Annotated in this window: 52 protein-coding genes; 28 read left to right on the forward strand and 24 right to left on the reverse strand. The window is 51.6% G+C overall.

Features of this window, described 5'->3' with window-relative positions; all coding sequences use genetic code 11:
- From P8N76_24490 to P8N76_24505, 4 genes are all read right to left on the reverse strand, one after another.
- The coding region (locus P8N76_24490) for a leucine-rich repeat domain-containing protein (GenBank protein ID MDG2384851.1) at positions 1-409 on the reverse strand (409 nt) is incomplete at its 3' end.
- A gap of 455 nt (positions 410-864) precedes the next feature.
- Positions 865-1,932 carry an alpha/beta hydrolase-fold protein gene (locus P8N76_24495; protein MDG2384852.1) on the reverse strand — a complete coding sequence of 356 codons (1,068 nt, stop codon included), beginning with the start codon at positions 1,930-1,932 and terminating at the stop codon, positions 865-867.
- Between the two features lie 106 nt (positions 1,933-2,038).
- The gene (locus tag P8N76_24500) at positions 2,039-3,571 is read right to left on the reverse strand and encodes a hypothetical protein (GenBank protein ID MDG2384853.1); all 1,533 of its coding nucleotides are present in this window, start codon (positions 3,569-3,571) and stop codon (positions 2,039-2,041) included.
- Entirely contained in the window at positions 3,561-6,314 is a 2,754-nt protein-coding gene (locus P8N76_24505; protein MDG2384854.1) for a c-type cytochrome, read from the reverse strand. The genes P8N76_24500 and P8N76_24505 overlap by 11 nt, the downstream gene beginning before the upstream one ends.
- 854 nt (positions 6,315-7,168) lie before the next feature.
- Between P8N76_24505 and P8N76_24510 the strand changes: the two genes are divergently transcribed.
- The 3 genes from P8N76_24510 (at position 7,169) to P8N76_24520 (ending at position 12,749) form a co-directional block, all read left to right on the forward strand.
- Entirely contained in the window at positions 7,169-8,551 is a 1,383-nt protein-coding gene (locus P8N76_24510) for a hypothetical protein (GenBank protein ID MDG2384855.1), read from the forward strand.
- A gap of 25 nt (positions 8,552-8,576) precedes the next feature.
- A complete protein-coding gene (locus tag P8N76_24515) occupies positions 8,577-10,406 on the forward strand; it encodes a hypothetical protein (GenBank protein MDG2384856.1) in 1,830 nt (609 codons plus the stop codon).
- A 63-nt stretch (positions 10,407-10,469) separates the two neighbouring features.
- Positions 10,470-12,749: an MMPL family transporter gene (locus P8N76_24520; protein ID MDG2384857.1), complete on the forward strand. Its 2,280-nt coding sequence runs from the start codon at positions 10,470-10,472 to the stop codon at positions 12,747-12,749.
- A 51-nt stretch (positions 12,750-12,800) separates the two neighbouring features.
- Here the strand turns inward: P8N76_24520 and P8N76_24525 are convergent, their stop codons facing one another.
- Positions 12,801-14,384, reverse strand: a complete 1,584-nt coding sequence (locus tag P8N76_24525) for a M81 family metallopeptidase (protein MDG2384858.1) — start codon at positions 14,382-14,384, stop codon at positions 12,801-12,803.
- Positions 14,385-14,436: 52 nt separating this feature from the next.
- Here P8N76_24525 and P8N76_24530 point away from each other — a divergent pair, with 52 nt between their 5' ends.
- The gene (locus P8N76_24530) at positions 14,437-15,090 is read left to right on the forward strand and encodes an RraA family protein (GenBank protein ID MDG2384859.1); all 654 of its coding nucleotides are present in this window, start codon (positions 14,437-14,439) and stop codon (positions 15,088-15,090) included.
- Between the two features lie 199 nt (positions 15,091-15,289).
- On the opposite strand, the gene P8N76_24535 is transcribed toward P8N76_24530, so the two are convergent.
- Complete coding sequence (locus P8N76_24535) at positions 15,290-16,423, reverse strand: serine protease (GenBank protein ID MDG2384860.1); 1,134 nt, start codon at positions 16,421-16,423, stop codon at positions 15,290-15,292.
- Positions 16,424-16,860: 437 nt separating this feature from the next.
- Between P8N76_24535 and P8N76_24540 the strand changes: the two genes are divergently transcribed.
- Positions 16,861-17,262 carry a DUF2809 domain-containing protein gene (locus tag P8N76_24540; protein ID MDG2384861.1) on the forward strand — a complete coding sequence of 134 codons (402 nt, stop codon included), beginning with the start codon at positions 16,861-16,863 and terminating at the stop codon, positions 17,260-17,262.
- 55 nt (positions 17,263-17,317) lie between these two features.
- Here P8N76_24540 and P8N76_24545 read toward each other — a convergent pair whose 3' ends face one another.
- Positions 17,318-18,346, reverse strand: coding sequence for a cobalamin-independent methionine synthase II family protein (locus P8N76_24545; protein ID MDG2384862.1), 1,029 nt, complete (start codon positions 18,344-18,346; stop codon positions 17,318-17,320).
- 183 nt (positions 18,347-18,529) lie between these two features.
- Between P8N76_24545 and P8N76_24550 the strand changes: the two genes are divergently transcribed.
- From P8N76_24550 to P8N76_24560, 3 genes are all read left to right on the forward strand, one after another.
- A complete protein-coding gene (locus tag P8N76_24550; protein MDG2384863.1) occupies positions 18,530-19,309 on the forward strand; it encodes an AraC family transcriptional regulator in 780 nt (259 codons plus the stop codon).
- Between the two features lie 206 nt (positions 19,310-19,515).
- Positions 19,516-20,412 (forward strand): hypothetical protein, encoded by an 897-nt coding sequence (locus P8N76_24555; GenBank protein MDG2384864.1) that lies wholly within the window; start codon positions 19,516-19,518, stop codon positions 20,410-20,412.
- A gap of 213 nt (positions 20,413-20,625) precedes the next feature.
- Positions 20,626-21,759 (forward strand): aminotransferase class V-fold PLP-dependent enzyme, encoded by a 1,134-nt coding sequence (locus P8N76_24560; GenBank protein MDG2384865.1) that lies wholly within the window; start codon positions 20,626-20,628, stop codon positions 21,757-21,759.
- A gap of 54 nt (positions 21,760-21,813) precedes the next feature.
- Here P8N76_24560 and P8N76_24565 read toward each other — a convergent pair whose 3' ends face one another.
- Positions 21,814-22,236 (reverse strand): PGPGW domain-containing protein, encoded by a 423-nt coding sequence (locus P8N76_24565; GenBank protein ID MDG2384866.1) that lies wholly within the window; start codon positions 22,234-22,236, stop codon positions 21,814-21,816.
- 557 nt (positions 22,237-22,793) lie between these two features.
- Between P8N76_24565 and P8N76_24570 the strand changes: the two genes are divergently transcribed.
- From P8N76_24570 to P8N76_24585, 4 genes are all read left to right on the forward strand, one after another.
- Complete coding sequence (locus P8N76_24570; protein MDG2384867.1) at positions 22,794-26,090, forward strand: CotH kinase family protein; 3,297 nt, start codon at positions 22,794-22,796, stop codon at positions 26,088-26,090.
- A 75-nt stretch (positions 26,091-26,165) separates the two neighbouring features.
- Entirely contained in the window at positions 26,166-27,305 is a 1,140-nt protein-coding gene (locus P8N76_24575; protein ID MDG2384868.1) for a sialate O-acetylesterase, read from the forward strand.
- Positions 27,306-27,598: 293 nt separating this feature from the next.
- Positions 27,599-28,036 (forward strand): EamA family transporter, encoded by a 438-nt coding sequence (locus P8N76_24580; protein MDG2384869.1) that lies wholly within the window; start codon positions 27,599-27,601, stop codon positions 28,034-28,036.
- Between the two features lie 621 nt (positions 28,037-28,657).
- A complete protein-coding gene (locus P8N76_24585) occupies positions 28,658-30,403 on the forward strand; it encodes a dockerin type I repeat-containing protein (GenBank protein ID MDG2384870.1) in 1,746 nt (581 codons plus the stop codon).
- 117 nt (positions 30,404-30,520) lie between these two features.
- Here the strand turns inward: P8N76_24585 and P8N76_24590 are convergent, their stop codons facing one another.
- Entirely contained in the window at positions 30,521-31,879 is a 1,359-nt protein-coding gene (locus tag P8N76_24590; GenBank protein MDG2384871.1) for a sialidase family protein, read from the reverse strand.
- A gap of 546 nt (positions 31,880-32,425) precedes the next feature.
- Here P8N76_24590 and P8N76_24595 point away from each other — a divergent pair.
- The 3 genes from P8N76_24595 to P8N76_24605 all read left to right on the forward strand — a co-directional run bounded on the left by P8N76_24595 (position 32,426) and on the right by P8N76_24605 (position 38,790).
- Positions 32,426-33,721 (forward strand): APC family permease, encoded by a 1,296-nt coding sequence (locus P8N76_24595; GenBank protein ID MDG2384872.1) that lies wholly within the window; start codon positions 32,426-32,428, stop codon positions 33,719-33,721.
- 315 nt (positions 33,722-34,036) lie between these two features.
- Positions 34,037-37,597, forward strand: a complete 3,561-nt coding sequence (locus tag P8N76_24600; GenBank protein ID MDG2384873.1) for a PQQ-binding-like beta-propeller repeat protein — start codon at positions 34,037-34,039, stop codon at positions 37,595-37,597.
- 47 nt (positions 37,598-37,644) lie between these two features.
- Positions 37,645-38,790 (forward strand): phosphatidylinositol-specific phospholipase C1-like protein, encoded by a 1,146-nt coding sequence (locus tag P8N76_24605; protein ID MDG2384874.1) that lies wholly within the window; start codon positions 37,645-37,647, stop codon positions 38,788-38,790.
- A gap of 42 nt (positions 38,791-38,832) precedes the next feature.
- Here the strand turns inward: P8N76_24605 and P8N76_24610 are convergent, their stop codons facing one another.
- Positions 38,833-39,858: a DUF1080 domain-containing protein gene (locus tag P8N76_24610; GenBank protein MDG2384875.1), complete on the reverse strand. Its 1,026-nt coding sequence runs from the start codon at positions 39,856-39,858 to the stop codon at positions 38,833-38,835.
- A 658-nt stretch (positions 39,859-40,516) separates the two neighbouring features.
- Here P8N76_24610 and P8N76_24615 point away from each other — a divergent pair.
- From P8N76_24615 to P8N76_24635, 5 genes are all read left to right on the forward strand, one after another.
- Positions 40,517-41,380 (forward strand): hypothetical protein, encoded by an 864-nt coding sequence (locus tag P8N76_24615; protein ID MDG2384876.1) that lies wholly within the window; start codon positions 40,517-40,519, stop codon positions 41,378-41,380.
- Positions 41,381-41,620: 240 nt separating this feature from the next.
- Positions 41,621-43,573 (forward strand): VCBS repeat-containing protein, encoded by a 1,953-nt coding sequence (locus P8N76_24620; protein ID MDG2384877.1) that lies wholly within the window; start codon positions 41,621-41,623, stop codon positions 43,571-43,573.
- A gap of 90 nt (positions 43,574-43,663) precedes the next feature.
- Entirely contained in the window at positions 43,664-45,646 is a 1,983-nt protein-coding gene (locus P8N76_24625; protein ID MDG2384878.1) for a tetratricopeptide repeat protein, read from the forward strand.
- Positions 45,647-45,862: 216 nt separating this feature from the next.
- Positions 45,863-46,837 (forward strand): phosphotransferase, encoded by a 975-nt coding sequence (locus tag P8N76_24630; GenBank protein MDG2384879.1) that lies wholly within the window; start codon positions 45,863-45,865, stop codon positions 46,835-46,837.
- Positions 46,838-47,090: 253 nt separating this feature from the next.
- Positions 47,091-47,909 (forward strand): hypothetical protein, encoded by an 819-nt coding sequence (locus P8N76_24635; protein ID MDG2384880.1) that lies wholly within the window; start codon positions 47,091-47,093, stop codon positions 47,907-47,909.
- Positions 47,910-47,939: 30 nt separating this feature from the next.
- Here P8N76_24635 and P8N76_24640 read toward each other — a convergent pair whose 3' ends face one another.
- Entirely contained in the window at positions 47,940-51,716 is a 3,777-nt protein-coding gene (locus P8N76_24640; protein ID MDG2384881.1) for an FG-GAP-like repeat-containing protein, read from the reverse strand.
- A 288-nt stretch (positions 51,717-52,004) separates the two neighbouring features.
- Positions 52,005-53,564: a PEP-CTERM sorting domain-containing protein gene (locus tag P8N76_24645; protein ID MDG2384882.1), complete on the reverse strand. Its 1,560-nt coding sequence runs from the start codon at positions 53,562-53,564 to the stop codon at positions 52,005-52,007.
- Positions 53,565-54,679: 1,115 nt separating this feature from the next.
- On the opposite strand from P8N76_24645, the gene P8N76_24650 reads away from it, so the two are divergent.
- A complete protein-coding gene (locus P8N76_24650) occupies positions 54,680-55,636 on the forward strand; it encodes an acetyltransferase (protein MDG2384883.1) in 957 nt (318 codons plus the stop codon).
- Between the two features lie 239 nt (positions 55,637-55,875).
- Here the strand turns inward: P8N76_24650 and P8N76_24655 are convergent, their stop codons facing one another.
- The 4 genes from P8N76_24655 to P8N76_24670 form a co-directional block, all read right to left on the reverse strand.
- Positions 55,876-61,029, reverse strand: coding sequence for an Ig-like domain-containing protein (locus P8N76_24655; protein ID MDG2384884.1), 5,154 nt, complete (start codon positions 61,027-61,029; stop codon positions 55,876-55,878).
- 236 nt (positions 61,030-61,265) lie between these two features.
- Positions 61,266-61,898 carry a PEP-CTERM sorting domain-containing protein gene (locus tag P8N76_24660; protein MDG2384885.1) on the reverse strand — a complete coding sequence of 211 codons (633 nt, stop codon included), beginning with the start codon at positions 61,896-61,898 and terminating at the stop codon, positions 61,266-61,268.
- A gap of 370 nt (positions 61,899-62,268) precedes the next feature.
- Positions 62,269-63,612, reverse strand: coding sequence for an ASPIC/UnbV domain-containing protein (locus tag P8N76_24665; protein ID MDG2384886.1), 1,344 nt, complete (start codon positions 63,610-63,612; stop codon positions 62,269-62,271).
- A gap of 42 nt (positions 63,613-63,654) precedes the next feature.
- Positions 63,655-65,499 carry a VCBS repeat-containing protein gene (locus P8N76_24670; GenBank protein ID MDG2384887.1) on the reverse strand — a complete coding sequence of 615 codons (1,845 nt, stop codon included), beginning with the start codon at positions 65,497-65,499 and terminating at the stop codon, positions 63,655-63,657.
- 216 nt (positions 65,500-65,715) lie between these two features.
- Here P8N76_24670 and P8N76_24675 point away from each other — a divergent pair, with 216 nt between their 5' ends.
- Positions 65,716-67,593, forward strand: a complete 1,878-nt coding sequence (locus P8N76_24675) for a VCBS repeat-containing protein (GenBank protein ID MDG2384888.1) — start codon at positions 65,716-65,718, stop codon at positions 67,591-67,593.
- Between the two features lie 21 nt (positions 67,594-67,614).
- Complete coding sequence (locus tag P8N76_24680) at positions 67,615-69,231, forward strand: ASPIC/UnbV domain-containing protein (protein ID MDG2384889.1); 1,617 nt, start codon at positions 67,615-67,617, stop codon at positions 69,229-69,231.
- Between the two features lie 15 nt (positions 69,232-69,246).
- Here P8N76_24680 and P8N76_24685 read toward each other — a convergent pair whose 3' ends face one another.
- Positions 69,247-71,052, reverse strand: coding sequence for an ASPIC/UnbV domain-containing protein (locus P8N76_24685; GenBank protein MDG2384890.1), 1,806 nt, complete (start codon positions 71,050-71,052; stop codon positions 69,247-69,249).
- Between the two features lie 48 nt (positions 71,053-71,100).
- A complete protein-coding gene (locus P8N76_24690) occupies positions 71,101-73,122 on the reverse strand; it encodes a VCBS repeat-containing protein (GenBank protein MDG2384891.1) in 2,022 nt (673 codons plus the stop codon).
- Positions 73,123-73,943: 821 nt separating this feature from the next.
- Here P8N76_24690 and P8N76_24695 point away from each other — a divergent pair.
- The 4 genes from P8N76_24695 to P8N76_24710 all read left to right on the forward strand — a co-directional run bounded on the left by P8N76_24695 (position 73,944) and on the right by P8N76_24710 (position 81,385).
- Entirely contained in the window at positions 73,944-75,128 is a 1,185-nt protein-coding gene (locus tag P8N76_24695; GenBank protein ID MDG2384892.1) for a PEP-CTERM sorting domain-containing protein, read from the forward strand.
- 358 nt (positions 75,129-75,486) lie between these two features.
- The gene (locus P8N76_24700) at positions 75,487-76,419 is read left to right on the forward strand and encodes a sialate O-acetylesterase (protein MDG2384893.1); all 933 of its coding nucleotides are present in this window, start codon (positions 75,487-75,489) and stop codon (positions 76,417-76,419) included.
- 250 nt (positions 76,420-76,669) lie between these two features.
- Entirely contained in the window at positions 76,670-79,933 is a 3,264-nt protein-coding gene (locus tag P8N76_24705) for a DUF1553 domain-containing protein (protein ID MDG2384894.1), read from the forward strand.
- A 6-nt stretch (positions 79,934-79,939) separates the two neighbouring features.
- Positions 79,940-81,385, forward strand: coding sequence for a DUF1501 domain-containing protein (locus P8N76_24710; protein ID MDG2384895.1), 1,446 nt, complete (start codon positions 79,940-79,942; stop codon positions 81,383-81,385).
- A 106-nt stretch (positions 81,386-81,491) separates the two neighbouring features.
- On the opposite strand, the gene P8N76_24715 is transcribed toward P8N76_24710, so the two are convergent.
- Both P8N76_24715 and P8N76_24720 read right to left on the reverse strand, forming a co-directional pair.
- Positions 81,492-81,767 (reverse strand): hypothetical protein, encoded by a 276-nt coding sequence (locus P8N76_24715; GenBank protein ID MDG2384896.1) that lies wholly within the window; start codon positions 81,765-81,767, stop codon positions 81,492-81,494.
- 303 nt (positions 81,768-82,070) lie between these two features.
- Positions 82,071-83,108 carry a hypothetical protein gene (locus P8N76_24720; GenBank protein MDG2384897.1) on the reverse strand — a complete coding sequence of 346 codons (1,038 nt, stop codon included), beginning with the start codon at positions 83,106-83,108 and terminating at the stop codon, positions 82,071-82,073.
- A gap of 303 nt (positions 83,109-83,411) precedes the next feature.
- On the opposite strand from P8N76_24720, the gene P8N76_24725 reads away from it, so the two are divergent.
- Positions 83,412-86,669, forward strand: a complete 3,258-nt coding sequence (locus tag P8N76_24725) for a hypothetical protein (protein ID MDG2384898.1) — start codon at positions 83,412-83,414, stop codon at positions 86,667-86,669.
- 708 nt (positions 86,670-87,377) lie between these two features.
- Here the strand turns inward: P8N76_24725 and P8N76_24730 are convergent.
- The 4 genes from P8N76_24730 to P8N76_24745 all read right to left on the reverse strand — a co-directional run.
- A complete protein-coding gene (locus P8N76_24730; GenBank protein ID MDG2384899.1) occupies positions 87,378-88,676 on the reverse strand; it encodes a pilus assembly protein TadG-related protein in 1,299 nt (432 codons plus the stop codon).
- A gap of 3 nt (positions 88,677-88,679) precedes the next feature.
- Positions 88,680-89,129 carry a TadE/TadG family type IV pilus assembly protein gene (locus tag P8N76_24735; GenBank protein MDG2384900.1) on the reverse strand — a complete coding sequence of 150 codons (450 nt, stop codon included), beginning with the start codon at positions 89,127-89,129 and terminating at the stop codon, positions 88,680-88,682.
- On the reverse strand, positions 89,122-89,583 hold the full coding sequence (locus tag P8N76_24740; protein MDG2384901.1) for a hypothetical protein: 462 nt from the start codon (positions 89,581-89,583) through the stop codon (positions 89,122-89,124). Before P8N76_24740 ends, P8N76_24735 begins: the two co-directional genes overlap by 8 nt.
- Before the next feature lie 431 nt (positions 89,584-90,014).
- On the reverse strand, positions 90,015-92,924 hold a 2,910-nt coding region (locus P8N76_24745), incomplete at its 5' end, for a hypothetical protein (protein ID MDG2384902.1).

Genomic DNA, 92,924 nt, shown 5'->3' on the forward strand with positions numbered 1-92,924 from the left:
AGCCAATTGAACGGCGGGTTCCCGAGAGAACGACGCTGAAGGAATTATCGCTCAGCAGAGCGTCGTCAAGCCACAGGCTGGTCACGAGATTACTCGAGTAAAAATCTGCCAGACTTTGCAAACTGGCTTGAGATAAATTCAATTCGGTGATTGGGTTCTCGGTAAGCCTGAGCGACGTCAAGCTGCTCAGCCCCTCGAAGTCACCGGCCTCGATGCTCGTGATTTGGTTGTCGTCAAGGCAAAGCTCCGTCAAGCTGCTCAGCTGATTCGCACCATCGAGATCCTTCACTCCAAGACTCTCATAGCTCGATCCCCTCTCGGGAAACCCCGGAACATCCATCAAGTCCAACAAACCATCGCCATCGGTGTCGGCTGCCTTTGCGACAGGAGCAACGAATAACAAAATCATGAAGCAAGCCAAGAGGTGGAGTCGGTGCAATTGATCAATCCGAAAGTTGGTAGTGACCCTCTGAACGATTATCGTGAGAGCCATCAAGCATTGCAATCCGGTGGCACCATGCCACTTTGACCAGCAGTCGTGCCATGGGTTCAATTCCTCCTAGGAACACGAAAGACAAACTGACGCCCGCAGAACGACGGGCATTTGACCTTGGATCTGAGGTAGCGTTCCAATTGTTGGTTGGGCCGTTACTGGATGATCTTGCCGAGCAGCGGGCTGAGCTGCTCGAAAGGTTGACGACAAAGGAGAAGCACTCTTGAGGTGTTGACCGATTCAATCAGGTGCACTCCAGGTACAGCACCTCTTAAAGTGCTGTATCTGCAGTGTTTCTGGTGCGTCAGATGATTATGTTGCCAAATCATGCAAGAAGGCAGGACACGTCAAGTGAGTCGAACTTGATGTGGCTAGTCTTCTTGCGGGTAGCCTTGCCACATCCAAACGAGCGTGTCTGCGAGTGTCTGTTCGAAAACCTTGCGGTCGCAGTGGCCTGTGTCTTGGCTATAGACGTAGCGATAGTCATAGCCCTTCTCCGCAAGAGCATTCGCCGTACGCTTGTTGGCCATCACCCAATTGCGGTGGGTTGTTTCGGGATCTGTCGCGCGATTGTCTCGTTCTGAAACGTGAGTGAAAATCCTTAGGGGTTTGCGTTCGCTTTTTTGGATGAGTTGCATGCCAGAGTGGTATTCCCACGCGCCAAATGGATACTGTTTTTCTTCGGGTGCGTCGTCATCCTGTTGATCGACGAAAGTACCCGAATAGGTGATCAAGCGTCGGAATAAATCAGGGCGAAACCAGCCCATGGTCAGTGCGGCTGCACCGCCAGAGCTGCAGCCCATCGTTGCTTTGCCCCAAGGATCGTCGGTGAATGCAATGTTTGGGTAAGCAGCTTTGATTTTCGGATCGTTTAAAACCGCCGGCAAGACCTCATCGTTGATGAAACGTGCGAAGCGATCGGACATCGTGTCGTATTCGAGACCTCGTTGGCTTCCTTTACTGTCGTCGCCGCCATTTTGTACCGCAATCGCGATAAAGGCTGGAAGTTTTCGATCAGGATTCGGTGAGATGGTGAGGTTGTCTAACGCATTACGCACCAAGCCAAGGCGACTTGGCCCATCGTGAGTGACCAAGATTGGAGCCTCGGTCCCATCCTGGTAGGCGGCAGGAATGTAGACATAGATCTTGCGGGCCTTGCGGACTGATTTCTTCGGATCAAGGGTGGGATCGTCACCACGGAAGATGCGACTCTTGGCAAGCGGCATTGAAAACTCAAAATATTTGCCCTTGGGGTTTCCACGGTCGGTTAGATCAGGATCGATTTTATAATCGGGTCCAACAACATGGTTGCCATTGCCTTCTGGTTTAGGATTTTCTGCACGCCCTTCGTTGGCGAGTGCTGCCTGTAACACGAGTAAGCCGAAGCTGACCAAGAGTTGATTTCGGATCGAACCTAACGAAAAGAAATATTTCAGCATGATTTGACGTCCTCGTAATTCGATTCGGTAGTGGGCTGAGATAACGCGGTAGAGTTTTTCTGCTCTTTCATGTTGTTGAGTTCAGGGACGGCGGTTGTTGGGGGCATCAATGCTTCGGCAAACGGTTCAATGTGTAATAAGCAACATCGTGTAAAAGTGATTCGTCTGCGGCTGATCTTATCCCCGACAATTTGAGCTCATGAATATGTCCGATTTGCAATTTGGAAACTTTCAATCGGACCGTATTTTCTTTTACTTCGATGAGTTCAATCTTCGGGGAGGTGTGGTCGACTTCGGGACTACCATAGCCTGGTTGATAAATGTGTGTATAGGTTTGCAAAGCAAAAGCTTCGTTGACGATTGTCTTCGGATTTAGTTTCTTAGTGAACACCAGTTTAAATCCATCGGGTTGGATTTTCATCTGTTGAACTTCAAAAGGTGTTTTTCCCGTCCACTCGAGTCGTTGGAGCGAATAAGGCGCCGTGCCGCGTGTCGGCCAGCCAACGCGGCTGCTGCCACCCACGTAATAGTGACCTTCTTTTGTGAATGTTGCCCCGACGAGTCCCGTAGCAAACCCTTCTCGAAACGGAAAGCAAGCACCTTGGTAGACTCCGTCCACTTGTTCCAGATCGACTCGCATCAGCAGGCTAAGTGTGTAGTCTGCGACAAAGATTTGGTCGTGAAATGGGCCGAATTTGCCTTGAGTATCGTCGAGGCTAATGGCTGATGCAGACTGTCCCATTTTTCTGTAGGGAAAAACAACCGCTGGCGGTACGAGTTTGGGAATGCGTTTTGCTTCGAGATGTTGTCTCCGTGTGTTTCCACCCCTGGGCTTTTTGGGAGTCGATCCCATCTGAGGCGCATCGGGGTACCAACGGTGACTGATTGGATGCCCCATGAAATGGCCCGGTTTCAGATGCTTTAACGAGCAGGCACCGTTCCAGGGACCCTGACTTTCAGTGTAAAACATGTCGCCGAAACGATTCATGCCGATTCCACCCGGGCTACGAATTCCACTGCAGGTCGGGGTGGATTCTCCATCCATTCCAACGCGTAGGCACCAGCCACGAAATTTGTGTTTGGATGTATAGGAATGCGTCAGGCCATGCACTGTCCAGATCTGTCCGTTTCGATCGAATCGGGATCCGAATGTGAATTCGTGCTCCGCACCAAACCCCCAATTGTCGGTCAGCGTGATAAACTCGTCAGCACGAAAATCGCCACCTGTATTCTTGATGCGGGTTACCTCTCCTTGTTGGGTGACATAGATGGCTCCGTCACGGTAGTCCATGCCGAGGATTTCATGGAGGCCGCTGGCGAAAAGTTGATAGGTCGGATCCAGTGCTTCAGATCGTACTCCAGAGACGAAATAGATTTCTCCTCGTCGAGTCGCGATGGCGATTCGTCCGTCTGGTAATGGCACCATCGATGATGCCTCGAGGTTAATCGTTTCTGGGATGGGGATGTCGACCAGTTTGTAGTATTCATTCTCTCGTTCAGAAGAGTTGCTACTGGCTGGTAACGACTCGGTTGGCCAGACCATATTTTCTGTCGGGTCACTTTTCGAGCAACCGAAGATTATGATTGCAAGAATAAGCGGCGTTCGCGTCGGATTCAGCAACGTTCGGTTACCAGTCATAATGCAAATCCAAGGAAGAAATATCTGTCGTCGGCAGGATGCGAACAATCAGTTCACGTTGGCCCGTTGATGATTCTCGAATGTACTGATCTTTTCGATCGAGAGGTGTGGCGATCTGGATCCGGAGTCGGCCGTCGACGACATAGCCATGCTTGCCTCGATCAATTTGTTGACCTATCGCAAGGCGAACCCAAATTGCTGGATTCGAAAACGGTGCGAAGTTGATGTTCCGGATAAGGGTGGATTCGGAGGGCGTGCTGTTGGATCTTGTGGCTCGAAATGATTCTGAAATGCGAATGGATTCAAAGTCGTAATGGAACGTCGGTAAGCGTGTGAATGGATCCACTGAGTAGCCGCGGAATTGAAACCCTGCCGCTTTGCCCGTTACCGAGGGCCACGGTGTATTGTCGGTTTTGAGTCGGGCAATTGTCGAGCCTTGGGGAAGGGTGATCACATCGGTACCAAGTGGCCCGATCTGGCCCATGCCCTGAATCGTCCAATGCGGTGCGACGTTTAAGAATCGTCCTTTCCAGATTTGTGCCAGACGATGCTGTTCCGCGTCAAAAGAAAAATTGCGTCGTTCGGGAAGTCCGATTGCTATCCCTCGATATCCGGCTTCGCGCAGCTTGCCACGATAGATGACCGGTTCACCTCCCACGATCAGTTCCAGCGATTGGCGATTAAGGCCTTCCGGATGTTTGGCCTGTTCGCCGTCGGATAGGTAACGCCAGATCGCGTCGATTTGACGAAATGCACTGCCATCCAAATCGGTGAAGAAACTGTTGCCTCCAGGCCAAGATTGTGGCATGCGTGTCTCGGGGCGATACTTGCCGGGATCCAGCATGTAACGATGGTACCAATCACGATTCAAACGTTTTGGCATGATGGTGAGATCAATGGCTTGCATGCCAATTGATTTGTGTCGATTGAAGGTGTGGCACGCGATGCACTGAAATCGACGTTTGTCCACCAATGTACGCCCCGTTGATTTGGCGTTCTCATCGGTATCAGTCTGCGGCGGAAGGGGGGACGGATTTCGATCCTGCTGAACCAACCAATTCGACAGTCCTTGCATGTTGGATCGGCCAAAATGTGGCATTCGCGTATCCATGTAAGGTCGGGCCACGGCCCGATTCACGAGAACTTCCTGTAACCAGCTTTCTTTTAGTTTGTCTCCCACACCGGTCAGTGAGGGTGGCAATCTCCCTTCATCTCCCATGTCTTTCACGTTCGATGTGAAAAATGCTTTGTGATTGTCGGTGGGGCCGCCTGTTTTTTCCCGTTGGTGGCAGGCGTAGCAGTCAAACTGACGAAACGTTAAGTCGATTTGTTCCGCAAGATTTGGCTGGGCACGATCGGGGGGTTGCAGCGAAATAATTGCGTGTTGCAACGCCTCTCGTTGCTCCGACGACAGATCATAATAAGGATATTCTCCACCGCGGGAGGAGGGCTTCGAGAGACAGCCGGTTGTTGACTCTGGCAATAGTTCATTCAAGGGAATGGCAGCGTTGCGTTTCGCCTGCGGTTGTAACCTGTGACATTCGTTGCAGCCGATCGAAAGGAACGCCTGTTTGCCCGCGATCGCTTCCGCTTGGTCAAGTTTCCAGGCATTCAGCGGCTCGACAGCTGGCTGCGCATTCTGCATTAGATGTTTCGGAATCCGTGATCGTTTGAGACCGGGAACCTGCCACTCGAGTTTCAATTCCGAGGCCTCGGCTCGTTGGAAATAACTCAAGGAAATCTCATGAAGCCCCTTGGATAATTTCATCTTTGCGGATCTTTGAATCGCCTGGTTACGGTTCGTTCTCGAGTTGCCATCGACAAGTAGGTTTCCGTCGATGAAAAGTTGAGCTCCGTCATCAGCTTTTAGGTGAAAGGTGAAAGTTCCGGCTTTTTCGATTCGAAGAAAACCATCGAATTGGATCGTGTAATTTGATGCTTGATGTGGCAAGTCAAGTGTGAAGTTGTCACACGTTCCGCTCCGAACCAACTCCAATGGTTTTTCGTCGTTGAGACTTTCACGGCGACCGTGAAAGACTGAATAGTTCAGTGGAGCTGGCAATCGTTTGGTACGGAGCAAATAATGCGCGATGTCGGATGCTTCGCGATCAGAAAGATTCATCTGTGGCATGCGGCCGCTGGCTCGAACTGCTAACGGGTTGGATAAAAAACCTTGCAGGCCGGAATGGGAATATTTTGAATCTAGTTTTGGGAAGGCTCGTGAGTGTTTCGGTGGTGCTTCCGTTTTGCGTAACGGCGCGTGGCAAGCAACGCAGCCGACCTGATGGTACAACTTTTCGCCGCGACTCACTGCGGCCAAGTCGGGAGTTGTTTCATGATAGGGATCGTTCACTAGAGATACCAAATAGTGAGTCAATTGTTTTGCTGTCTTAGCCCGCTTGTCAGCATTGAGATGTTTCAGCATGGCGGGCATGGTCGATCCCGGATGAAATGTTTCTGGATCGCTTACGAATTTCTCAATGAAAAACGGATTCGCTCGCTCTGCTAATTGCTTGAGATCGGGTGCGGTTTTTCCTTCAATCGACGAGTCCGCATCGGCAACGTGGCAACTGATACAGTTCAGCTCTTGGAGCAATAATAAGCCGTCGATTGACTGTGTGCTTTTATCAACTGAGTATCGGTCGAAAGCCGCAACGTACGGTGGACTTGCTGTCGAGGGTGCCACAAACAGGAGGCACAGAGATGTCGCGAGCGTCAGAGTAACAGGGTGACTGGCCTTCAAAATTTCATCTTTCGTTGCTGCGTTTTTGGGCGGTTGCCTGGAGGAAAGTTAAAGAAGCTTCGTCATCGTATTTTAGTCGCATATTGCAGAGCTCGGGAGATCATAATTGAGGCGGCCTGCCGAGAGCGAAGGGCTTTTCTTTTCCTTGGATTTGTGGCACCGCGGTCTTGCCGAAACAGCGATTGTTGTGGAAAAGCGGTTTGTTTTCTCGGCTGGCCTAGAAAATAAGTCAGTCGGCCCTTCGTGCGAGCCGATTGGATAATTGCCCATTCCGTTAGGATCAATGGTGATCGTGACGATGTTGAGATAGTGATACACAACCGAGCGTCAAAAGGACGGCTGAATTTGCCTTGCCGCTTTACCGAGATGAAATCTAATTGAGGTTTTGGTTTAATGAGAATAAGGTGGCAACGAAGCTGAATCTTCTCACGTCGGTGCATCCGCTCATTCGCACGGACTTCGTCGGCTGATTTCCCATCGTTGCTTCTTAGCTCCTGCGGTGCGTTTCGCTGACATGAGGAGAAGCGATTGGGATATTTCCTGTTTCGACGGTTTGGGAGCTGCAGATGACCGACGATCAGGCCGGTGAGACTCTTTTTCCTATTCGGAATAACACTGTTTTTGTTGCTAAACCGTAAAACTGAAACGATCGAAGATATTGAATTCGCCGATTTTGACTTGCTGTCCTGCCTTCGTGTGATTGTTCTGGCTGGTCACAGATAAAAAGACAACCGAGAGACACGTTTGATGGTCGATTTTGTTGGGGATGAGATTGCCATCTGGATTTTTTTGCCGGCTTGTCCAACGTCACGTGCTCAAGCAACGCGGTTTCCGTTGACAAGCGTTTTTACGCCATGAGATTCGTCAATACAATGATGATCGATTTGTCTAAGCATGTTTGCTGCGCCATTGGGTTCCTGGGGTTGCTGATCCCGTCGGCGCATGGACAGGGGATTCGCGAGTCTCATCCGAATCTGCTTGTCACTGTGTCTTCGAGGTTTGTTGAGGCAGGACTGACTCGCTCGCTTGATTATCAGCAGCAAGTGCGAGAATGCATTCTCGGCGCCCGTGTGACGGGGGAAGGGAAAACAACCGTTCAAATGAAGGCTGAGTTGGTCGCTGATCCACGGCGAGCGGCTATTCAGTTCAACGTATTGGGACGTACTGATTTGGAGACGATAGGGCGGCAGAAGCAAGTCACCGTTTGGGGAAAAGGTGTTACGAGATTCAATGCGACCAAGCCCGTCGTCTTTGACAAGTCTGGATTTGATGCGGGGATTTCTACGAGTCGAGCCCAATCCAACAATTGGCCGTGTCGGATTTCAGCCCCCCCGTTGCTCAAAAACTTTGCCTGGAATCGGATCGAACGTCAGCGTTCTGAGGCGAATTGTATTGTAGCTCGTCGCGCCGAACCAATGATCAATCAGCGAATTGATCAAGAAGTCGAATCGATCATTCAGTCGGCGAATGACGTTTACCAGCGTGAATTCCGTGATCCACTCACGCAAGTCGGTGCATTTCCTCGCCAATTGGCGATCAGTACTTCTGCAGACGATTTGAAAATTGTGATTTTGCAGGCCGCCGATGCCCAAACGGGAGCCCCGTCGCCCGCACCGCAGCCCGAAGTCAGCCAAGACATTGGGATCAGGTGTCATGAGACAGCATTTAATAACATGGCCGAATCACTCCTTGCGGGGAAGACGCTTACCGACGACCAATTTCGCACACAGGTTGGAAAGTACTTGACGATGGCTTCGTTACAGGCCTTCACGCCGAATACTTCGGAGAAACCTTGGGCGATTACCTTCTCCAAGAAGAAGCCGGTGCGGGTGGATTTTCAGGATGGAGGCTACAAACTTGTTATCGCTGGTGAACGTTGGAAATCGGGGCGACGCAGCTATCGAGCGAAAATGAATGTTTCTGTGATTTACCAGATCGATTTATCAAACGATCAGGTTCGATTGGTACGTAGTAAAGATCTTTTGATTGCCCCGCCCGGATTTGTCTCGGGGAAAAATCGTCTCACTCCAACGGCACTCAGTTTGCGTCGAGTGTTGCAGCGGAAGTTTGAGCAACTATTTCCTCCCGTCATTTATCCGGACAAACTTGTCGTACCCGGACCATGGAAGCAAGCGGGGCCCTTGCGGGTAACTCGCATTTCAGCGGTCGCTGGCTGGTTGCAGATGAGTTGGGCGATACGATCTTTGTTGTCGGACGGATTAGCGGATGGGAACTGAGCATGTTTACAGTAGAGAGGACTCCATGACGAATCGTCTGCCTTTTATCGCTTTGTTGGTTGTGAGTGGGGGAATGCTTACCTTGCCGTCTGCTGATGCGGCTCCGTTGTCTCAGCAGATTTTGCCGGCCGCAACGGATTTCAGTTTATCGATTACCAATGGGGAAAAATTCAACGAGCTTTTTGCGAGTACGGGTTTGGGCAGGTTGCTTTCAGATCCTGTAATGAAGCCTTTTCTCGATGATCTTCCACGACAACTCCGACAAGAAGCGACAGGGCATCCGCTGGCCGTTCTATGGATCGATTTGGGACTCAAAGCGGACGATCTTCGAGGCGTGTCGAATGCAGAAGCGTGTTGGGCTCTCGTCCAAAGTCAGGCGGGTCGGCCCTGTCGAGTCTTCATTGCGGATGTTACCGGTCGTCAGCAGGAGGTGAATCGATTGAAGCCGAAGATCGTGGCGGCCATGCGGCAACAGAACGCCCGAGAAAAGAAATTGACCGTAGCTGGTACGACACTGACCGTATATGAAATTCCAAGCGACGCGGATTCCGATACACGGAAACTAGTGTGGTTTCAACAAGACGATCGACTCGTGCTCGCGGACGATCTGTCGGTTGCCAAGACCGTCTTCAAGAATCTGACCGAACCCTCAAAAAAAGTTTTGGCCAATCAAAGCGGTTACCAGGCGGTGATCAAACAGTGTGAGGATCGGGCGAATGGGAGAATGCCGGATGCCGTGCTGTTTTTTAAGCCCGTCGATTTGGGTGAATCATTACGAGATCTTTCACCTGTCCAGGATGATCGAGCTGACGATGGATTTGCGATCGTTCGTAAACATAAATTTGATGCGATTTCAGCAGTTGGCTGTTTTCTTGTTGTGGGGGATGACGCATTTGATTTTCAGGCCCAAATCGCCATCCACGCGCCGCAACCTTGGTCAAAGGCAATGCGAATGGCCCGTTTTCCTAATGAGCAAATCAAGCTGCCTGAATTGGTGCGTGCGGATGTAGGGGGCGTGGTGATATTCAATGTCGACTTCTTGAATTTGGCGAAATACCTTGGTCCTCTGTTTGATGATGTTTATGGGGAGGGCGAAGAAGGGCTTTATGAGGATTTGAAAAATACCTTGTTGGAAGATCCAGACGGGCCACAAATTGATATTGATCGGGAAATCTTCGGACGTCTTTCGCCTCAAACAATTTTGCTTGCCCGTGACGAGCTACCTGTAACGCCGGATTCGGGCCAGCGATTGATTGCGTTTTCAACGCCCGATGAAGCTGCTTTGCAGGCGGTTGTTGAGAAAGTGTTTGAAGCGGATCCGAATTCTGAGGCAAAAAAGGTTGCTGGTGTTGATGCGTTTTTCTCCTATTTGGAAGACGATTCAGAGGAATTCGGCGAGGTTTCAGAGGTTGCTGGAGAGGATCGAATCTTGAGCTTCATTACCTGTGTTGCGAATGGCCAATTGATGTTTGCGACGGATACGAAGATACTCGAAGATGCGTTGAAACCAGGCAAGCCAATGGCGGACAACGCTGAATACAAAGCCCTTGATTCGCACCTCGATCGACTAGGCGATCAAAGATGCGTCGAGTACTTCGGGAAACTCCAGGAGTTGCTGGAAGTCAATTACGAATTGTCGAGGCAGGGGAAGAAGCCCAGCAGTGCAAAGTCGTTTAAAGGCTTGTTGAATAACATTGCCGCCGGCGAACCCCCCGAACTTGAGGAGCTTACATTCGATGGATCGAAATTGCCAGATTTTGCATTGATACGGAAGTACTTGGGGATTGCTGAGCTGGTCGGCATCACAACCGATGGTGGTTGGTATCTAGAAGGTGTTGTTGAAAAGCAGCCGTGACGCCCGCTGGGAAGACTGGCGAGATGTCGATTATTCAGGTGAGTTTGGAAGCCGCCGTTGACGATGAAAAAATCAATTACACAGCAGATCATCGATGCCTATGGACGGGTATTTGCCCCCTGCCGATCGCTGGTGCTTGCGCTGGTTTTGTTGCTGACGGTCGTCTCATGCTATGGCCTAACGCAACTTAAATTCGACGACGATGTGATCAAGCTATTTGTTGGGAGGGAGTCGAACGACCTAGGGATCGCGACTCGTACCGATCAAGCTGTTCTAGTGATGCTGGAGGCCGACGAACTCTTCACGCCCCAATCGCTCAAGATTCTCTGGGAGACTAGCGAAGAATTGAAGCAAGTAGAGGGAGTTGTCGGCGTTGTATCGCTATATGATCTCCGGACACCGAAAAAGATCGGACGTCGCAGAACGTTTTCACGCGTTATTCCACCGCCCGATGCTGAGCTTGATCGGATCAGTCGGGCAAAGCAAGAAGCAATAAAACATCCGATGGCTAGGGAGCAATTAATCTCCGCTGACGGAAATGAGACGTTGATCGTTTTGGAAGTGGATTCCGAGTTGACGACCAGTCGGCAATTGAAGGCGCTCCTGAATCGCATTGATGAAGTACTGGTGTCGAACACTCGCGACTCATCTGTCACCACCACATTGACTGGTGTTCCCGCCATACGAGTTGAACTTGCAGAGTCAACGGTACGCGACGAACTGGTGTTCAATGTTGCTGGTCCATTGGTTGCGATAGCGATTGCCTTCGTGATTTTTCGTCGTAAAGCTTCGGTTGTCATTGTTGTGCTCGGCGCTGTCACTGGAGTCGTCTGGACGATTGGAGTCATGGGGTTGATTGGTGAGGCGATCAATCCGATCAACGCGGTGGTGGCACCCTTGGCACTTACAATTGGACTGACGGATTCGGTTCACATGTTGATGCACATGCGCGAAGATCGGCTGAATGGAAAAAGCCGTCTTGATGCGGCGACGCACTCTATCTCGACGGTTGGTTTTCCAAGTGCGATGACCTCGATTACGTCGGCAGTTGGTTTTGTCTCTTTGGGGATTGCGGAACTTGACGTATTGGCGAAGTTCGGACTTTCTTCCGCACTGGCGGTAGTCTTGGCATTTATATCCGTGATGACGGTGGTTCCCCTGCTCGGTAGCAGTTTCTTGGGCGATCACATTCAGCTCCGTAAGAAAACGGTCAATCAGGACGCCGTCGTCCATGACCCGTGGCATATTCGAATCGTGGCGTTGGCTGTCGAACATCGCCGCGTTGTGTTATTCATGAGTGTTATCGTCACGGCGACTGCATTGTATATCGGGATTGGCGTTCGGACTGATCCTCGCGTTGTCAACGGACTACCGACGTCGGGATCTGTACGGAGTGCGTTTCAAGAGGTTGAGCAGAAATTTGGTGGGAGTTTGCCTCTCGTTGTAACGGTGAGTTGGGGCGAAGATACCGAACCCAGTGCGGCGGAGGTCTATGCCGCGATCTCTGACGTTCATCAGTTGGTAGAAGGGTACGCAATTACAGGACCACCGCTTTCTCTGGTGAATCTTTATCAATCGATGTCACAGAAGGATCGGAAGCCCAAGTCTCTCTTTCAGCAGCTTGCAAAAGTACCCGCAGAGCAGAGGAAGATCTTCTTTGACCGCGATGCGAGAGAAGCTTTGGTCGTGGCTCGTGCTCAAGATGCAGGTGGTCGCGCCATTAATGCGATGATTACCGAATTAGAAGATCAATTTGTCCTATTGGGATCAGAACATCCGGGCTTCCAATTCAAGATGGGTGATACGGTGCTTGAAGGGATTCGTGCCACCACTTTCATCGTGCAGGACCTGGGCAAAAGCCTCCTGTTGGCCGTTCCGCTGACACTGGTCGTCATTGTTATCGCGCTGCGGTCATTCCGGTCGGGGGTCGTTGCTCTATTGCCAAATATATTTCCGATGGCCGCCTTGGCCGCGACGATGGTGATTTTAGGACAAAGCATTACCTTGACGGGGGCCGCCGTCTTCGTGATGTGTTTTGGAATTGCTGTCGATGATACGATCCACGCCATCACCGCTTTTGACCGCAGGCGAGCGGCAGGAGAGTCCATTCCTCATGCGATTGTGAACGCTTATCGCGATCTGGGTGACGCCGTCTTGTCGACCACCGCAATTCTGATTGGCGGTTTGGGGGTTGTCATGCTTGGACAGTCTCACTTCACTCGCATGTTCGGCGCGATGTTCTGCATTGGCCTGGTCTGGGCCGTCATCGGTGATCTGTTTATCTTGCCCGCTGTACTCGCGTGTGTGAGTAAACGGGACGCAAAATTGACCGACGCTGATTAGGCGAATCTGAGTCCACGTTGATAGTCGATAGGGTTGTGACGGACTTGATTGTCACTGCCAGGTAGTTTGCGGCTCAAATGGGTACATCGGCCGCCGGCGTTGATGCAGCTTCTGTTGTGAAAGGTCCGCGCTGGTGCAACCTCGTGTATTGACGCGGATAAATGAGTCGCAGACTTCCTGGTAGGCGGCAATCGGTGCGTTGACGCCTTTCGCGACCAAGACCTGAAAAACGCGAGGGTCGATCTGAAAGCTGGTCAATTGTTCTAGGCTAAATGGGACCATTCGCTTTGACGTAAGCATGATTGTTGCTTGGGGTGCGTTGCACCTGACGATAGCCGTTGCACCTTGATCAAACTGTACGATACCTCCGTGCCGCGGACGACTTTCACGGAAGCGACCATCGTGCAGCGAGACGATGTCCACAAGCAGCTCAATCGGTGCGCCGTGGAACTCATCGCTTTTTCCACCAATCATCATTCTCGTACTGCCGCCCACGCCTGTTGCGTTACCGATGCTTACTGCCTCAGGGTCATAGATGCAGCAGAAAAATGGTTCAATTTGCTGCCGCAGCAACTCGGCAAGCAAATCAGTCCCATCTGCGGCAGAGCCCGCGCCCACATTGTCTCCCATGTCTAAGAGACAGGTTCGTTGTGTCGTTTGCGTTTTGCATTGTCCGACTGCTTCAGCAACACTCAACAGTTTGCCACGCATTTGATCGCGTCTTGTCCAAATTTCATCCGCTAAGTCGTCCGCTAACTGTGCTGCTAATTCGTGGTCATTATCCGTGATTACGATCGTCGCAGTTCCCATTTCAGCGACGTCCGCGTAAGGGAAGCCTAGCAGAACGCTGTTTGATAAGACTTTGTTTCGCGTCAGTTGCTGATCGGCATATTGATAGATTGGTGTGAGATGTGGATCTGATGTGCATTGCCGATCAATGTTGATGATTAGAGGCGGAAAGGAAGCAGCCATGGTGGGGGAAACTTCCCCTCGCACGGTTGCTGACATTAGATTTGCTGCTTCTCTGCCGCGGGCTTGCTGATCGAGATGAGGGTTGGTGCGGTAGCCGATTAAGGCGGTGCAATTGCTCACCATTTGCATTGAAAGGTTCGCGTGAGCATCGATTGTGCCGATGATCGGGATTTGGGGTCCAAGTTGCTTTCGTAAGTCACAGAGCAGATAACCGTCTACGTCGGGAACGGTTTGGCTGACGGCGGCGCCGTGGCAAGCGACGAGTAACCCAGCCAGGGGACCAGCTGCAGATAGACTTCCCCTCACCTCGTTGATGAGCGACGCCCAGGTGTCCCCCGTGATCGTTCCGGAGGGAGTGGCGCGGAAGGCCACGATTGGCACGGCTTCTAAAAAATGGTCCGCCGCAATTCCCTGCAAGAAGCCACCCACTTCGTGGTGACTCTTGATAAACTGTTCCAGGATTGACTCGCCATGCAAGAACAGGTCGTCCTGGAAGTCGGTCAGAGAAGTTGACTTTGGTGCGAATGTGTTTGACTCATGAAGAAGAGAGAGGATACCGATTCGCATGGCATTGCTTGTGTTGAAGGGGGCGGATGCAATAAAACAACTATCGTAACGCATTCTGAGCGATGTGTTCTGGAGATGAAAGTAATCTCCACCCATTTTGCCCTCCATGAACGCTATTCATTAACCTTGATAGAGAAAGTGGAACACGATGGCCGCTTCCTTCCAAAGGATGAGAGATTGGTTATACGCAGCAGTTGTCTGTGACGCATTAGATTCGATAGGTTTGCGGCATCAATCGCCGCGCGTACCCATGCCGCCGCAAACCTGTGGACAGCAGGTGCTCGTGGGACGCTGTAAAACGACCCTCTGGGAAGATCTTCAGGCGGAAGACCCTTCCCCTTACGAACTTGAACTCCGCGCGGTTGACGAGTGTCAGCCGGATGATGTCTTTATCGCAGCGACAAACCAATCGTCTTCCTCTGGCATCTGGGGTGAGTTGCTTACAACTGCCGCGATCAACGGAGGATGTGTTGGCGCCGTGACTGACGGCGCCGTGAGGGATGTCACAAAGATCGAAGAGATGAATTTTCCTGTGTTTGCGACGACGACGTGTGTTTATGACAGTTTGCACCGGCAGCGTGTGGTGGATCTGAATTTACCCGTGGACATTGGTGGAGTCATATTTTCGCCGGGTGATTTGCTGATTGCTGATCGAGATGGCATGGTGGTGGTACCTCAAGCTGTCGAAGATGAAGTGATTCAACGAGCGTTCGAAAAAGTTGAAGGTGAAAACGCCACTCGTATCGCAATTAAGAAAGGGATGAAGGCCACCGAGGCCTATCAGGCTTTTGGTGTTTTGTAACGATGCTAAATTGGAACGTTGATTTTTGATCAAGACGCCCGGTAAGCAAAGTTTTCTCGCAAGGAATGAACCGAAGTTTGGGGCGGGTCAGAAATGGTTCGTCTCAAATCGGTCTCGTAAGTCGTCTCTGATCGACGAATGCTGCAACACTTTGCTCAGAGTTCGCGACTTAATTCGCTCGTATCGCGAAAGCTAACCGTTAATGGGTTTCGTCCGATTTCCCGCCGGATAATCTGGCGAACTGAAACGCCACGGTGAGCAACCCAATGACGGCAAGTAGAGTCTTCGTTTGTTCGAACGGTGTCCGCCCCCACAAGTTTTGCCAATCGATTCGCATGTTGTCAGCAGAGGAAGGACCGTTCGATGCTCCGTTCGATGCTATTGGGTTGACAGTTGGCTGACTGTTTTGAGTCGGCGTTTGATTTGATCGACTGAAAGGAGTTTTCCGAGTGAAAGTTGGTTGAGTGATTTGGCCAATGTCTTGCCGCGGAGCAGGATTGCCGATCACCTTGTCTGGAGAAGGAAGACGGCGGGTGTCAGAATGAAACGTCGTAACCTCCTTCGACGCTGGTTCCCAAGCTTGTCTCCCTGATTCTAGCGATTGATTGAGGGCTGGCGCCGTCGCGACTTGGGCTTGCTCCTGCTGCGTCGCTGGCGGCGGCCAAATGTCGATCAGAAAGGATCTCACTCGCGTGCTTTGGCTACCCGAGGTTGTACCGTCTCCCGCGCCGAACAACACCCCGGCTAACTCTTGACGATCGTTTAGAATCGGCCCGCCTGAATCTCCCTCGCGCGCCTGCGCCGCTACTTCGACCATTTCGTAGGGAAAGTTGGGGCCGGGAGCAACGTACTGCGTACACCTGGCCCTGACCGATCGGTAGGCTCCCCCGCCATAGCCGGCAATCGTTAACGCATCGCCCGGTTGAGGGGGCATCGATGCAATTCGGATCGGTGTCGCGTAGGGGCGCCAAATCAGTAACGCGGCCAAGTCCCAATCTTTATCGGTCTTGAGAACCGTGGCTGCAGAGCGAAAACCGTCGGGAAACACCACCTCAATTTCGCCCGTTGCATCTCGTACAACGTGCCAGTTTGTCACAACCAATCCATGATTTGGATCAGTCGCAACCAGCGTGCCAGAACCCGCTGAGGTGGCACCGGCCTCAGCGGCAAAAATCCGCACAACCGCCGGGTGGGGGCTGCTGTGACGAGTCGATTGTTGAGCAGATGGCGGCCAGGAGGGATAGGGGCCCGTCGCGTGGGCGACAAGCACGCAGCCACCGAGGTGAAGTAGGCTGACGAAAAAGGCACCAATGATTGAGAGTCGACGATTCACGGTTGATGGGTCTCGCGATTCCATCTTGATCACTGGAGATAGGAAAGGGTTGTTTCGGTCGTTTTGCACTGCCCCGTCATCAACGATCGGTTGTCAAATGGTCCTATCTCCAATTGAGTTACCTGCGGCCGACTCATCGGATTATCAGAAACCACCCCTACCGTCGGATTAGTTTTCCGAGGTTTTCTTCGATGTGTTAATTCAGCTGCGTGGATCGGCCAGTTCAGAGTCGAAAGAGTTTCAAAGCAATCTAATCTGAACTTTTTCGAATCAATCTGTGCGGGTCGTTACTGCGAACGGTTGCGGAATTCAGCAACGGAAAACCGATCCGTAAATGACGAATGTTCCAGAGCTGATCGGGTCTTGGCTCTGCACTTCGAGAATGCTTTATTCCGACGTCGAAGGGGCTGGTGCTTGTGGGGATTTGGACGAGACGCTTGATCTACCTTGCAGTCGCGTTGTCCGTAGTAGCGCTGGGGCTGAGTCTCCGTCGCTATAACGAAATCCTACCTGATTTATTCGGCTTGTACGTTGGCGACGCGCTGTGGGCGCTGATGGTGTTTCTGGGGATAGGTGTTTTTATTCCAAATCGTTCAACGTTCCAGCGTGGTTTGATCGCGATCACTTTTGCCTATGCGATTGAGTTGAGTCAGTTTTACCATGCGCCGTGGATCGATTCATTGCGTCGCACGACCCTTGGCGGGCTCGTGCTTGGTTTTGGTGTTCTCTGGACTGACTTTGTCTGCTACGCAGCAGGCGTTATTGTCGGAATGCTTGCCGATCGATGGGCGTGGTCCAAAGCGATCGGATCTCCGCCCCTGGATCGCTCAAGTCGTTGATCGAACGAATTGATTGGAAGTGGAAGATTGGGTTCGAGACAACGATCCGAACTCATCATAGGCCAAGATATCTGTTGCGGCCTGCTGTAAGCGCAGCAAGTTTGCGATCGGCCACGGAACGTTTCAGCATCCAGAATCCGCAATCGGGGTGAATCCATCTCACCCTGTTTTCGCCGAGCACTTTTTCTGCATCCTCAATGCGGCGGCAGATTTCATCGGCCGTCTCAATCTGATTGATTTTGATATCGACCACTCCCAACCCAATTGCGATTCGCTTATCGATCTGTGCGAGCGCTTCGAGATCATTGTCGGGGCGATGGGCTAACTCGAGTACCAAATGGTCGCATCGCAAGTTGTTGAGGAAATCCAGCAGTTGTTGCCAGCTGCCCGATTGAATCGTTTGTCCACCGTAGTTGCCAAAACAAAAGTGAACAGCTGTTTCCACATGCTCATCAACAGCATCAAGAATTGTATTGATAGCGGCAGAAGCAAGTGGCCCATCGTTGGGATTGCCCGGGATATTCGCTTCGTCCACTTGGAGACACGCGCACGGTAGTTGAGATACCTGCACCGCAAGGATCTCGGCGATGGCCATCGTCAGTTGCTCGAAATCGTGGTAATGATTGTCGAGCAGCGTGCGGGATAGCATATAGGGACTAGTGACGGTGAACTTAAAGGGGCCTCCAGCCACCTCTGCTGCGCGAGAACAGTCGTCGTGAAGATTCAGTGAACCCTCGTCGAGAGCACCACTGACTACAGCGGCGGGTTTGGCTCGAAATGCCATTTCCTGCTTTTGTTGAAACTTCAACGTGTCCGATCTCCCCACGGCTGTGCTCGTTCCACCTAACTTGCCTGTGAAGTAATCGATCATGCCGTTGGTGTCAGGATGATTGTGATCGAAACGGTACAATTCACCGTCCGTTGGCAGGTCGATGCCAAGCTGCCGCTGGGTGTCAAAGATCACTCGGGTGGCGTCTATCACCGCTTGCTGACTCGGTGCCAGTAGGAGCCAATCGGGGATTGGGTACGAACCTACTGTTGTGGTGAGAATTCGGGGAGAATTCGGTATGGACTGAGTCATCATAATGCTGTTTTCACTCTTGGTAACTTTTGCTGTTGGAAAGCGACTTGCATCCGGCTGCCGCATTGGAAGCAGGTTGCTGTTTTTTAAAATGGCAACGTCTCATCCCGAAATGACTCAATTAGGCTACTGAAGTGCCGCGTGATCGTCTTGGACAGAGAGCCGCATGGGTGGTACATTTTGACCATGCTCAAAGCTACGTATGAAAAAATACAGCATGATTTCTTCCGGCAGCAACCGTTAGCTGAATCGTTGATACGACTCTTCGATGCTCTTCCACAGACCTATTTTTTCCTCAAGGATCAAGACAGTCGCTACATCAAAGTGAATCGACTGTTTCTGGAAAACCATGGTCTTAGTCATGAATCTGAGGCAATTGGCAAATCCGATTATGATTTGCACCCTCCGCTACTTGCCAAAGCCTATGTGGCTGAGGACGATCGCGTCATGTCGAGTCGACAGCCATTGGTCGGACAGATCTGGTTGGTCCTTCATCGTCGTCGAACGCCACGCTGGTATGTATCGAATAAGACTCCACTGTTTAATGGAGGGCAACGGGTTAATGGAGGGCAACGGGTTGTCGGTTTGATCGGTGCCATGTACCGAATTGAACAACAGGACGAATTAGAGCAGTATCTGTGTGAAATTTTACCTGCGGCAAGGTTTATCGAAAGGAATTATGAGAGTTCTGTCTCCATGTCGGAAATGGCAGCATTGACGGGCCTTTCATCGACGCACTTCAACCGGCGCTTTCGCAAACTGCTTCGAATGACGCCGATGCAATATCTGCGTAGTATTCGCGTTCAAGCAGCACAGAAGCTGCTCACCACGACTTCGCGTTCGCTTGCCCAGATTGCTGCCAACGTGGGATATGTCGACCAAAGCCATTTGACGAAGCGATTTCGCGAGGTCACGGGTATCACACCGGCCGCCTATCGGCGGCAATTTGTTCGAGCCAAGGACTGATATTTTTCGTCGATCGAGATCTTTGGGTTGTTAAGCTAGTTGTGATCGAAGTAGTACGCTTTTGCTTTTGTTATGATTCGTGACAGGGCGAATCGATGAGGCTGGCGGAAGCCCTGGCCGTGGAGGAGATAGTGACGGATACTGGAAGAACAGATGTCGGCGGCCACCGAATGAATTGGGTGGAAAGTGGGATTAGAAAAGGCAAAATGATCGGTTTTAAATCTGGGTTTTTCATCTTGCTCCTGCTTGGTAGCACAGTCTCGGCCGCGACTCCCCCCATTACCGCCTTGGTCTTCAGCCCCAACGGTGAGTCGGTCGTGGCGGCGAGTCAATCGGGGTTGCAAATCCTCGATTGGCCCAGCTTGCGCCGGGAAAAGACGATCAACACTTCCTTAGCAAATCTGCATCGCCTTTGTTTTTCACCCGATGGGAATCGATTGCCTGTCGGCGGGGGACAACCGGCAGAGAGTGGCAATGTCGAAATTCTTGCTTGGCCCTCGGGCGAACTGGAAACAAGCTTTGACCCTCAATCAGATTCGGTTACGTCCGTTGTTTGGAAAGACAACTCGCGTCTGCTGGCCGCAAGTCTTGATCGTGATATTCTCATGCTGAATACCCAGAATGTAGATTTCCAACGACGTTACTCGGGGCACTCCCAAGGTGTGTCAGCCTTGTGTCTCTTGAAGGATGGAAAGACACTTTTGAGTGCCGGCACCGATCAATCGGTGCGCGTCTGGGATTGTTCGACGGCTGCATTGGTTTGTAGCCTGAACCAACATTTGGCCGCCGCGGACCGCACGATTCGCTTTTGGCAACCCACGATCGGTCGTATGATGCGCTCCATTCGATTGACTGCCGAGCGACTTGATATTGTTTGGTTCAAGGATGGTTCTCGGATTGTGGCTGCTTGCGTGGACGGACGCATTCGCGTGATTCATCCAGAAAACGTGATGGTGACAGGTGGTCTTGCCGCCATCGACGGTTGGGCATGTGCGGTTGCCATTCACCCAACGGACCCAAGTCTGATGGTTGGTGGAACCGACGGAGCGATGCGCTGCATTCAACTCAGCACAGCGAAAAAAAATGTTTCGGAGCGTCGTTGATTTGAGTTTTCGGTGCGGAACCTTTTCCCTATTTCGGTGTAATGTCCACTCGCACCGCTGCTTTGGGAAATTAATGGAGTTCTTCAGAATGTCAGCGGCCTAGGGTCAAACCATGGGTGAATGATTCTTTTACCAAACGAATCCTCCAGTTTTAAATCATTCCCGATTGATCTCTTCATTGAAGCATGGCGAAATAGGATAGACGAGAATACGATGGAATTCCTGCTCGAGTCAGACTTTGTGTTTCTTAACCACGGATCGTTCGGCGCTTGTCCTCAAAAAGTGCATCAAGAATACCAGCGTATTCAGCTTCAACTCGAATCTCAGCCTGTTCGATTCATGCAGCAGGAATTGCAGCCGCTTTTAACAGCGGCTCGCGGGGCATTAGCTGATTTTGTGGGTGCTGACCACGATGAACTTGTGTTTGTTTCTAATCCCACTTACGCAGTCAACGAAATCGCCCGTTCGCTGCAGCTTGATCCGGGTGACGAAGTGTTGGTTTCTGATCAGGAATACGGAGCCTGTCATAACGCGTGGCGATTCATGTCGCAGAAGCGGGGTTTTTCGATTGTCGAGCAGTCGATCGTGTTGCCTGTCGCATCAAATGAAGAAATCGTTGACCAATTTTGGGAGGGGATCACTGATCAGACGAGAGTTGTTTTTCTGAGTCACATCACGTCGCCTACGGCGCTAACGATTCCCGTTGCTGAGATTTGTCGACGAGCTCGCGAACGACGGATCATAACCGTGATCGACGGCGCGCACGCTCCTGGTCAAATCGATATCGATCTTAAAGAAGTCGGTGCCGATTTTTATACGGGCACGTGTCATAAGTGGTTGTCCGCTCCCAAAGGAGCTGCATTTCTGTATGCTCGTCGAGAAATACAGCCGCAAATCGAACCGTTGATTGTCGGATGGGGCTGGGGGACGGAACAACGAACGGTCAACAGCGGAAACGATTTCGCTGACTACCACGAGTGGTTGGGTACAAACGACCCATCCGCTTATTTGACCGTGCCAAAAGCGATTGAGTTTCAACGGCAAAACTCATGGAACTCAGTTCGGCAGCGTTGTCATCAACTGGCAATTCAGGCGGTCGACATTGCGAGTCAGACCCCTGGGCTTGCCAGAGTGCATTCCAACGAATTTTTTCAACAAATGGCATTGATCGAGGTGACTCAGAAACTGGATGACCCTGACCGACTCAAACGCCAGTTGTTTGAGATGAAAATCGAGGTGCCGATCATTCGATGGAAGGATCGAGTGTTTGTGCGGGTTTCGATCGCAGCCTATAACACGCTTGCTGATGTGCAGCAATTGCTCAAGGCTTTAGAGAAGCTGATTTAGTGGCGGGAAGTTGCTGCGGACCGAGCAATCGTCCGTAATCAGTCGGGGCAAGGTTCACTCTTCGAGGGTCAGCTCCGCGCGGTGGCTGCGCCGACGTAGCCAATTGATGGAACGCAAGATTGGTCGCCGACTGACGAGCCAACGCTCCAGTCGGAATTTCCCGGGAAAATCCATGAGCATGATTCCGAGGAAAATGGATAGGAGTCCTTGGCCCGGCAGGATGAGCATCGCAATGCCCATCCCGAGGAGTATCAATCCGACCATGTTTTTGGCGACGATTAGCAGGGCGCGCATTGGAAACGGTTGATTCGACCCCACGGAATTAGGGCGTCGTGATTGGGCGAAGTAGTCGTTCGGAATCCGAGCCACGATGATCGGGATCAACACCAGGCTTGCGACGAACATCAGCACGGAAACGGTCGCTAATGCTCCGAGTTCGGTTTGATGAGATTGTATCCACTGAATCCAGTCATTCATGTGTGCTTACCGTCAATTCAAATTCCGCCGACCAAACTTGAAGTTGTTGCCTACAAGAGTATCCGTTAAGTTCGCTAACGCCAACCGCTCGGGCCGGGATTCAGTCCGGCGATGACAACCGATTTGCTTCGGTTGATTCCATCTGTTTTGTTTGGGTAATGCAATTGCAGGGAGTAAGGAAATGAAACGTCACCCTTTGCTACACAAAGAAATGCAACGGATTGTGTTGCGGCGAGAACAAGCCTGTACTCCAGCAAGGAGGTGCACTGTTTGTTGGTTTGAACTCTTGGATTCGAAGGTGAATGTGTTCTGCTGGCTTCGCCCCGATTAGTCTTTTTGAGAAATCACGGTGATTAGCGTCCTTGTAACGACTACGGAACGCAACAATGTGACTTCCTTGCATGGGCAGCGCCCGCGGCCAGTGATTTCGATGTCTGTCCAGGATAAGTGACCGCAGCCTGTTGGTTAATGCTATGATGTCAGGCTCGTTTGCGACGCTTGTTGATTCGCGTTGAGCGTCGTTGTGAGGATCGACGGAAGTAATCGCTGAGGCTGACATGTTTTGGAATTTGTTCACGGAAGTTTCTCGGAAACGTCACCGACGGCGCTATGGTTTTCAGTGTTTGGAAACTCGCTCATTGTTGGTAGCAGATCCGATGATTACGGAATGGATGGCAAGCAATCGACAATCTTTAGACGACGGTAATGGTCGCTCTTCGGATTGGATCGAAATCTTCAATGCAGGTAATGAAGCGGCCGACCTGTCGGGCTGGTTCTTGACCGATGACTTGGAAGTGTTGGACCGTTGGCGTTTCCCTTCCGTTCGGATTGAACCGAAGGAATACTTGATTCTGTTTGCTTCGGCGGATGACGTAATTGATCAGGCTGGCTCCATTCATACAAACTTCAAGCTGGCATCCAAGGGTGAGTCTTTGGCGTTTATTCGTCCGGATGGGACCATTGTTCAGCAGTTTGAGTTTGCCCAACAGTCTGCTGACATTTCCTCTGGTTTGGCGATGCCCGGTTTTGATGGAGTTGGTTTCTTTTCACCGCCGACGCCAGGTGCGGCAAACGGGCTTGGATACGCGGGTGTCACGGAAAGCCGCGTTGTGGCCTCGGCGGAAAGCGGAGTTTTTGCAGAATCAATCCGCGTTGAATTGTCATCGTCCAGCGAAACGGGAACGATTCGATACACGCTTGATGGTTCCCTTCCGAATGCTGCGTCTGCGAAATACAGTGGACCGATTGAGATCCGTCAATCGCTTCAAATCCGCGCTCGTGTGCTGGAAGTGGGACGCATTCTGGGGCCAACGACAACGAAAAGCTTTGTCAAAATGGATGCCGAAGTCGCTGCCTATTCGTCGGAATTGCCCGTCATGGTAATTGATAACTTTGGAGCGGGTGACCTACCGAACACGGGTTGGAATCAAACGAATACCGGTATCCGACAATTGCCTCGTCAAGCCGCAAATTTGATGCTATTCGAAACGGAGAACGCCAATGTGAGGTTGGAAACCAACGCCGACCTCTCTTCTCGGATTGGAATTCGGGTGCGAGGCGCGTTCTCATCGTCATTTGCAGAGCCTGGCTTGTCCTTGGAAGCCTGGAGCGACGGTGCGGACGTGGATGTCGACATCTCACCGCTGGGAATCGCGGCTGACTCTGATTGGGTGTTGTACGCGCCCAATCCTCAGTATGACGAAACCTTGATTGATAATTCCTTCTTGTTCGAAATCAGCAATCAGATGGGACAGTGGGCCCCCGACGTTCGGTACGTGGAGACCTTCGTGAATACGAACGGTGGGGAACTCACGATGGATGATCATGTTGGGTTATACGTGATTACTGAAAAAGTAAAACGCACAAAAGATCGGATCGACTTCAATGAGTTTGCCAGCGACGCTTCGAGTGGCGGTTGGATATTAGACATCAATCGTCTTGATCCGATTGCTTTGGATGGAACGCGACCCAGGAATTTTCATACGTCAGGACCGGATGGTACGTTGCAAACGCGACGGGATTTGTCCAGCGGTTCCAGTCGCGGAGATGATATCCCTCGGCAGCAAAACGCTTACATCAACTACGATGATCCCAGTGGACTAACAATCAATCCTGGTCAGAGGGATGCGATTGCCGCTTGGTTCGATGAGATGGAGGCCGTGTTATTTGGTCGAGCGGATGGTGTGACATGGAATGACCCAGTGCACGGGTATCCCAAATACATCGACGTTGATAATTTTATTGACTACTTTATTCTCAACGATATCTCGCACAACGGTGACGGTTTATTGATCTCCATGTGGGTCTACAATCCCGATCCGAGTGGCGGTGGGAAACTTAGGTTTGGACCGATTTGGGATGCGGATCTCGGTAGCTATACGGGTACGCCGTCGGCTGAATTGATGCGGCGAACCGACCGACTTTGGTATGGGCGTATGTTTGAGGATCCAAATTTTGTCATGCGATACACCGAACGCTGGCAGGATCTACGACGCACTGTGCTCAGTGATGCGAACATGGCAACTGTAATCGACCAATTTCACGTCAAAATTGGTGACCAAGCTGCTGTAAGGGATGGTGTCAGAAATTGGTCCGTTCGATTGAGTCGCATGCGGAAATGGCTTGGGGAACGCGCGGCGGCAATTGATCAGTTATTCGTGCCCGCACCGATCTTGAATCAGCAGGGGGGGCAGGTTCCCGCTGGATTTGAGCTGAAGATGCGTTCGGAACAAGGAACCGTTTACTATACTTTCGACGGTACCGATCCACGTACCGAAAATGGGGATGTTGCGGCAAATGCTCGTGCGATTGGAACCGAGTTAGTATCGCTGTTGCCCGCCTCTGCAATGGCCCATTCTTTGGTGCCTGATGTGGCAATTGATGAATTGATTGGTGCTAATTGGATTGCATCGGATTTCGTTGAAGGTGCCGCGGGCGAAACATGGATTGCAGGTCCCACAGGAATCGGTTTTGATGACCGTGGTACCTATGATGAAATGATTGGGACCGACCTGGGGGTTTTCAAGACTCCCTCTGTCTACGTGCGAATACCGTTCGAAGTGAGTGCCGATCAGCTTGCCCGTGTCGAAGGTCTGATGTTGCAGATGCAGTATGACGATGGTTTCGTTGCCTACTTGAACGGTATCGAAGTCGCGCGGAGCAATGTTCCGGGCGTTGTTGGTCAGCCGGTACCCATTGACGTACGGGCAGATCGTTCGCATCGTGCACGTAGTAATCAATTCGAATCCTTTGCGATTGATAATACGGCACTTAAGTTGGGGACCAATTATTTAGTGCTTCAGGGTTTGAATCGATCAAGGACGGGCGGGGATTTATTGATACGTCCTGTCGTGGACGGCGTCGCGGTGATTTCGCCGCCCATTGTCATTGATGCGCCAACGACCGTGATTGCTCGGACAAGACATGAGGGTGAGTGGAGTGGTCGTGTGGTTGCTGAGTTCGAAGTGCCGCCGACTATTTCTGATGATCTGAATGGAGATGGGCAAATTACCGCCGCCGATATTGATCTGTTTTGTGCTGCAATTCACGACGGAGACCAGCGATTCGATTTTACCGATGACGGGGAGTTGGAATTCTACGACTTGGAATTCTACGTGCGGCAACGTCTAGGGACTAACTTTGGTGATGCCAACTTGGACGGGCTATTCGATTCCAGTGATCTGGTCGCTGTGTTTCAAGCAGGGCTTTATGAGGATGATTTGCCGGGCAATGCAGGTTGGGCGACGGGTGATTGGAACTGCGATGGTGAATTTGATAGCTCGGACTTGGTTGTCGCATTCTTGCAAGCCGGATTCGTAGCGCCGAACGGCGTCCCGGTAGAATTCACCCGATAACAGTCTCTCCTGGTGTCATTTATTTCATGGATTCGTCGACTCCGCAATCAGGGATTCGAAGGAAGAGGATTATAGATGGCGTACTTCGGAAGCGTGATCTTTTTGTTAAGCCTGACACTGGCCTTGGTAAACCCCGTATCGACTCACGCGAGTGATGATCCTATCAAGGTCTTCATTCTTGCTGGGCAGTCCAACATGGAAGGCTATGGGATGCTTCCTAGCCTTGAATATTTGGGGCGGGATCAGACCTTTGGCCACCTGCTGAAGGAACTGAAACGCAAAGACGGCACATGGGCCGTCCGCGATGATGTGACGGTGTGCTGGAAAAAAAATGCGAATCAACGTTTTCATGGCCCGTTGAGTGTTGAATGGGGTGCGTTGCCTGGGCAGTCCATCGGACCGGAACTCATGTTTGGAACCTTGATGGGGCAACGTTATCAACAGCAGGTGTTGTTGATTAAGACCGCCTGGGGAGGCAAGAGTGTTTGGTGTGATTTTCGTTCGCCCAGTGCGGGCAAGATGACTTGGGACGAACGCCGTATTCTGAAACGTGACAATTGGCTCCAGCCGGGCAAATTCTACCAGCAGATGGTCAGCGATATCCGGCAGTGTTTGGGGGAGTTGGAAGAGGTGGTGCCGAGATATCAGGGGCAGGGATATGATCTTGTGGGGATGGTCTGGTTGCAAGGTTGGAATGACTTTTCTGAATGGCACCTGCAGTTGGATGGACGTCGTGTGGGGCTAGGTTTGATCGAAAGGTATCCACACAATTTAGCGGCAATGTTTCGCGACCTTCGCAGAGATTTGGCGGCTCCTCGGCTGCCGATTGTGATTGGGGAACTTGGCGTTGGCGGTCTGGAAATGAACAATCGAGCGAAGAATCCGGAGGATGAGGAGGCCGTTGCGATGGTCCGATTTCGTCAAGCCCAGCGTGCTGTGGTGATGGACCCGAAGCTCAGGAATGTTAGCTTTGTACCGACAGCTCAGTTTTGGGATGCTCGGTTACAAGAGCTGCGATTACAAGCGGATGCCTACTGGGACGAAAAACAGCGACTGCGGATTGAGGATACGGATGAGAATGTCTTGCCGACAAAACGGCTAAACGACGAATACTGGTCGCGGGGAGGCCACTGGTCTTGCCACTACAACGGTTCGGCTGCCACTTATGCTTTAATCGGGCAGGCATTTGCCAATGCATTTCAGCACCCCGATTGAGAACTTGCAAAAACAGGTGTCATGATTTGGCAAGCGGGTGTGCCAGAGGATATTGTTGTGTCGTGGGTACTTGCCGATTCTGGTGAATTTCAACCGTGCGACACGGTCGCCGCACGGTTAAAACGTTTGTAAAAGCCAGCTAGGCGATTCGGCATTTTGGGAACCGTTTGATCGGGGTGTACCTAAATCAAGCAGAGAACCGTTGGTGTCGTTCTTCTGTGCCTGAAGTGGGCAAAAGAATGAGAAGCTGATGATGATCAGCCTGTTATCAGCCTTCACAACGAGGGGAAACAATGAGACCTGAATTCTGGGCGGTCCTGACGGCGTTCTGTTGGGCGATAGGTTCGTTACTCGAAAAACGCGGAGTGCAGCTAGGGAATTTCGCACCTGTCATGGGCACGACAATTCGGACCAGCACGTCGGTGCTACTTCTGTTGGTGATCTCCTATCCATTTTGGGGGCAGACGAAAACGGTCGGAATGAAACCCATCTTGCTTATTGCAATTGGTGGCGGTCTGATTACGGGATGTCTTGGAATCATCTGCCTCTATTCGGCACTTAAAACGGGCCAGCTTTCGATCGTGCTGACCATCGCCTTTTGCCTGACTCCCGTGGTCGGCTCATTGTTGGGTTACCTGTTTTTAGATGAACGCCTCAAACTAACTCAGCTCTTGGGAATCGGTTTGTGCATTGCCGGGGCGGCCTTGGTTACGCTGTTTAAAAATCATTGATGACGTATCGGAAATCAATAACGGAAAAGGATTTCGTCCTGGTCGGAGAGAAGACAGGAAGTTTCTGAGTGGTCAGAGACCGGGGATGATTGCCCGGTTGAATGACCAAGCTGTGCAGGCATCGATTCGAGGCTTGGACAGCGAAAAGATCATTCATTTCTGATGCAGTCCGGATTAAAACGAACTGAATCGCCAGTGAGCAGCGCATTGTCTTCTTTACAATCTCTGTTCAGCCATGCCAACTCGATAATAGAGCTTAGCGAATCTGAATTCATGCGTCGTCAGATTAAGTTTGCAATCGATACTAATCGGAATCAATAATCTCTTCACACGATACCTGACGTGAAAAAGCGTGCCCGCGATAGAATCTGGTGCGCAGTGTGTGGGGTTTTAGGTCGTGAGCTTGGAATTGCGGGTCCAACGTCCGATTAGCAATGTCTGATTTCATGGATGCTTGCAATTGTTGCGAGGCGATTCGATTTGGCGTTTGCCAGCGGCAGTCATTAAAGTCACTGGCTGTCACAATTTGATTCGCAGGCGTTGTCGAGGAGTTTTTTCGCATTTCTATTTCGGGGGTCAGTTGTTGACGCTGCGATTTTTTGATTTTGAGGGCAAAAGAAAATGATGCGATCTCTGCGTATGTATTTTGGGTCTTTGGACAGACAGAATCTTGACCGACGACTTAAGTCGGATCCGATCTTACCCTCACAGATCGTCGTTTTGACTTTGATCGCTTGCTTTTTCGTTAGCCCAATACCATTGGATGCGGACGCAGTGAGAACGGTGCTTCGTTGGCAGGAGGATGAAACGCTCAGTGGCAAACAACATGGCGCTCGTGGAATGTGGCGAGACAATTTGTGGGGCTTTTCGTTCGATACGGGAGAGACCTGGGCCTACGATGGGCAACAGTTCCTACCTGCCGGGAAAATGCCAGGTAGGCAGCGACCGCTCATGTCGCTCTTCACGGATGATGGCATCTTTGTTGTTGCGCCCAGTAGGCATGATGGTGTCGTTACGGCAGATGTCCTGTTTTCACCCGATGGATTTGCAGACTATCAACTGCAACTTTCTTTGAATTCAACCACCAGTGGAACCCCATTCGCTTCCGCACAAGACCACTCCCTCGTTGATTTGGGAGACAGTCGTTTATTGTTTTTCGAATACAGTGATGAATCGCGAGTGTTTTACAGTGGAAATGCTGGCCAGAATTGGGACCTGCTGTTCGAACCTGATTCCACGTCAATTCGGCATTTTCATGGAGCGTTTTTTGATCCAGATTACGAAAAGCTATATGTGATGAGTGGAGACAGTAATGCCCAGTCAAGCATTATGGTCACCGACGATCTTTTTGGTGAGCATGGATTGATCAACGATCCCGGTTTATGGCGAACTCGCTGGGGAATGGATGATCCCGGTCGGAAAACGTTGGAAACGGAATGGCTGCTCAAGCCTTTGGGTCTTGATCGCAGTCAGCATTCTCGCTCCGTTGAGATGGAGATTGACGGAGATTACGTCTATTGGGGGGAAGATACCGGACGGCCCAGTGGTCAAAAAATGTTTCGGGCACACCGCCAAACGATGGAGGTTGAGGAGGTGGGCAGCGGAGGGATCATTGGTAGTCCGTGGCGCTTTCTTAAAACATCGGACGACAGGTTTCTCTTCTTAACCTCCGCAATTCATTGGCAAGGTGAGTTGTTTCCGGGCAGCGATGAATTTCTTCATCTCTATGAAATGACGGAGGACGGGAGTGATTACCGAGAGCTTGCAAGATTCAGCACACTCCATGAACTTTACAGTGGTTCGATGCCATTTGGTTTTGCTGAGGCTTTCGAGCGATTATGGATCAACGGCTACAACATAAGCGATCCGGAATACGATGTCGTTGGAAGTCTGATCGAAGTTGGGCTAGGAGATTTGAATGATGATGAGCAGTTGACAGCGATCGATATTGATTTGCTCAGTGCTGCGATTCGAAATCAGCAGTATCAGCCGATTTTCGATCTCGACATGGACGGCCGAGTGGATGGTGGTGATCGGGATTTGTGGGTGAATGAGTTGAAAGATTCGTTTTATGGAGACTCTAATCTTGACGGCGAATTTAGCTCCGATGATCTTACACACGCTTTGCAGTTTGCAGAATACGAAGACGACCTTCCACGGAACTCCGGCTGGGCGGCTGGCGATTGGAATGGTGATGGCGACTTTACTTCAGCCGACCTTGTGCTGGCGTTTGAGGGTGGCGCGTACGAGCAGGGACCTCGTGTGCACGCCGCGGTGCCCGAGCCACGGTCATGGACGCTCTTGGTGGTCGCTCTTGTCGGAATCCTCTTGAGTCGTCAGATTCGAGCGGCCTGCGTTGTCAGTTGAACCTGACTGGTCATCGCACTGATGGGACGTTTTTCGTGCCAATCTGAATGGATGACTCGTTTCGAGCAAAGATGATCCATGGCAGATTTTGTTGTTCAAAAAGATGGGGATATTCAGTCAATTCTTGGCGGCTTGTTCCGCCAATTGCTTTGCGGTGGGGAGTTGGCTGAGATCGTTCTCCTGAATCGTCAAATGTAAAGCCCGATTCCAGAGGTGTGGGCAGAAGATGTGGATCAGGCCATTGTCGATGACCGCATCGAGATAAGAAACATTGTGATTGAACCATCCTGACTTTTCTGGGTTGGGCGGAGTCCCGTTCGCGAAAAGAAACTGAGGCTCTGTCCACTGGCGGCCTCCATCGGTTGACAATGTGATCCAAATCTCCGATCGGTCACGCATGCCGTCCATGTTTCCACTTAAGCCGGTGTATTGCGAGCCAAGGTGGCGGTTGTGGAAAAGACTGATCAGCGTTCTGCCATCGCTGAGATGAAACACCATCGGTGGTGCGTCGGGATGAACCAGCTGAGAGGCGGCCGGCTGTGACCAAGTTTGTCCCGCATCCGTACTGCGAGCTGTCCAGATTTTTCCCGTGGGAGTGCGGGCCATGAACAAAACTTCATTGTTGCCCAAATCAATCGGTCGACCTTCATCCATGCGTTCATACTTTGGGGCGAACCAGCCATTGGGGCGCGTTCCGGGTAAGAGCGACCAGGATTCACCCTGGTCAGTGCTCCGTAGAAGGTACTGTCGCGTTTGCAATGGATTCTTGGACCAATCAGCTGCGTGGGATCCAATCAGCCATGCCCCACTGTCTGTCTCGCACATGCGAGTTACGGACATGCCAAGAAAACCAGGGTCATTCTTTGGCTTGATCAGTTTTGCGTTGCTCCAACTGTGTCCGTCATCGTCGGACCAGCGAAAGCCAATCGGCGTGTTTTCGTGTCGTCCCTTTTCACGACTGTACTTACTCGGGATCGGCTGTGTGCCGAATGCGTAGATCCGTTTGCTTCCTTGAGGAATAAAAGGTACGAATCCGTGTTGGCTGTAGTCGATGTCGAAAGCAACGCTGGGGCCTTGCCAGCTGGCCCCATTGTCACGAGAACGGTAGGCAAGTAGATCATTTACCTTTCCACCCCCCGCTGCATAGTGATTGCCCTCAGGGAACATCAGTAATAGGTCCCCTTTCGGCGTGCGAACCGCTCGTGTTTCGAACAGCCCTCTGAGGCCCTTCCTGGCGACGTGGACCACTTGGCCCTTCAGCGATTTATGATGAATCAGTCCCAACTCAGCGTCGAAGACGAAGTTTTGAGGCGGATCGGTTTTTGTCAGCCTGATTGGATTCTTGATGCCAATCACAACCGAATCAAGTAATGAGTCATCTGCTTGGACGGCGTTGGATAGGTTCTGTCTGCAGGGAATTATCAGGAGCAAAATGATCAGGCCAAGTAGGCACCGATATTGTATGGGGGTTCGCATGGCAATTGGCTCGAATGCTTTTCGAGATTGATGGATGTTGAGCTGTCTGATGATGATTATCCAACTTTCTGGTTGTGGAGCAACGGTTTTCACGTGTTGGTTTCCTTTTCGGCGTCATCAGAGTTGAGTGGGATTTGGCAAAAAATCAGGCATTGGCTCAGACGGTAAGCTGCTTTCCTCTGTTTCTGGCCAGAATCCCACAATGAACGACCGGTGAGCGGAGTAGGTCGCTCTTGGTGGGTTGATCATGGAATCGAGTTCCGACGGGCCCTTGACCGAACCGATCCGATCTCGTCATGGTGACAAAACGGTATTTCGGTTTGTGCTTATGAGGTTTCCGCAGAATTCGGTTTGCTCCTTTTGTGCGAATGGGCCAGTGGGATTGATTTCGAATGCGAGCGGTGGTGGACTTGGATTCAATCTCGCATCGCAGATAGAATGTGATGGACGCAAACAGGTGATCGCAAACATGAGGCCTAGGATGAATTAGGTCTGTAATGGTCGGGAATTCGTTGCTGAAGATGGTTGAGAGAAAGATGGGAGTCCATGAGTAGGGTGCAGAGTCCAGGATTGCGGCGAGAGCTTGGCGTCTTTGGTGCGATGATGATGGGCCTGGGCTCAATTGTCGGAACAGGAGTGTTTGTCAGCATTGGATTTGCGGCGGAAGTCGCCGGTTCGAGCGTGCTTTTAGCGATTGTGTTTGCGTCTTTGGTTGCCATGTGTAACGGTCTAAGCAGTGCGCAACTTGCAGCCAATCATCCTGTGAGCGGCGGAACCTATGAATATGGTTACAAGTGGTTGTCACCTCGTTTGGGTTTTACTGCTGGTTGGATGTTCATGTGTGCGAAATCGGCTTCAGCCGCGACAGCAGCCCTCGGTTTCGCCGGTTATTTACTGAACACGATCGGTTATGACCAGAACGAGTATCGACTTTCGGTTGCTCTTATTGCCCTCTGCGCGTTGACCGTGGTTGCATTGACGGGAATCCAACGAACAAGTCGAGCGAACATCTTGATCGTTGTTGTGACACTGTGCTCTCTCATGTTTTTTGTCCTCGCCGGTATGCCTTGGGTCGCGGCACCTGCCGATGAAAAACCGCTGAAGTTTTTTCAGGAATCAGGTGATGGATTTGGATTATTGCAGGCAACGGCTCTGATGTTTGTGGCCTATACGGGTTATGGTCGGATCGCGACATTGGGCGAAGAGGTCAGGGAGCCACGACGTACAATCCCTCTTGCAGTGATTTGCACGCTGGCCGTGTCCATGTGTTTGTATTTCAGCGTTGCTTATATCGCCTTAGCCGTCGTAGGAGCAGAAACTTACGGTGAATTAACCCGTAACCAAGTGGCGCCGCTGCAAGCGATTGCCGAAAAGTTTCCAGTTTCCGGTGCAAGCCTCATCCTCGCGATCGGCGCGATGACTTCGATGCTCGGCGTGCTTTTGAATCTGCTACTGGGTTTGTCACGCGTTTTATTTGCGATGGCCCGAAGAGGTGATATGCCACACGGATTGTCTGCGGTCAGCGCGGAGACAGGTATACCGTGGAGCGCGACCCTCGTGGTTTCGGCCATTATTGGTGGCTTGGTTCTTTTCAGTGATGTGCGAGTGACCTGGTCGTTTAGCGCATTCACGGTGTTGATTTACTATGCGCTCACCAACATCTGCGCGCTGCGATTGGCCCCGCAGGAACGCTTATTTCCGATTTGGCCTGCTTGGTGTGGATTGGGCGCATGCCTTTTTCTCGCCTTCTGGGTGAATTGGGGCGTCTGGCTAGTGGGACTTGCATTGATCGGCATTGGCTTAGTTTGGCACGAGTTGATCTCGCGTCGAGCGAAGTTCTAATGAGAGCCATGCGTTGAAATGGCCAGGCTGTTGTCTGAATTGTCCTCCGCAGCCAGGTCGCGTGACTCGGGTCGTCAGGTCATCACCTCAACGAGAAACTGCGAGCCTTTTGCAACCGAGTTTCCAGCGGTGAAACTTGAGGGGAAGCAATTCGATCCAGGAGTGATCTCTGCGACTGACCTGCCTCCTGCCAATCTTCCCATTTCGTGCCACGTCCAAATTAATTGGTTGAATTGGTGCGAAGATAGATGTGATCTGTTGGGTGAACGGGTATGATGCGGGTTGCATTCCTTCACTTCAAATGGAGTTATCGTCGTGGGTATTCATCGGTTTCTGCTTTCGTCGATCTTGTGGGGTTCTTTGGTTTCACTCGTGTTTGCAGCGGATTGGCCAACCTGGCGACACGATGCAAATCGATCCGCAACAACTTCTGAGCAATTACCTCAGCAGCTTCATCTGCAATGGACATGGAAATTTCCTGAGTTGAAGCCGGCTTGGAATGAAGACGAACGGCTGCACTTTGATGCGCATTACGAGCCCATTGTTGCCAATGGCATTCTGTATGTCAGTTCACCCAGAAATCACTCGGTCGCGGCGATTGATGTCGAGAAGGGACTCCGTAAATGGCGGTTTTTTGCTGACGGACCGATTCGATTTGCGCCAGTTCACTTCAATGGCAGGGTCTACTTTGGAGCCGATGATGGCTGCATGTATTGTCTCGATGCCGAGTCGGGGGAGATCCATTGGAAATTTAATGGGGCACCATCAAATCGATTGGCGATGGGGAACGAAAGGCTGATCTCCGTTTGGCCCGTACGAACAGGGGCCGTTGTTCGAGATGGTCGTGTGCTGTTTACCAGCGGTGTTTGGCCTTTCGAAGGTACGATGCTTTATGAGTTGGATGCTGAGACGGGTAAGGAACTCCGGGTTACTGATTTGGGTGACCATTCTCCGCAAGGTTATCTGGCCATTAACGAAACGTCGATTTTCATTCCCGGCGGTCGTTCCCGGGCTTATGTGATCGATCGGGCAACGGGGAAGAACGTACCATGTTCGTACGAATCAAAAGGGTTAACCGATTACCATCTCGCTGCCGATGACGCATATCTGTTTCATGGCGATCGAGTTTTTCCTGCCGGTGCATCCAGTCCGAAAGCGTTGGGACTCGAAGCCGATCGGCCAGTTTTGGATCAGGGGAAAATCTATTTCACGAAGCAAAGTCAATTGCAGGCCGTTGACATCGTGAACATGCTGGAGGTTGAAAAAACCGATCGCAAGGGAAAGTCTTATGTTGCCAAACAGCCCCGAGAAATCTGGAAGTTAGAAAAACAGCCCGTCACGAAGGTTCATCTCAAAGCCGGTGATAGCTTGTTGGCCCATGATCAGAAAAAACTGCTTGCCATTCGGACGCCCGCAACGGATGAGGGAACGCCCAGTGTGAGTTGGAGCCACGAGATCAGCGGGACGCCAGCGACGATGCTGGTCAGCAATGAGCGACTGTTTGTGGTAACCGAAGAAGGTGAAATTCATTGTTTTGGTAGTGAGCGAGGCATTCCGGGAACCTATCGAGAAGCGAAACCTCGATCAATCGTGACGAATTCGGTTGACTTGAGTGCCCTGGTCGGTGCTGCAGAGAAAACGAATGGATACTGCTTATATGTTGGCGTGGAAAATGAAGCAGTACTCGAAGCGCTTGTGGATTTAACCGACTTTCACATTTTCGTGATCGATGATGATCCGAAGCTTGTTGATCGTTTAAGACGTCACTATGTCGCTCGTGGTGATTACGGTGAAAGAATTGTTGCCCGAGTTGGAGACTTTGAAACACTCCGCTTTTCCCCCTACTTCGCGAGCCTCGTGGTTTGCGATAAATCGGAGTTAGCCGGTCCCCAAGACGTCCAAGCAATTTACTCAACGGTCAGGCCCTATGGAGGGGCTCTCGTCTTCCGGGATAAGCCTGTCGAAGATGTACAACAGGCTGCGAAAAAACTAGAAAAGGCTGAGGTGAGTCGGGTTGATGGTTATACCATTGTGAAACGCCAAGGCGCTTTAGTGGGGTCGGCAAACTGGACGCATGAATTCGGTGATGCTGCAAACTCTTTGATGTCGCAGGATAATTTGGTCAAAGCGCCACTCGGACTGCTGTGGTACGGTGGCCCTTCATCCGATGGCAGTTTGTTTTTTGATCGACATGATTGGCCTCCAAGTGCGCAAATCATCGACGGTCGCATGTTTTTTCAAGGACCAGCGACATTTGCCGCCGTCGATGTCTACACCGGACAAATGTTGTGGAAGTTGCCACTTCCCACCGGTGTCAGCCCAGGGCGAAGATCGAATTGGGGATCTCACGGTTTCCATTTTGTCGCATTGAGCGATGGGGTTTACTTGGCATTCCCGGAAAAATGTGTGCGGATCGATCCGGACTCGGGCGAGGTACTCAACGAGTTCCGACTTGCTGAAGCGGGCGACTGGGGAAAGATTCGCATTATCGATGACAAAATGGTGGTTCCCGTCTTCCGACCCACCGAAGGATCGAAGGAACAATTACCCACGAAACTCGTTGCACTAAATCGCTATTCCGGGGAAATCGTCTGGGAAGTTGAGTCGGAGACTGGATTTTCGCTGGTCTCGATGGCCAACGACAAAGTGTTCGTCTACGAAGGGAAACTAGCTGGGTTGTACGTCGGTGACAGTAAGGAACGTCGTCGCGGAATCCCTGTTCCGCAAAGTAAGACGACGGTGAAGTCTCTTGATCTTAATACGGGTTTGGTGAACTGGCAGCGTCCGACGGAGTACGCCGGCTCCTGGCTGACCTATTCCGCCAAACACGACGTGCTCTTGATGTCGAACAAAGAAGGTGTCAATGCGCTTTCTGGGAAAGACGGTGCCCCACTTTGGAGTAAACGATCTGACGGAGAAGGTTTTCGCGGGCATCCTGAAAATTATTGGGACAAAGTTATCGTCTGGGACGATTGGATTATCGATCAACGCGGTCCCGGTAAGTCCTATGATGTTCGTACGGGTGACGAAATCGTTCGCATCAATCCCATTACGGGTACGGAATCGGATTGGCAATTCACGAAGGTCGGACATCACTGCAATTATGCCATTGCAAATCCCCATATGATGACTTTTCGAGCGGCCTCGGCCGGTTTCTGCAATATTGAAACCGGCGAGACGTCGCGACTCAATGGATTTCGATCTGGTTGCCGGAATAGTCTGATCCCGGCAAACGGTATTTTGAATGCACCCAACTTTGGCTACGGATGTACCTGTTCCTATTCGCTCTTTACATCACTTGCCATGGTTCACATCCCCGATGATGTGAACTATTGGAGTTACAGTCGATACGATGAAGAGATCGACGAAGTGAAACAGGTAGGCATCAATTTTGGCGCTCCCGGAGATCGCCGTGACGAGGCCGGGACGATGTGGCTGGACTATCCAAATGTTGGTGGTCCTTCGCCCAAACTCAAGATCGAACTCAAAGCAGCAGATCCACAGTATTTTCGTCTGCACCCCAGCCAAATGCGAGGGGAAGGAACCAATTGGGTCAATGCGTCCGGAGTGGAGGGCGTGCAAAGCGTTTTGATCTCGGTTGGCAAGCCAGAAAGTGAAACACGAACCTTCGATTTGAAATTCTATTTTGCCGAACCGACGCCGGAAGTGGCCAAGGCTCGTAAGTTTGGCCTGTTTGTGCAGGGAAACAAGGTGCTAGAGGATTTTGATTTGATGGCGGAGGCTCAAGGTGCTCGTCGGGGTGTCGTACGAACGGTGAAAGGTGTTCGCGCGAAAGAAAAAATTGTTGTCGACTTTGAGGCCAATTCAAGCGTTCCTTTGTTATCGGGTATCGAAATATCACTCGTGAAAGAGTAGCCGGACCCGGAGGATTGCGTTATCGAATCAAAAGAGGGGTAGCAACGATGTTCGAAATTCGAGTCGTCTGCTTCCTGCTTGTGAACGTTACTTGCCTGCTGTTTGTTACAGCTGACGACGTGGCGGCCCAAATTCGAATGAACGAAATCCAAGTGATCGGAACCCATAATTCCTATCATCTTGCGCCCCATCCAACCGTGATGAGATTGATTGCTCAGAGGCAGGAGTCGTTGGCGCAATCTTTGGATTACACACATCGTCCGTTGTCTGAGCAATTCGGTCAGCTGGGGATCCGACAAATCGAGCTGGATATCTATGCCGATCCCACAGGCGGACTCTATGCAAAACCGTTGATGGCCAAACAGGTTGCCGATGTTCGGTACGATCCCAAGGGCGCATTGCAACGCCCCGGGCTGAAGGTGCTTCATATTCAAGATATCGATTATCGCACTACGGTATTAACACTGGTCGATGCTCTTCAGCAAGTACGATCATGGTCCCGGGAAAACCCCCAGCACGTTCCAATCTTGATCATGTTGGAGGTGAAGCAGCAGCCGATTGGAAATGAATTCACACGTCCACACCCTTTTGGACAGTCTGAATTCAATATGATTGATCGAGAGATCCTCTCGGTGTTCGAGCCGACGGATATCCTGAAGCCGGATGATGTTCGAGGTGACGATGAGTCGTTGCGGAGCGCAGTCACCCAGCGGGGCTGGCCTTACCTTAACGATGTCCGAGGAAAGGTGATGTTTGCTTTAGACAACGAAGGTGTTGTGCGCGATTCCTATTTGCTTGGCCATCGGGCTCTACGTGGACGTTTGTTGTTTGTTAGCGTTGATGAATCGGATGACGCCGCCGCCTTCATGAAGCTGAATGATCCAATTGAGGACTTTCAGAAAATTCAAGATGCCGTTCGGAAGGGCTTTCTTGTCAGGACGCGAGCTGATTCGGGAACACGACAGGCACGTTTTAATGATCCGACCCAAGCCGAAAAAGCATTTGCCAGTGGTGCACAATTTATCAGTACGGATTATCCAGAGCCTGATCACCGCTTTAGTGATTACCGCGTTGTATTTCCCCGCAGTATCGTGGCGCGCGGTAATGTCCTGAATGGTGATGCCGCTTGGCATGCACAGGAGTTTGATTTGAGTCGTGAGCGGCCAGCCGTGAAGTCGCAATTGTCCGATTAAACCGACGGTGCAACCAAGACAAACTCTATCGCGAGGCGGATTCTAATTCGCGCGTCGGACCTCAATAGGACGCAGTCGGATGTTTCTGTATTTCACCGCTGTATGGTCACCCTGCAATAGAATCGGTCCGGGCAACATGTCGTTTGCTTGCAAGCCTCCACCGGTGCAGCCTTCAATAGGTTGATTGTCGATCACCTTTGTTCCGTTCAGAATGACCGTTAGGTGTCGATCCACGAGGGTCAGCAGATAGCGATTCCACTTACCGCCGGATCTGCCCGCATTGAGGGAGGGTTTGATGCGACCGAAGATCGCGCCCGGTCCTTGAATTCCTTGCATGGGGCTGGCATGATCGACTACTTGAGCTTCGTACATTCCTCTTAAGTACACGCCGCTGTTTCCTCCGGTTGGAACGTTGTACTCGATCGCTAATTCAAAGTCCTCAAACTCTTGCTCAGTCCGCAGGTTTCCAAATTCGCCATAAGCGCCAAAATCGAGTTTCGGCGTTTCGTTGATCAGGCAACCATCCTCCACCCGCCAGCCGTTCTTCTTTTTTCGATTCGAGAGTTTCCAGCCAGTGAGGTCTTGACCGTTAAACAACTCAATCACCTCACCGTAGCTGACATCTGACAAGTCCGGTTTCGGAGGTGGAGGCGAAATGCGACTGCCCTCGATTTGAACCTGTTCATCTTTAACCACGGACTTGGAATCTGCCGTAGCTTGGAAAAATATCAGCTGCAATTTTCCATTCTTCAGAGTCGCTTGGAAAGGACGCGTGATTGACTTGGTCACCGATTCTCCGTACGGACGCCAGGTGATCTTCCGCGCAAATCTCAGCGATTCACCTTGGATTTGAATTGATCGAATCGGTCGAGCGCTGCCCACACTCCATAGCATCCAGCCCCGCAATTGGTCTCCATCTTTGCTCAATTTGAGCCAGGCGGGATTGCCGTCCGGGAGTTCAAATGCCCATGCCCCTAGAAAATTTGGCTCATGCGTCTCCGTTGCCAGTAGCGGCGAACTTACCGTGGTTAGCGTGGCCAAAACAAGGATCGTCGATGAAGAGGGCATAAGGGGGGCTCCCAAAGCAGATTGATGGGCGATTTAGGACATTTCACCGGTTGAATCCCGACCAGCCGGGGGGCAACGCCAGCCGATTTTTTCAGATCGACACGTTGGATCATACCAACTGTTGATCGCTATGAGATAATCGAATGGAGTTGTCGAATGGAGTTGTCGAATGGAGTTGATTGTGAACCGATTTTAAGTTTTGGAGACGAACAAGTTGGGGGGACGCATCCGGTTCACTGCGATTCCATTCTGAGAGATTTCGGCAACGAACCCTGTCGACTTCGCATACCGAGAGTCGCGCCGTGCCTGACAAAGTGGGTGATTGTTTTGGGGGTGACTGAACGCGCCGGTAATATCTGTTCTGGACGGCGAAGGGCATGTTCAAATGTTTTTACAGCGATCGAATCATATTTTACGTGAATTGTCTTGAAGGCGATGACTGAGGGTTTTAGAATGCTGCAACACCGTGCCGCGTGGGTACCGGTGATAACGCTCGCAGCATCAAAATCTAGGTAAAGCTAACGAAGGCACTCACTTTCAAACGGTCTCTCCCATCACCCGTAGGGTGATCGGTTGTTTGGCTTGTTCGAAGGTGAGTGCTTTTTTTATGGACTTATCTAGGCATTCATTCGACAACGACTCGTAAAGGTAAGCAAAGATGAAAACAACCTTGAAGATGTTATTTGCTTTAGGGCTCATGTGTGCGATTTCCAGCCAAGCGTTGGCAGGTGTGCATGATGGCCTGATTAACTATTGGAACTTTGACGGCAATTTCGACGACACCGCTGGCTCGATCGCCGGCAACAACAGTACGAAGGCGGACAATGGCAGTCAACCAGCCGCAGCCGTCTCGTTAGCAAACTGGACTGATATTAACCCCGATGCAGCCGCACTGGGTCAGTACGGCGTGTTCGATGGAACTGCCGAAGGATACATCGAAGTTCCTGACAGCGCGGACATTGTCCGTGCCGGTGGGGGCGTCTCGATTTCAGCTTGGTTACAAGTCAACAATTTCGATCAAGGTTGGCAAGCATTGCTCGCCCATGGTGAAGGTTCGGATTACCGAATTGCTCGCCGTGGTGGTGGATCGAACATCATTTCCTACGCCGGTGGAACGGGTGACATTCCCACGAACGATTCGACCGGACCTGATATCAACGACGGAAACTGGCATCATGTGGTCGCTATCAGTCCGATCTTCATGGATCAAGCTGCCTCGCAGTTATGGGTTGATGGTGTTCAAGTCGCAACCGGTGGCAACGCAGTGTTGGGGGACAACGGTTCTGGTCGCCTGATGATCGGTGGTAACCCGGACACATCGGGTGACGGATACCGAACTTGGGATGGTGCCATTGAAGATGTTGGAATGTGGGATCGCCCACTGACGGGTTCTGAGATCGAATCGATCTTCACTTCGGGTCAGAATGGCATTCCGCTGGCGGCAATTCCAGAACCGAGTGCCGGTCTGTTGGTCATGTTGGCCGCGGGTGCACTTCCTTTCTTCCGTCGACGCCGTCGTTAATCGACTGCAGAGAACGAGCAAACAAGATTATTAAACGGCAGCCTTTTGGGGCTGCCGTTTTTTTTGGGGGGGGAAGGAATCATTGCCTCAATAATTTCAGGGAAGATTGGTGGTATCTGTCGCGAATGTACTCCCGGTCGGTATTTCGAATTAAGCTAGACTGTAGGCTTCCCTTCCTTTTTTTCGTAAGACCTTTAGGTTGAACGGGCTGTTTACTGAGTTCATCCGTCGAGACCGCTGATGGCCATTACCAGGTATTCCATCGATCGTCGATCTTTGCTACCGACACGAGGTTCGCTGACCTTTTGGATCGGTTTGCAATTCTTGGGGTTTGCCATTCTGGGCTGTAGTAACTCAGAACCCCGGCAATCTTCTCAACCGCCCACGGGGTTAGGATCGGTATCGGAGCAGCGCACGGATAAAGCTTTGAGTCCGGATGAAGAGCTGGGCCATCCAAGCTCCCAACTGGTGACGGCACCTGGCATGGAGCAACACAAATTCATAGCTCCCTTGGCCGACGCCTACTCTCGTATCGATCCGATACGAGACGGTTGGGATAGCGAAGCCTTGGGAGCGAAAGCCGGGCAGCAACTCGTACGTTTCGGCCGGATGCTGCAAGCTGAAACGGCACCAGCTGAGCCCGAGCTCGAACGAATCATTTCTTCAACCTTTTCAGCGCAGAACTTGTTTCAGTCTCAGGGGATCGCTGTGTATGGCGACGAAACGTTGCGGATCAATCGAGTTGACGTGGGTCCACAGCCTTCTTCGTCAGCAGTAGGCGTTCGCCGATTCCAGGAATTGCGTGACTCTTTCCGTACTCGATTTAATCCTGTAGCAGCCAGCGAACTCAAATTCAAAGTGGTCCGTGTCAATCTTTCCGATGAAACGGCAAATACTGAGGTTTATTTCCATGCAGACGGAAACTCCGGAGAGGGTCTCACTGAGCTTTCAGCCGTCTGGACCGTCAGTTGGCAATCGATCCAGAACGAACTGAAAATCAATTCAGTCACCGTGGATCAACAAGAGAACGTGACTCATCCAAACAGCCAGCAAACGCGTTTCGCGGATTGCACAGCTTCGGTTTTAGGGGAGAATGCTTCCTACCAGGAGCAGCTCTTGTACGGCACGGATCATTGGCGTAGTCGTTTCTCAAGGAGTCTAGGGCTTGATGTCGTTGCAAACCATGGACTTGCCATCGGCGATGTCAACGGCGACGGGTTGGACGATCTCTATTTATGCCAACAGGGAGGGTTACCTAATCGGCTGTACATTCAACAGGCTGACGGGCGATTGATCGATCGTTCGCTGAAGAGCGGGACCGACTGGTTGGATTTTTGTGCCAGCGCATTGTTGATTGATTTAGATAATGATGGCGACCGAGACCTGGTCGTCGGTGGAGAGTCTCGAATTATGCTGATGGAAAATGACGGTCGCGGTCATTTTTCGTTGCGCAAGGCGGTGCAAACACTCGCACAGACCTTCTCTTTAACCGCCGCTGACTTCGATCTGGACGGCGATCTTGATCTTTTTTGTTGTGGCTACAATCCGCTGGGTGATCGAGCACAACGGGGTGCGATGGGGGAACCCGTCCCGTACCATGACGCTCAAAATGGCGGCAGGAACATGCTGCTGAAAAACAACTCGAACTGGGAATTCGCCAACGTCACAACCGAGGTCGGGCTGGATCAAAACAACAATCGATTTAGCTTCGCAGCCTCCTGGGAAGACTATGACAACGACGGCGATAGCGATCTTTACGTTGCCAATGACTATGGTCGAAACAATCTCTATCAAAACAACCAGGGCACATTCCGAGATGTCGCTGGCGAACTGGGCGTCGAGGACATGTCGGCAGGCATGTCCGTTAGCTGGGCAGATTTCAATCGTGACGGCTGGATGGATTTCTATGTGAGCAACATGTTTTCTGCTGCCGGCAATCGCATCACTTTTCAACGTCAGTTCCGTTCAGCCGAAGCCAGCCACCTCAAGGAGCAGTATCAACGACACGCCCGAGGCAACTCACTCTTCCAAGCCGATGGCAAGGGTGGGTTTGCCGATGTAAGTGTCCCGGCCGGAGTTACCATGGGACGTTGGGCATGGGGAAGTCGTTTTATCGATTTCAATAATGATGGATGGCAGGATATTCTGATTGCCAACGGTTTTATTACCACGGCCGACACCGGAGACTTGTGAAGCGTTTACTGGCGACAAGTTGTGTCGCAATCGCCTGCTGAATTGAGCCCCGCTTCGTCCTTCGTTCGTTATAAGCAGGGTTGGAGGGCATTGAACCGTCTCTTGCATGAGGACAAATCGTTTAGTGGGCATGAGAAGAATTGTGGCTTCCTGAATCTTGGAAACGGTCAGTTTGCTTCGGTCAGCTCGGTGAGTGGGCTGGACCTTGACGATGATAGCCGCGCGATTGCAATTTGTGATTGGGATTTTGACGGTCGGTTAGATTTCTGGATGACAGCGCGGACAGCTCCTCGCTTGCGATTGATGCGCAATCGTGAGAAGCGATCGGGTGGTTTTGTCTCACTGAAACTGGAAGGGAATGGTAAAGATTCTAATCGAGATGCAGTTGGGGCTCGTGTCGAAGTCATCCTGCGAAACCATGAGCAGGATAAACGTTTGATTCGGACCGTCCACGCGGGTGACGCCTTCTTGTCGCAATCGAGCCCTTGGCTTCATTTTGGCTTGGGAGCGGAGACCGAAATTGAGAAGGTCATCGTGCAATGGCCAACCCGATCGGAAGCGAGTCGTGCGCAAACGGTTAGCGGTGTGCAATCCAACGGATTCTATTTGGTGCGGCAAGGTGAGCAGGTGGCAATTCCGTGGCAGCCACCTGCCTCCCGAATTCAGCTTGAGCCGAGTGCTCCGGTTTTCCCTGAACCGGAAAATTCGAAGCGAATTGTCTTGCCGGCCCGGTTGCCGTTGCCAGCCATCAAAACGTTATCGGGTTCAACGGAGCCGGTTTCTTGGAAGCAGCCTTTGTTGATTAATGTTTGGTCCGCTACTTGTCCTGTTTGTGTTGCGGAGCTGGAGGAATGGTCCGGAAAAGCAAAGGAATTTCAAAATCACGGTTTGGAAGTTCTACTGCTTAATGCCGACGCTCACGACCAACAGGCAAAGGTTCAGCTCCTTATCGATCAGCTTGGGACAGCGTTTTCGTCGGCGACTGCCACCGCTGAAACCGTCCAAGCACTCGATTTTTTTCAACGTGCGATGTTGGATCGCTGGCAGCCTTTGCCTGTGCCGTGCAGCTTCTTACTAGATCGTTCCGGCCAGGTTGTGGTGATTTACAAAGGTGCGGTGCCAACCGAGCAATTGTGGGATGACCTGGCGTTGCTGGAGGCTAGTCCTGAGCAACTCCGCACGGCTGCTGTGCCATTCACGGGGCAGTGGTTGCGGTCTGTCCCTGCCGCGCAGCCGACTCTGGTCTCGACACAAATGGTGGATCATGGAGCCGTGACGGATGCGATCGCTTATCTAGAGAAATTTTTAGAGGCAAATCCAGAAAGTGGACAGCTTGCACAGCTCCATTTTATTCGTGGCATCCTACTGAAGTCACAACGGCGTTTTCCTGAGGCGTTGGAATCACTTCGATTAGCCGTTGAGGAAAACCCCGCTGATTTGCCGGCGCACATTGAGTTGGCAACGATGTTTGAGCAAGCTCGTCGCCCCTCAGAGGCCCAAAAGGAATGGGTTGCTGCCTACAAAATCGATTCGGCGAATCGACAAGCCCAGCTTGGTTTGATCACCAACCTGCTGCTGCAAAAAAGGTTTCAGCCGGCTGCCGAGTTAGCGAAACGCGTGTTGTCAAAGCAACCCAGCGATGTCATGGTGCAATTTCGTTTGGCAACCGCTTATCGCAATCTGCGAAAATGGCCTGAGGCGATCGCAGCTTATCGTCGTACGATCGAACTTGAGCCAAACATGTTGCTGGCCGCCAATAATCTTGCCTGGATTCTCGCAACTCATCCAGACGATTCGCTTCGCGAAGGAGCCGAATCTCGCCGATTGGCAGAGCGAATTTGCCAACTGACTGAGTTTGAGGAGCCGGAGTTTTTGGATACGCTGTCCGTCGCTTATGCCGAAAACGGCGACTTTCAGCAAGCAGCTCGAATCGCTCGTAAGGCTGCTGCCATCTTGGACCGACGCGGTGTTGCTTCGCCCGAACGGTTGCAGCCGTTGTTGGATCGCATCAACGGCTTTGATGACCAGAAACCGTATCGAGAGACTTCTGACAGGTCCCCGCCAAATCCCTAATGTTCTTTGGAGCCCCACTTCAGTGGAGACTCGCCTCGAAGATTGTGGTGGCGAGAAAAAAACGGGCGGCGTCCAATGTTGAGGTCGGTAATTGCCGGAGTCACCGGTCTTTGATACATTTATCCCGTGACATTTCCAGCGAATATTGACGAAATTTGTCCGGATTGGATAAATGCTACGCTCCGTTCGAGCGGTGTGCTGCGCGATAGTAAAGTAGTGTCTTTGCGGAAACAAGTGATTGGAGAGGAAGCGGGTTTTCTAAGTACAGTGGCCCGCGTGATGCTTGAGTACGATCACGTCGAGACCGGGGCACCCTCGACGGTGATCGTAAAGCTGCAACCTGCCGACGCACATTTTGTGGAGGCTGAACATGAATTGCACGCCTTCAAGCGGGAAATGCGATTTTATGACGAGGTCGCGCCAACCGCGCCAATTCGGTTGCCCCGGATTTACGGCTTGCCGGAAGATCCACCTCATGCTGCATTAATCATGGAGGATTTGAGCTTCGCCACGATGGGCGATCAAGTGATCGGTATCCATCATGATCAAGTGGTCAACGTCGCTTGTACCATTGGTCGATTGCAGGCAAAGTATTGGGCGAATGAATCGCTTGCATCGCTCGACTGGATGCCCCGCAAGGATCACTTTGATGACGACTTTGTCAGTAAGTGGCCCGTTTTTGCTGATCGCTATCGGGATGTGCTTTCCGATGATGCGATTTCATTAGGCGAACGGGTTTGCAACGTCTTGCCCGAAATACGGCGTCAGATCTCCCTGCGACCGAAGACAATTGTTCATCAAGATCTGCGAGCAGATAACATCGCTTTCTCACAGGGAGAAAATGGAGAGGAGGCGATTATTTTTGACTGGCAGTTGGCCGTTCGAAGTATGGGAGCATTTGACATTGCGCGGCTACTCGGAGGGAGCGAGTCGATGAAGGAGCGTCGAGGCCATCAAACAGAAGTTGTCCGAGCTTGGCACGACGAATTACTGGAAGGCGGCGTTGTTGATTATTCGTGGGATGAAGCACTCCGTGATTTCAAGCTCGGTGCACTCACGGCCTTGGCTTTCCCTGTCCACTTTTGTTCTGACAAACCGTCCGCTGGAAGTCGAGCAGATGTTTTGTTCACCCTGATTGCGGAACGGTTGTTTGCGTCTGCACTAGAGATTGATGCCATCAGCGTGGTCTAATGCGTAGCCGATTCGGTTGATTGGTTGGCTAGACGGCTGATGAGACGGCGTCGCTTCACATCCCGATGCGAATTTCCGGGCGTCTAATCAGCGCTAACCGGGTAGCACGAGCCCTCTGTATGCCGTTCTGAGTGGAAAGCTGATTGCCTTGATTTGCTGGCGCGGGGCGAGTTGTTTTGCTGAAGGTGATCCTGTTCAGGGGAATGATCGAACTTGCGATTCGCCTGTTAGCGTGGTGATTGGCTGTTGGTAATTGAGAATTTTTCAGGACTTGGCTTTGATCACAGAACTTTCCCTAAATCTGAGCAAGTTGGGGGTTGGTGTGGCAGCCTTTGTGTTGATTGTCTTTGCAATCGGCATCCATTGCGTGCGTCGCACTGCGCGTTTCAGGTCGATGGGCATCTATGGCGCGGCGTGGGGGTTATTAATGCTGGCGCAGATATTTCGCAACGCATCACCTGTGCGATTTTATATTTGGTCGGGTTTAGCCGAGTGGTCGGGATTTTTGCTCGGGGCTGCGATTGTTGGTTGGCTTGCCAGGCGTCGACGTTTAGGCCTTGATCCTGAAGCTGGATTTCACAACCGTTGGTTTATGATTGCCCAGGCCATCGGGATGGGCGTTGTGGCTTCCTTGATCGGCTGGGTTGCAACCGATTTTGGTTTCGATGGTATGGGGGTTGGCTTCGCGTTGTTGGGTCTGTCGGGTCGTGCCTGTGCTTGTCCATCGGCTCTGATGTTGGTCGGCGCTTCGATCGTGATGGCTTGGCAGTCGACCGGATGTTGGCGATCAGCTTGGCAATTTACAGCGATGGCTGCAGGGATTCTTTTCACGACGACTGTCGGCTGGTCAGGAATTCAGTCCAGTGCAGTTGATGTCGGGTTAGGACGTCGTACTAGTCTAATGATTTCAACTGGGATGATGACGATGATGACTTGGATCGGCTTACCGAGAATTCTTCCGACCGGGAGTGATTGGATACGGCGTGGTCGGCAAGTGGCTCCGCTGTTTGCAGTGATGGCACTGTTATTGTTGGCTGCCATTCTGTTGCCGAAGATTTGGCTGTCGTTGTAGGCAGTGCGAACTCTTGGGTCTTGTCTGCTATCACGACGTTTGAGTTATGACGATCTTGCCTTCATCGATAGCCGGCTGATGATCACTCTGGGTGCCGTTCGGCCAGCGTACCGTAATCCGCTTGATTTGTTTTCCGGGCGGGATTCCAAAGAACAGGTCCGAGGTCGATTGAGATAGGTAACCACCACCCGCACGCACTTCGTCTGTCTGTTGGGATCCATCTGATATTTCCAGCGTGACGCGTGCGCCAATGGCAGTCGGGTTGCCTGGCTTACCCGCTAATCGAACGCGGACCGAGCGATTTTCAGTTAAAAAGCCATTGTTGTTGTGGAAGGCCAGCGTGGGGCCATTGTTGATCGTGGTGGCAAAATCAGCCCAGGCATCGTCATTTAAATCGCAGACGCTTAAACCTTTTGCATCGGCCGATACGGCCAGGCCACTTTCCTTTGGCCAGACTTCGCTAAATCCTCCCTGGCCATCCCCGTACAGCAGCACGCTCATTCCTCCAGCCATCTTCCCGGTCTCTCGTTGTGGATGGTAGAAGTTTTGCACGAGGTAGAGATCAGCGTTGCCATCTCCATTGACTTCCGTTGTGACGACGCCAAATGCTGGTGAGATTTGGGCGAGTTTTGGCAAGGGCTTGATCTCGAATTGTCCGTTTCCATCGTTGATTAGAAGTGCGGATTCCAACCAGTTTGCTTCAAATTTTTCTGCCGCATCCAAGCCGGTATCGGAATAAATGTCAGTCAGCGATGCGAGGGCAAAATCGTGATAGGTGCCAAATTTTTCTCGAACAAAGGGCATCGCATTTTGTGAGCAACTCTTGCCTCGAACAGGTAGCAGGCCTTGGTCGGCAACTTTGGCTTCGACAATGTGGGGCACTGTTTCGTCACCAAAGGTGCCATAATAGATCCGCGATGGATGGTCCGCGCTGGGATGATACTTGGTGTTGAGACCAAAGTTGGTCGCCACGTAGTCGATGTCGCCGTCATTGTCGAAGTCACGTCCAGCGATGCCGTTCCACCAGCCCAGGTGGTTTGCCAATCCCGATTGTTCGGTTGATTCGGTAAGTTTTCCGGCCTGGTTTAAAAAGGTGCGTACAGGTCCCCACTCAGTTGTCACCAGCAAGTCGACCCATCCGTCGGAATTGATGTCGGACCACAAGGCACTGGTCACCATTCCGCTTGCCTTCAATTGGGGAGCTGACTGTTGCGTCGCGTCCACAAATCGCGGTTCCGAGTCCGACTTCATCTGATTTTCAAGTAGCATGCTCCCGGGGCTTAGCGGGTAAGCTCCCGGAATGACCCGACCGCCTACGAATAGATCGAGATCTCCATCACGATCAAAGTCAGCCGCTGCGGCGACACTGCCGCTGAAAGGATTGATGTCCGCTAGTGCAGTTTGATGGTGGGAGAATTCACCGTTGCCATCGTTTAAGTACAAGCGATCTCGAAGTTGTTCCAAGTTGTCGCCTGCTTCGACACCGCCACTCACCACATACAAATCCAAGTCTCCGTCGCCGTCTGCATCGAAAAACAGCGGGGCAAATTCTTCGCTGCCGGCAAGCTGGTCGCCCGTCAACGGTTTTGCATCGAGACCGGATTCTCCTCGTAAATGGATGGTTGGTGCTTGGTCGGCCGCGGCACTGACATAGACGTCATCGCGTTCGTCACCGTTGACGTCTGCTATGGCAAGACCTGGCCCCAATTGTGAAAGTTTATTCGGCAATAGCGGTTGGTCGGAGAAATCATCGTAAGGTGTTTCGGTGTGGCCGATCGTTTGCAGTTCGTTAACGTAGCCAAAGACGAGTGGTTTTTGATCAAGTTGACGGGCGGAGGCCGCGGGATCTTCTTCGATGACGTAGTGCTTGCCGGCCGCCAGATTTGTCAGTTCTTGAACCTGCCCATTGGGCCATTCCACTTGCACACGATCGACTTGATCGGAGTTGCCTAAACCAAAATGTACGATGGGCTGGTTGCTGGACATGAAACCGGTCATCGGATTCAATACGCGGACCTGTTTTGATTGTCCGTGCTCGATCCGCACCTTGGCTCCGATACCAAAACGATTGTTTTGTTTGCCTTTCAGGGCAAAAGTGATTCGGTTTTGATTGGTGGAGTCATTGCGATAGACGTGAACCGGCTCTGCCAGGTTGGTCACGATCAGATCCAAATCTCCGTCCTGATCAAGATCCCCGTAAGCTGCCGAGTAGCTCATGCCGTGGTGGTCGAGACCCCAACTTTGGCCACTCGGTTTGAACTTGTAGTGTCCCGAATTTTGAAACGCTAGATTTTTGTCTCGCTGTTGCGGTTCGTCTTTAACCAATTGCCACTCTTCGCGACCGACCAGATTTGCCTGATTGAGTCCTCGGTCTGCATTGGTCATGTCGGTTGTCATGCCGTTTGTGATGAAGACATCATTCCAGCCGTCATTGTCAAAGTCCGCCAGCTTAACCGCCCATGACCAGTCAGAGCTGGCAAGTCCGCTGAGATGCGCCATCTCCAAAAAACGTCCCACTCCCGCATTTAGGAAGACAGCGTTTCGCATGAGTTGTCGCGGATTCGAATGATCCATGAAGTGTTGGTTGGCCGACATATCACCCATGGTAATTTTTTGCCGGTAGTGAGTTGTCGCCGACATGTCCAAAACCATCAGATCGGGCATGCCATCGTTGTTGAGATCCGCACTGTCGGATCCCATTGAGAACCACGTCGTATGAGGCACGACATTTTGAATCACGTCACTGAACGTTCCATTGCCATTGTTGCGATATAAGTGGTCCGGATCGTCGAAGTCGTTCGCGATATAGATGTCCATTCGGCCGTCGAGATCGTAGTCGTACCAAGTTGCCGATAGGCCTTTGCCGATCGCGTTCAGGCCAGCTGCTTCGGAGACATCTCGATAGTTTCCTTGACCGTCGTTTTCAAATAAACGATTGGGGCGTCCTGAAGTCTTGACCAGAAATTGGTTGGGACCTTGTTTTACCAAGTGATAGTAACGCTCGTATTCGGGTAGCAGTTGTGGAACGCCGTCAACTTCTTTACTGATCTTGCCTGTGGGTAAGCCACCGGCACGATAAAGCCGATTGGTCAGAACGAGGTAATCCAGGTCACCGTCATTGTCGTAGTCGCAGAAGTGTGCCATCACGCTTGCATCTGCCAACGCTGCGTTTCGCTTTTCTGCTTCGTCGACAAAAATGCCGGTACCATCGTTAATGTACAGTTGATTTGGGGAGTCATAGTTGCAGACGTATAGGTCGAGATCGCCGTCTCCGTCAACATCCGCAAAAGCCGAACCGGCACTCCAGCTTCCTGCCGAGCTAACGCCGGACTTGTCGGTGATGTCTTCGAATTGCAGCTTCGACACTTGTCGATAGAGTCGGTTGGAGTCTGGACCATTTGTTAGATAGATGTCGGTTAGCCCATCTCCGTCGATGTCACCAATAGCAACGCCCCCCGATGCAAAGCCACTAATGTAAAGGCGGCTGAGCGGGTGATCCTTGTCGATGCGATTGATATAATTGATCCCGGTTTGTTCCGGGGGGATTTTTGAGAACAGGGTCTCTTTGCTCTCAGGATGGGCCGTACTGGATTTCCCGGCGCTGGGAGGTAAGGATCTGTCTTGCTCGCGCTTGGGCGGATCCTCGGCTTGACTGACCTTGTCTGACGCCTTGGCGTCGTGATTCTCGGTTCCTGCTGGCGATTGGCTGGGACGACCACATGAAACGGTCGTCAGCAACAATAAGCCTACGAACAGCAAACTCAAGCAGCTTACAACCGGAGAAAATCGTGACAACCGATGTAGCACGGCGATACTCGTTGAAGAGGGGAAAGGCGGGGCAAAAAGGACGCGCAGGAGCGAACGCTTATGCTTGATTTTAGCCCGAAATCTCAATTGGGGCCATTCTTGTTAGGAGGGCTGGATGGGAATAACTGACCGATTGCTGGCCTTTTCCCGAATTGTTGGGGTTGCAGATGGCAAGTTGCCTAGCGATTCGTTTGAATGTGTCGATCAGGACACTTAATCAAAAAAACAAAGGCTTAAGGTTTCCCTTAAGCCTTTGTTGGATTAGCTAGTTGCGAGCTAAGAAGTTACTTACTTCTTGCGTCGGAACATCAACAGGCTACCGATCGCCATCAGAGCGAGAAGACCCGATGCTGGTTCTGGAACGAACTCAACTCGTTCGCCCTTCCAGGTTACGATGGTGTTCTCAAGATTAGCACCTTCAAGAGGAGCACTGATCGTGAGGTCAGCCCAACCAAGATTGTTGATGCCATCGTCGTTAGGACCAGTTTGGAGCGAAGTAACGTCTTCCAAAGCACCGTTCAAGGTTGTGAGCGGAGCTTGTCCGATCAGCTGACCGTCGACGCGAAGGCTAAGGCCAACAACATCGTCTTCGGTGAACTTGCCAGTGTCTTGAGCGTTAGGACCGCTCTGCCATTCGTCGAAACCGATGGAGATACCAGTCGTGGTACCTTCTTCAGGAAGGTTGTTAGGTTCGCCACCGATGCCAGCCCAACCGTTGGTGTCTTCGGCTAGAGTGGGATCGCCAGGCTTGACGAAGTTGAAGGAGAAACCGTCAGCGGGACGATCCGTACCACCACCAACTCGTAGTTTGGCACTGATATCAACTCGACCACCGTTAACACTTGCTTCGAGGTTGTCGATGTGATGAGCAGCGTTGGCTCCACCCGTTCGACCACCGAAGACGAATTGTCCACCGATTCCGGAATCAGGAACGATGACTTTACCACGCTGGCCATTGGCTGCGTCGGTCACTTTCAAGTAGCCACCTTCGTAGCCACCTTCGGCACGAACTTCGCCGTCGCCGTATACAGCAACGCCTTCGTCGCCGTCGAAGTCGTAACAGACGTCGGCAGCGGAAGCGTCACAGAAGCTTGCGGGAGCACCAGTGGTGATGCTGAGGTTATCGATAATCGAGGTCTGATTGTGACCACCCGTTCGGGCACGGACAGCGAACTGATGAGCGTCATCAGGCGTGAAACCGGCGGGAACAGGAACGTCATCAAAAGATGCGTTAACACGGAAACCGCTCGTGCGGAAGGAAGCCGTGTTGTCAGCACCATTGTAAGAAACAGCGACGCGACCACTCACGGCGTCGTCGACACCGATGATGGCTTCTTCGTTGATCAAGTGTGTGAAAGCAAAACCACGGCTGTCTTGTGCAGGATCAGTAGCGGGTTGGCTGCGAATTGCCCAACCAGAATCCTGGCCTGGATCATCCCATTTCCAAGTGTCAACTTGGAATGCGAGGTGATTAACGCCATCGCTCCAGCCTTCTTCTGCAGCCAAGTTGCCTGCGTCGCCTTCGAGCAGACCGTAGCTGAAGCTAAGACCGTCAGCAGGTGTGTTTCCACCAGCGTGTTCCATCGACAGATCGAATGTTGCAACCCAACCGGCCGCGGAGCCAGCTTGTGCTGGAACTTTGAACGAGGCGTTGGAGCTATTCGTTCCGTTCTCGGTCATGCGAAGCTGACCATTGAGGACTTGGTTAAGGCCATCGTTACTCCAGATCGCCGAACCGTCACCGAGATCTGTCGTGCCATCAGCCACTTCAAAGCTTTGACTGTAATCGGCTTGCGCTGCGGTGCAGGCAAAGCAGATTACCAAACTAGAAAGAAGAAATTTTTTCATGTCTAACTCCGGGTAAATTTAAGTGAACGCTATTAGACCAATAAAAAAACGCCAACTCGTTTGCTCGCAGGCACAACCTTCTGAGCAAAGGAATTGACGTTTTGGTTATTCGATGCAGTAGCGTTCTCCGGGGTTAGGCAAATCTGCAGCAGCGGATGTTCGAAAGAACTGAGTTGCCGCGATACGCGGGACGTGGATATGAGTCTAAAATAAACATTGGATTAGGCAATGATGAAAATTGTAAAAAGAGGAAACTTTCAGAGGGTCTGTCAATGAACCTGAACGCTTCGTGGACTCACGTTAAAAACAGAAAACATTCTTTGTGGAAAAGTAAAAAAACTGATGCGCAACAGGGGTGTAAATCTTCGTGAAAGGTGGCTTTCAGGCGAAAGTGTCAAGCGGGTTCCAACGATTCGGTGGGGCTGGAAATTTGCGTTGAGTAGATTGCGGGTTGTCGCATTTGCGGGACCTGTGGTGAGCCAACTTCTTCTGAGTCAGTGTGGCTTTTTTTTATTGATAAACGATTCATCACCGCAGATTCATCACCGCAGAGTGGTTGGCTGTTTGTTCGAGATGGTTCGTGAAGCTATCGAACCGATGTGGGTCAGGAGAAAATTTCCGACAGGATGTTCGGTCTTGTCTGTTCTCACAGCGAAATCGCATTACCGGTATCTTCGTATCTACGGGTGACGAAACCCAAGAAAGCGTTTGGATGCACGTGCTGGTATTCGTCACAGAGGCTGGCCCGGGTAGCCTGGAGTTGAATGACCTTTCCATGATTGCCGCAGGGCGTGGCTGTTGGAGTCGTTGAGTTCAGCCAAGCGGTGCTGGTAATGCCAGCAGATTCAGTCCGCGACATGTAAGGATTTGCGTTCGTTATGGCGGAACAGCGATGGGGTGGAAATGTTGGGCCGAATTCGACTTGCAGTTCAAAATGCTTGCCTTGATCATCTTTGACGTATCTGGAACACTATGGCCCACCCATGGAGGACTGCTAGGATATGGCAGCCAGTTGGAAGCGACTGTCATCGGGTGTTCACCTGCTACAGGCGAACTAGTTGTCTCAAACGATTCATTTTGCTTTGATATTTGCCATCCAATAAAGGAGTTCTGGTGTGGCCCACTTCGACGTTTTTAATGGTGATGCAGACGGCATTTGTGCCCTGCACCAGCTTCGATTAGCGAAGCCTCTTGAGAGCACGTTGATCACTGGTGTGAAACGGGATATCAATTTGTTGAAGCGAGTTGATGCGAAGGCTGGAGATAGCGTGACGGTACTGGATATTTCTCTCGACAAAAATCGATCGGAACTCGAGCGGTTGCTGGATAGGGGGGTGCACGTTCGTTATTTCGATCACCATTTTGCAGGTGATATCCCTGACTCAGCACAACTCGAGACGCACATTGATACGGCGGGTGATGTCTGTACGGGATTGATCGTTAATCGAAGTCTCGCTGAGGGAGCGTCGCCGTGGGCGGTGACAGCTCTGTTTGGTGACAACCTGCATGAAGCAGCGCGAAATGTGGCAAGTCCACTCAAACTCAATGAAACGCAACTGCAGCAGCTCGAAGAGTTGGGCACGCTCCTAAACTACAACGGTTACGGGAGCAGTTTGGATGATTTGTATTTCGCACCGGATCAGCTCTATCGGAAGGTCGAACCCTATGCCGATCCGTTTGAATTTATTGCCTCCGATACAACGTTCGAAACGCTGAAAAATGGATTCGAGAGTGACATGAATCGCGCAGGTTCAATTTCGCCTGTTCTGGAGACAACGCGATGCGCCGCGTTCGCGTTTCCATGTGAGTCTTTTTCAAGACGCGTAAGTGGCGTTTACAGTAATCAATTAGCTCGCGAAAATCCGGAGCGGGCGCATGCGTTGGGAAGCCTTTTACCATCGGGCGAATATTTGGTAAGTGTTCGAGCTCCGCTGGCCGAGAAGACAGGTGCTGATGAACTCTGTCGTCAATTTCCTACCGGAGGTGGACGAAAAGCTGCTGCGGGTATCAATCAGTTACCTGCCGATCAATGGCAGACGTTTCTTGATGCGATGCAAAAGCAATTCGGCTGATACACCAAATTTGAAAATGGACGAAACGATCATGCTTTTTGCCTTTGCGTGCGGTTCGTCAGGCGGGACGGAAGATAAGCGGTTGGTGCGATCTCTTCCGAGAGAAGAATGAACTCGCGTTCGGCAGTGTCACACTCCAATTGGGCACCCCACCGTTTTCGCTAGTCGCTTCGGTGGATCACCGGTTTGCCCGTTGATGCCAACGTTCAAAGGGAGTGCGGGGTAGCCAAATGCTGGTTTCAGGTCAGGAGGAATTCCACGCCATCGTTTTTTTCAGCCGGGACGATGGGCTTGGTCTCGTTCCAATTTTCGAAGATCTGGTCTCGGGCTTCCAGCAATATTCGTTGGGGCTTGCGATCGAGTGAATCTGCGAAATCGATTTGTGGGATTTTTGTTTTTTCCTGATCGGTGCGTTGGAGCAGCTGGCTGCCGATTGGCAAGTCGTTTGCCGTGAGTGACACGTTTGCTTTGGCGGCGGCGGAGTAGTGGCCAGCTTGAAAGGCGGTCACGATGTCGCTACTGGTGAAATCATCATCGCCATCCCAGTCGCCCTCATCCCAGGTTGAGTTGTTGGGGGTATCGTCCTCGAATTCACCTGCGGCGAAAACTTGGACCAGATCGCTCGAGTTGAATTTGCCATCCCGATTCGCGTCGCCAGGTAGATCAACAAAGTCGGTGGGAGCTCCAGGGGAACCACCGATAAGTCGGCTGGGACGCCAGCCTGCCGACGTATTCCAGTGGTCTGGATTCGCTGCTAGGTCGGTAGCGACCAAGGAGCGGCCGTTTCCATCGGTCTCGGGGAACCAGCTGTCCAGATAGGTGAACTGATGAATAGTTTGTTCGCCCACGGTCAGCAGAATTTGCTCCTGGCGATTGCTTAGGCCGCCACTCCAGGATCCTGCGACCCAGGGTTCCGAGCCATAGCGTGTCCGAAACGCGTCCTGGTCTTCTACGACGACCAGACGCTCCCCAGCGGCTAATGAAGGCTGGTCCAATTTAGCAAAGCTGAATTCAACTCCCTGATTGTTGCCTTCGCGTTCAACGCGGCGCAGATGTACGGAGTTTAAGTCGATCGCTTGGTTTCCAATGTTGACCAGTTCAATGAACTCGAATTGATCTGCGTCAGCATAGCCGGCTGCAAGCTCCGCTTCTGAGGGATCGGCTGGATGATAGTGGATTTCGCTGATGCGTAGGTTGTCAGGGCTGGCTGGAACGGTGTCAACGCGGAAGGCGGCTTCGCTTAAGGCGGACCATTGCTCAGCGTCGAGCAGCCGCGTTTTGAGCACTGTGTTGGCAGGGAGCGTCAACGGTTGGTCGGTGAAAACACGGGCTTCAGGATTCAGGGCTCCGCCCGCTAAGCGAGGGTCGGAACCGTCGGTTGTGTAATAAACAATGCCCTCTTCCGCGGTGATGGTGATGCGGTCGTCACTGCCAATGTCACCACCGTGTTGCGATTGTCCATTGACGGAGAATTCAGGTGCATCGATGGAAGGGTAGACACCTGCTTTCCGCAGTTGTGAAATGACCGTTGCCGTGCGGTCCGTTCCCGTTTCGGGCGCGAAGCGATTTAACATCCATTCGATCGAGCTTTCCCAGACGGCTGGCGTGTACGGCCCACTGTGTCCACGACGACCCCAGATTGCCGTTTCGGCGATCACTGGCAGCCGGACTTCATCGGCCAAAGCCTCTATGTCTTCGCGCAATCGATCGCTGGTGAGCATGCCGTTATTGAAAAACAAACGGTGTGCACGATCGGCCATCAACATCAGGAACTCGTCGTGTTGTTTCATTCCGCCCCGAGCGTTCCATAAATTGCCGGGGCCTCCGCGTGTGATCACATTTGCGTTGGCGGTTGTACGGAGCACGAGATCGCTATCCCAGCCGAAAAAGATGAATCCGTCACCGTTCAGACGCGGACGAGCGGCCGCCCAGTTTTGCGAGTGATTCCAATCCCAGTCATTGCCCGCATAGAATTGCAGCAGCATGTAATCCGCGTAATTTTCGACGTCTAAGAATTCTTGGACCCGTTCGTAATCGTCAATCACCTCGGAACTTTGCAACGCCCGCCAAGCAACGTTGTCTCCATCGATCGGCGAACCCGCGTTGAGCGCATCGTAATCTTTTTCCTCGCCCCCCAGATAGGATGCCATGAAGGCGGCGTTCGGTCGTTCCATCAAGTGATGCAGGCCCCAGTATTCGCCGTTGATGTAGACCTGAACGTATCGCCCGTGGGGCGCTAAATGGCCCATTTCTAGCTGGCGATCGAACGTCCAGCGATTGCGGGTATAGTTGCCTTTGCCACCGGCTGGGTGAGTCCAAAACCAATTGTCGTGGGAGCCCGATCGAAGCAGCAATTGGTTGAATTCATTAACGGCATCGTCACCAAACATGTCGTAGTTTAGTTTCGAATCACCGTAGATTGATTTGAAACTCAATCGCATGTTTTTCTTCGGTGAGTTGAGACTGTGTCCACCATATTGTTCGATGCCCGCATCAATTTGAAATCCCTCCGTCCCGTCCGGATAGATCATCTCGACTGATACAGCGGACTCGCGTTGAGTAATACGACCTTCCGAAACTAAAGAAATTGTTGGGATGGAGAGCAGCGAGTCTTTGAGCATTGGCCCCCATTGATCATCATCGGTGATCCTCGACCAGAGGTTCGATTGCGAGAGAATGTTTTCAATGAAGAAGTACGTTTGAGTGTCAATATTGGTCGGGACGTGATTCGTCTTGAAGGCAGCAGCTCGCAACGTGGTCGTTTTATCAATGGACAGCGTGACCGTGGGCGGTGTTTCAGAATCGGTCGATTCGACGCGATTGCCCTCCTCCAAGGTCGGCTCTTTTCCGTCGATCGTATAGACCAAAGTCGCTCCCGGAGTTGTGGTCGAAACAATGACTTCGAAAGATTCATCAAAGTAACCGCGGCCCACACTGAAGCGTGTATCAGCAACGATATCCAGCAAGCCACCCCGATTTGCTTGGCCGGGTGTTGGGTCATCGAAATAACGTTGCTGACCTTTGATGGTCCCGAAAGACACGTCGGTGGCTTGTTGGCCGAAAGTTTCTGTGGTGACCTCGTCGATGATCCCCTTGCTCCCTGTCGTGATCGCTAAGTAATCGCCATCGGAGTCGAGTGAGAAGTTTGCGTGCAACCGTCCCGTTTCATCCAGCCCCGGATCTCGGATATCTCGTGAGGAAGCAAAGATGATCAAGAATCCGTCGCCTGGGATTGTCGTGCCAGCTGGTATCTCCCACTTGGTCAATTGGTCGGGATCATCCGTTAAGAACATGCCGCTAATATCTACCGGCGCGCTGATTTCATTTTTAATCTCGATCCAATCAGGTGATTCTTGATCTCCGAAATAGGTTTCTGCAAGCGTTCGTCGTGTCCGCGTTTGCAGCGTCGAGGCATTCATCGCCATGAACTCGCTGATGACGACAGGACGATCTGAAACGTTAAAGGTTACATCGACAATGTTTGACTCCAAACGGCCATCGGATGCCAGGTACTGAAACGTATCGAGTCCCAGGTATCCCGGGTTGGGCGTATAGCTAAACGAGCCATCATCGTTAAGTTTGAGCTGACCGTTTGCGGGTTCTGTGACCTGTACGACTTTGAGGAATTCGTCATCAATGTCGGAGTCGTTCGCCAATAAACCCTCCGTGGCGGCGACGGTGAGTAAACTGTCTGCCACTGCAAAGTATTGGTCGGCAATCGACACTGGTTGATCGTTGACGGCCTCGATCTTTAATCCGACTTCGGTTGCTTCGGAACTCAAAACGCCATCATTAACGATGTAACTGAATCGATCAGAGCCAAAGAAATTTGACGCCGGTAAGTAATGGAACGAACCATCTGTTTGCAATTCCAGTACGCCGGCAGCGGGACCTTCCGCTAATACTACCGTGAGTTGTTCACCATCCGCATCAAAATCATTCTGGAGGATACCGTTCGCAGCGATGACCACGAGTGGCTGATCTTCCGTGACCGTGAAATGGTCAGCTTGAGTTGTGGGTGGCGTGTTGACCAGGATGTTGACGGATGCCGCATTCGACAAACGGGTCCCGTCGTCGATCTGATATTCAAAGGTCGCGTTTCCTACGAACCCTTGAGCATCATAAATAAATGATCCATCGTCACGGAGGGTCACACTGCCTTGGCTCGCTTCGCGACTGATTCGTGCGGCCAAGGGCGTTTGATCCGGATTGTTGTCATTCGCCAGCACACCTGTAAGTGCGGGTATCACCAACGGTTCATTGGGCAATCCCTGATAGGTATCGTTGATAGCGGTTGCAGGATCGTAGGTCGGACGAACCTCGAACGTGACCGTGACGGGTTCCGATGCTTGTGAGTCTCTAGCGATGTAGATAAAAAAGTCATTGCCAAAGAAATCGTTGTACGGGTTGTAAATCAGTGCTCCGTTGGGGAGCAGACCAATCTCGCCATGCTGGGTTCCTGTGACTAATTCGGCCGTTAATGGGTCGGATTCCGTATCGCTGTCATTCTTCAGCACGCCGTCTGCAGCGGTTACCATGAAGATCGATGCATCTTCGTCGAGCGTATAGTGATCGGCGACGGCGATGGGTGGAGAGTTTTGGTAGAAGCTGAGCATCTCATTGTGGAAATCGACAATTTCAGCGGCAGAAAGATCGTCGCCGTAGAATTGCACTTCCGGAATATCCCCGCTAAACGGATTTTGATTCGTTTGGAGCATGCCGATCGTGAAGGCTAGGTCGGCCAAGGGTTGGCCGTGGACTTCAGCCGTTGATCCAGACGCTTCGCCGTCGATGAATAGCGAAATCGTCGGGCCGGAACGAGTAAGGACGACGGTGTGCAAATCGCCATCGTTCAGGCCCGTCTGTTCTGAGTGAACGGTGGTTGGCGGGTGTCCAAATCCATTTCCCATACCCGCGGAGATGCGACCGTTGCCGCTAATTGCGATCCCCCAGTCGCGACCAAAGCCGAGCGTGTTCGCGTCTACGAGTCCGGTTCCTTGAAACCAGTTACCTGTCCCATCACCGACTAACTGTGTCGAGGAAGTCGCAAAAACAACCGCGATTGAAAAGTCGTTGGCACCGTTTAATTTGTTTTCAAGGTAAGCGACTTCATAGCCGTCGGGGCCATCGCTCGCATCAAATTGCATGCTGGCTCGACCGCCCAAAATTCCATGGGCGAGTCGGGGGGTACCCTCTTGTAGCGCCGGTGTTGTGGCGATCCGATCATTCCATGCCGGTGCCGACATTCCGTCTTCAAGGCTTGCCACCAAATCTTCAGCACGCCAATGTGAAATCAAGTCAGCCGCTAACAAAACTCTTTGTTCGAGTTGCTCAAGACAAAGCTGAGAAAAAGCTTCGGAGAGAGCTCGGAATCGTTTTCCGCCGTTTCGCATGATTTTATTCCGTGTGTCGCCATTCACCACCAATTATCACACAGCGTTAGCTCAGGATGCAGAAGCTGATTGTAGATGGCAGTCCGAAACGAAGCGAGGAGATTTATCGGAATGTACGGAACTGGTGTCAGGCTATCCATGGGAGAGCTGAGGCTGTATCTTCCGTAAGCCAAAAAAAAGGGACCATCTTGCGATGGTCCCCAAGTCTTATCTTCTCGATTAAGAATACAACCCTGTTATCGCTTCATCCGTCGTCGTAACATTGCGATCATGGGAAGGATTGCCAGGCCGATGAGACCGAGCGAGGTCGGTTCGGGAACGGACAAAAAGTTGATCTGATAGTTGCGGCCGCCCGCACCGGAAGCGTGTCCGGACTCGATGACTTCACCAACCGCCGGCGTGTAATCCGTGCCAACTCGGTTAGCCTGGAACATTCCTGAGCCTCCGTCACCACCGAAAGTGACGGTTCCGCCTGCGTCGTCATCGAAACCATCTCGGTACTGCCAGAAACCTGCAAAGTAATCGTTGCCGTCGTCCGGAATCGCGTCACTCCCCCAGGAGACGGAGTTTTCGCCAGCATCGGTTGCATTCGAGACGGGACCAATGCCCCAGATCTCGGCGACGCCATCAACGTTCTTGAGAATCAGAGGTTGGACATGGTGTTCACCGCTAGCGCGGCTCGCTTCTGCATAGTAGGTAACCGTCGAAACACTTTCACCGGCAGGAATGCTGCCAGCGCCGTTTAAAACGGTAACGCCACTCCATCCATCGACCGAACCGTTCGTCAAGGGTAACGGGGCTCCCGTTTCGCCTGCTTGGAGCAAACTCACACCGATCAACAAAATTGGTAAGCAAAGTAATTTTTTCATGACAAATCCTATGTTTTTGTGTCGAAAACGAATGTGTTCGAGCTATCGGTCGCTTTGAAATAGAAAGAAACGCGAGCAGAACGGCTGGCGTTGCGACCGATCAAAGGCGCCTGGGGCAATTGACGTGTCAAGAACGATGAATGCTGGATGGAATCATCCCAGGCGAAAAGCAGATGCTGATGGGTTCAGCAGGTTGCTGAACAAATCACTGGCGGCTCAACATTTCAAATAGGCTCGTGAAGAGCGTGTTAGAGAAATAGGAAGATTTCGCTCCGTGATCCTATTTCTTCTAGTTTGGCAGGTCAAACAAAAACTCGCTTCTTGCTCATTTTTTTTATCCTGCCTGGCAGGCCGACTTTGAAAGGGGTGCTCAAGGACTCGAAATGGAAAGAATTCTTGACAATTGTTGCCAGCGTGGATGAGTCAGAAACATTTTGGGGGTCGCTTCGACGTAGCTGCGGCCTTGCTCAAGATGGCCGTGTTTTGCGAGTTCTTCCACGAATTCAAAGAGATTTCGTCGGCGAGGAGGCATGATCCAATGTCCGGGGAATGGCAGGCTGGCGGCCCGCCAAGCAGCCGTCGTCTTGGCTGCCGACAGCTTGCCCACATCTTGGACGAGTTGCTCGACGGAAACCGGGCCTCGATAAATAGCGATCACTCGTCCCTGTCGATCGAGCAAAAAGCTCGAGGGAACGGGCAGCGGGGCGTGGGATTCAAAAATAGTGTCATTTAGCAGTTGAAGTTTAAAAAGCAGCTCGGCATCGGCTTGGCCGGCTCTGAATGGGAAGTTCATCTTTTTGAGCAATTGTTGACTCTGGTGAGACTGACCATCCTGCTGCGCACCTGAGGAGAGAAGATCGTCGACATTCAACGCGACGATGTCGATCCGTAAGGCGCGTAATGCTTGGCTCTGCTGACTGAATTCCTCGAGTTCTCGAATGCAAGGTTGGCACCAAGCGGCCCAAAGATTCAGCAAAGTTAAGCGGTCTTGCGGTTCCACCAGGTCGGCAAGTTTTCCCGAGGACGATTGGTAATGATTGGCGGGTAAGCGAATCATTGAGAAGCTCATCGCTTCTGAATCACCCTGATTGGCGATTGGCTTCACGGGGTCGGAGTCGAGCAGTTTGCGCGCAGAGGTCGCAATCGGATGGGGGGCAGGGTCTCCTTCGATGAACAGCAGCGTCCGATCCACTTCGGTGACTTGGAACGTTTGCTGTTTTCCTAATGGCCAGGTGACTTCGACTCGATCGATGGATGTTGCGTCACCGAGACCGATGTGCAGCCGTTTGCTTGATTGAGCGAGAAAACCGTCGCCGGCCCGTAGGGTTCGCGAAATGGGAGTGGCCGTTTGATCGGTGAAGACTCGAACACGGGCTCCGATTCCATCTCGATTTGATTGGACCCCTTGCAGGCAGATGGTTAAGAAATGATTCGTGGTCTGCATTTGATTCAGCAAGAATCTTAGTTGCGGACTGTTGCGGTTGGAAATCCAGACATCCAAGTCGCCGTCTGAGTCCCAATCGACTAAAGCGGCGGCGCGACCATCATCTGCCCAATCAAAACCACTGATCGATGAGACGTTGGCAAAGCCTTGGGTTCCCGTGTTTAAGAAGGCACAATGTGGCTCATTCCCACTAAAAGAGCGGCCCTCTCGTACAATCGAGAGAAATTGTGCGGCGGCGGTTCCTTCCGGATTGCTATTGCTAGTGCCCACCGATAAATTGCCGCGCGACCCGACCTGTCGCCAAAAGAAACTTCACAAGTCACCCGGGTCATGAGTCGTGATATAACCATTCGCGACGAGCAGGTCTTCCCAGCCGTCATTGTTAATGTCGCAGAACAATGATGACCAGGCCCATCGTCCCATTTCTACGCCAGCCAATGATCCTGTTTCCTCAAAGGAAGTACCGATATTTTGAAACAGTGAGTTTCCCTTGGCGAACCGTCGATAAAGTTGTTTGCGTTGCGGGCTGGCGTTGGGCAGAAAGCCGCTTTGAGGTGTGATGCGATTGCCCGCCGACGAAAACATGTTGCCGACATAGAGATCCATCTGGCCGTCTCGATTGTAGTCCCCCCAAGAAACGGACATGCCTGAGCCAAAGTCGATTAGATTTTGCTCCGCTGCCACTTCGGCAAATTGTTGACCGTCATTGCGATAGAGACAGTTTGCCCCGTAATCGTTCGCGACGTAAAGATCTTGATCACCGTCGTTGTCGTAATCCTCCCAGGAAGCAGCAAGGCTATGGCGTTGATTGTGGGTGTCGAGGCCTACCTCGGTTGTCACATCTTGGAAGTTCCAGTCGCCATTTGCAGAGATGTTATTTTGTAAGAGGTGGTTTGCGCCGCCGTCATTCGCGTTGTGATATACGAAAGCTGGCAAGCCTTGTTGGGAGCGAGATGCCTGCGATGCATAATCGACCAATTGATAAAGATCCAGATCTCCATCGTTGTCATAGTCGACGGCCGAAATTCCTTGTAAATCGATGTCTGGCAGTTTCACAAGCTGTCGCATGCGGAATTTTAGATCCGCGTTTTCGTAAAGGCAGATGCCCATCATCGTTGCGATGGCAGCGTCTTGGTCACCATCATTGTCAAGATCGACGAATACGGCACTCGAAGTGCGGTCGAGAAGGTTCAAACCGTATTCGGCAGAGCGTTCCCATGCCGTTCCGTCTTGCTGTTGTAAAAACAGCCGGTTCGGCAGACCCCCGGGTTGGCAAACGTACAAGTCATCGAGTCCGTCGTCATTGATGTCGACGATCGAGAGGCCGTGTTTCGAGAAATATTCCATGCCGTGAGCTGTTTCGATCCGTGTTAGCCAATATTGAAGTCCATGAATCAACTGTTGTTGGAAGCTGTCCGTTTCTCCGATTACCGCCAACGTCTGATCCTTAAACCACGCTGGGCCCGATCGCTGAGTTTCTTCCAGGTTGATCAATCTTGCGGAAACTAAGCGGGGCAGGTTTGCATCATTGCTGAGCCATTGATATTCCCAGTGGGTTAATCTTTGCCACGAATGCTGCGGTGTTTGGGTGGATGCTTCCACGACAACTTCCGTTGAAACGGCATGATTGCCGAATTGAACGGTAATGATCTTTGGTTTGATGTGAGTTGCCGGTGCTGGACCATTTGCGAGAAGGTTCAGGAACTTTGTAATCGCATCGCTGCCCTGCAGCTCGGTTGGAGTTTGTAGATCCGCGATTCGCAGTACGCTCGTTTGCGCGTTAGAGAAAATCTTTCGCGGAAGGGTCGAATCGAACGTCAGCGAAAATGTTTCTGCGAAACACTCAGAGGATGGCAGATTGGAAGTCGTATGCTTTAAGGCTTCGCTCACCTTCGTTAGAGTCTGACTTGCGCGGTCGGCAAATTGTTCCGTTGGCCAATTTGTGCTGCTCGCCGCAAGCCGGCTGGAATCGGTTTGAAATCGCGATCCCGATAAGGTCGGCCTCGTGTTCTCATTCGGTGACGTCTTGTCATCAGTTAATGAGGATGGCTGCTCCTGCAATTCGCTCGAGGGCCACCAACGGGCACTGATCCACAAGGAACCACCCAGGCCAAGTACGATCGCGACGACGAAACAAATTCGAACTTTGTGCGTCATACGGAAAACGTTGCGTGAAAAAGGTTCTGTCGAGTTTCATTGATCTGAATGTTGCGAGTGATTCGTCCTTGCCTCGGAACTCATCGCAACTTGACTTTATCTTACCGTCTCTTGTGCGCCTGGGGGCTCTTTAGACGTAATTCGTTGATTCCATGAGTTGCGACTGCTTGACGGTAGGTTAAAGTGAGGTGTCCCGAGGAATTCGATATCAACTTGATGCGTATGAAATTCATGTTCCTTTCTCGTAAACGTGCACGATACACCTTAGCCGTGATGAGCGCGGTCGGACTGGTTGTTTTTATCGGCCTGGCCTGGGGCTATTTTCGAGGGCAAATTAGAAAGGATCACCCGGGCATTCGCTCCGAGGGCATTCGTTCCGAGGGGCACTCACGGTTCTATTTAAAACCTCTCGACGGTCAGCTCACTAACGATCTGCGAATTCAACGAGCGGACGCGAGCGAAGGCGACTGGATCAGCGAGCAAGAAACTGCAGCTCTCATGGAAAAGTTGGATCGATTCAAAGCGTGCGTATTGGATCGTAGCCGCACTGTTGCCGATTCAACGCTGCTTGCGCCCGATTTTCAGGGGCAATTGCTGACTTCTACGAGATTGCATCTCGTCTACCACGACAAAACGATGCGGATCTCTCACCTGAATTCAACGGATAAGGACGCGGATTTTACCAATTCAATTGAGCAACAGTTTGACTCATGGACGGATCCGAATGCGAAGATCAGTCAGTGTTCCTTCAAGGTCATTCGGATTCGAGCGGTCGACGGACAGTTGCGAGCTCGTTTGCTGCTGCAGCTAGTTTCCAAGTCAGCCGGAACCATCCAACAAGATAATTTGATTTGTGATTCTGAGTGGGAGTCGATCGAAGCAGAACGCCGCTTGCGTCGCTTGGCTGTCGTGAAGCTAGAACGCATCGAGTTTGTTGCCAGTGGAAGGGGCCTCCTGGATGACGCAACAGCTGCCGTGTTGCCCCTAGGAAAGGCCGGGCGTGATCACGTCCTGCGAGGTATCGACCATTGGAGCCAGCGTTTAACGGGAATTGACGATATGCATATGTACGGCCACCACGGTTTGGCGGTGGGCGATGTCAATAATGATCTTCTGGATGATGTTTATGTTTGCGATGCAGGTGGGTTGCCGAATCAACTTTATTTGCGCGGGGAAGGGGGTATCGCAAAGGCGGATGCCCAGCGGGCAGGTGTCGATTGGTTGGAGGCGTCGACGTGCGCACTTTTGATTGATCTGGATAATGATGGAGACCAAGATCTTGTTGTAGCAACTGTCGCGGCGCTCATCTTTGCAGCCAATGATGGGCAGGGACGGTTTCAAGTTCGTGCGGCGAAAACAGGTTTTCCCGAAGCGCATTCACTTTGTGCGGCTGATTATGACAACGATGGAGATCTTGATCTCTACGTTTGTAATTATGGAGCGGCAGGCGGAAGAAGCGGTCAGCGAGGTTTTGAGGCGACGATACCCGTTCCCTATCACGATGCACAGAACGGAGGACGCAATATCCTGTGGCAAAACCGTGGGCGTTTTCAGTTTCGCGATGTGACTCGCCAAGTCGGGCTCGAACAGAATAATCGCCGATGGACTTTCGCTGCGGCTTGGCAGGATTATGACGACGACGGTGACATGGACCTGTATGTGGCCAACGACTTTGGACGCAACAGTCTGTACCAGAATCAAATGGGAAAGTTTCGTGACGTGGCGGCTGCGTCGGGTGTTGAGGACATGGCAGCCGGAATGTCGGTTGCTTGGGGAGAATATAACGGAGATGGGCGCAGTGATCTGTATGTTGGAAACATGTTCTCCGCAGCAGGTTCTCGAGTGACCTATCAGCGAAGATTCGTTGATAGTCACTCAACAGCTGACACGGGGGGCGTGCAGCGAATGGCTCGTGGGAATACGCTCTTTGCGGGTGATTCCGAAGGTCGATTTGTTGATGTAAGCCTGGCTGCCGGTGTCAACATGGGCCGTTGGTCGTGGAGCTCAAAATTTGCGGATCTCAATAACGATGGGTGGGAAGACCTGATTGTTGCAAATGGATACTTCACGAATCAACGCACGAACGACTTGTGAAGTTTTTTTTGGCGGCAGGTCGTGTCACCTGCACCTCCATCCATGGAAGATACGCGTCGTCTTCAACGGTATCGGAAATCCTGGCATGAGATCATGGAGATGGTACGTTCTGGAGCGTCCTGGAGTGGTCGGGAAAAAAATTGCGTCTTTCTCAATTGTCAGGCAGGCGCAGGGCAGGATAAGACAGTGCAATTTGCCGATATATCGGCCGTCAGCGGCATGGGGTTTCCTGATGATGCACGCTCGATGGGAGTCTTGGATTGGGATCAGGATGGAGATCTCGATGTGTGGATTCGTAATCGAACGGCGCCACGTCTACGCGTGATGTTGAATCGAACCGATCAGCTTATGCCAAATCGGAAAACGATTGCAGTCAAATTGCGAGGTGTAGCCTGCAATCGAGATGCCATTGGTGCCCGTGTCGAGATGGTTTCACCTCCTGGTCGACGGCAGTTACGTTCGGTAACCGCCGGAGATGGCTTCATTTCGCAATCAAGCAAATGGTTGCATTTTGCTGCGGATCAGGAGGTGTCATCGGTCACGGTCCACTGGCCGGGTGGAAATCGGGAAATAATCCACGGCCTGGATGTGGCGGGTCGTTATCTTGTTCAGCAAGGGGCAGGCGAGGCCCGTCGAGTGGAAGATCTTCCCAAGCTGAAAATCGCTCCGAAGGTTACAGCGGTTCCAGGGGTGACCGACTCGGCACGAATCGTGTTACCTGGGCGAATTCCGTTGCCTGATTTAACGCTGGTGCCAGATTCCACGTCCTTGCCTAGCACGCTGGGAACGCGCCCAACTTTAGTTGTTTTTTGGACTCGATCCTGTGCCAGTTGTCGAAGTGAATTGGCGAACTTAGCCGCGCACCAGCAGGCATTTGATCGTCAAGGTTTGGCCGTTTTGACGATTTGTTTGGATGGACTGGGGACGAGTGACTCGGTTGCTGCACGAGCTGCTGATGATTCAGTCAGTTTGCCATCGATAAGAATTCCCTTTGCAGGCGCGACGACAACAGCTGCGTCGATGCAAAAGCTGCAGCATTTCCAAAATTGTCTTTTCGACAGTTATCCCAAATTGGTTGTGCCGTTTAGCTTGCTGGTGGATAGCGATAAAAAAGTAATTGCCTTGTATCGTGGGGCATTCTCTGCTGAAGTCTTACTTGACGACTTTGAATTATTCTCGATGTCTGATCAACAACTCCGCGATGCGGCCGTGCCGTTCGCGGGGTCTTGGTTTACGAAACCAGCGACCCAGGTGGATTTGGCCGAATATATGGGAAGACGGATGATCTCACGCGATGTTGATGAAGGGCTACGCTATTATCAGATTGCGTTGGAGAGTTCGCAGGACGAGGCCAAACAAAAGCAGTTGAGACAGGTTCTCGTCACCACTCAACTTCGCTTGGCGCGTTCTGCGGGTAGGGCGAACGAAATGGTAAGGTCCGCACGATATTTTCAGGCAGCACTGCAAGTTGCTCCAGATTCAAATGATGTGCATCGTGACTATGCTGTTTTCTTGGCTCGGAGTGGTGAGTTCGAAAAAGCTGAATCCCATCTGAGGGAAGCCTTGAGGATTCGTCCCGAAGATCCCGTGGCAAGGAAAAATTTGCAGCTGTTGCTGAAACGCAAAAAACGGGACTAAGCTGGCTGTTGCCAATCAAGGACTGCGGTGAAAGGGCTTTGACTGTTGGTAAAGTTCCCGACGCGCCTTGATTTTCTTGGCGAGCGAGGATTGACCGCGCTCGAGGCAAATGGCCAAAGCCCGCGTGGAGACCTGCAAGGCTTTATCGAAGTTTCCCTGCTCGGCGTAAGCGGCTGCTAAGGTATCTAAGAAATCCGAGTCATTGCGATCCGTAAGCTCAACGGATTGCTTGGCAAGCTCGACAGCTCGCTGGCCATCACGGTAAGCCGGTGCCGGATGAGTCGCAAGTAGCCAAGCGAGATTGTTGATGGCACGCAAGCTGGTCGGGTTCCGTTTCAACGCTAACTCATAGAGTTTAATTGCCGAGTCAGGTCGTCCTTCCTGTTCACGGATTTGCCCCAAAGCCGTTTCGACTCCGTCAAAATTTGGATCGATTCGGACTGCGACGCGAAAATGCTCTTGGGCTTTTTGATGTCCGCCTCGATGATAAAAAGCAGTTCCCAGACGAACAATCGCTGGTAGTAGTTGCCGCTTGGGGATGTGCTGGAGGCGTCTGACATAGTCATCGGCTTCCAGCAAAAATCCGGCTGAGATTAAGCCGTCAAGGATCGGGATCAGCGGCATTTGAAGCTGGGGTTCGAGCCATTTTCCAGCGAAGAGTGCGTTTTTGGAACGAAGTTGGTCTTGATCCCATTCGAGCGACTGCAGGTCCGTCAGGATGCGGTCGACAGAAACCGGACCTCGGTACCAAGCAAGGAGTCGTCCTTGGCCATCAATCAAGGCACTTGTTGGAATCGGTAATGGCAGGTGCAAGTCAAACATGTGGTTGTTTAGGAGTTGCAGCTTTTCGATCAGGCGAGCATCTGCGGTGCCTGATCGGAATGGAAAGTCAATTGCTGCGAGTAGCTCACCAGGCTCCCGGGAAGCGGTCGCTGGATTAAGGCTGTCGACATTTAAAGCCACAACGTCGAGACCGACGTTGGCGAAAAGTTGCTGATTCCTCGACAGTTCTTCAAGTTCGATCAAGCACGGTTTGCACCAGGATGCCCATAGATTGAGTAACACGGCTTGACCGGAGCCAGGTTGAAATACATCTGCGGCTTCACTGGACGAGGTGCGATACGGAAGTCTTGGCACAGGCAAACGGGAGAGGGTCCGTACGCTTGCCTGGTCGGATGCCTCCGTGGCCTCGCTGAGTGAATCGGGTGAATCCATCCCTTGCGGCAAGGAAATGGGATGGACCGAGACGATGCTTGCCTTGGATTCGCCCTGTCGTAACAGGTAATGACGATTGGGACTCACATCGGAATATTGATCGGTCGTTCCGTCTGGCCAATGCACGAGTACCTGTTTGATTTGTGCATCTTTTCCGAGTCCAAAGTGCAGCCATTTGCTTGATTGAGCCAGATATCCATCGCCGGCACTCAAATTTCGAATCATACTCGGTGCTCTGGCTTCAACGCATTGGATCTCGACTTTCGCTCCAATGCCATCTCGGTTGCACGTCGTGCCTTCCAGTCGGAAGGCGACGAAACGATTGGAAGAATGAAGGCCGTTTTGCAGATAGCGAATTTGGGGGCCGTTGCGGTTGATGACCCATAAATCCAGGTCTCCGTCCTGGTCCCAGTCGACTCGCCCAATTGCACGACCATCATCTTCCCAATTCAGTTGAGCGGCGGCAGATACATCGGCGAACTGTTCGCTACCAGTGTTGAGAAAACAGCAGTTGGCTTCGTGCCCACTGAAAGATCTACCCTGGCGAATGAAACGTAGCAACGTTCCCGAATTTTCCGTGTTGCTGACGCCTTCACCGAGTGACACGGGCGCGCCACCCCCTTCTTGCGACAGGACCTGTCGCCAATAAAAGCTTCACAAGTCACCGGTGTCTTCCGTCGTCATATAACCATTGGCAACCAGTAGGTCCTCCCATCCATCATTATTGAGATCAATAAACAATGAACTCCAAGCCCATCTGCCACGTTCCACACCCGCGACTTTTCCAACTTCTCGAAATGTCTTATTTTGCTGATTTAAGAACAGTGAGTTTCCTTTCGCGAGTCGCTGGTATTCACCGCGGACCCCCTCTCCCTCGTCAGGACGAAAGCTCGGTTGAGTGGTGACTCGCTGCCCGGCAGATGAAAACATGTTGCCGACATACAAGTCAGGCCAACCATCCCGATTGAAATCGCCCCAGCTTACCGACATGCCGGACCCGATGTCGGTCACTCCTGCTTGTTCCGCGATGTCGACAAACAGACCCTTTTGATTCTCGTACAGATAGTTGCGACCAAAGTCGTTGGCGATGTAGAGATCTTGGTCGCCATCCCTATCAAAGTCTTCCCAAGCCGCGGCTAAGCTGAATCGATCTCCGCCGTTCTCCAAGCCAGTAGCCTTCGTAACGTCCTTGAAAGTCCAGTTGCCCGCCGCAATCGTGTTGTGGAATAATCGATTAAGACCACCGCCCCTGCCATCCCGATAGAGGAATTGCTGTTTTGTGTCGGGCATCGACGCGCGGTAGACGCAAGCGAAAATGTCGAGATAGCCGTCATTGTCGTAGTCAACGGTCGATAGGGATTGGACGTCGTAATCAGCAGGCAGTTGTTGTCGTTTTGTAAAATGTCCGCTCGAGTCATTTTCCATTAACACGATTCCAACGGGCATGCCCAGTACAAGGTCTTGGTCCCCGTCGTTGTCCAGATCACAAAACAGTGCCGCGCTTGTTTGGTCAAGCCAGTCGATGCCAGCAGATTCGGATTGGTCCGTGGCTGTGCCATCGGCTTGTCGTATAAAAAGCTTGTTGGGTAGGCCGGGAGGCTGGCATAAAAATAGATCGTCCAGGCCGTCACCATTCGCATCGCCGATGGCAAGGCCATTGCGAACCGAGGTGTCGAAGCGTTGAACTCGCTCCACCCGCTGTAACCAGTGATGATGGCCGTAGGACAATTGGTGACGATAGGAAGGGTTCTTTCCCAAGACAGCGCTCGTTTGGTCCGTAAACCATTTGCCGCCTTCGATTGTGATTTCGGATTCTTCGTATGCCGTAACGCGAATGGACATCAATTTTGGAGAGTCTACCGCGTGGGTCCAGTGGCAAAGCCAGGTCGCATTCATTTGGCGACTGGTGTCGCCTTCCTGGTTGGTGAGTTCGACCAGAACCGTTGTTTCCACTTGTTCCTTCGACAAGCGTATGCCAATGATCTTAAAGTGAGCTTCAACGGCTTGATTTGTCGACTCGGTTGCTGAAGGCGACGTCCCACCTAATTGGCGGATTGCTGATCGTAGACCCTTCACTCCTCGCAGGTCCTCACCACCCTCGGAGATTACACCCCGACGTACCACCAGCATGGCATCCTGATAGACCTCATTCAGCTTCAAGGGACGCAATGGGACTGCTCGAAAGTCGGGGGTGATGAGAGAACTGATTTCGGTCGAAAACTTAGCATCGTTTGACAACAATGATTTGTCCTGCAGTGCACTAGCCAGTTTTTTTAGCTGGCTTGCTGCTGATTCTGCGAACGCTTCCGATTCCCAGCCAGCCTCTTGCGCCGACAGAGTGGCTTGGTCCTTCGCGAGACGCTGAGCGGTCAGAGAAGTTCTAATAGATGATGGCTCAGTTGCTTCGCTGCTACCATTGGAACTGCCATCATTTGAAAGGATGGGCAGTTCGGTGAAAAGCTCGGTTTCCGATAGATTTGGTTCCGGTGAAGTTGCTTCTTCCGGCTGCTGCTCAGCCAGTTCACTGGCACGAATCCGTGGGGGCGGAACCGGAAGCACGGTTGGCTCCGGCGAGACAGATGCAGACGGACCACAAGCGGTTGACAACGCTAAAACAGAAGCCAGCAACAAACTGCCAATCTTACGCTGGACGGGTTGGAGCGGAATTGTGTGCATAGCTGGCTTTCACCTTCAGGAGGACCCGCCTCATTCTAATACACACGCTTAGTGAAGTCAGTTTTTCAAATGAGGTTGTAGGCTGTTTGATCGACTATGGTCTGCGGGCGATCCTCTGTCTGACATGAAGGATGCCATTAAAACGAAACGGATCGTGGGCAAGCGAGCCGGAATTGTGCCGGAAAACATAGGATTCTCGGTGTCGCTGATGGATTCTTCGGAACTTTTGATGTGACGGGCATGTTTGCCATCTGAAACGAATTTGCCATGCTGTGAGGCTTGAGCGAACCAAAATGTTTTCTTTTCAAAATGGCTCTCGTCCGCTCAATCACCAGAAAATCAGCGATGGGTTGCTGATTCTCGAACAACGTCACTCGAATCAAACGTGGGTGACTGAGCTTCTTGCACGAAGTTGACGTCCGATGACTGGTCATGAGCAAGAACAGTAGATTGAGAGTTGACTTGCGAATCCAGGTAAGACTTTGAACGGCGATGCACCGTTGGGCAATAGGTCAAAGATGAGGTCGTGTTTTTCGTGTCGGAATAAGCAGTATCTAACGCTTGTTGCAAAGTGAATTGTTCCATCGAGTCGCGGATTGAGTTGACTAACTGCCAAGGTTTATAGTTATCTTCTGCCGGTTGCTGGAAAGTTGAAAGCTGTAAATATTACGCGCCTCGGTCGAAAAAATCACGCCAGTTTGTGGTGGTGATGGAGGGAGACGACGGAGGGGGGGCAGGGCTGCTGGCAGCTTCGATCCCCCCCCCCGTTTTGATGATTTTGCAGGGAAATGATTGACTTGCTCTTCGCGCGATTCTAGAACATGGACTACACCTTCAGAGCTCGCTTACATCTCCAGAACAATACGAACAGCGTGGAAGGCAAAGTCTTGCTTTGTCTTTTGGCCATCATCGATTTTCTTCATCACGTTGTAGAGGGTGCCAACATGAGAGTGATCCTGTTGTTGAGCCTATTTGTTACTTACCCCACTGTGCTGCAGGCAGAATTTGTCGGTGCTGAACTGCCGCTCGAAGACGGTACGCCAGATGGTTGGTCGGGGGTGCCGGTTATGTACGGCAACGTCTTGCCGGCTGGCGAAAGTATTTCTACCGTTCGTTACTACACCGCGGATGCGCGGTTCGAAGCCGAGGACGGTGTGTACCACATGGTGCCATTGATTGTTCAGCAGGAAGACGGTAGCGAAGAGGATGGAGAAGGTATTTTTACGGTTTGGGAGGTTGGACCTGCTCACACAGCAGACGGAACCGGCGACCAGGAGTTCAGCTGGGGGAGTTCGGCTGTTCCTGACGACGGAAACCTTTATCATCCAGCCGCTTTGCAATGGAATGAGGGATTCAATAACACGAACGGTGGACACATTGCATTCGCGGAAGGCGGCGGCGACGGGATGCATTACTTCGACATCGATACGACTGACTTTATACCGGATGAAGATATTGGAGACATTGAACCTGAGATGGTGTTGTCGGATCTGACAATTCACACAGCCGGTTTTGGGAGTCGCTACTATCAATTGAACTTCGAGACTGGCAGTCAGGCCGATCCGGGTGATTTCAACGCGGATGGTCTCGTTGACAATGTAGATATGGATTTGTTGTCAGGTGAAATACGCAATGGCGGACAGGACACAACGTTCGATGTCAACAGTGACGGTACGGTTAATGACGCTGATCGTTCGAGTTGGGTGATTGATGTAAAGACGACCTGGTTTGGGGATTCGGACTTGAACGGACTGTTTGACAGCAGTGACTTTGTACTTGTGTTTCAAGAAGGATTGTTCGAGACAGGCAGTCCGGCCGGCTGGCGAGAAGGGGATTGGAACGGAGATGGTCGTTTCAGTAGCAGCGACTTTGTGACAGCTTTCCAAGATGGGGGGTTTGAAGCTGGCCCCCGAGATCCGGCCGCTGCACTAGTGCCAGAGCCAAGTACGTTGATCATGGTGATTTTCGGCGCCGTGACTTGTCTCTATATGAAACGGCGACGTTAGCTTTGATGCACTGATTTTGGAAACCGCTCGTCGAGTTGGCTGAGCTGATCGGCTTCAAGATTTTCGAAGCGCAGCACAAATCATGACCTCCCTGCATGGATTTTTTCTGTGTCGAGAGGTTTTTTATTTGGATGACGAGCTGATCACATTTGGAGGTGCTAGAGCTTTTGATTAGTTGCTGATTTCTTTCGAACCGTCTTCTGCAACAATCGGTTGTGAACGTTGTAAGTCGACTATAATACCGATTCGACTGATCGACGTTCCTTGACGTGCTGTGTGTGGAGGGTTCGATTCTGTGCGGTGATTGGTCGAGAAAACGGCCCCGCCTCAATCAGCATAATTGACTGGATAGAATGCCATGTATCGAGCGATGACGCTAACTTTCTTCATGCTTTTGCTCTCATCACAAGCTCGTGCCGAGTCGGACAAGTCCATTCGAGTGTTTGTGCTTGCAGGTCAGTCAAACATGGTCGGAACAGGTCAGATCGCTCTGGATCTGAAACGCAATGATGGCAGAGGATCATTGGAATGGCTCGTTCACGAGCCATCAAAGGCAGCGCAGTTCGAACATTTGGTGGATGCAGATCAGAATTGGGTCGTGCGCGATGATGTGCAGATTTGGTTCCTCGACCGGAAGGGCGGGTTGGCGCCCGGTTATGGAGGTGGTGAAACCACGATCGGACCGGAGCTTGGTTTTGGATGTGTCGTGGGAGACGCGATCGACAACCCCATTTTACTGATCAAGCTGGCTTGGGGAGGTAAGAGCTTGGGACGCGACTTTCGTCCGCCGAGTTCGGGTGGCGAAGTCGGACCCTATTATAAAAACGTGATTGAAACGACCCGCAAGGTGATGAACGATGTGGGTGAATTGTTTCCGCAATTTGCGGGCAAGAAATTGGAGTTAGCCGGTTTTGGTTGGCATCAAGGTTGGAACGATCGTGTGAACCAGAAACTTAACGACGAATATCAGCAGAACATGGCTAACTTTATTCGTGATGTGCGCAAGGAGTTTAACCATCCCGGGCTTCCTTTTGTGATTGCCGAAACCGGCATGAGCGGTCACAAAGAAAAGCACCCACGCGCCTTGTCGCTGATGGCTGCCCAGGCTGCTGTGGCCGAACAGAAGGGATTTCAGGGAAATGTTGCATTTGTGGGAACCCGGGATTTCTATCGTCCGCCGGAAGTGTCACCAGCGCGGCAGGCATATCATTGGAATCGAAATGCGGAGACCTACTACCTGATTGGCCAGGGAATGGGGCAGGCGATGCTTCGGCTTATGAATCGTGAATAGGCCTACGACAGATACCGTGGCAGCGTCAGATGAGAGAGGAACAGGCCAACGATGTGTGGATTTCAATCACCGGATTGTTCGCGAGTGCAGTATCCTTCGCGAGTGCAGTATCCTTCGCGAGTGCCCTTGATGGTTCTTTGGAAACCACTCGTCCAACGAATATTCTGGAGTGACCATCGAAAAGGCTACTCAGATTTCAAATGATCGTTTGACCGACACCCATTTCAGTCATTGAAAGTAGGAATGAATCATGCGGGTGATTGTTTATTTTACCGCCGTCTGTTGGGCGATCAGTTTTTATCTACCTGCATTTCGTTTGTCAGCTGACGAAGTCGATTATGTGCGCGACATCCAGCCGATACTCGCTGAAAAGTGCTATGCTTGTCACGGACCGGATGAAGCAACTCGTGAAGCAGGGCTTCGATTTGATATCCGTCAGGCGGCACTCGCTGAGCTGCCTTCGGGGCAGAGAGCCATTGTGCCGGGAAACGCAGCGACAAGCGCTTTGGTCGAGCGGATTTTGCAAGCGGATAGCGAGCAACGCATGCCGCCTCCGACCACTAAAAAAATACTGACACCATCGGAACGTCAAATCCTCAGACAGTGGATCTTGGAGGGCGCTGAGTTTACAAAACATTGGGCCTTTGTTTCCCCAAATCGTCCTACGCCACCTCTAAAAGCGAAAGCCTGGGGAGAGAACGTGATCGATCAGTTTGTCTACGACCGGCTCCTACAAAATGGTATGTCACCATCGTCGGAAGCGGATCGAGTGACTTTGATGCGACGTCTCTCGTTCGATTTGCGAGGGCTTCCGCCATCCATTGCGGAGGTTGACGCCTTTTTGGCTGATCAGCGTGAAGACGCTTATGGGAAAGTGGTGGACGAAATGCTCAAGTCGGTCCATTTCGGTGAGAAACTTGCCCAGGACTGGCTTGATCTAGCGCGCTATGGCGACACGAACGGATACCACAGCGATAGTCATCGCGACATGTGGTTGTATCGTGATTGGGTGATTCACGCTTTCCACACGAATATGCCTTATGACCGATTCATTCGCGAGCAGCTGGCTGGCGATCTCATGCCCAACGCAACTGAGGAGCAACGCATTGCCTCTGCATTCAACCGGAATGCACCTTTCAACGAAGAAGGTGGTGCCGATCCGGATGAATTCTTTGTCGCTTACGCGGTAGATCGCACGAACACCACCGGGCAGGGGCTGCTGGGCCTAACGTTTGGGTGTGCACAATGTCATAGCCATAAATATGATCCCATTTCGCAAACAGAATATTACGAGTTTCTTGCGTTCTTCAACAGCGTCGATGGTGAAATAGGTGGTGGTGGTGAAAATGGACATCACAACAGGCCTGTGCCGCCAACCTTCGCTGCCAAGTCCCCCTTGCGTCACTTACAAGTTGAGCAGCTGGGAAATGAAATCAAAAATGCACAAAAGGAATATGAGCAGGCTTTAGAAACAGCGATTGTGCGAGCAGGAACTAGCAAGTCGTTTCATGCCTGGGTCGAGCAGCAAAAGGTCGAGCAAGCCAATCGTTCCAAGTCGGCTGCCTTACCGATTACGGAGGGGCTTGTGCTCCATCTGGATGCCAGCGATGTGAATGGTAATCGAATCGTGGATACCGAAGAGGAATTGGATCCGTCCAGGCGCCTCGAAAGTTGGCATGATCTTTCAGGGAATTCTCATCTTGCCACCGGGCATGGTGCGCCGCGGTATCTTCCGCAAGCGATTGGGGAAAAGCCGGCCATTCGATTTGACGGGAAAACAGACTTTTTTCGCACCGCGACCGGTGCCGAACGTCTTGGTGATGATTTTACGATTCTGACCGTGCATCGCGTTTGGCAGGCGCAGGGGCATCAAATGCTGGTGATGTGGGGGCAGGAAGAGCAGGGTAAGCGTCGTGCGCTATGGCTGACTCAGGATAAGCTGCAATTTGCCTTCAATGGCTACTCTGCCGATGTAGTTGGAGACAGTTCCTTACAGCTTCAGGTTGCTTACATTTGCTCGCTCACGAAGAGCGGCCCCGATCATCAAATCCACTTTGTATTAAACGGAGAGGATGCTGGCGAAGGTCAGGCCACGCTTTCTGATTTCGATAATTCCGCAATTACGATTGGTGCCAATAACGCCGGAGCTGAGCATGCATCGATCGATTTAGGTGAATTATTGATTTACGATCGACCATTGTCGCGGGTCGAGCAAAACCTGGTCGGTGACTTTCTCGCGGGGAAATACGCCGTTCAGTCGAAGTATGACGGAGTGCCTGCCGAATTGGCCGCGGTGCTCGACTCACCGAGTTCTGATTGGAACAACGCTCAACGCAGACAAGCAGCTCGTTTTTTTGCGGAGTATGTGCAGTCCGCTTCCTCCCAGCGTTTGCAAAGACTTCGTGATCAACTTCTGCAGGTCAGAATGCAACGTGACACCATCATGGATGCCGAGTCGACTGTGATGGTGATGAAATCCATGCCAAAACGAAAGTCGACGTTTGTCCTAAATCGTGGTGACTTTCAACAGCCGGGCGAATTAGTCACACCCGATGTGCCTGAGATGTTTCCACCTTTGCCGTCTGGAGAATTGCCGAATCGTCTCGCACTAGGTGAATGGATGACACGGCCCAACAATCCATTGTTAAGTCGCGTCCGCGTGAATCATTTGTGGAAATTACTGTTTGGACAAGGGTTGGTGCGGACGCCGGGTGATTTTGGAACACAAGGAGCACCGCCAACCCATCCTGAATTACTCGACTGGTTGGCGGTTACGTTTGTTGATTCTGAGTGGGATACGAAGGCATTGATCAAGCAGATGGTTATGTCCGCCACCTACCGCCAGGCGTCGATTGTGACAAAGCCAGCCAGCCTGAAAGATCCTGAGAATCGTTGGTTGTCGCGTGCCCCGCGTTATCGGCTCTCGGCGGAGGAGATTCGGGACATGGCACTCGCTTCCAGCGGATTACTCCAGCGGAAAATTGGTGGGAAAAGCGTGCGACCCTTTCAGCCTGCCAATTATTTTGCCGCGAATTCTGGTAAGCAATGGAGCCCAAGCAACGGTGTGGATCGCTTGCGACGGGGGATTTACACCTATTGGCAACGGACGGCTCCCTATGCTGCCTTCGTGATTTTTGATGCGCCGAGTCGTCAAATCTGCACAGCCCAACGATCGCGCACGAATACACCGTTGCAAGCACTGGTAACACTGAACGATCCGGAATTCCAACAAGCTGCCCGGGCACTTGCAATTTCCGTACTGGGACAGCAAGGGAAATCGGATCGAGAAAATCTAATCGAGATGTGGCGACGAGTATTAAGTCGAGTTCCCAACGACCAAGAAATGGGGATTCTCACATCGTTGCTGGATGAGCAACGTCAAAGTTACCAGCATTTGGCTGTTTCCGTACCGAAGGATGTAACTTCAACGGGGCCTGCGCCACGGGAGATCTCGTCCTGGACCAATGTAGCCAGTGCTGTTTTGAATCTGGATGAAGCGATAACTCGCGAGTAAAGCACGATGGAAAATCACAGTACTAATCGTAGTGGGGACGATCCGATTGCCACCGATTCGATGATTCGTCGAACGTTTTTGTCACGAACAACGGCAGGCCTTGGACTCGCTGCGTTGCATCAGCTGTCAATCCAAGAGAATGCCGGGGCGGCTCCAGCCTCGCCAGCGATTCAGCCCCAATTCGCGCCTCGTGCAAAGCGGGTCATCTATTTGTTCATGAGTGGCGGTCCTTCTCAGATGGAAACGTTTGACCCGAAGCCTGCCCTGACGAAATACCATGGTGAACTGTTGCCTGATTCAATTCGGCGGGGGCAACGATTGACGAGTATGACCAGTGGTTATGATCCGCGTATTGCCAAAAGTGATCATCGCTTTGCCAAGTTTGGTAATGCGGGCCATGAGATGAATGTGCTCTATCAGCACCTGGGCAAAATGGCGGATGACATGACCATCGTAAGGAGCCTGCACACCGATCCAATTAATCATGATCCTGCAGTCACCTTCTTGCAAACGGGGAGCGGGTTGGAAGGTCGGCCTTCCATCGGTAGTTGGCTCTCCTATGGACTCGGATCGATGAATCGAGACCTTCCAGAATTTGTGGTTTTGGTTTCGGGAAGCGGTCAGCCATTGTTGACACGCTATTGGCATAATGGCTTCCTTCCAAGTCGGCATCAGGGAGTTCAGTTTCAATCGCAAGGTGACGCGGTCTTGTTTCTCTCGAATCCGCCAGGTGTCGACATGGAGAACCGTGGCAAACTGATTCGGCGTATCAATGATTTGAATCGAATCCGACTGCAGACGGTTGGAGATCCAGAGGTTGAAACCAGAATCAACGCTTTCGAACTCGCCTATCGTATGCAGTCGAGTGTTCCTGACTTGATGGATCTGTCGAACGAGAGTCGATCGACGTTGGAAATGTATGGGGCTGAGCCGGGAAAGGCTTCGTTCGCCAATAATTGTTTGCTTGCTCGGCGACTGGCGTCATCCGGTGTGCGATTCATTCAACTCTATGATCGCGGTTGGGATCATCACGGTGCAGTGGCAACCGGAATAAGAAATAAAATTGCACAAGTCGACAAACCGTTGGCAGCGCTGTTAGCGGATCTGAAACAACGTGGACTCTTGGAAGATACGCTTGTCATCTGCGGCGGTGAGTTTGGGAGAACGTCGTATAGCCAGCACAATCGTGGCAAAGAATACGGACGAGATCATCATCCGCGGGCGTTCAGTATCTGGATGGCCGGGGGGGGCATTCGGCCCGGTGTCAACTATGGCAAAACGGATGAATTTGGTTACAACGTGGTCGAGAATCCGGTGCATGTCCACGATTTTCAAGCGACCCTGCTGCACTGTTTGGGGTTAGATCACGAACGCCTCACGTTTCGTTACAAAGGACGTGATTTTCGACTGACCGATGTGCACGGAAACGTCGTGCGTGATCTGCTGGTCTAGCAGGAAAAGTGGCCCGATTGCCGGGCAAGGCGATGTTTTCAATCGGGGTGCCTTCCCCATTGTCACGAAGTTACCTGACCGGCACCCGCATTTGCTCGCTTGGCGACTAATCGATCAAAGTAACTTGTTCAACCTCTTCCGGACTGAGTTTCGGATTCAGCGTCGTGTCACCCGGCTGTGCTCGCTCGAGGGTGATCTCGCAGCTGTACGATGTGTCATCTCCATCCCAGGCATATTTCATATCCCGTAAGATTCCTGTTCGAGGTGGATTGGTGATTGTCTTGCCCACTAAAACAAACTTCTTTGCTGGAATTTTAACCCGTTTGTCAATGTTTTTACGAAGACGTGGAACATCGGTCTGCGACTCGTAAGCTTGTTGCATTTGCCAGGCCGACACTCCAATTGGTAGAGCGATTAAGCAAATGGCGAGCAGCAAACTCAACGAATCCAGAACAGCCCAGTGAGGGGTTTTACTGTCTTTATTGTCATTTATTTAGTTGGCCTGTTGTTGATGAAAACAGCCTCGTTCGGGGGGGCGGTTTTCGAAGTGTCAACGACCGCTTTTTGCGCCCTTCGATCGATTTTAGTTCCTGATCGCCAGCTGTTATCAGCCCTTTGCAGCGAGTGAGGTGGGCGAATTCGAGTTGCGACGGCGTTGCGAGACGCGGCAAGTTTACTAATGGATTCAGTCGAGTTGGAGGATGCGGTCTCTCAATTCAGCCGTGGTAATGTATTTTACTTGTGGCTGGCTGCCTGAATTGATGTGTTCGTCGATATAGCGGAGCACTTCGTGGAACTTGTTGAACTGCTCTTCGCTACTCGTTTCGTGAATGGCTAAGCAAATCGCTGTTGTTGTTCCCTTTCTCGCCATTGCCAAGTGTTCCTTGAAAATGATTTTCATGTCTTCTGCACTTACCATCCAATCGATTTTGCAGGTCTGTGGTATTTCGACTAACGGTTGCTTGTCGATCGCGCTGATAAACGGAGCCTGATGGTTGGGAAGAATCGATATTTGGGAGATTCGATAAGGGGAAGACTTGTATGTCACACTCGCGTCCCAGCCTGATAACGCGTGCCAGCTTGGTGCGTATTGAGAGCCAAATAAAGTTTGAGTTGGAAAGGCTGCAGCGCTGGTCGTGTAACCATGAGATGCAATCATGTTTTGCAAGTCGAGACTGGTTGCATAGAAACCGGCGCAAAACGTTTTGGGGTGGCCAAGCTCTCTGTCTTCAAAAGTTTTTCGAGTGTACTCCAGTAGCTTGCCGATTTCTTCACGTGAGTAACGCGTGATCGGGACAGCATAGCCTGAATCGTCCCGACTTCCTTCCGTCTGCTCTGCATTGACGCTTGGATGGGTGACGAATTTAACCCCTGCTGCCGTGAGGAGGCTTTCATACATATGAAGGTGAGTGCCGATTTCCGCTCCGTGATGGTTTCGAGTCTGTTTCACGAACCGTTCCATGGCTTCGCGCAATGGGGTTTCTTGGGTGTACGCTACCGGGTTGTAGAGGTGTGTCCATCGCATCGTCGGGTGAAGTTTGGTGAGTTTTTTCAATGCCTCAAGATCCCCTTGGGTCATTGCCCAGGGGCGATCGAAATGAGAGACCATGGTCACGTAAACGGTGGGTTCCGCGGCTGCTTCAAGGGCGAAGCAAGTCAAGAAAGCTGCAGCGACCCACAATTTATTAAATCTGGACAGCTGATTGAGGAAGAGGGGGAGCATGCTCACTTTTCCGTGTCTCAATGATTTGCAACGAATTCATTAAACTGACATCGCTAACCTAAAGCAGAAATGTAAAGAAGTCCACGGTGTTCAATCGTATTTGAACAATTGGAGATCGGCGTTGATACGTATGCGAATGACTGGCATGGGAAGGTTAGGAGACCGTTGTCGATGCAATGGATCTTAAAGTCGAATTTTGCATGGTGCGCAGCGAAGTCGCCGATGCAGGATTACTGGATTTAAGTGCTGATTCGATCTAAATTGGGGCGTCCTGCTTCATGAGTTTTTTTAGGTGCAAATTAGATGGTTAATTTCAAATTGGTGCTGAATCATTCCTGGATCTGTTTGGCAATGATCGGGCCAGTGTTGCTATCGGGACTGAGGGTAAGGCCGGTTGTGGGGGAAGAATCCACCATCTCAATGGATCGGGCCAGAATGGCTGCGGTCATCAAATTTGCGGACACTGTTTTGATGCATGGCAGGGATCGTTACGGATCTATTCATTCACCTTTATTTGTTGATCAATTAAATGTCGACACTATGCGTGCGCCGGATCGGACCTACATCAATCGGCTAAACAAGCCAAGTCCACGTCAATGGCAACCATGGCAGCCTGTCATTTCTTCGAATCTGGCTTATCAGTGCAATCTGGCTCGAACCCTGGCCGGTTTGAGTCATTTGACAGGAGATTTGAAATACAAAGAGGCGTATCAGGAGGCGATCCGTTACTGCTTTGAAAATTACCAGACCGAAAGCGGTTTGCTGCATATGGGGCACCACCGATTTATTGATTTGATTAGTGAAAAATATGACGGTGATGATTGGCCTCCTGGAAGTCGCGGCCACGAAATGAAAGGAGATATGCCGTATTATGATCTCTTCTGGGAGACCGATGCTGAATCCACTCGACGGATGCTTGCCGGGCACTGGAACTCTCACCTGAAGAATTGGGTGAATATGGACTTCACACGACATGGACGTTATCACAAGCGTTTGGAAAGCGGTGTGTGGGATCGCCCGCTGGAAGAGCCGGTCAAAGGAATCATTCAGGGAGATTTAACGTTTTTTGATTCGGCAACTGACATCCTTTGGGCGGGCGGTAAGTTGTCGCAGCTAAATCAGGATCAGAAGCCACGTTTGTGGACCGAACGGTTACTCGCACGGTATATCGACAGTTCGCATTCTGAAACCGGTTTACCGCCATTTCACCATACGCAAGCGCGTGACCTTGCCAGTGGTTTTCGATTTCCTCATCGAGACTGGCAGGAATACTCTTTACTCGTGACGAATGGAAGTTCGGGGCCGCCGGACTTTCTCTTTGCGTCGGGTGCCACGATGTTGATGCGTCTAAGTGAACTCCTGGCTGATGAGGGGGTGTATTTTCGAGACTCCGTCTCTTCGTACCTTAAAGCGTATGCCAAGCATGCTTACCGAGTCTCTGACAATACGTTCCGGCCGATTCATTTTGATGGCACGGATCTGTCTTCTTATCGCCGGCTGAGTTCGCCGGCGTACAACATGTCATCTGATGGGCGTTGGCCACCTTGTGAAGCCCATTCGGGATACATGCTCTCTTTCGCGTTGTGTTATCGATTGACTCATGATCCCGAAATCTGGGAAACTCTTCGCGGAATTGTTCGAGGGAATGATCTGGGGGATATCGGTGAAAGCTCAGACCAGGAACCCCGTCTCAAGACGCAAACGAGCCAGGATAGACCGCTGGCGATTTTTGCCTTGGTTGAGTTATTTCGTGCGACGAATAAAGAAGCCTATTTGGATACTGCCCGGCTTGTCGCAAATAACGCCTTCGCCAACCGTTTCAACGAAGAGAAAGGACTCTTTGTTGCCAGTGATTTACATAAGCATGCAAACTTGAATGTGTTAGAACCACTTGCGTTTTTGACACTCGAGGCTGCTTTGCGGGATCAGATCGACAGTGTGCCTACCTATGATGGAACTGTAGCAGCGATTGATTCCGATGGTGTTTTGCGTCCCGTCAACGTGTTGCCCTATCAACCAGCAGCATCAGTTTGTTGGTACGCGCATACGGTGGATGCGATGTGTGATGGTTTGATCCCCGAGAGTTCGCAGGATTCAAGTATTCCTCAAATGTCTTGGTTTCGAAGCCAGCATACAGAAAGTGTGACGGCTGTGTTTCCAAATGTTTTAACCGAGCCGATCGAAGTTGCTGCGCCCAACGATGCCGAGGGAACCAGTAGGTTACTCAACGGAGTCATGCTTGACTCACCCTTCTCCTACACCTTCGTTGGTCCTGGATCCCTCAAAATGAATACGGATTTCAAGATCACTGTTTTGCAGGGAAAACACATTTGGCAAGACGTTACTCTCTATCCAGCGAGTTCCCTGAACTATGTACTCGACATTTCAGCCGGGAGTGAGTGGAAGTTCACGGGGCAGATCTATGAATACTATTCACGCGGTAATCGCGCGGGAGTTGTGAAAAACGGCGACGGAACGGTCGTTGTGACTGGCGATTACCTACCCATCTATAAGGTGAAGGATGAGGACAATCGAGCCTATCGGGGCGATACGGTTGTTAATAACGGCTTGCTGCTGGTCAACAATTCAACGGGAACAGGAATCAGCCCGCGTTCGACGATTCACATTAATGAAAATGGTGTGTTGGGCGGCGATGGAACGATTGGGACGGGCACGACTGAGGCAAGAGTACATATCCACGCCGGCGGTATGCTATCTCCAGGGACTTCTATCGGCACGTTGACTTTGAAGGATGGTTTAACGCTACACGATGGTGCCAGGTTGCGTTTTGATGTTGGCAGTCGCTGTGATTTAGTTCGGGTGGAGACTGGGGCTATCGACTGCTCCCAGGCAAATCGGGTGTTGGTTGAGTTTTCGCAGGTTGGTCGCATGGAAGTGGGGGAAACTTATGATTTGATCGATTGGTCTCTGGCCAGTTCTAGCGGAGTCAACGCTGACAAGTTCGTGCTGGTTTCCGAGCGAATCGACGGTTGGTTCTCGGTGCGGAATAATCGTCTTAGGTTGACCGTTGTCGATTCGCTGTCGGCAGAAAAAAGTGACGTCGCCTCCGATTTGAAACAGGATGATGCCGAAACGCCTGAGACTGTGACACTGTTACATCAAAGTCGCGGCCAAGCAAAGCGATATCGGTGGATCGCCCCACGTAGTGGAGATTGGCAGGATCGAGGTAATTGGCAAGATAGCGAGATTCCGAATGGGCCGCGATGGGAGTGGGCTCAGTATCGCTTTTTGACGCCACGCCTTGTTTCAAGGGTTGACCTCTATTGGCTCGACGACAATGGACAAAATCTTGTGCCAAAAAGTTGGAGGGTCTTTTATCGCGAAGCGGGTAAGTGGAAATCAATGAATGCGAAAACGTCCTATGGAGTTGCCAAAGATCAGTGGAACAAAGTGATGTTTCAACCTGTTGTAACCGATGGCTTGAGATTGAAAGCGGAGTTGCAGCCGAATTTTTCCGGTGGCATTCTTGAGTGGCGTATTTACCCAACAACAACAGATCCGGTCGATCGGTCAAACAAAACGCAGGATGTGCGTGAATGAGATTGTAAGGGAATTTCAAAGAGGTCAACACAATTCGTTCTGTCAGCAAATCGAGCGAGTTGTCGATGCGAATCGTTGTGACGGAATGATGTTTTATTGATCGTCATCGTCGCGATCGAAAAAAAACAGCGTTTGCTAATCCGCGCTGTCTTTGCGGATCGGATGTTGAGGGCGGACGAACACCGATTTGAACTGCTCGTCGATGGAGTGTGCAGTCTGCGAAATTTGAGTTTCAGGAGCCGAGCCGTTGATCTGCAGTTCGAACTGTGGTTGCGCCGGATCGCTCGTCGTAAATCGTATCAATTTTTTGAATTGGCCTGATTCGAAATCGGAATTTATATCGAGCGTCCACGTTTCCGTGGAATTGGGCGCGAGCAACAATGTTCTTCGCACAGGATGGCCACATTTGCAATCATCATCCATTTCGTTGATGACCAGACGCCGAGTACCTTGGTTGATCATGTCAAACGTGACACGACGAACTTCTCCCTCGCTAAGTCGGCCGATGTGGGCACGATCCCTGGTGAGCAACAGACGGGGCGTGTTTTGGTTTTCGCTCGGTGACTGCCAGGGGCAACAAATGACTGTTGCTGTGCTGACTGAGCTTATTGCCAACAGCAGAATTGCTATCCAAGATTTTATTGGAAAATGACGCATGGTTTTTCCAAGCAGATTGTTTGAACCCGATCCGTCAATCGATCTGAATGGCTATTGCACCAGCGAAATTCCTGATGTTCCGTGCTGTGCTTTGCCTGCTTCAAGGTCATCAAAGTCGACGGATTCATCAATATGCGAGATCACATCAAAAAAGACGATTCTCTTAGCCAGTATTTTTCCGAAGAATTCTAAGTCGACATCCTCGCCGGGGGTATTGACGTGGATATAGGATTTGGTGGTGTAAATGACTGCATGTAATTCGCCGAATAGCGGGAGATAGCAAAACTTGTTGTTACCCATTGGGTAGATTTGCAGGTCGATGGGCTTTTCACCGACGTTGTCGATATTGCCATAACGTAAATCAATTGTTCCCTCAACATAGATGCGAGTTGGTCCCGTCACCGTAATTGTTGAGTCGTTGAATAGTGACATTTCGGTAAAGTAGTAAGTCCCAGGCGGTAACGTAATTGAATCGGGGGCGCCTGGTTCGCTGCTTCCAAGCTGAAACTTTTGATTGTCTAAAAGTTCTACACCATTATTGCTTTGATCAAGCAGTGAGTTGTTATTCTGATTGGCTGCGTTTCCGGGGTTAATGTCAGAAAATACAAGTTCGTTTTGGAACGCGATGAAATCACCGGAGACTTGCCATGCGGCCACCGATGGGGTCACGGCATCTTCCCACCATTTCGCATCGCCGTTGATAAACGTGTTACCCCTTAGTCTCAGCACCCCATTGGTACAAATGTCACCGTTGTTGCTCGCGTTCCACGAACCGTATTCACCTTGGCCTGAGTCGTAGCTGTCAGTGAAGGTGAAGTGACCAGAGATTCGATCATTAAAGTAGATTTTCAAAAGTCCGATGATGCCTCCGCAGGATGCACGATCCCGTCTGGCGACGGCGGAGGCCATCACACTTGCATTGTTCGTGCCGATCACCGGTGCAAAAAATAACCGAATGGAATTCCCGCGTTCAGCGGTGCGGTGGCATGTGACTCTAACGGCATCCAGGGTGGTATTGTCGCCCTCGGGAACGACCGTGAAGAGAGCCGTTTCTTCATCCCAAGTGCCAATCTCGATGTCCTCGGCACTAACCAGCGGAGTGCCCAATCCACTTGTGTTATTTTTCTCAGCCCATTCGATTGCGGCGGCAATCGCTAATTCTCGGTTGGGCAGCGCACGAGCAGCGGACAACGCAGCCGCATCAGCCGCATTTTGTAAATTGCTTTCCGCGACAGCCAGTTGACCGAAATCGATTGAAAACGCCAAGAAGGCAATGACGATAATCAGGCAAAACGCCGCGAGGATGGCGATCGCGCCACGGCGATTCGCTTTGTGCCTAGGTTTCAACATTACTTATTCGTGCTCGAGAATACAGGAAGAGCTGAGGATTGAGTTGGACATCATGTTCGCGTAGAATCCCGCACCCGCTTTCGAGTAGGGGATACTGATGGTGACCGAAATTTCGTCCCCCTCTTCGCCTTCGGATAAGTCGATATTCGCATTTTGATTCAAGAATATTTCTACCGTAACATCTGTCTCGGCTACGTTTAGAGTTTGGGAAATCCATGCCTTTGCCTTTTGTGAGACGTCGGCACTGGTGGATCCGGTTACGATGGCGGAACGTGCAGCGCGGCGCGTCGCCATCGAAAGCATATGTTCAATACGAAACGCCTGCCCAAATTCGATGACTCCGGCGAGCAGCAATAGGAAGAGCGGTGCGATGAGGGCAAATTCAACAGCCGCAGCGCCTCGGTACGCTCTTTTTTTTTCTCTCAATCGTCTTCGTGTCGAGCAATCAAGCATGAACGCTTTCTCCGTCTTGAGGACAAGCATCCAACGAGGTAACTGCGTCGAAAGAAGATTCTGACTCTTGAACTCGCTTCGCGATGCGATTGAAGTCGATAGCAAGATCCTTCCAGAAGTCGTTTTCGCGAAAATCAATTGGCGCGACTTGTCGACCCTCTGCGAGATCGTGCATGCCTTGCCGTAATCGCATCATTGGCCCAGCGAAACGATTTGTAAGTTTACATAAGTCGCGGAGGAAGATCGGCGCGAGCGCTAAAAACGCCAAAGCGGTCGGACCGTGTCGCCTGATCATGTTTCCCGCTGCTTCTTCGGGTGGGCCCACGAGGAGTTCCACAAAATAAAGAAAAGCCCCGGTGGTGATCACAAACAAAAATCCGTAAGCCAAAAGCCGGCAAAGGATTGCCCCTTGTACTGATCGATCAACGAATTGTTTCTTGCGTTTTTGGGTCATGTTCGCATTCGATTGGGAAAACATGTGAGGTCGTTGAAAAGCTTAGCTTAAAAAAGGAGCCGAGTTTCGCCGCACTTAGGCCCGTTTGCAGCGCGGGTAGATGGAGCGACCGACACAATGGTTACGATTCAACCGGTGTCAGGACTCCTGTGGTCGATCAGTAACGGGAAAGTGATCAACGGCAATCGATTTGCCAGGCCGAGACGAATTCTCTGCGAACGCAGGTGGATCCAGTTGGGCCTGTCGAAATAGTGGTGGTGCTCAAATCGAACGTTTGTTGCTGGCGAGGCTATTGAAAGTGATGTGTTTATCGAACTTGAGTCGAGCAAGCCACGCACGAAAAGATTACTTTTTTCGACTCCAACTTAAACTGGCTACCCGACAAGTTGCGGGAGCCAGTATTCGTTTTTAGGAAGCGAGGTTGCTTGAAATCAGTCCGCGTTTCCTTCATCGGACAGTAAAATGATTTCAGCCATCACAGGGAAGTGATCCGAGCCGCCAGGAGCATCTCGGCGAATAGAGGCGTTGACGGTACGGAATACGGAATTGGTCCTTTCCTCGGTGTAAATATAGTCGATTTTCACGCCGAACCCTGTGTCACCGTTGGCCGTGTCACCGTTCGCAACTCGGAATGTATCCTCAAAAGTGATCGGGGTATTCCACTCTTGACCAAATGCGTTGATCGAACCGTCACGAATCAAACGCATGGATTCGAGTGATTCCGCAGCGTTTAAGTCACCGATCAGGACCACTGGTGCCTCGTCAGCATAGGGGCTGGCAGCCATGTGTTGCGTTGCCATCTCCATATTGCGGAGGTGATAGTCCTCACTGACGCCCGCCAGCGGATGCATGCCATAGACTGAGAGCTTCTCGCCGGTTTGAAGATGTTGCAAAGTGGCATAGGTCATCCCTCGCGAACCGTCATACGTGATGACTCCATCATCAAGAATCTTCCAGCGGTCGGCACGATAGAGGATATCACCATCCCAGGTGTTGCTGCCGGTCGAGAATTCGTAGTCGAGTCCGGTCTTCGCTTCGATGGCAGCCAGAATTTGATCTCTTTCGCCCCACATCTCTTGAATGCTGGCAATATCGGGAGTGTAATCAGCAATTGCTTGAGCGATACCATCGATTCGCCAAGGAGCACCCAGCGAGGCGTAATAGACGTTGAAGCTCATCAGTCGAACCTTGACGCCATCGGCGACCAGATCACCGCTTGGGGCAGGGTTGGCGGGAGGTGCGATCGGAGGCGTGATCTCTTCGGGCTGACTAATGACGCCATCGCCGTCGAGGTTTATCTGAAATAGCCTTTCTTTCGCCGCTACCGATGATTCGGTCGGCCCTTCTTCACCGATGAACATACCACTCTCATCGAGGATCCAGGCATAGGGGCCCCAGTCGCCAACATCGAGTACTCGTAACCGACCGAGTTCGTCCCGTGCGGCAGCCTGCAGTGTGGATCCGTCTCGTGACAGCGGTACGTCGCCGCTCCAGTATTTATCCGCTCGACGGATCAAGATCGGTTCGCCACCGGCATCTTGCACGTAGGCCAGCCCTGTTTCCGAGTCGACGAGCAGACTCGTGTCGGTGGTTGCTGCAACAAGCTCAAGTCCGGGGGCATCGTCGATCGGATCCACCGGAGGATCGGAGGGCGTTGTCGCCACATCGGCGTAGACATAGCGAGTGCCCGTGCCGAAAGTATCGAGGAAGAAGGTTTCGACTGTCGGGTTGACTTCGACGCGAGCATCTCCCCACTCGGGTCCCCATCCGTGCGTCGGCCAATTTGAATTGATATAAGTCAGGGCAGCTACGTCATACTGGTCGACCACATCGTCCAGGCGATCAAGATATTCGATGAATAGATCTGGATTACTGGCGGCAGGATTTTGCGCGGTCGACTCGGCAATTACAATTTCGTGCCCCTGCAGCTGCGCGAAATTCATGCTGGAGGCGAGGTTCGGATCGATTCGCTCATTGGGAGCATTGATCGTTCCGTTAACCTCCATGCCAACATCGTTATTGAAAACAGAGAAACCGACCCAGTCGACATTTTCTGCACCCGGATAGAGCCACTGGGTATCGTTGTATCCGCGGACCGGATGGAACCCGAACTCAACATTGCTGGCCTGCGATTCAATGCGATTGACGATGTGGTTGTAGGCGTCGATGAAGGCGGACGGGTCGAGTTCGGGAATCGCATCAGGATTTTCAAACACATTGATCCCCGCACTTGCTTGTTCATTGATCCAATCGACGACGTATTGGTCACCGTTGTAGGCGAACAGGAGCAAGCTGACTTCGTAACCAACGCGGAGTAGAAACTGAGTGTCAGAACGGCTCGCCATGATTTGGGCGAAACTGTCGATTTGTGCATCCCACTCTCCACCACGAATGTCATTCAACGCGTCCCAGAGAGCGTTCGAGTTATAGTCGGCTGCTTCCCGATTAATCATTTGGCCGTAACCGCCGGCCGGGGTGTTATCTTTGAAGCTCAATGCGACCATCGCATAGTCACCAAGGTCGTTATTGCGTACGTAATCTAAGAATTGAGAGTTGGGGCTATCGTCACCCTGTTCGATCTGGCCCAGGTAAAAGGTGGCGTAGTGGGAGGATCCAGACGGAGTCAGTCCGGTGCCTGCGATGAAGTCAGTATACTCATCTTGGAATGTCTGTCCGACGAGCATCAGTGTTTGGCCGTCCTCGAGATCCTCGAGTGCGGGAGGGGCGATGCCGGAATCGGGCGGCACGACGGGTGAAGTCGGTAGATCACTATCCGGATCCGACACCGGAGGATCGACGGGTGGGTCAACCGGATCTTCGACGGGAGGAGCGGGTGGAACGGGAGTGACAATTTCGTCATCCGGTGAAACGGATGGGGTTCCGATCACATTGTCAGCATCGAGGTCGATTTCAAACAGAGTTTCAGCCGTGTGAATGTTTGCATCGGTGAAATTATCTTCACCCGTGAAATGTCCCTCTTCGTTTAGGATCCAAGCGTAACGAGTATCATAACTCGGATTGACGTCCAAGACACGGAGTTGTCCGGCGCCATCTCGAGTGGCAGCCACGAGTTGCCAATCTCCACGTACGAGCGCTACGTCACCATCCCAATATTCTCCCCAGCGTTGCACAGTGATCAAATTATTAGCTTCGTCGCGAACGTAAGCGATGCCACTTTGCGGGTCGCGTAGTAGATGAACATTTCCGTTGCTTTCGATCTCTTCGAAGTTAGCGACAGGATCCGTGACGGGAGTTTCCTCATTGACGGGATCTTCTGGTTGAATTGGCGTGACGACGACGGTTTGCTGGGACTCACCAATCACAGCAAACGTCGTTTGCTG

This window comes from Pirellulaceae bacterium, from assembly GCA_029243025.1.
Classification (GTDB): Bacteria; Planctomycetota; Planctomycetia; order Pirellulales; family Pirellulaceae.

Coding starts and splice junctions, on each gene's coding strand:
- P8N76_24715 (MDG2384896.1), bottom strand. CDS start 81,767: ATGCAACAAGCTTACGAGTCGCAGACCGATGTTCCACGTCTTCGTAAA.
- P8N76_24530 (MDG2384859.1), top strand. CDS start 14,437: ATGGCCGCTTCCTTCCAAAGGATGAGAGATTGGTTATACGCAGCAGTT.
- P8N76_24655 (MDG2384884.1), bottom strand. CDS start 61,029: ATGCGAAACGGCGGAAAACGATTCCGAGCTCTCTCCGAAGCTTTTTCT.
- P8N76_24575 (MDG2384868.1), top strand. CDS start 26,166: ATGGCGTACTTCGGAAGCGTGATCTTTTTGTTAAGCCTGACACTGGCC.
- P8N76_24700 (MDG2384893.1), top strand. CDS start 75,487: ATGTATCGAGCGATGACGCTAACTTTCTTCATGCTTTTGCTCTCATCA.
- P8N76_24605 (MDG2384874.1), top strand. CDS start 37,645: ATGTTCGAAATTCGAGTCGTCTGCTTCCTGCTTGTGAACGTTACTTGC.
- P8N76_24735 (MDG2384900.1), bottom strand. CDS start 89,129: ATGCTTGATTGCTCGACACGAAGACGATTGAGAGAAAAAAAAAGAGCG.
- P8N76_24645 (MDG2384882.1), bottom strand. CDS start 53,564: ATGAAAAAATTTCTTCTTTCTAGTTTGGTAATCTGCTTTGCCTGCACC.
- P8N76_24690 (MDG2384891.1), bottom strand. CDS start 73,122: ATGCACACAATTCCGCTCCAACCCGTCCAGCGTAAGATTGGCAGTTTG.
- P8N76_24740 (MDG2384901.1), bottom strand. CDS start 89,583: ATGACCCAAAAACGCAAGAAACAATTCGTTGATCGATCAGTACAAGGG.
- P8N76_24510 (MDG2384855.1), top strand. CDS start 7,169: ATGAGATTCGTCAATACAATGATGATCGATTTGTCTAAGCATGTTTGC.
- P8N76_24675 (MDG2384888.1), top strand. CDS start 65,716: ATGCGTATGAAATTCATGTTCCTTTCTCGTAAACGTGCACGATACACC.
- P8N76_24580 (MDG2384869.1), top strand. CDS start 27,599: ATGAGACCTGAATTCTGGGCGGTCCTGACGGCGTTCTGTTGGGCGATA.
- P8N76_24565 (MDG2384866.1), bottom strand. CDS start 22,236: ATGAATGACTGGATTCAGTGGATACAATCTCATCAAACCGAACTCGGA.
- P8N76_24520 (MDG2384857.1), top strand. CDS start 10,470: ATGAAAAAATCAATTACACAGCAGATCATCGATGCCTATGGACGGGTA.
- P8N76_24560 (MDG2384865.1), top strand. CDS start 20,626: ATGGAATTCCTGCTCGAGTCAGACTTTGTGTTTCTTAACCACGGATCG.
- P8N76_24500 (MDG2384853.1), bottom strand. CDS start 3,571: ATGACTGGTAACCGAACGTTGCTGAATCCGACGCGAACGCCGCTTATT.
- P8N76_24525 (MDG2384858.1), bottom strand. CDS start 14,384: ATGGGTGGAGATTACTTTCATCTCCAGAACACATCGCTCAGAATGCGT.
- P8N76_24725 (MDG2384898.1), top strand. CDS start 83,412: ATGGTTAATTTCAAATTGGTGCTGAATCATTCCTGGATCTGTTTGGCA.
- P8N76_24620 (MDG2384877.1), top strand. CDS start 41,621: ATGGCCATTACCAGGTATTCCATCGATCGTCGATCTTTGCTACCGACA.
- P8N76_24615 (MDG2384876.1), top strand. CDS start 40,517: ATGAAAACAACCTTGAAGATGTTATTTGCTTTAGGGCTCATGTGTGCG.
- P8N76_24730 (MDG2384899.1), bottom strand. CDS start 88,676: ATGTTGAAACCTAGGCACAAAGCGAATCGCCGTGGCGCGATCGCCATC.
- P8N76_24710 (MDG2384895.1), top strand. CDS start 79,940: ATGGAAAATCACAGTACTAATCGTAGTGGGGACGATCCGATTGCCACC.
- P8N76_24720 (MDG2384897.1), bottom strand. CDS start 83,108: ATGCTCCCCCTCTTCCTCAATCAGCTGTCCAGATTTAATAAATTGTGG.
- P8N76_24595 (MDG2384872.1), top strand. CDS start 32,426: ATGAGTAGGGTGCAGAGTCCAGGATTGCGGCGAGAGCTTGGCGTCTTT.
- P8N76_24515 (MDG2384856.1), top strand. CDS start 8,577: ATGACGAATCGTCTGCCTTTTATCGCTTTGTTGGTTGTGAGTGGGGGA.
- P8N76_24545 (MDG2384862.1), bottom strand. CDS start 18,346: ATGATGACTCAGTCCATACCGAATTCTCCCCGAATTCTCACCACAACA.
- P8N76_24585 (MDG2384870.1), top strand. CDS start 28,658: ATGATGCGATCTCTGCGTATGTATTTTGGGTCTTTGGACAGACAGAAT.
- P8N76_24695 (MDG2384892.1), top strand. CDS start 73,944: ATGGACTACACCTTCAGAGCTCGCTTACATCTCCAGAACAATACGAAC.
- P8N76_24550 (MDG2384863.1), top strand. CDS start 18,530: ATGCTCAAAGCTACGTATGAAAAAATACAGCATGATTTCTTCCGGCAG.
- P8N76_24495 (MDG2384852.1), bottom strand. CDS start 1,932: ATGCTGAAATATTTCTTTTCGTTAGGTTCGATCCGAAATCAACTCTTG.
- P8N76_24570 (MDG2384867.1), top strand. CDS start 22,794: ATGTTTTGGAATTTGTTCACGGAAGTTTCTCGGAAACGTCACCGACGG.
- P8N76_24610 (MDG2384875.1), bottom strand. CDS start 39,858: ATGCCCTCTTCATCGACGATCCTTGTTTTGGCCACGCTAACCACGGTA.
- P8N76_24555 (MDG2384864.1), top strand. CDS start 19,516: ATGATCGGTTTTAAATCTGGGTTTTTCATCTTGCTCCTGCTTGGTAGC.
- P8N76_24590 (MDG2384871.1), bottom strand. CDS start 31,879: ATGCGAACCCCCATACAATATCGGTGCCTACTTGGCCTGATCATTTTG.
- P8N76_24705 (MDG2384894.1), top strand. CDS start 76,670: ATGCGGGTGATTGTTTATTTTACCGCCGTCTGTTGGGCGATCAGTTTT.
- P8N76_24670 (MDG2384887.1), bottom strand. CDS start 65,499: ATGACGCACAAAGTTCGAATTTGTTTCGTCGTCGCGATCGTACTTGGC.
- P8N76_24660 (MDG2384885.1), bottom strand. CDS start 61,898: ATGAAAAAATTACTTTGCTTACCAATTTTGTTGATCGGTGTGAGTTTG.